The 115,343-nt window shown below is 44.6% G+C and carries 105 protein-coding genes, 2 tRNA genes, 1 pseudogene and 1 riboswitch (2 of these 109 only partly in view); of the genes and pseudogenes, 68 read left to right on the top strand and 40 right to left on the bottom strand.

What is annotated here, in order from left to right; translation table 11 throughout:
* Both ABUE30_RS00355 and ABUE30_RS00360 read left to right on the top strand, forming a co-directional pair.
* Window positions 1-317, top strand: the 3' portion of a protein-coding gene (locus ABUE30_RS00355) for a TetR/AcrR family transcriptional regulator (protein WP_408621651.1). It extends 295 nt beyond the left edge of the window; only the last 317 of its 612 coding nucleotides appear in the window; its start codon lies off the left edge, out of view; it ends in the stop codon at window positions 315-317.
* Between the two features lie 268 nt (window positions 318-585).
* Window positions 586-1,047, top strand: a complete 462-nt coding sequence (locus tag ABUE30_RS00360) for a GNAT family N-acetyltransferase (protein ID WP_408621652.1) — start codon at window positions 586-588, stop codon at window positions 1,045-1,047.
* Between the two features lie 289 nt (window positions 1,048-1,336).
* Here ABUE30_RS00360 and ABUE30_RS00365 read toward each other — a convergent pair whose 3' ends face one another.
* Window positions 1,337-2,212 carry a LysR family transcriptional regulator gene (locus ABUE30_RS00365; RefSeq protein WP_408621653.1) on the bottom strand — a complete coding sequence of 292 codons (876 nt, stop codon included), beginning with the start codon at window positions 2,210-2,212 and terminating at the stop codon, window positions 1,337-1,339.
* A 107-nt stretch (window positions 2,213-2,319) separates the two neighbouring features.
* On the opposite strand from ABUE30_RS00365, the gene ABUE30_RS00370 reads away from it, so the two are divergent.
* The 4 genes from ABUE30_RS00370 to ABUE30_RS00385 all read left to right on the top strand — a co-directional run bounded on the left by ABUE30_RS00370 (window position 2,320) and on the right by ABUE30_RS00385 (window position 8,080).
* Entirely contained in the window at window positions 2,320-3,690 is a 1,371-nt protein-coding gene (locus ABUE30_RS00370) for an NADH-quinone oxidoreductase subunit L (RefSeq protein ID WP_408621654.1), read from the top strand.
* Window positions 3,687-6,086, top strand: coding sequence for a putative inorganic carbon transporter subunit DabA (locus tag ABUE30_RS00375; RefSeq protein WP_408621655.1), 2,400 nt, complete (start codon window positions 3,687-3,689; stop codon window positions 6,084-6,086). The genes ABUE30_RS00370 and ABUE30_RS00375 overlap by 4 nt, the downstream gene beginning before the upstream one ends.
* 650 nt (window positions 6,087-6,736) lie before the next feature.
* A complete protein-coding gene (locus ABUE30_RS00380) occupies window positions 6,737-7,357 on the top strand; it encodes a MarC family protein (RefSeq protein WP_408621656.1) in 621 nt (206 codons plus the stop codon).
* A 102-nt stretch (window positions 7,358-7,459) separates the two neighbouring features.
* Window positions 7,460-8,080 carry a DUF4937 domain-containing protein gene (locus ABUE30_RS00385; RefSeq protein WP_408621657.1) on the top strand — a complete coding sequence of 207 codons (621 nt, stop codon included), beginning with the start codon at window positions 7,460-7,462 and terminating at the stop codon, window positions 8,078-8,080.
* Between the two features lie 619 nt (window positions 8,081-8,699).
* On the opposite strand, the gene ABUE30_RS00390 is transcribed toward ABUE30_RS00385, so the two are convergent.
* Window positions 8,700-10,319, bottom strand: a complete 1,620-nt coding sequence (locus ABUE30_RS00390) for an ABC transporter substrate-binding protein (RefSeq protein ID WP_408621658.1) — start codon at window positions 10,317-10,319, stop codon at window positions 8,700-8,702.
* Window positions 10,320-10,964: 645 nt separating this feature from the next.
* On the opposite strand from ABUE30_RS00390, the gene rbsD reads away from it, so the two are divergent.
* From rbsD to ABUE30_RS00420, 6 genes are all read left to right on the top strand, one after another.
* Entirely contained in the window at window positions 10,965-11,384 is a 420-nt protein-coding gene (gene rbsD / locus ABUE30_RS00395) for a D-ribose pyranase (protein ID WP_408621659.1), read from the top strand.
* Window positions 11,385-11,398: 14 nt separating this feature from the next.
* The gene (gene rbsA, locus ABUE30_RS00400) at window positions 11,399-12,910 is read left to right on the top strand and encodes a ribose ABC transporter ATP-binding protein RbsA (RefSeq protein ID WP_408621660.1); all 1,512 of its coding nucleotides are present in this window, start codon (window positions 11,399-11,401) and stop codon (window positions 12,908-12,910) included.
* Window positions 12,907-13,881 carry a ribose ABC transporter permease gene (rbsC, locus tag ABUE30_RS00405; protein ID WP_408621661.1) on the top strand — a complete coding sequence of 325 codons (975 nt, stop codon included), beginning with the start codon at window positions 12,907-12,909 and terminating at the stop codon, window positions 13,879-13,881. Before rbsA ends, rbsC begins: the two co-directional genes overlap by 4 nt.
* Before the next feature lie 110 nt (window positions 13,882-13,991).
* On the top strand, window positions 13,992-14,870 hold the full coding sequence (rbsB, locus tag ABUE30_RS00410) for a ribose ABC transporter substrate-binding protein RbsB (protein ID WP_408621662.1): 879 nt from the start codon (window positions 13,992-13,994) through the stop codon (window positions 14,868-14,870).
* Between the two features lie 77 nt (window positions 14,871-14,947).
* Entirely contained in the window at window positions 14,948-15,871 is a 924-nt protein-coding gene (rbsK, locus tag ABUE30_RS00415) for a ribokinase (protein WP_408621663.1), read from the top strand.
* 22 nt (window positions 15,872-15,893) lie between these two features.
* Window positions 15,894-16,919, top strand: coding sequence for a substrate-binding domain-containing protein (locus ABUE30_RS00420; RefSeq protein ID WP_408621664.1), 1,026 nt, complete (start codon window positions 15,894-15,896; stop codon window positions 16,917-16,919).
* A 60-nt stretch (window positions 16,920-16,979) separates the two neighbouring features.
* Here the strand turns inward: ABUE30_RS00420 and ABUE30_RS00425 are convergent, their stop codons facing one another.
* Entirely contained in the window at window positions 16,980-19,088 is a 2,109-nt protein-coding gene (locus ABUE30_RS00425) for a TonB-dependent receptor family protein (protein WP_408621665.1), read from the bottom strand.
* 580 nt (window positions 19,089-19,668) lie between these two features.
* On the opposite strand from ABUE30_RS00425, the gene map reads away from it, so the two are divergent.
* The gene (gene map / locus ABUE30_RS00430; RefSeq protein ID WP_408621666.1) at window positions 19,669-20,442 is read left to right on the top strand and encodes a type I methionyl aminopeptidase; all 774 of its coding nucleotides are present in this window, start codon (window positions 19,669-19,671) and stop codon (window positions 20,440-20,442) included.
* Window positions 20,443-20,451: 9 nt separating this feature from the next.
* On the opposite strand, the gene ABUE30_RS00435 is transcribed toward map, so the two are convergent.
* Window positions 20,452-20,715, bottom strand: coding sequence for a DUF1127 domain-containing protein (locus ABUE30_RS00435; protein WP_408621667.1), 264 nt, complete (start codon window positions 20,713-20,715; stop codon window positions 20,452-20,454).
* A gap of 157 nt (window positions 20,716-20,872) precedes the next feature.
* Here ABUE30_RS00435 and ABUE30_RS00440 point away from each other — a divergent pair, with 157 nt between their 5' ends.
* Complete coding sequence (locus ABUE30_RS00440; protein WP_408621668.1) at window positions 20,873-21,748, top strand: LysR family transcriptional regulator; 876 nt, start codon at window positions 20,873-20,875, stop codon at window positions 21,746-21,748.
* Between the two features lie 307 nt (window positions 21,749-22,055).
* Window positions 22,056-22,835, top strand: coding sequence for an acetoin reductase (locus ABUE30_RS00445; RefSeq protein WP_408621669.1), 780 nt, complete (start codon window positions 22,056-22,058; stop codon window positions 22,833-22,835).
* A gap of 60 nt (window positions 22,836-22,895) precedes the next feature.
* Here the strand turns inward: ABUE30_RS00445 and ABUE30_RS00450 are convergent, their stop codons facing one another.
* Together ABUE30_RS00450 and ABUE30_RS00455 are read right to left on the bottom strand one after the other, a co-directional pair.
* On the bottom strand, window positions 22,896-23,873 hold the full coding sequence (locus ABUE30_RS00450; RefSeq protein ID WP_408621670.1) for a LacI family DNA-binding transcriptional regulator: 978 nt from the start codon (window positions 23,871-23,873) through the stop codon (window positions 22,896-22,898).
* Window positions 23,866-24,609 (bottom strand): MBL fold metallo-hydrolase, encoded by a 744-nt coding sequence (locus ABUE30_RS00455; protein WP_408621671.1) that lies wholly within the window; start codon window positions 24,607-24,609, stop codon window positions 23,866-23,868. The genes ABUE30_RS00450 and ABUE30_RS00455 overlap by 8 nt, the downstream gene beginning before the upstream one ends.
* Before the next feature lie 190 nt (window positions 24,610-24,799).
* Here ABUE30_RS00455 and ABUE30_RS00460 point away from each other — a divergent pair, with 190 nt between their 5' ends.
* Genes ABUE30_RS00460 through ABUE30_RS00475 form a run of 4 tightly spaced genes read left to right on the top strand, consistent with a single transcriptional unit; the run spans window position 24,800 to window position 28,749 of the window.
* Window positions 24,800-25,846, top strand: coding sequence for an ABC transporter ATP-binding protein (locus tag ABUE30_RS00460; RefSeq protein ID WP_408621672.1), 1,047 nt, complete (start codon window positions 24,800-24,802; stop codon window positions 25,844-25,846).
* A gap of 19 nt (window positions 25,847-25,865) precedes the next feature.
* Complete coding sequence (locus ABUE30_RS00465) at window positions 25,866-27,011, top strand: ABC transporter substrate-binding protein (RefSeq protein WP_408621673.1); 1,146 nt, start codon at window positions 25,866-25,868, stop codon at window positions 27,009-27,011.
* A gap of 48 nt (window positions 27,012-27,059) precedes the next feature.
* Window positions 27,060-27,881, top strand: a complete 822-nt coding sequence (locus tag ABUE30_RS00470; RefSeq protein ID WP_408621674.1) for an ABC transporter permease — start codon at window positions 27,060-27,062, stop codon at window positions 27,879-27,881.
* Between the two features lie 7 nt (window positions 27,882-27,888).
* Window positions 27,889-28,749: an ABC transporter permease gene (locus ABUE30_RS00475; RefSeq protein ID WP_408621675.1), complete on the top strand. Its 861-nt coding sequence runs from the start codon at window positions 27,889-27,891 to the stop codon at window positions 28,747-28,749.
* A gap of 40 nt (window positions 28,750-28,789) precedes the next feature.
* Here the strand turns inward: ABUE30_RS00475 and ABUE30_RS00480 are convergent, their stop codons facing one another.
* The 3 genes from ABUE30_RS00480 to gapA form a co-directional block, all read right to left on the bottom strand.
* On the bottom strand, window positions 28,790-29,353 hold the full coding sequence (locus ABUE30_RS00480; RefSeq protein ID WP_408621676.1) for an LOG family protein: 564 nt from the start codon (window positions 29,351-29,353) through the stop codon (window positions 28,790-28,792).
* A 193-nt stretch (window positions 29,354-29,546) separates the two neighbouring features.
* A complete protein-coding gene (locus ABUE30_RS00485) occupies window positions 29,547-30,419 on the bottom strand; it encodes a D-hexose-6-phosphate mutarotase (RefSeq protein ID WP_408621677.1) in 873 nt (290 codons plus the stop codon).
* Window positions 30,420-30,619: 200 nt separating this feature from the next.
* A complete protein-coding gene (gene gapA, locus ABUE30_RS00490; RefSeq protein WP_408621678.1) occupies window positions 30,620-31,615 on the bottom strand; it encodes a glyceraldehyde-3-phosphate dehydrogenase in 996 nt (331 codons plus the stop codon).
* Window positions 31,616-31,948: 333 nt separating this feature from the next.
* On the opposite strand from gapA, the gene malQ reads away from it, so the two are divergent.
* The 4 genes from malQ to msrB all read left to right on the top strand — a co-directional run bounded on the left by malQ (window position 31,949) and on the right by msrB (window position 39,134).
* On the top strand, window positions 31,949-34,144 hold the full coding sequence (malQ, locus tag ABUE30_RS00495; protein WP_408621679.1) for a 4-alpha-glucanotransferase: 2,196 nt from the start codon (window positions 31,949-31,951) through the stop codon (window positions 34,142-34,144).
* 63 nt (window positions 34,145-34,207) lie between these two features.
* Entirely contained in the window at window positions 34,208-36,427 is a 2,220-nt protein-coding gene (gene glgB / locus ABUE30_RS00500; RefSeq protein WP_408621680.1) for a 1,4-alpha-glucan branching protein GlgB, read from the top strand.
* Window positions 36,428-36,430: 3 nt separating this feature from the next.
* Entirely contained in the window at window positions 36,431-38,539 is a 2,109-nt protein-coding gene (gene glgX, locus ABUE30_RS00505) for a glycogen debranching protein GlgX (RefSeq protein ID WP_408621681.1), read from the top strand.
* Window positions 38,540-38,729: 190 nt separating this feature from the next.
* Window positions 38,730-39,134 carry a peptide-methionine (R)-S-oxide reductase MsrB gene (msrB, locus tag ABUE30_RS00510; protein WP_408621682.1) on the top strand — a complete coding sequence of 135 codons (405 nt, stop codon included), beginning with the start codon at window positions 38,730-38,732 and terminating at the stop codon, window positions 39,132-39,134.
* Here the strand turns inward: msrB and ABUE30_RS00515 are convergent.
* A complete protein-coding gene (locus ABUE30_RS00515; protein WP_408621683.1) occupies window positions 39,131-39,943 on the bottom strand; it encodes a DUF2989 domain-containing protein in 813 nt (270 codons plus the stop codon). The genes msrB and ABUE30_RS00515 overlap by 4 nt on opposite strands.
* Before the next feature lie 340 nt (window positions 39,944-40,283).
* On the opposite strand from ABUE30_RS00515, the gene ABUE30_RS00520 reads away from it, so the two are divergent.
* A complete protein-coding gene (locus ABUE30_RS00520) occupies window positions 40,284-40,580 on the top strand; it encodes a YeaC family protein (protein ID WP_408621684.1) in 297 nt (98 codons plus the stop codon).
* 52 nt (window positions 40,581-40,632) lie between these two features.
* Complete coding sequence (locus ABUE30_RS00525; protein WP_408621685.1) at window positions 40,633-41,349, top strand: DUF3581 family protein; 717 nt, start codon at window positions 40,633-40,635, stop codon at window positions 41,347-41,349.
* Window positions 41,350-41,469: 120 nt separating this feature from the next.
* On the opposite strand, the gene ansA is transcribed toward ABUE30_RS00525, so the two are convergent.
* From ansA to yfcE, 3 genes are all read right to left on the bottom strand, one after another.
* Entirely contained in the window at window positions 41,470-42,483 is a 1,014-nt protein-coding gene (gene ansA, locus ABUE30_RS00530) for an asparaginase (RefSeq protein WP_408621686.1), read from the bottom strand.
* A 198-nt stretch (window positions 42,484-42,681) separates the two neighbouring features.
* On the bottom strand, window positions 42,682-44,532 hold the full coding sequence (gene sppA, locus ABUE30_RS00535) for a signal peptide peptidase SppA (protein WP_408621687.1): 1,851 nt from the start codon (window positions 44,530-44,532) through the stop codon (window positions 42,682-42,684).
* 134 nt (window positions 44,533-44,666) lie between these two features.
* Entirely contained in the window at window positions 44,667-45,221 is a 555-nt protein-coding gene (gene yfcE, locus ABUE30_RS00540; RefSeq protein WP_408621688.1) for a phosphodiesterase, read from the bottom strand.
* A 316-nt stretch (window positions 45,222-45,537) separates the two neighbouring features.
* Between yfcE and ABUE30_RS00545 the strand changes: the two genes are divergently transcribed.
* The 3 genes from ABUE30_RS00545 (at window position 45,538) to ABUE30_RS00555 (ending at window position 48,818) form a co-directional block, all read left to right on the top strand.
* Window positions 45,538-46,080 (top strand): NAD(P)H nitroreductase, encoded by a 543-nt coding sequence (locus ABUE30_RS00545; protein ID WP_408621689.1) that lies wholly within the window; start codon window positions 45,538-45,540, stop codon window positions 46,078-46,080.
* Window positions 46,081-46,143: 63 nt separating this feature from the next.
* The gene (locus ABUE30_RS00550; RefSeq protein WP_408621690.1) at window positions 46,144-48,015 is read left to right on the top strand and encodes an AsmA family protein; all 1,872 of its coding nucleotides are present in this window, start codon (window positions 46,144-46,146) and stop codon (window positions 48,013-48,015) included.
* A 317-nt stretch (window positions 48,016-48,332) separates the two neighbouring features.
* Window positions 48,333-48,818, top strand: a complete 486-nt coding sequence (locus tag ABUE30_RS00555) for a hypothetical protein (RefSeq protein WP_408621691.1) — start codon at window positions 48,333-48,335, stop codon at window positions 48,816-48,818.
* A gap of 42 nt (window positions 48,819-48,860) precedes the next feature.
* Here ABUE30_RS00555 and asnS read toward each other — a convergent pair whose 3' ends face one another.
* Entirely contained in the window at window positions 48,861-50,261 is a 1,401-nt protein-coding gene (gene asnS / locus ABUE30_RS00560; protein WP_408621692.1) for an asparagine--tRNA ligase, read from the bottom strand.
* Window positions 50,262-50,820: 559 nt separating this feature from the next.
* Between asnS and ABUE30_RS00565 the strand changes: the two genes are divergently transcribed.
* Window positions 50,821-51,186, top strand: coding sequence for a hypothetical protein (locus tag ABUE30_RS00565; protein WP_408621693.1), 366 nt, complete (start codon window positions 50,821-50,823; stop codon window positions 51,184-51,186).
* Here ABUE30_RS00565 and ABUE30_RS00570 read toward each other — a convergent pair whose 3' ends face one another.
* Window positions 51,187-51,606, bottom strand: coding sequence for a helix-turn-helix domain-containing protein (locus ABUE30_RS00570; protein ID WP_408621694.1), 420 nt, complete (start codon window positions 51,604-51,606; stop codon window positions 51,187-51,189).
* Window positions 51,607-52,038: 432 nt separating this feature from the next.
* On the opposite strand from ABUE30_RS00570, the gene ABUE30_RS00575 reads away from it, so the two are divergent.
* The 4 genes from ABUE30_RS00575 to ABUE30_RS00590 all read left to right on the top strand — a co-directional run bounded on the left by ABUE30_RS00575 (window position 52,039) and on the right by ABUE30_RS00590 (window position 57,312).
* Window positions 52,039-53,676, top strand: a complete 1,638-nt coding sequence (locus tag ABUE30_RS00575) for a BCCT family transporter (RefSeq protein ID WP_408622507.1) — start codon at window positions 52,039-52,041, stop codon at window positions 53,674-53,676.
* A 101-nt stretch (window positions 53,677-53,777) separates the two neighbouring features.
* The gene (locus tag ABUE30_RS00580) at window positions 53,778-55,679 is read left to right on the top strand and encodes a DUF294 nucleotidyltransferase-like domain-containing protein (RefSeq protein WP_408621695.1); all 1,902 of its coding nucleotides are present in this window, start codon (window positions 53,778-53,780) and stop codon (window positions 55,677-55,679) included.
* 51 nt (window positions 55,680-55,730) lie between these two features.
* Window positions 55,731-56,465, top strand: coding sequence for a 3'-5' exonuclease (locus ABUE30_RS00585; RefSeq protein ID WP_408621696.1), 735 nt, complete (start codon window positions 55,731-55,733; stop codon window positions 56,463-56,465).
* A gap of 103 nt (window positions 56,466-56,568) precedes the next feature.
* Window positions 56,569-57,312 (top strand): SDR family NAD(P)-dependent oxidoreductase, encoded by a 744-nt coding sequence (locus ABUE30_RS00590; RefSeq protein WP_408621697.1) that lies wholly within the window; start codon window positions 56,569-56,571, stop codon window positions 57,310-57,312.
* Between the two features lie 85 nt (window positions 57,313-57,397).
* Here ABUE30_RS00590 and ABUE30_RS00595 read toward each other — a convergent pair whose 3' ends face one another.
* Both ABUE30_RS00595 and ABUE30_RS00600 read right to left on the bottom strand, forming a co-directional pair.
* Window positions 57,398-57,736, bottom strand: a complete 339-nt coding sequence (locus ABUE30_RS00595) for a putative quinol monooxygenase (RefSeq protein WP_408621698.1) — start codon at window positions 57,734-57,736, stop codon at window positions 57,398-57,400.
* Window positions 57,737-57,770: 34 nt separating this feature from the next.
* A complete protein-coding gene (locus ABUE30_RS00600; protein ID WP_408621699.1) occupies window positions 57,771-58,763 on the bottom strand; it encodes an aldo/keto reductase in 993 nt (330 codons plus the stop codon).
* Window positions 58,764-58,882: 119 nt separating this feature from the next.
* On the opposite strand from ABUE30_RS00600, the gene ABUE30_RS00605 reads away from it, so the two are divergent.
* Entirely contained in the window at window positions 58,883-59,788 is a 906-nt protein-coding gene (locus ABUE30_RS00605) for a LysR family transcriptional regulator (protein ID WP_408621700.1), read from the top strand.
* Between the two features lie 125 nt (window positions 59,789-59,913).
* On the opposite strand, the pseudogene ABUE30_RS00610 reads toward ABUE30_RS00605, so the two are convergent.
* Window positions 59,914-60,564: pseudogene (locus tag ABUE30_RS00610) on the bottom strand (class I SAM-dependent methyltransferase); the annotation flags it as partial.
* 965 nt (window positions 60,565-61,529) lie between these two features.
* Between ABUE30_RS00610 and ABUE30_RS00615 the strand changes: the two are divergent.
* Entirely contained in the window at window positions 61,530-61,811 is a 282-nt protein-coding gene (locus tag ABUE30_RS00615) for a hypothetical protein (protein WP_408621701.1), read from the top strand.
* Window positions 61,812-61,921: 110 nt separating this feature from the next.
* Here the strand turns inward: ABUE30_RS00615 and ABUE30_RS00620 are convergent, their stop codons facing one another.
* Together ABUE30_RS00620 and ABUE30_RS00625 are read right to left on the bottom strand one after the other, a co-directional pair.
* Complete coding sequence (locus ABUE30_RS00620; RefSeq protein WP_408621702.1) at window positions 61,922-62,899, bottom strand: glutathione S-transferase family protein; 978 nt, start codon at window positions 62,897-62,899, stop codon at window positions 61,922-61,924.
* A gap of 59 nt (window positions 62,900-62,958) precedes the next feature.
* Window positions 62,959-63,798 (bottom strand): pirin family protein, encoded by an 840-nt coding sequence (locus ABUE30_RS00625; RefSeq protein WP_408621703.1) that lies wholly within the window; start codon window positions 63,796-63,798, stop codon window positions 62,959-62,961.
* A 122-nt stretch (window positions 63,799-63,920) separates the two neighbouring features.
* Here ABUE30_RS00625 and ABUE30_RS00630 point away from each other — a divergent pair, with 122 nt between their 5' ends.
* From ABUE30_RS00630 to ABUE30_RS00645, 4 genes are all read left to right on the top strand, one after another.
* Complete coding sequence (locus tag ABUE30_RS00630; RefSeq protein WP_408621704.1) at window positions 63,921-64,853, top strand: LysR family transcriptional regulator; 933 nt, start codon at window positions 63,921-63,923, stop codon at window positions 64,851-64,853.
* Window positions 64,854-64,979: 126 nt separating this feature from the next.
* A complete protein-coding gene (locus tag ABUE30_RS00635) occupies window positions 64,980-65,261 on the top strand; it encodes a DUF134 domain-containing protein (RefSeq protein ID WP_408621705.1) in 282 nt (93 codons plus the stop codon).
* A 204-nt stretch (window positions 65,262-65,465) separates the two neighbouring features.
* Window positions 65,466-66,077: a NifB/NifX family molybdenum-iron cluster-binding protein gene (locus ABUE30_RS00640; protein ID WP_408621707.1), complete on the top strand. Its 612-nt coding sequence runs from the start codon at window positions 65,466-65,468 to the stop codon at window positions 66,075-66,077.
* Entirely contained in the window at window positions 66,078-66,500 is a 423-nt protein-coding gene (locus ABUE30_RS00645) for a PaaI family thioesterase (RefSeq protein WP_408621708.1), read from the top strand.
* An 82-nt stretch (window positions 66,501-66,582) separates the two neighbouring features.
* Here ABUE30_RS00645 and ABUE30_RS00650 read toward each other — a convergent pair.
* A tRNA-Tyr gene (locus tag ABUE30_RS00650) sits at window positions 66,583-66,666 on the bottom strand.
* Between the two features lie 182 nt (window positions 66,667-66,848).
* Here ABUE30_RS00650 and ABUE30_RS00655 point away from each other — a divergent pair.
* Entirely contained in the window at window positions 66,849-67,382 is a 534-nt protein-coding gene (locus ABUE30_RS00655) for a VC2046/SO_2500 family protein (protein ID WP_408621710.1), read from the top strand.
* A gap of 28 nt (window positions 67,383-67,410) precedes the next feature.
* Here ABUE30_RS00655 and purU read toward each other — a convergent pair whose 3' ends face one another.
* A complete protein-coding gene (gene purU, locus ABUE30_RS00660) occupies window positions 67,411-68,247 on the bottom strand; it encodes a formyltetrahydrofolate deformylase (protein ID WP_408621712.1) in 837 nt (278 codons plus the stop codon).
* Window positions 68,248-68,254: 7 nt separating this feature from the next.
* Window positions 68,255-68,719, bottom strand: coding sequence for a YchJ family protein (locus ABUE30_RS00665; RefSeq protein ID WP_408621714.1), 465 nt, complete (start codon window positions 68,717-68,719; stop codon window positions 68,255-68,257).
* Window positions 68,720-68,951: 232 nt separating this feature from the next.
* Here ABUE30_RS00665 and ABUE30_RS00670 point away from each other — a divergent pair, with 232 nt between their 5' ends.
* The 3 genes from ABUE30_RS00670 to ABUE30_RS00680 all read left to right on the top strand — a co-directional run bounded on the left by ABUE30_RS00670 (window position 68,952) and on the right by ABUE30_RS00680 (window position 72,016).
* On the top strand, window positions 68,952-69,803 hold the full coding sequence (locus tag ABUE30_RS00670; protein ID WP_408622508.1) for an aldo/keto reductase: 852 nt from the start codon (window positions 68,952-68,954) through the stop codon (window positions 69,801-69,803).
* An 86-nt stretch (window positions 69,804-69,889) separates the two neighbouring features.
* Window positions 69,890-71,362 carry a cardiolipin synthase gene (gene cls, locus ABUE30_RS00675; protein ID WP_408621715.1) on the top strand — a complete coding sequence of 491 codons (1,473 nt, stop codon included), beginning with the start codon at window positions 69,890-69,892 and terminating at the stop codon, window positions 71,360-71,362.
* Between the two features lie 195 nt (window positions 71,363-71,557).
* Window positions 71,558-72,016: a lysozyme inhibitor LprI family protein gene (locus ABUE30_RS00680; protein ID WP_408621717.1), complete on the top strand. Its 459-nt coding sequence runs from the start codon at window positions 71,558-71,560 to the stop codon at window positions 72,014-72,016.
* A gap of 47 nt (window positions 72,017-72,063) precedes the next feature.
* Here ABUE30_RS00680 and ABUE30_RS00685 read toward each other — a convergent pair whose 3' ends face one another.
* The 4 genes from ABUE30_RS00685 to ABUE30_RS00700 form a co-directional block, all read right to left on the bottom strand.
* Complete coding sequence (locus tag ABUE30_RS00685) at window positions 72,064-73,566, bottom strand: carboxypeptidase M32 (protein WP_408621719.1); 1,503 nt, start codon at window positions 73,564-73,566, stop codon at window positions 72,064-72,066.
* A 35-nt stretch (window positions 73,567-73,601) separates the two neighbouring features.
* Window positions 73,602-74,180 carry a DNA endonuclease SmrA gene (gene smrA / locus ABUE30_RS00690; protein WP_408621721.1) on the bottom strand — a complete coding sequence of 193 codons (579 nt, stop codon included), beginning with the start codon at window positions 74,178-74,180 and terminating at the stop codon, window positions 73,602-73,604.
* Between the two features lie 108 nt (window positions 74,181-74,288).
* Window positions 74,289-75,176, bottom strand: coding sequence for a TraB/GumN family protein (locus tag ABUE30_RS00695; protein ID WP_408621723.1), 888 nt, complete (start codon window positions 75,174-75,176; stop codon window positions 74,289-74,291).
* Window positions 75,177-75,178: 2 nt separating this feature from the next.
* Window positions 75,179-76,021 (bottom strand): SDR family NAD(P)-dependent oxidoreductase, encoded by an 843-nt coding sequence (locus tag ABUE30_RS00700; RefSeq protein ID WP_408621725.1) that lies wholly within the window; start codon window positions 76,019-76,021, stop codon window positions 75,179-75,181.
* Between the two features lie 201 nt (window positions 76,022-76,222).
* Between ABUE30_RS00700 and ABUE30_RS00705 the strand changes: the two genes are divergently transcribed.
* Complete coding sequence (locus ABUE30_RS00705) at window positions 76,223-76,825, top strand: MarC family protein (RefSeq protein WP_408621727.1); 603 nt, start codon at window positions 76,223-76,225, stop codon at window positions 76,823-76,825.
* A gap of 47 nt (window positions 76,826-76,872) precedes the next feature.
* Here the strand turns inward: ABUE30_RS00705 and ABUE30_RS00710 are convergent, their stop codons facing one another.
* Both ABUE30_RS00710 and adhE read right to left on the bottom strand, forming a co-directional pair.
* Window positions 76,873-77,592 carry a DUF3108 domain-containing protein gene (locus tag ABUE30_RS00710; protein WP_408621728.1) on the bottom strand — a complete coding sequence of 240 codons (720 nt, stop codon included), beginning with the start codon at window positions 77,590-77,592 and terminating at the stop codon, window positions 76,873-76,875.
* A 105-nt stretch (window positions 77,593-77,697) separates the two neighbouring features.
* Entirely contained in the window at window positions 77,698-80,388 is a 2,691-nt protein-coding gene (gene adhE, locus ABUE30_RS00715) for a bifunctional acetaldehyde-CoA/alcohol dehydrogenase (RefSeq protein WP_408621730.1), read from the bottom strand.
* Between the two features lie 686 nt (window positions 80,389-81,074).
* Here adhE and ABUE30_RS00720 point away from each other — a divergent pair.
* The 7 genes from ABUE30_RS00720 (at window position 81,075) to ABUE30_RS00750 (ending at window position 88,034) form a co-directional block, all read left to right on the top strand.
* The gene (locus ABUE30_RS00720; RefSeq protein ID WP_408621731.1) at window positions 81,075-82,700 is read left to right on the top strand and encodes an ABC transporter substrate-binding protein; all 1,626 of its coding nucleotides are present in this window, start codon (window positions 81,075-81,077) and stop codon (window positions 82,698-82,700) included.
* A gap of 96 nt (window positions 82,701-82,796) precedes the next feature.
* A complete protein-coding gene (oppB, locus tag ABUE30_RS00725; RefSeq protein WP_408621733.1) occupies window positions 82,797-83,717 on the top strand; it encodes an oligopeptide ABC transporter permease OppB in 921 nt (306 codons plus the stop codon).
* A gap of 16 nt (window positions 83,718-83,733) precedes the next feature.
* Window positions 83,734-84,648, top strand: coding sequence for an oligopeptide ABC transporter permease OppC (oppC, locus tag ABUE30_RS00730; RefSeq protein ID WP_408621735.1), 915 nt, complete (start codon window positions 83,734-83,736; stop codon window positions 84,646-84,648).
* A gap of 29 nt (window positions 84,649-84,677) precedes the next feature.
* Entirely contained in the window at window positions 84,678-85,652 is a 975-nt protein-coding gene (oppD, locus tag ABUE30_RS00735) for an ABC transporter ATP-binding protein (RefSeq protein ID WP_408621736.1), read from the top strand.
* Window positions 85,649-86,635 carry a murein tripeptide/oligopeptide ABC transporter ATP binding protein OppF gene (gene oppF / locus ABUE30_RS00740; RefSeq protein WP_408621738.1) on the top strand — a complete coding sequence of 329 codons (987 nt, stop codon included), beginning with the start codon at window positions 85,649-85,651 and terminating at the stop codon, window positions 86,633-86,635. The genes oppD and oppF overlap by 4 nt, the downstream gene beginning before the upstream one ends.
* 117 nt (window positions 86,636-86,752) lie before the next feature.
* Complete coding sequence (locus tag ABUE30_RS00745) at window positions 86,753-87,352, top strand: SanA/YdcF family protein (RefSeq protein WP_408621740.1); 600 nt, start codon at window positions 86,753-86,755, stop codon at window positions 87,350-87,352.
* A 247-nt stretch (window positions 87,353-87,599) separates the two neighbouring features.
* The gene (locus ABUE30_RS00750) at window positions 87,600-88,034 is read left to right on the top strand and encodes a GAF domain-containing protein (RefSeq protein WP_408621742.1); all 435 of its coding nucleotides are present in this window, start codon (window positions 87,600-87,602) and stop codon (window positions 88,032-88,034) included.
* A gap of 87 nt (window positions 88,035-88,121) precedes the next feature.
* Here the strand turns inward: ABUE30_RS00750 and ABUE30_RS00755 are convergent, their stop codons facing one another.
* Window positions 88,122-89,429, bottom strand: coding sequence for an anti-phage deoxyguanosine triphosphatase (locus tag ABUE30_RS00755; protein WP_408621744.1), 1,308 nt, complete (start codon window positions 89,427-89,429; stop codon window positions 88,122-88,124).
* 144 nt (window positions 89,430-89,573) lie between these two features.
* Here ABUE30_RS00755 and cmk point away from each other — a divergent pair, with 144 nt between their 5' ends.
* The 6 genes from cmk (at window position 89,574) to pyrF (ending at window position 94,635) form a co-directional block, all read left to right on the top strand.
* Window positions 89,574-90,254 (top strand): (d)CMP kinase, encoded by a 681-nt coding sequence (gene cmk, locus ABUE30_RS00760; protein ID WP_408621745.1) that lies wholly within the window; start codon window positions 89,574-89,576, stop codon window positions 90,252-90,254.
* Window positions 90,255-90,359: 105 nt separating this feature from the next.
* A complete protein-coding gene (gene rpsA, locus ABUE30_RS00765; RefSeq protein WP_408621746.1) occupies window positions 90,360-92,030 on the top strand; it encodes a 30S ribosomal protein S1 in 1,671 nt (556 codons plus the stop codon).
* 87 nt (window positions 92,031-92,117) lie between these two features.
* Complete coding sequence (gene ihfB / locus ABUE30_RS00770; RefSeq protein WP_408621748.1) at window positions 92,118-92,408, top strand: integration host factor subunit beta; 291 nt, start codon at window positions 92,118-92,120, stop codon at window positions 92,406-92,408.
* Between the two features lie 60 nt (window positions 92,409-92,468).
* Window positions 92,469-92,756, top strand: coding sequence for a LapA family protein (locus ABUE30_RS00775; RefSeq protein ID WP_408621750.1), 288 nt, complete (start codon window positions 92,469-92,471; stop codon window positions 92,754-92,756).
* Window positions 92,757-92,762: 6 nt separating this feature from the next.
* Complete coding sequence (gene lapB / locus ABUE30_RS00780; RefSeq protein ID WP_408621751.1) at window positions 92,763-93,929, top strand: lipopolysaccharide assembly protein LapB; 1,167 nt, start codon at window positions 92,763-92,765, stop codon at window positions 93,927-93,929.
* 4 nt (window positions 93,930-93,933) lie between these two features.
* Window positions 93,934-94,635, top strand: a complete 702-nt coding sequence (gene pyrF, locus ABUE30_RS00785) for an orotidine-5'-phosphate decarboxylase (protein WP_408621753.1) — start codon at window positions 93,934-93,936, stop codon at window positions 94,633-94,635.
* 22 nt (window positions 94,636-94,657) lie between these two features.
* On the opposite strand, the gene rrtA is transcribed toward pyrF, so the two are convergent.
* Both rrtA and queC read right to left on the bottom strand, forming a co-directional pair.
* On the bottom strand, window positions 94,658-95,194 hold the full coding sequence (gene rrtA / locus ABUE30_RS00790; RefSeq protein ID WP_408621754.1) for a rhombosortase: 537 nt from the start codon (window positions 95,192-95,194) through the stop codon (window positions 94,658-94,660).
* Between the two features lie 26 nt (window positions 95,195-95,220).
* Complete coding sequence (queC, locus tag ABUE30_RS00795; protein WP_408621756.1) at window positions 95,221-95,880, bottom strand: 7-cyano-7-deazaguanine synthase QueC; 660 nt, start codon at window positions 95,878-95,880, stop codon at window positions 95,221-95,223.
* Window positions 95,881-95,948: 68 nt separating this feature from the next.
* Between queC and queE the strand changes: the two genes are divergently transcribed.
* Complete coding sequence (gene queE, locus ABUE30_RS00800; protein ID WP_408621758.1) at window positions 95,949-96,617, top strand: 7-carboxy-7-deazaguanine synthase QueE; 669 nt, start codon at window positions 95,949-95,951, stop codon at window positions 96,615-96,617.
* Window positions 96,618-96,878: 261 nt separating this feature from the next.
* Here the strand turns inward: queE and ABUE30_RS00805 are convergent, their stop codons facing one another.
* Entirely contained in the window at window positions 96,879-97,286 is a 408-nt protein-coding gene (locus ABUE30_RS00805) for an H-NS family histone-like protein (protein WP_408621759.1), read from the bottom strand.
* Between the two features lie 220 nt (window positions 97,287-97,506).
* Window positions 97,507-97,680, top strand: a riboswitch (Lysine riboswitch).
* A 66-nt stretch (window positions 97,681-97,746) separates the two neighbouring features.
* Between ABUE30_RS00805 and ABUE30_RS00810 the strand changes: the two genes are divergently transcribed.
* The 4 genes from ABUE30_RS00810 to ABUE30_RS00825 all read left to right on the top strand — a co-directional run bounded on the left by ABUE30_RS00810 (window position 97,747) and on the right by ABUE30_RS00825 (window position 101,559).
* On the top strand, window positions 97,747-99,327 hold the full coding sequence (locus ABUE30_RS00810; RefSeq protein ID WP_408621761.1) for a Na+/H+ antiporter NhaC family protein: 1,581 nt from the start codon (window positions 97,747-97,749) through the stop codon (window positions 99,325-99,327).
* A gap of 53 nt (window positions 99,328-99,380) precedes the next feature.
* Window positions 99,381-99,971, top strand: coding sequence for a thymidine kinase (locus tag ABUE30_RS00815; protein WP_408621763.1), 591 nt, complete (start codon window positions 99,381-99,383; stop codon window positions 99,969-99,971).
* 205 nt (window positions 99,972-100,176) lie between these two features.
* Window positions 100,177-101,133, top strand: a complete 957-nt coding sequence (rssA, locus tag ABUE30_RS00820) for a patatin-like phospholipase RssA (RefSeq protein ID WP_408621765.1) — start codon at window positions 100,177-100,179, stop codon at window positions 101,131-101,133.
* 144 nt (window positions 101,134-101,277) lie between these two features.
* Window positions 101,278-101,559 carry a YfcZ/YiiS family protein gene (locus tag ABUE30_RS00825; RefSeq protein WP_408621767.1) on the top strand — a complete coding sequence of 94 codons (282 nt, stop codon included), beginning with the start codon at window positions 101,278-101,280 and terminating at the stop codon, window positions 101,557-101,559.
* 78 nt (window positions 101,560-101,637) lie between these two features.
* Here the strand turns inward: ABUE30_RS00825 and ABUE30_RS00830 are convergent, their stop codons facing one another.
* The 6 genes from ABUE30_RS00830 to ABUE30_RS00855 are packed head-to-tail and all read right to left on the bottom strand — an operon-like array spanning window position 101,638 to window position 108,373.
* Window positions 101,638-103,245, bottom strand: a complete 1,608-nt coding sequence (locus ABUE30_RS00830) for a BatD family protein (RefSeq protein ID WP_408621768.1) — start codon at window positions 103,243-103,245, stop codon at window positions 101,638-101,640.
* Window positions 103,242-105,077 (bottom strand): VWA domain-containing protein, encoded by a 1,836-nt coding sequence (locus ABUE30_RS00835; protein WP_408621770.1) that lies wholly within the window; start codon window positions 105,075-105,077, stop codon window positions 103,242-103,244. The genes ABUE30_RS00830 and ABUE30_RS00835 overlap by 4 nt, the downstream gene beginning before the upstream one ends.
* Window positions 105,074-106,063, bottom strand: coding sequence for a VWA domain-containing protein (locus ABUE30_RS00840; RefSeq protein ID WP_408621772.1), 990 nt, complete (start codon window positions 106,061-106,063; stop codon window positions 105,074-105,076). Before ABUE30_RS00840 ends, ABUE30_RS00835 begins: the two co-directional genes overlap by 4 nt.
* Entirely contained in the window at window positions 106,060-106,530 is a 471-nt protein-coding gene (locus ABUE30_RS00845) for a DUF4381 domain-containing protein (RefSeq protein ID WP_408621774.1), read from the bottom strand. The genes ABUE30_RS00840 and ABUE30_RS00845 overlap by 4 nt, the downstream gene beginning before the upstream one ends.
* Window positions 106,517-107,416: a DUF58 domain-containing protein gene (locus ABUE30_RS00850; protein ID WP_408621775.1), complete on the bottom strand. Its 900-nt coding sequence runs from the start codon at window positions 107,414-107,416 to the stop codon at window positions 106,517-106,519. Before ABUE30_RS00850 ends, ABUE30_RS00845 begins: the two co-directional genes overlap by 14 nt.
* Complete coding sequence (locus ABUE30_RS00855; protein WP_408621777.1) at window positions 107,417-108,373, bottom strand: AAA family ATPase; 957 nt, start codon at window positions 108,371-108,373, stop codon at window positions 107,417-107,419.
* Between the two features lie 514 nt (window positions 108,374-108,887).
* Between ABUE30_RS00855 and ABUE30_RS00860 the strand changes: the two genes are divergently transcribed.
* On the top strand, window positions 108,888-109,451 hold the full coding sequence (locus ABUE30_RS00860) for a hypothetical protein (RefSeq protein ID WP_408621779.1): 564 nt from the start codon (window positions 108,888-108,890) through the stop codon (window positions 109,449-109,451).
* Window positions 109,452-109,587: 136 nt separating this feature from the next.
* On the opposite strand, the gene ABUE30_RS00865 is transcribed toward ABUE30_RS00860, so the two are convergent.
* Window positions 109,588-109,664, bottom strand: a tRNA-Pro gene (locus ABUE30_RS00865).
* Between the two features lie 316 nt (window positions 109,665-109,980).
* Between ABUE30_RS00865 and ABUE30_RS00870 the strand changes: the two genes are divergently transcribed.
* From ABUE30_RS00870 to cpaB, 5 genes are all read left to right on the top strand, one after another.
* A complete protein-coding gene (locus ABUE30_RS00870) occupies window positions 109,981-112,431 on the top strand; it encodes an EAL domain-containing protein (RefSeq protein WP_408621780.1) in 2,451 nt (816 codons plus the stop codon).
* A gap of 229 nt (window positions 112,432-112,660) precedes the next feature.
* Window positions 112,661-113,638 (top strand): RluA family pseudouridine synthase, encoded by a 978-nt coding sequence (locus ABUE30_RS00875; RefSeq protein WP_408621782.1) that lies wholly within the window; start codon window positions 112,661-112,663, stop codon window positions 113,636-113,638.
* 279 nt (window positions 113,639-113,917) lie between these two features.
* Complete coding sequence (locus tag ABUE30_RS00880) at window positions 113,918-114,130, top strand: Flp family type IVb pilin (protein ID WP_408622509.1); 213 nt, start codon at window positions 113,918-113,920, stop codon at window positions 114,128-114,130.
* Window positions 114,131-114,209: 79 nt separating this feature from the next.
* The gene (locus ABUE30_RS00885) at window positions 114,210-114,650 is read left to right on the top strand and encodes a prepilin peptidase (RefSeq protein WP_408621784.1); all 441 of its coding nucleotides are present in this window, start codon (window positions 114,210-114,212) and stop codon (window positions 114,648-114,650) included.
* Window positions 114,647-115,343 carry the 5' portion of a Flp pilus assembly protein CpaB gene (gene cpaB, locus ABUE30_RS00890; protein WP_408621786.1) on the top strand. Its footprint extends 104 nt past the window's final position, so the window shows 697 of its 801 coding nt (coding positions 1-697); it begins with the start codon at window positions 114,647-114,649; the stop codon falls past the right edge of the window. The genes ABUE30_RS00885 and cpaB overlap by 4 nt, the downstream gene beginning before the upstream one ends.

The raw sequence follows: 115,343 nt of genomic DNA on the forward strand, positions 1-115,343 counted from the left end.
AAATGCAGCCAGGGCTCGAAAGTGTCTTATTTAATGAACTGGGTAGCGATAACGATAAAATTAAGCAACTATTTCAACAGTCTTATGACAATGTGCGAATCATGCTGGAGAGGCGCATTGTTGCGCTCTGTCGAATCCGAAAAATTGGACTCACGAGTGAATATATAAGCGATCGGGCAAGAGTTATTATGGCCTCACTCGTTGGGGCGGTTACCATTGCTAAGATGATTTCCAACGAAGATGAACGACAAAAATTGTTAAAAACAGCTCAAGCACAGATTTTGTCTATGCTAGGCAATGGCAAAATTATTATTTAACTTTTCGGTGGTAACATTCACAATCCATTTATGATCGGTTGAAGTGTCATATCGTGCTGAGTTTAATTGAGTCATCCAATTTAATAAGTCAACAGAGTTATATGCAGCGTAATAGATATTATTTTAGATCAGCTAAAAAGTGTTATTAGCGAGGTTTATCTAAATACGCATGAGTTATACGTTATTTCCTATAAATTGGGTTCGTCAATAATATAATAAAAGTGATATAAATATCAATTGATTAATCGAGCTAGCTTTAGGGAACAATATGGCAATTCAACTATTACAAATTAGCAATGATGAATTTGAAGAAACTTTCGGCATATTCAAACAATATATGTACCCTATCATCGATGCTGCAATTGGCTGGGATGAGGTGTATCAATCTAACGGTTTTCGATCTCATTTGAAGCCCGAATGGTTTAGCTGGATTACCGTTAAGGGCCAACGAGTCGGTTTAGTCTGTCATCGTTTTCGAGAGGCCAGCTTACATATCCATCTCCTTATTATTTTTAGCCATGCACAGCGCAAAGGGCTTGCCTCTGAGGTATTGAATGCTCTTGAGGTTGAGGCGAGTAATTGTGATAAGTTAGTCACCTTAAGTTGCTTCAAGAATAATAATCAAGCATTTGAATTATATAATAAAAATGGATATGTCATTCACGCAGAAGATGAGATGTTTTATGATCTTATCAAGATGAATTCTTACCTAACAAACACGGCACAATGAACGTTGTGAGCGTGTGCTGCGTACTCGCTTTTACCGCCGATTGAAAAGACAGTCCCCCAATAGAACTGTTAACTGTTTACAATTTTGGCGCTTTTTTAACGCTAGAGACTATTGGTAGTTGTGTAAAAAGCGGAATAGCAACGAGGTATAGTGGTTTGGCCAAAAATCAAACATACCAATTGCAATGGATGGCGGAACTATCGCAAGCCGCAACTTTTAAAAAGTCATGAGCAGCCAAAAGCTAACCCACCTTATTTCAACCCATTCTTTTACGCTTTTTCATCCCGTCTCAATTCAGTGGTCGGATCAACATGCCAACCTTCGGGTGTACTACTCGGCGTTTCGTGGTGACGGCATAAAAGTTTTCATAAACATTGGGGAGTAGCATATAGTTTTTCAATTCACCTGAGTCGATTTCATCCTTGACGACCACCTCCGGCATGATGGCCAATGCCCCAATGTCTCGCGTGAGTAGGCGCAACATGGCCATATCATCTGATTCTGCAACGATTTCCGGTTCCAATTTATATTGTGCGGCAAAAGAGTTGAAGGCAGTGCGTAGCGGGTTTTCGCCATAGGGAACGATCCAGCGACGATGGCGATAGCTTTCGCCAAGTTCTGGTTTTAAATCCAGTCCGGGTGGGCCAATGATTGCAACGGGCTGGCGCGCTAGCACGCGGCTTTGCCAGTTGTTGATGTTAGAGCCATGTACCGTAATACTGGTCAGCGCCATATCCAGCTGCAACTCGTTCATGGCATTCAATAGGCCGGTCTGACTCATTGACTGCAATGAGAACCGGCAGTCATTTTGATCCAGCAACGGCTGCACAAATTGCTCAATGAAATTGCGTGAAATAGTAGACAGTATCCCAATGCGGATCGGGGTGCTAGGTAGCGCCGTGCCGCTGGTCAACAATTGTTCCAGTTCCTCACCATTTTTGAAGATCTCATTGGCGTAATTCAGCGCATGGTAACCGCTTTCGGTCAGCTGCAGTTTTCGGCCTTGCCGGGTAAACAGGCTGACATGGAGTGATTCCTCTAATTGTTTGATCTGTGAGGATAGGGCCGACTGCGAGATATGAAGGTTCTGCGCAGTTTTGGTCAAGTTGCCTTGACGGGCAACCTGCCAGAAGTAGTAAAGGTGATGATAATTGAGACGACTCATGAGACACCTTTGTTCTATAAAACAGAACGATTACTTAATTATTATATATTTTACTTAATAAATTGAGTGCTGCAAGATCCCTACACATAAAAAATGTGGGATGTATCATGTTTTCTCTATTTCTAGTGACACCGTTAAAGCTCATGTTGCTTGGTTTAATAGCCATTCTGGGGGTTGCTATTGTGCGTTATAGCTGGGTTGCTTTTTCTGGCGAGTTGGAACGAGGGCGATTCTTGCGTGCCTTGTTAATGACCATTTGCGCTGTGGTGTTGGTGATTATTAGTAATCATCTGCTTATTTTCTGGATGGCATGGATGGGGGTCAGCTTGAGTTTACATCGGTTGATTTTGTTCTATCCGCAGCGTCCTAGGGCCCACTTGGCGGCTCACAAGAAGTTTCTGCTGGCCCGTTTGAGCGAGCTTTTGCTGGCTGTGGCATTCATCATTCTTTACAACGAGTTCCATACCGCTAACATTCATATATTGGTGCAGCAGGCTGAGCAGACACGTGGTAATTGGAGTATGAGCACGGCAGCTGTGTTACTGGTGCTGGTGGCATTGATTAAATGTGCACAGCTACCTATGCATGGCTGGTTGATTCAGGTGGTTGAAGCCCCCACGCCGGTATCGGCGTTATTGCATGCCGGTATCGTTAATCTGGGTGGCATTTTGCTGCTGTTTTTTGCGCCGATTCTGGCATCAAGCAGTGCCGCTTGCTGGCTGCTAGTGGTATTAGCCGGAACCAGCGCTACCATTGCCGGGCTGATTACAACCACTCGCATGAGCATCAAGGTTAAACTGGCTTGGTCAACTAGCTCGCAGATGGGGCTCATGCTGGTCGAAATTGCCTTGGGCCTTTACGAAATGGCTTTACTTCACTTATTTGCTCACTCCTTCTACAAATCATATTCCTTTCTTAATAGTGGCAACACCGTCAATCATTATCTGGCAGAAAAACTGGCAGGTGAGGTTAAGTCGAAGCTTTCCCACTGGGTTATAGCGATGACGCTGTCGGCGTTGTTAATCGCTATAGCACAGTGGCAATTTGCGATGATGACCAGTATGGCAGCAACGGTATTAGTATGGTTTGCCTTTGCCGCCTTAATTGTGCCAAGTGTTACCCGCTGGGACCATGGCAGTCTGGCATGCGTGGCGATCACTTTAATGTTCGCAGCGGCGTTACTCACCTTGTATACCATCGCTAAGCATCATCTAGCAGTTTTGATGGGGCTTGATGCACCACTTAATCACTCTGCCGATGGTTTTGTCGCACTGTTGTTTTGTAGCCTGTTTGCACTGTCTCTGGCACTTCAATACTGGCCCCATGTGGGCTGGATAAAGCATCTATTCATCTGGCTTAATGCCGGTGCCTATCTTGATGAGTGGGCCACCCGGTTGACGTTGAAACTCTGGCCGAGTAAAAATTTATTGGCATTGCAACATACGCAATGGCATATCAACACTGAGGCCAAATCATGATTGAAGCACCGAGCGCGAACGATTATATGGCTATCGCTAAGCGGGTATCTGCCTCTGTAGCCCCGGTTTGGCCGCTGGATCAAACGGTCGCTGTGAATCCATGGTGGGCGCAGCGCCACGAAAACATTGTTCGAGTTTTTGCCGAGCAGGCGGTTATTACCGGTGAAACTGGGTTGATGGACAAACGTTATTATCGGGAACTCTGGGGCAAGCAAATCCAACCCAAGCATCTGCAACAGGCAATCACAGAACTGCATTCATCACTGACACAGACGCAACTAGAACGGGATATTTGGCACACTGATATCCCCGTGACCATGCGCTGGAAAACCTTGGCGATGCTGATGGATGAGATGATCCCCAGCCAGCAAGGGCACAGTTGGGAACAGGAAATTGTGCAGCAGGTCAGCCAATTTATTGCCTTGTATCACCAGTATCCGGAGCGCTTCGATGCCAACGGTAAAAATGGTGAACACCTCTATCAAAGCTGGCTAGAAGTGGTTGCACGCGACAAAGGTATTAAAACTTTGCTGGGTGTGGATCTGCTACCCGGTTTGCGGGCCTTGCCAGATGATATTCAGGGTCTTTTTGAGCAAGTCACTGACAACTGGCAGAGTACTTGGAAACACGAATCTGGCGCATCTGCATTTATGCGGGCATCTTTACATCAATTGTCCGGATGGGCTGGTTGGCAGTCTTGGTTAGACTGGCAGACGGGGCTAGCCAAACAACCAGTCGCTATACCGCAAGCGTTGGGGTTGATGGCCATCTTGCTCGCCTGGGACACCGTGTTGATGCAGTGGTTGGTGCAGCAACATGGCGAGGTTGCAGCCAAGATCAATCGGGTTATTCAGCAGCAAGTAGACAATATTGAGAGTTACTATTGGCATGCTGAACAACAGCTCGCACCAATGTGGCTATGGCAGCGCGCTTTAGAACTCAGTGTGCAGGCCCCGTGGATTGAGCAGGTAAAAACGGTGCAACCAGTCGCAGAGCCGACCAGAGCTGAACTGCAAGCTGTGTTCTGTATTGATGTTCGTTCCGAGCCGATGCGCCGTGCGTTGGAAGCACAAAGCTCGCAGCTTGAAACACTTGGCTTTGCTGGCTTTTTTGGGATTCCCATCGCTTATCAAAGCTATGATGGCAGTATCCTGCGGCCGCAGCTACCGGGGTTGCTAGCGCCTCAACTGGTTGCCAGACAAACCCAAAAACGGCCAGAACGTATCTTGCGGTTAACCAAATTGGGTTGGCAAAACAGCTTGAAAAAACCATCGTCAACGCTAGGGATGGTCGAGGCGGGCGGTTTACTTAAACTGATTAGTCTATTCAAACGGGTGATATTGCAGCATGGTAGCGATCATCCTGTTAACCGTGATATTCGCGGCAATCAATTATGGCGATTAGAGCGTAACCAACAAGAACTGGCGATCATCGATAAGGCAGAACTTGGGGCAGGTATCCTTAAGTCGATGGGCATTAGCAAACGCCTTGCCAAGGTGGTATTGCTGACCGGCCATGGAAGCCAGACCTGTAACAACCACACTTCATCCAGCCTTGATTGCGGAGCTTGTGGCGGACAGACGGGTGAAGTGAATGTCAAAGTACTGACCAGTCTGCTGAATGATCCCGCGGTCAGGGCGGCTATGCCCCAGTTTGATGTTCACGTGCCGGACGATACGCAGTTTTACGCTGCCCTGCACAACACGACAACGGACGAAATAAACCTATTCGATGCCCCGCAGGCGAAGTGGCGAGACTGGATTATTGTGGCGTGTCAGCAGGCTAGGAGTCAACGGGCCAGCCAGTTTGCCGAGTCAGCCAAAGCTCACGACCTGGGTCGCTTCTTTAAACGTCGTGCCACTAATTGGGCACAGATGCGTCCCGAATGGGGCCTGTGCAACAACGCGGGCGCGTTTATTGCCCCCCGCAGCCTCACGCGTAATCTTGACTTTGCCGGGCGGGTGTTTCTGCATGAGTACCATGCCGATCTGGACCCTGAGTTCACCCAACTCGAAAAGATCATGACCGCGCCCTTGCTGGTAATGAACTGGATCAACCTGCAGTACTATGCTTCTGTCACTGCACCAGAAAAATATGGCAGCGGCAATAAGTTACTGCACAATGTGGTGGGCGGACATATTGGTGTGTTTGAAGGGAACGGTGGCGATCTGCGCATTGGCCTGTCTAAACAGTCTGTCCATGATGGCAAACAATACCGCCATCAACCTATAAGACTCAGTGCCTTTATTCAAGCCCCGAAAGCTGCGTTGGAAACCATCATGACACGTCATCAGGATGTGGCCGCATTAGTCAATAATGGCTGGTTGTTTATGTATCAGTTAGACGAGCAACAGCACATATGGAAGTATCACCAGCGAGAGTGGGTGGCACAGTAAACATCCGCATATCCTCGCGTGCCAAAGGAGCGATTTAGTGCTCTCTTACGCAGATCCGATGTCACTGTCATCCGCAGTTATATGCCTATTTGGCGGCTCTGGTCTAAAGGGCACATTGATACAGATCCGTGCCAGCTATTTTCGATATAGCATAGAGTATGGATAAATGCTCATACATTCTTGCGGCACATGAATTAAAAATGGATGATTAATGCAAGGTCGCGTTTTGTTGGCGTAGAGCCAACCTAAGAAGATTCATCTGCCGAGTATTTTGAGAGACGGCAAAATTTACTTATTTGATATCGACGGTATATAGTGAGTTTTGAACCGCCGAAAGGGAAATCACTCGTGTAAGCTTGCGTAAATTATGATTCAGAGAGTGATTTTCGATGTTATGGGGAAAGTTGGTTTGTCGTGACTGCTTGCCTGGGCGAGTCGTTAACCTGTAATTAAACGCTCCCATAGAAAGCCTAGGCTGCTAAAGTTGGTGCTTCACTTTACCCTGATTCGTAAGCGATTAGCCATACAAGTTGCTGCATCCGGAGCTATTATCGTTAATACGGTGTGTGCTAAAAAGCGGCAAAACAGCACCAACTGACTTACCGGTCACATGGTTTTTTATTTTTTCTCAATTTTGGATAAAAAAGTAAATGATAGATTTTTTAGCTGTTTTTATAACCTTTTTTGCTGTGATAGATCCGATTGGAACTGTTCCAGTGTTTATAGCGGTAACAGCTAAATATGATCAAAAAACGAAGTCTCGTGTGGCATTGCTTGCCACCATTGTATCAGCGTGTGTTTTATTATTTTTTGTCGTCATTGGCGAGATCATATTAAAAGCACTATCTATTCCACTTTCTGCATTTCAAATATCGGGAGGAATTGTTTTGTTTCTATTTGCTTTAAATATGATATTTGGCGACAGTAAACCTGAAGAAGAAATAAAACTTTTAGAAAAATCGCATAAAGAAACAGCTATTTTCCCTCTGGCGGTTCCCTCAATAGCAAGTCCTGGCGCGATGTTGGCAGCCGTGCTATTAACAAAAAATGCAGTATTCGATATCTTTGAGCAAATTCAAACCGCATTGGTTATGTTATCTGTTTTAGTATTGGTCTATGTTTTAATGTTACTGTCTGGTTCGATTGCTCGACTTATTGGTAGTAGCGGGGCAAGTATTATAAGCCGAGTCATGGGATTAATTATTTCGTCAATTGCTATTACAAATATACTCACAGGTTTTAGTGAGTATTATAAACATATGCAACTTTGAAAACAGAGTCGATCAATCTTGTCGACTCGGCTAAGCTGTGATTTTTTCATAAAAACAAATGAATTTCAAAGAGAGCATTGGCAGCGGTAAAGGATCACTATTATGATAGTTAAGTTCATAGAATGTATACCTGTTCCTGGAAAAGAACGTGCATTCTCTCAAGCACAGAAAGCTTGGACATCCGTATCGCAATGTAATGGGTTTATTTCACAGTATGGTGGCTGGAATAATAAAAACTCTCATGCCGTTATTCTCTCCATCTGGGAGAATCAACGTCTTGTGAATGATTTTATGTTATCAATGCATGACAGTATTGTAGAAAGTACTGCCCAGATGCAGACGTATCAACAATGTTTTGTTCATTACCTCACGGTTGAGCATATGATATCCGCATCGCGATGTTTCAACCTAAGTGATATTGGTTTTATCCGTATCGCTGACTGTACACTTAAACCACATGGTAAGCCGCTATTCATCAACGATCAGCTAAGCATTTGGAATCCTACAATGGCTTCTTGTTCAGGGATGTTGGGTGGCTATGTCGCCAAGTTCAATGAAGAGCCTGACCGATATATGGTCGTCTCTTTATGGCAAGATCAACAAAGCCACCATCAATACGTTGCTCATCAATTTAAAATCGCAAGGCATCAAGTCAACGTTGAAGCCTATATTGAAAATTTAGTGGGCTATCAGATACCGACAATAAAGGGTTGGGGAGTTTAACTGAAATAGTGCTTTAAAAAACGAGCAAACAGATGATGACGACCCGGTTCCCAGCAATGAAAATGGTTAGATATCAAGGTATTTTCCCCTCGTTTTTTTTGAGCAGAAGATTACATTATCCCGCTTGCTATCCGTTCCTTGTCGAAATGTTGTGTTAAGTTCTGCCAGTTGTCATAGGCTAACTTTTCTTTGGCGCTATTATCTGGCTCACATGCCTGCAAAAATTGGCGTGCGTTATTTAGCAAATTTAACTTATCCTCAAACAGCAATAAGCCTAGCTGACGAGGTTAAATTCTTGATCCCATTAAATTAGATGAGAACGCCATTGGAACTGGCTAAAGCGGTCTGTGTATGGCTACGGATGAATTGACGTATCTGTTAGATGTGGCTCTATTCATTGATGGCGATGCTGGGCATTTATCATATTAAGGTCGGCGGCGGCGGACTATTCTTGCCTTTTAGGTCGTCTCTGAGTAGCCGTTATTTGAGCGCGTATTATTGGTGTGGTGTTTGTGATGATAAAGTTCGCCATCATCTAGGGCTTAAGCGCGCTCTTTCTTACTCTTTAAAGAATACGAGCCCGCTTAAATGGGCTCGTATTCTTAATTAACGCGCTGAGTTATTTCGCCTTCATATACATGTTTTTGACATAGTACTGATCCATGGCGTTATGCATGGGGTAGCCGCCGACTGTGGGTCGTACGAGCCGTGCATTGACAAACTGATAGATGGGGGCAATTGGCATATCTTTAGCCAATAGCAATTCTGCTTGTCGATAGTCTTCGGCACGTTTTTTAACGCTAGCGGTATGCATTGCTGTGTTAATCAAAGCGTCATACTTAGGGTTGGCATATTTCGGATTGTTTTGCACATTATTTGTAGTGAGCAGACTTAAGAACGTGGATGGCTCATTGTAATCGCCATACCAGTCTGTTCGCGCAACATCAAACTTCTGCTGTTGTAGTGTTTGTAGATAGCTCTTCCACTCTTGGTTCTCTAAATGGACATTCACACCTAGTTGTTTCCACATCTGGCCAATAGCCAGTGCCAACTTTTTATTGATATTGTTTGTGTTATAGAGAATGGTCACGTTTAAGTGCTTGCCTTGTTGCCCATAGCCTGCTTCTGACATTAATTGACGGGCGACTTTTAGCCGTTTTGCTTGGCTCCATGTCGCATAAGCGGGAGTGGGTGGTGTAAAGCCATCGACGCTAGCGGGAGTGAGGGTATAGGCGGGTAATTGCCCTTGAGCCAATATGTCTTTGGTGATGATATTGCGATCAATGGCATAAGACAGCGCTTTACGAACCCGAATATCGTTAAATGGCGCTTTTTTCATATTAAAGCTGTAGTAATAGCTGCCGAGTGCACCGGTAATGCGCAATTGGTTAGGATCGTCTTTTTTTAGGTGTTTATATTGTTCGACAGGAAACTTAGAAATGTCGATTTCACCTGCAAAATAGCGATTCATGGCGGCGACACTGTCGGCTATCGGCAACATCGTCACTTTACTAATGACCGTTTTGCTATTATTCCAGTAGTCAGGATCGCGTGTCATGACAATTTGGCTATTGACGACCCATTTGCTGAGTTTATAAGCGCCATTAGAAACCATGTGCTTAGGCTGAGTCCATTGGTCGCCCCATTTTTCCACGGCCGGGGGGTAAACTGGGAAGACTGCAGTGCAAGCCATCATTTTCACGAAATAGGGGACTTGTTTGGCGAGCGTAACTTTTAACGTATAGCGGTCGATAGCTTTGACACCTAAGGTATCAGGTGCCTTTTTGCCATTAACGATCGCATCAACATTATCAATACCAGTAAGCTGCAAATAGTAAGCATAAGGAGATGCAAGTTTTGGCGTTACCAAGCGACGCCAGGCATAGACAAAATCTTGTGCAGTCACTGACTTGCCGTTTGACCATTTCGCATCATGCCGAAGGTGGAAGATAAACTCTTTATTGCCTTTGTTTTCCCAGCTTGTTGCAACCCCAGGTGTAACCTTGCCGTTGGCATCTAAGTTGACTAATCCTTCAAATAGCTGGACGGCGATGTGCATCGCTGGCATGCCCTCAATCAGCTGCGGATCGAGCGTTTCAGGCTCAGCTTTGTTATCGATCACAATTGACTGATTTTTGGCCAGATGAACGCCTGTTGGAACATTGGCGGCATAGACACTGGGTACGCTCAATAGTGTGGAGAGTACTACAGCATTGAGCAGTGTTTTCTTAAACATCATTTTTTCTCCATGTTGTGTTTGTTTTGCATGCTACAGCTAAGGTCATGCGATAAAGCATCTATTAGTATTTATGAAAGGGATGAATATCGTCATGCAAATAACTCATTGGCTGTGAAGGGCAGAATCAGGTGAGTGATAAGTCATCGCAGTAATCTGAGAGTGACTGACTATTCATATCCAATGAATAGTCAGTTTACCCCTAAATCGTATAATAAGTTAAATATTAATAACTTATGCGTATCGCTTTATTAACTATTGCTTAACGGTGAATAGTTTAAGCAAAATTGCCAGCTGTAAAAATCGCCTTGGAAACGCAAAATGAACGGGCATCCTAGCCTAACAGACCATCATAGCGAATCAGATCGGCGGTGCGCTCTGACAAGTTGCCGAGCGTTCATCTGTGGGACACATTTTTGCACTAGAATCTGTGGGCTGGTCAACTTTGAGTCAAAAATCAACCGTAGATGGACACATAACTATAAAAATGTGATCAACTTATTAAAATTTTGTAACACATTTTGGCCTTGATCACAAATTTGTATGTTTTTTAATACATGCGCTGATTTTCTTCATAAAGTAACCATCGAAACGTTTGCGCAAACGTTTAACTCACTTTGTTGATGAGCTAATTGCTTGAGGAAAATTATGAAACGGTCACCTTTGTTACACAGTGAAATCTCGTATCTCATCGCCAAGTTAGGCCATACCCAAGAGGTGACAGTGGGCGATGCTGGGCTTCCAATTCCAACTGGCGTGCAACGAATTGATTTAGCGGTAACGCCTGGTTTGCCCGATTTTATTTCAACGTTAGAAGCGATTCTCAGTGAAATGGTAGTTGAGGGAATTTTTATCGCCGAACAAACACGTGACCAGAGCCCTGATTTTTATGCGCAATTACAAGGTGTTATCGGCCGTTATGAGCAAACTCATCGGTGCCATATTGATCAACAGTGGATCACTCACGAGGACCTAAAACAGCGCAGTCAATTAAGCCAAGCGGTGATTAGAACAGGTGAATGTACGCCTTTTGCCAATGTCATCTTACAAGCGGGTGTCGCGTTTTAAGCGAGGAGAGAGTGATGCGAGAGGCGATTTTAGAAATATCGGGTATTGATAAAGGATTCCCTGGTGTTCAGGCGCTTAGCCAAGCCGGGTTAAAGGTCTATCCGGGTCAGGTAATGGCGTTAATGGGAGAAAATGGCGCCGGCAAGTCAACACTGATGAAAGTACTGACTGGGATCTATCAACCAGACGCGGGTGAGATCCGTTATCAGGGCAACCCCGTTCAGTTTACTGGCCCAAGAGAATCGCAGTTAGCGGGGATCAGTATTATTCATCAAGAGTTGAATCTTATCGGTGAACTTACCATTGCCGAAAATATCTTTTTAGGTCGTGAGCCGACCAACTCGATGGGGAAAATTCAGTGGAGCGTGATGCGTGAGCAAGCTCAAAAGCTACTGGATCGGTTAAATATCAAAGCAAGTCCTAATACCCCCGTAGGTCGTTTAAGTTTGGGAACTCAGCAGATGGTTGAGATCGCTAAAGCGATTTCGTTCGAATCCAAAGTCATCATCATGGATGAGCCAACGGATGCACTCACTGATTCGGAAACCCAGTCACTTTTTAATGTGGTTCGCGAACTGCGTCAAAGTGGTTGTGGCATTGTGTATATATCCCATCGTTTAAAAGAAATTTTTACCATTTGTGATGATGTGACGGTTCTGCGTGATGGCCGTTTTATTAGTGAACAACCCGTTACCGACATCGACGAAGACCGTTTGATTGAAATGATGGTCGGTCGGCGCCTTGAAGAGCAGTATCCCCGTTTGTCTCTGCAATCAGGGGAGGTTTGTTTAGCCTTGGAAAATGTAAGTGGGCCTGGCGTTAAATCGGTGAGTCTATTTGTGCGAGAAGGTGAGATTTTAGGTGTTAGTGGGCTGATGGGGGCAGGGCGAACTGAATTGATGAAGCTCATTTATGGCGCTACACGCAAAACAGCCGGAATAATCACGCTTAATGGGCAACGTATTTCTCCTAAAACACCAGCCGATGGTCTCAAATATGGGATCGCCTATATCTCAGAGGATCGCAAAGGGGATGGGTTAGTGTTGGATCTCCCTGTGAAACAAAATATGTCACTGTGTGCATTAGCGGCGTTTAGCTACCCCGGTGGTCAGTTAAAACATAAGAGTGAACGTGAGCGTGTCGATAACTTTATTCGTCGGTTCAACATCAAAACACCTTCTCGGGATCAATTAGTTGGCTTTTTATCGGGTGGAAATCAGCAAAAAGTAGCGATTGCCAAAGGGCTGATGACGCGCCCCAAAGTGTTGATCCTTGATGAGCCTACGCGAGGCGTGGATGTTGGTGCCAAAAAAGAAATTTATCAATTGATTAATGAATTTAAACAGCAGGGGATGAGCATTATTTTGGTGTCCTCTGAAATGCCCGAGATCCTTGGCATGAGTGATCGCATTGTGGTGATGCATGAAGGGCATCTTTGTGGTGAATTTTTAGCCAATCAAGCCGATCAAGAAAAATTAATGGCATGTGCCGTCGGTAAAACCAGTGATGAGGTAGTTGTAGCATGAACGGTAATTCAACAGTAAAAACGTCCAATAGCCAAGGCCAGCTCAAACAGTGGCTGATCGATCAAAAGTCGTTAATCGCACTACTGCTGTTGATTGTCGTGGTTTCTTTTTTAAGTCCAAACTTCTTCACGCTGGATAACTTTTTCAACATATTACGACAGACCTCTGTCAACGCCATCATGGCCGTTGGGATGACCATGGTCATTTTAACCGCCGGGATCGATTTAAGTGTTGGCTCTGTGCTCGCTTTATGCGGCGCGTTTGCGGCTGCGATGATCAACGCGCATGTGCCTCTTGCATTAACCGTGATCGGAACTTTAGCCGCCGGTGCACTTTTGGGCACCCTAAGCGGGGTGATTATTGCTAAAGGCAAAGTACAGGCATTCATAGCAACGCTTGTGACAATGACACTACTGCGCGGGGTGACATTAGTCTTTACGGGGGGGCGGCCCATCTCTAATGGTTTTGATCCGCTTGCCAACGCTTTCTCATGGTTCGGTACGGGTTATTTGTTGGGTATCCCTATGCCGATTTGGTTAATGTTGGCTACCTTTGGCGCTGGTTGGTATGTGCTCAACCATACTCGCTTTGGTCGCTATATCTATGCGCTGGGCGGCAATGAAGCGGCCACACGATTGTCAGGTATCAATGTGGATCGGGTCAAAATTGGTGTGTATGCCATCAGCGGTATGCTAGCGGCGCTGGCCGGCATTATCGTTACATCGCGTCTGTCGTCGGCGCAGCCAACAGCCGGTACTGGCTATGAGCTTGATGCGATTGCGGCAGTGGTGCTGGGTGGCACTAGCTTAATGGGTGGTAAAGGACGGGTGATGGGAACATTGGTCGGAGCGTTGATTATCGGTTTTTTAAATAACGCGCTGAATCTGTTAGATGTCTCTTCTTACTTTCAGATGATCGCCAAAGCAGTCGTTATTTTGCTTGCAGTATTAGTCGATAACAAAAATAAATAACCTTAAAAATGAAATGCTTTCTCAGTTTTAAACGAAAAAACCAGATGTATATTGCTCTATACAGCAGCACTATACGCAATAGTGTAGAAACTCTACAAAAGGTAATGATGATGAAAAAGATAACAACCGTACTGTCAGCAGCTATTTTAGCTGCATCTTTTAGCACAGCTGCATCTGCCAAAGATACATTGGCGATGGTGGTGTCGACTTTAAATAACCCTTTCTTTGTGAGTATGAAAGCAGGGGCACAAAAAGAAGCTAAAAAATTAGGCTATAACCTGATTGTCCTTGACTCACAGAATGATCCGAGTAAAGAGCTCTCTAATGTTGAAGATTTGACGGTTCGTGGGGTCAAAGTGTTGTTAATCAACCCAACTGACTCAGATGCTGTGGGTAACTCCATTCGCTTAGCAAACAAAGCCCATATCCCAGTCATTACGTTGGATCGTGGAGCTAACCATGGTGAGGTAGTTAGTCATGTTGCTTCTAATAACGTTTTAGGTGGGCAGATGGCCGGCAACTTTATTGCTCATAAAGTTGGTCGAGGCGCTAAAGTCCTTGAATTACAGGGCATCCCAGGTACATCAGCCGCTCGCGAACGCGGTGAAGGATTTGCTCGTGCGGTGAAAGCTAATCAACTTGATGTGGTCGGGAGTCAACCTGCTGACTTTGATCGGACGAAAGGGCTCAATGTGATGGAGAATTTACTTGAAGCACATCCTAATGCCAAAGCCGTGTTTGCACAAAACGATGAAATGGCCTTGGGCGCGCTGCGCGCGGTACGTGCTGCAGGTAAAAAATTAGTGATCGTTGGGTTTGATGGCACAAAAGATGGTATTGCAGCTGTTAAAAGTGGCTTAATGGCAGCAACTGTCGCCCAGCAACCTGAGTTAATTGGTAAGATAGGCGTGGATGTGGCGAAGAAAATTTTGGACGGTCAATCTGTTCCTAAAGATATTCCTGTGCCATTAAAATTAATCACCAAGTAAGCTCTTTGGTCACTGGTGTATTTGCACCAGTGACTTATCTGATAGGCGTTGAGTAACAGAAATAAGGTAGATCAGTCATGAAACAGTTAGTTGTATTGGGGAGTGTGAATGCCGACCACGTATTGCATGTGGAGGATTTTCCCAAGCCAGGTGAAACTTGTCATGGGCATCACTACCAAATTGTCGCCGGTGGCAAAGGAGCGAATCAAGCCGTTGCAGCCGCGCGCTTAGGCGGCAAAGTTAGTTTTATCGCTTGTGTCGGTGATGATGCGATTGGTCAACAGATGGTGACTCAGTTTGTCCAAGATGGCATCGATACCTCGATGGTCATGATACAACCGAATCAGGCCACTGGCTTGGCGATGATCCAAGTGTCTAAATCAGGCGAGAATAGTATCTGTATCGCCGCTGAAGCCAATGCTCAGTTAACGGCTGAAAAAGTAACCCAATATTTACCTGCAATTGCCGATGCTGATGCACTATTAATGCAACTTGAAACGCCGTTAGATGGCATATTAAGCGCGGCCAAAGCAGCGCAAAAAGCGGGCACTCAAGTGATTTTAAACCCAGCACCAGCCCAACCTTTAAGCGATGAGTTACTTGCATTGGTGGATATGATCACGCCCAATGAGACGGAAGCGCTGCAATTAACGGGTGTCCATGTTGTGGATAAAGCGAGTGCTGAGCAAGCCGCGAGCATACTGCATGCTAAAGGTGTTCATACAGTGATTATTACCATGGGTCGTAAAGGGGCATGGGTGAGTGAGCAAGGGCAAGGCTACTTAAGCCAAGGGTTTGTGGTCAAAGCTGTCGACACGACAGCCGCAGGCGATACCTTTAACGGTGCATTGATTACCGAGTTGTTAAATGACCAAACGCTCGAACAAGCGCTGCGCTTTGCACATGGCGCTGCAGCTTTATCCGTCACTTGTTTTGGTGCACAAAGTTCTATACCGAGTCGCGCTCAGGTGAGCGAATTTTTAACTGAATCATCGTGTTAATCAGCCATGAGGAATTCGACTTATGGCAACCATGAAAGATGTGGCTCGCCGCGCTGGTGTGTCCACCTCAACGGTGAGTCATGTGCTAAATCAGACACGGTTTGTGAGTGATTCGATCGTCGAGCGAGTCAAAATTGCAACGCAAGAACTGCATTATTCACCATCAGCACTCGCGCGTAGCCTAAAAATAAATTCTACTCAAACGTTAGGGATGTTATTAACTACATCTTGCAATCCATTTTTTGCTGAAGTGCTTAAAGGGGTTGAAAGGCGCTGCTATGAGCGTGGTTATCACTTGATTTTGTGTAATACAGAAGGGGATTTGAAGCGCATGCAAGCGAACATTCAGATGTTGCTGCAACGACGCGTGGATGGTTTGTTATTGATGTGTGGCGAGTTGGATACCCCATCATTAGAACCCTTTAATGGTGGTCAATTAGCCGTCCCCTCAGTAGTGATGGATTGGGGACCTGAGGCTCAATATAGCGATAAAATTCGAGATAATTCACTTCAAGGCGGCTATCTAGCCACCCATCATCTGATTACCCAAGGATTTACCCAGATTGGCTGCTTAACGGGCCCTTTAAATCGACATACGGCTTCTCGGCGGTTGGCCGGATTTCATCAAGCGATGCAACATGCGCAGTTGCCCGTTAACTCGCAGTGGATCGCCAGTGGTTCATTTGATTGTAAAGGTGGGGAACAGGCCTTTATGACGCTGCATTCGCGAGGGATGCTCCCTGATGCGCTCTTTGTGTGTAATGATATGATGGCGATGGGGGTCTTGCATCGCTGCGCTGAGCTGGGTATTCGGGTGCCCGAGCAGTTATCGATTATCGGCTATGATGATATCGAATTAGCGCAATATTTAGTCCCTGCACTGACCACGATTCATCAACCCAAGTATCGTATGGGTCAGCAAGCTGTGGATCGTTTGATTGAACGAATTCAACATCCCGATATGCCCGCAACGATGATTGAACTGGAACCAACTTTGGTGCAACGAGACAGTATTAAACCTAAAGTGATGGCCTTTGATAAGACCTAACTTGAGTGAGGATAAGTTGTCCAACTGAGCCAGCATGGGCTGGCTCAGTTAAGTTGTATATTAGAATGTATAATTCAGATCGAACGTATAGGAGCGCCCTGGGGCAGGATAGCGCCCTACTGGGCTGGTATCGATGCCGCGGAAATAGTAGTCACGATCAAATAAATTGTTGACCGACACATTGAGCTTGAGCGCACTGGTTTTGTCGTGATAGAGCTCTTTGCCTATATTCAGATTCCATACGGTATAGCTAGGAACCCTGCCTTTTGATCCGGCTGCATCTTCTTGTTTGGTATTGGCATCATCGGAGTAGGCGTGGCTAAAGTAGTAGCCTGAGACGGTGGTATCGTAACCTACAATGTTGTAGCTTGCATCCCAAGAGAGCTGATGTCTGGAGCTATCCGCGAGTTGATGACCTTTGTTCACGCCTTCTCGTAATGTGGCATCCAGATAGTTATAACTTAGCCCTACGCTGAGTTTTTGTAGTCTTTCTGGCGAGTAACGGCCACTCATTTCAACGCCTTGGTGGCGAGTGCTGCCAATATTCTTAAAGGTTTGTGAGGCGCTTTCCCATTGCAGTTGATCTTTAAAGTTAATGCGATACAACGACACATTAAACGAGTTTCGCTCATGGGTATAACGCGTGCCAACTTCATAATTCCATGATAGCTCACCCCCTTTGTTACCTTTTCCTCGAATCGATGAAATTTGTGGTGCACGCAGTGATTTCTGTGCATCGGTATAAGTGACCCAATCATCGGTTAAGTTATAACTTACTGTTAATCCAGGCAGTAGCTCGTTGATAGTATTATTTTGAGATTGGCTTTTGCCAATGTCATCAAAGTGCATATGCACTGATTCAAAGCGTAGTCCGGGGGTGATTTTCAAGCGATCATTCATCAGGCCAATTTGATTGCTAAGATACGTTGCATAAGCACGTGTGCGCAGATGCCAATTACGCGGAATAGTTGTTTCCCCACCATTGAGTGGCGTTTGGGTGAGTTGATAGCCGATCTCTTCATGAACATAGCGGGTGCCAATGATCAACTTTTGTGAAACGGATTGTTTGCTTCCCATATGAATTGCGATCTTAGGTTCAACGCCATAGACGGTAAATTCGCGCGGTGAGGTGCGAATATCCGTTGCGGCAACTCGTGGATCTGACCAAAATTGACTGGTTTGGTTATATCCCCATTTAAAGTTACGATCAGAGCGATGTCCAAAGGTGAGTAGTTCAAATTTTGCCCCGTTAGCTAACTGTAAATCATGGGTATACTTGGCGTGCCAGCGGGTTGAGCGGCCGCGATAGTGATCATAAGGACGTTGTGATTGGTGACGGTCTTGCTGATAAGCACTCGGTGATAAAGCCCCTGGCATTTCAGTGTCGGCTCGATAATGTTGTAAGAATGTTTGTAGTTCTTGGGTATCGCTGATTAACCAATCTGTTTTGATTTGATAGTTGTTCACAGCGGTATCTGAGTGTTTACGGAAACTGTCGCCTTTGACAACATTGCCTTCAAGCTGAATACCGAAGGTGTCAGTCAGCCAGCCCCCCGTGCGAAGATAGATGTTTTTCAGCGGTGTGTCACCCCCTTTAAATACGGTCAATCGAGTGTTGATCTCGCTTTGCCAATCATTTGGAATCGGTTTGGTAATGAGGTTAATCACCCCGCCAACATTGTTCGGGCCATATTGCACTGCAGCGCCACCGCGAACGATATCAATGCGATCGATATTAGAAAGTGTTGCAGGAAAAACCGATTGCCCGGTATGACCATAAGGAGCGAGAGTCAACGGGACGCCGTCCATCAAAAATTGCGCGTAACCACTACGACTTGCTTTTAACCCGCGTACCGAAATATTGGGCAAAACGCCGGTACCCGTTTCGTCTTGAATTTTAATTCCGGGAACACTTTGTAGAGCGGTATCAATCGACTGCGACGCTGTGTCTTGAATTTGAGTGCGATTAAGCACCGTTCGACTGCCCGCATAATCTTTAACATCGCTCACCCTTGAGCGGTCAATCACACTAGCGGTTACGACGTATTTATCCAGTTTTTGCGGTGGCTTCGTTTGATTTTTAGCATGCGCCGATAAACTGAGTAGTAAGGCTGTAGTTAATGTTGAGTAACGCATCAGTCTCAAAGGCATGTCAGTCTGAGAAAGCATGAATGGTTTTCCTTGTTACGTGTCAAAAAAAGTGAATGAGTGAAACAAATAAATTGGCTTCGCTTAGTCTTGGGATTATTGAATGTCGTCCATGGTTAAAGACCGACCTTTTTATTTAATCGTGATGTTTGGACCAAAGGAGCCAACGATTTCTATATCTGTCTGTGCTTGGATGAGGCACATTGACTGCGCAATTGAGTGAATGACGACAGATTTAAACAGAAGTGTTAATGAAAACAAAAATGATTATCATTTGCAATTATTATTCGTTAAATGATAGCGTCAAAGACAAAGACTGTTGGCTATTTGACGGTCTCTGAAGGCGAGAATTGCTGTTTTAGATGGAGTTAATTTGATACATATTTTTTGCAAGTTGAACCGATTGAAAAGCAGTGGCAAGGATCATGGGGATGATTATAAATAATTTAAACCCTGTTAAATAAATGTATAATACATTCAATAAATGCAATTAATCCTTCTTTTAATTGTAAGAGTGACCGGCTGTGGATGCGTTCAGAACAATCGATACCCGATCATCGAATGATTGCGTCAGCGAGCAAATAAGGAATGAGAGAAATTTATGAAGCAACAAGTTGTGATAAAAACGGCAGAAGAGATTGAACGAATGCGCGAGTCGGGTCGCTTACTGGCGGGCGTATTTACGATGCTGGATGATTTTGTTAAGCCAGGTGTGACGACTATGGCGATCAATGATCGGGTGGAAGATTACATTGTTAATGAACTCAAATCTCGCCCGGCCAGCAAAGGACAGTATGACTATCCCTATGTACTGAATGCATCGGTCAATGAAGTGATCTGTCATGGTATGCCCAGTGAATATAGGCTCAAAGGGCGTGATATTGTGAACCTTGATATTACGCTTGAAAAAAATGGCTTAATTGCCGATTCCAGCAAGATGTATGTGATGCCGGATGCGTCGCCTATTGCGAAGCGGCTGACACAAAAAACGTACGAAGCATTATACAAAGGGATTGAGCAAGTTAAACCAGGTGCCACGTTAGGTGATATTGGTCATGCAATTCAATGGCATGCCGAAGCGGCTGGTTACAGCGTGGTGCGCGAATACTGTGGTCATGGCGTGGGTCGTGAAATGCATGAAGAACCCCAGATCCTGCATTATGGTAAACAGGGAACTGGGATAAAGCTGCAACCGGGGATGATTTTTACCATTGAACCGATGATCAACCAAGGTGGCCCAAAATTGAAAACCAAAAAAGATGGTTGGACGGTCGTGACGCGCGATAAAAAGTTTTCCGCGCAGTGGGAACATACTATTTTAGTGACCCAGAATGGGTATGAGATATTAACGCTGCGTCCAGATGAGCAGCGTTAACGAAAAATATCATTGTTTGCTTTGAGTACACCGCTGACTACTGTCAGCGGTTGTTTTAGGGGGCGCGTCAGCGTGATGAGCCTCTCGTTGCTGGGTGATTAAATTGGCTGGTGTTACCCCAATATCTTGACGTAATTGTGGTGATAACTTGGCCAGTTGCTGACATGTCCGTCGGCGCTGGCGGGCGATTTTGCGCTGTTCGCGCATGTGAATGAACAATTCATAAAGCTGCTTGATGGGATAGGCGTAGTTGAAATCTCGAATAATCGACATCATCTGGCTCCTGGGTGATGGCCCTTTCTTGCAAAGGCTGAAATATTAGCTCGTTGGTGTCGCGACAGGGATTAGATTAGCGAGGTTGACATGTTTAGAAAAACTAAAAATAATGAATCTATTCTTTAGTGTTTCTAAATAATGGTTGGTGATAATGATGGACGACTTCCCCTTGCTCGAACTGGATCTGCTGCGCTCGTTTGTCGCAATTACTCAAACCGGTAGTTTTTCTAAAGCCTCTGAGCAGGTATTTCGCTCGCCTGGCGCCATCAGCATGCAGATCAAACGCCTTGAACAGCTGCTCGATCAGCAACTGTTTGAGCGCTCATCGCGTCAGGTTCGATTAACTGAGGCCGGAGAGCGGCTATTACAATATGCTCAGCAGTTGTTACAGCTTAATCAGCAGGCGGTAAATGCCTTTAGAGAGCCAGTTGTCGAGCAGCAAATCAATCTTGGCATCAGCTCTTGTATTGATTCACAATATTTATCAAAGGTACTCAGTCAGTGTGCTGAAACACACCCACACTTGCAGATCCATGTGGTGGTCGCGACTAGTCAGGAGTTGATGCAGCGGTTAGAAGCAGGCACGCTCGATTTGGCCATGATTGTCTCTGGTAATATTGGCCTGGGTAGGCAAAGCGGGCGAGTTGTTTATAGCGAGTCGTTGGTGTGGGCGATGTGTAAAGAGGGACGAGCTTATCAAAAGACACCACTACCTTTGGCCTTAGATAGTCGTGGTTGTCTGTGGCGTGAGACGGCGCTGGCAGCACTTGATGAAACCTCATTCAATTACCGTGTGAGTTACAGTAGTGATCAGTCTGAAGGGGTTAAGGCGGCTGTCATGGCAGATCTAGCGATTGCGGCACTACCCAAAAGTATGCTGCGCGATGGTTTGGTTGAGGTTCCTGCAGTCGTTGGATTACCGCCGCTGGATCAATACCAAGTGATTTTGCAAACTCAACCACACATATCCTCAGCTGTCTGCATGCTTAAAGACTACATTCGCGAGATTTTTCAAAGTAATTGGGTTTAAGTTCACACTTGCCGATAGCATCACACTAATTTAAGCACATCTTCGACATTAGCCCTGTTTATTATTTGCTTATTCTGAAATACTGATTTGTCACTCAGTTCAGCGATTGAATCAGGATATTGGCGCAGATTTATCTCGAGCCTTTTGCGAAACAGCGCTAATTGCCATTCAAGTCCCTATTGATGGCTGACGCTTTGGTGTTAGCTTGACGAAATATCACTCAATTTGATTCATTAATAGAGCATTGAACGATATCCGTACCTTCGTTCTGAACAGAATCATCCATAAATCCATAGGAGAGATAGATATGGCTATTACAGGAAAAGTCGCATTAGTCACTGGGGCCGGTCAAGGAATTGGCCGCGGCATTGCACTGCGCTTAGCAAAAGATGGCGCTGACATTGCCTTGGTCGATCTCAATGAAGATAACCTTAAAAAAGTTGCTGAAGAGGTCAAAGAATTAGGTCGTAAAGTGACCACTTTTAAAGCTGACGTCAGTGATCGCGCGCAGATCTATGCAGCGGTTGAACACGCTGAAACAGAGCTCGGCGGCTTTGACATCATGGTTAATAATGCGGGTATCTGTCAAGTTAATCCGTTGGCTGAGGTGACGCCAGAAGAAGTTGACAAAATCTTCAAAATTAATGTGCAAGGCACCTTGTGGGGAATTCAGGCAGCGGCCGCAAAATTGATCAAGTTGGGTCACAAAGGCAAGATTATCAATGCATCATCGATTGCCGGCCATAATGGCTTTGCCATGTTGGGCGTTTATTCGGCAACTAAATTTGCCGTGCGCGGGTTAACTCAAGCGGCAGCCGCGGAATATGCCAGTCAAGGCATCACCGTGAATGCATATTGCCCTGGAGTAGTGGGTACCAGCATGTGGGAAGAGATCGATCAACGCTTTGCTGATCTCACTGGTGCAGCGAAAGGTGAAACATATGATAAATATGTGAATGGGATTGCCCTTGGGCGTGCTGAAACACCTGATGATGTTGCCGCTTTTGTTAGCTATCTTGCCGGGCCTGATTCGGACTATATGACCGGACAAGCACCATTAATAGATGGTGGTATGGTTTACCGTTAAGTTTAAGTATTTATTTTACGCTTAGGGCCCCCAAAGGGGCCTTTTTTAATCGGGGGTCATCTAAGTGGCGCGTTTGATGAGCTTCACGCTGACTTTATCGATGCGTTTGGGCAGTTGCATTTGCTGCGCACGTTCGCCGAGACGTTTTAGGGCTAATGCGGCAATTTGCTGGCTATCTTGTCGCAGTGTGGTGAGTTGATAGCTGGTAAAGCGAGTAACGGGAATATCATCAAAACCGACAAGGTGAAATGCTTTGGGTATGCTCAGATGGAACTCGTGGCGTGCACAGTCAAAAAATCCACAAGCGAGGAGGTCATTAGCACACCACAGACCATCAAATATTAATCCATCGCGCAAGGCGAGTCGCGCTGCCGCAACACCACCCTCATAACCGCTGGATGATGCCATGAGCGCTTGGCTAGGTTGTAACTGGTTCCAAGCACACAAGCGTACTTGCGCTGAATAAGTTCCGTGTTCAATGCCCAAAAACTGCGGATTCCGACAGCCTTGTCCTGCTAAGTATGATGCCGCTAACTGAGCGCCTTGCGCATTGTCGGAGGTAATTTCATCAACCTGGGGTAGGTCAGTCTGCCGATTAAGCACCACTACGGGAATGGCTAACTTGACACATTCACTGACCAGTTCGGCAGAAGGGTGACCGGATGTCACAATCACACCGGAGACGCGAAATTGGGTGAGCTTGGTGAGTGTACTGGCTAAGTCGTCGTCACTTAATACATCACATAACAGCGCTTGAAAATGCTGTGCCTGAATGGCGCGAACTAGATCTTCGAGCAACTGACTGCGGTAGGGGTCAGTTTGACCGGCGGTAATAACACCAATCAGTTGGCTACGCTGGCGATTGAGACTCTGAGCGAGCATATTCACTTGATAGCCCAGTTCTTTGGCTGCACTGAGCACTTTTTGGCGAGTCTTTTGTGCCACGCTGCCATTATTAGAAAACGTGCGCGAGACCACGGCTCTTGAAACGCCAGCGCGGTTGGCGACATCTTGAGCAGTTATGCTGCGTTTAGTCATTGATTTGCCCGTTTTCAACGAGAACGGCTTGCGCTGCAAGCGCCCAGTTTGAGCGTCCTTCTAGGGCCTTGTTAAGAGCCAATCGGCGCTCATCAGGGCAGTGATACAGTCGCCATGGTGTACTGGCTGTGGTTTTGGCAATGTCGCTTAGCAGCGCCAGATCGGCATGGCCGTTTGGTAAAGGCGTGGGGGCAAGCATCCCACACTCGTGGATGATGAGATCGCTTTGCTGCATCAGCGCAATGGTTGCTGCTGTGGGTCGCCCGTCGCCACTATAAAAAAGCTTAAAGCCATCGATTTCCAGCCATAGTGAACGGTTACTTATGCTGTGATCACTGAGTGCGCTGGCATAGACCAATTCCCCTTGTTGTCCTGACTCGGCAATATCCTGCCAGTGGATGACGAAGCCAAGTGATTCGCCAATATAGGCAATGGGTAACATTGCTTGCAGCAATTCCTGTTGAGTGGGTTGCGCCATAATCGTCAGTGGCTTGCGTCGGCCATGGCTGTTGAGATAGTTCAATAAAGCAGGCAGTCCCAAACAGTGATCAGCATGAATATGGGTGAAATAGATCACATCGAGTTGGTCGATCGTTAAGCCTTGGCGCCATAGCGCCTGAGGTACGGTCGGACCACAATCAATCAGCCAACTGCTCTGGCTTGTTCTAATCATCAATGCGGCATTGGTCCATTGGCAGCTATAAGCGCTACCAATACCAAGCATCTCTATTTTCATGATCTCTCCATTTTTCATTGTTTGGGCATTTTTAAATTAGCTAAGTTATTTGAATCTTTTATGAACACGTGTCCAAAACTATGCGGGTTTCATGAAGTTGTCAAAATTGGTCGAAATAATAACTACTCATAGCCGTGGATTGTCGCGCGATTGTACACGTGTCCAATCCTTTATCAGTTCAAGGTTTTCTATGTCTAGATCACTTCGCATTGAGCATTTAAGCGTCAGTTACGCTGAGAAACAGATTTTACAGGATCTATCGCTGAGTATTAGCCGTGGTGAAATGCTGGCATTGCTTGGTCCCTCAGGATGTGGCAAGAGCACCTTGCTCAACACCTTGTGTGGCTTTGTGGATGCCGACCAAGGGCGGATCTGGCTCGATGATGAAGATGTCACCGCAGCGGGTGCTCAGTATCGACAGATGGTGCAAGTGTTTCAAAGTTATGCGCTGTGGCCGCATCTGAATGTTTTTCAAAATATTGCTTATGGCTTAAAAGTACGTGGCTGGTCAAGCAATGCCATTCAAAAGCGCGTTAGTGAGATGCTCGCCTTGGTTAATTTAACACAAGATATGGCTAAAATGGCGGTGACATCGCTCTCCGGTGGCCAGCGCCAGCGTGTCGCTTTAGCTCGCGCACTAGCGGTTGAGCCCTCGGTGTTACTGCTTGATGAACCGCTGTCGAACTTAGATGCCAAAGTACGATTGAGTGTGCGTCACGAAATCAAGCAGTTACAGCGTCAACTGGGGTTTACCTCGGTGATCGTTACCCATGATCGAGAGGAAGCGCTTGTGATGGCTGATCGCATTGCGGTGATGAATCAAGGCAAAATTGAGCAAGTTTCCACCCCTGAACAGCTTTACCATCATCCCTGTAGTGCATTTGTTGCCGACTTTATGGGGGCGGACAATCATCTTGAACTCAATGCCGAGACTCTTATAAAGGTATTACAAGAGCACTCGGCGACGGTGTTGCCAAGTGGTCGTTATGCCGTTTATTTTCGCGCGGGGTCAGCACAATTACTAACTGTCAATCAAGTTCCCCCGAGTGTTGGAATGGTGCTGATCGGCGAGGTTAATCAGTGTGTGTTTCAAGGCGAAAGCTATCGGCATGGTATTTCGACCCAACAGGGTCATTGCTATGTCGACCATTCATTCGCACTGCCAGAGGGCCAGTGTGTTCAACTATTTGTTCCCTCTACGGCGTTGCATCTATTTGCATCGTCATCTGTTCATTGATCAAACAAGGAAGATAGCTATGCATGTGATTAAGATAAACGTCATTGCCGCCGCGCTTGTTCTGACAAGTTCAGCAAGTGTCAGTGCACAGACAACGCTGAATGTCGCCAGTGCCGGTAGCCAAAATATGGTGGATTACGTCAAAACTTATTTAGCCCCTAAATTTGAGGCTACCCATCCGGGCGTGAAAATTCATGTGATGGGAACGGGGCCCGGTGATGCAGGTTCACAAAAGATCTATGAAAAACTTGCCGCGCAGCAGCAAAGTGGCGTGGCTCACTGGGATATTGATGTCGCGGTGGTGCATCAAAAAATGGGCGGTGAGATGGTGGAAAAAGGGCTCTTGAGCCGTTATCGCAATGACATTCCTAATGGAAAATTGGTCTCAAATGAGAGTGCTAAAAATGCGCTTGGAGTCAATGTTGATGGATATGTAATGCCGATGTTTCAAAGTCAGACGGCTATCGCGTATAACGCTGATATCGTCAAGCATCCACCCCAAAGTTATGCTGAGTTAGTCAAGTGGGTGAAAGTGCATCCCAAAGCCTTTGGTTATAACGGCATTAAACAAGGTATGTCGGGCGTGAGTTTTGTCACGGGCTGGATCTATAATTACGGTTCAAGCGCGAAAAAACTTTCCACCAAACCCTACGATCCAAATCTTAAAAAAAGCTGGAAAGCAGCGTATGCCAAACTTAAAGCATTTAATCAGTATGTCACATTTACACCCGGTAATGCCGGTACGTTAGATATGCTCAATCGCGGTGAGATCTTTATGGGGCCGGTGTGGGTTGATATGTTTTATAGCTGGAAAGATGCCGGTAAGTTGCCCCCGTCGTTAAAACTCGATCTAATTGCCCCTGGGATGCCCGGTCAGCCGATGTACTATGTGGTACCAACTAAAGCGCGCCATAAAAAATTGGCCGAAGAATTTATCAATCTAGCCACCAGTCCGGAAGTTCAAGCCAATGGCATTGTGAAGCGCTTTAACTGGTATCCGGGCATCGATGCTAAATATGTCAAACCGCAGTTAGCTCCTGCGGTTTGGAATAAGTTATTTAAAGAGATCACTCCCAGTGAATTAGCTGCCAATGGCAAAAGTTTTCCACTGGGCGCCTATATGGATGATATCAAAGAAGGCTATGAGCGGCAGGTCAACAATTAAATTCGATGCAATCAGAGGATGGGAGCGTGAGTGCTCCCGCTATTTTCTATGAAGCAAAATCGTCTCTATAGCTTACTGATGGTTGCGCCAGCGAGCGCTATGGTTGGGGGATTTTTTCTCTACCCGCTACTCGTCTCACTCCAATCGGCGATCACCGATTCGACTGGGCAATGGTCATTGGTGCATATATATAACGCCTGGCAACTTTATGATCGGGATTTTGCCTATAGTTTAGTGGTTGTGGCTGTTTCAACCGTGTTGATTGCGCTGTTGACGCTCGCTATATCGGGGGTACTGACACTCTCACCGTTTCGGCGTTTAAATCAGGGCTTGGCTTTTTTATATCGCTGGCCGCTATTTATTCCATTTATCGTCGCCGCTCAAATGATGCGAACTTTTTTAGCCAAAAATGGCTTGATGAATAACACCTTGGTGTCACTGCATCTGTTAACGCCCTTTGAAACTGTCTCATTTTTGGACTGGCGCGGCATTATTGTCACTTTTGTTTGGAAACAGCTGGCATTTAGCACTTTGCTAGTAGCTGGAGCCATGGCGGCAGTTGATAGTCAACAGATCAAAGCGGCACAAAACTTAGCGGCCAGTCGCTGGCAGATTTTTTGGACGATCTTATTGCCCCAGGTGTTGCCAAACCTCGGCGTGGCGCTGGTTTTATGCTGTGTGACGATGATGTCGGTGCTCTCTGTGCCGCTGATGATTGGTACTGGAACCCCCAATATGTTAACCACAGATATGGCGTTTCGGATCAATTCTTATGGCGATTATGGCACCGCTAATGCGTTGGGAGTGTTGAGTTATTTAGTGACTGCAGCGGTGGCTTGGTTTTATCTTCACCATTCAATGAAACAATAGAGGACCTATGGCTGAAATCGTGATGAGGACTGCATCGCAAAAATCGATACAGCACACTGCCCAATGGTTACGAGCCAGTTGGTGGGGACAGGCATTATTTGTCGTCTTAATGGCGCTAGTGATGTTTGGACCTGTGACCAATTTGTTGATCTGGACGGTGACCGAACGGTGGTATTTTCCCCATGCATTGCCGGTCAGTTGGGGTTTTAAATATTGGCGCTACGTGTTTGATCCTGTCAATGGCGCGTTTGGCGCACTGTTTTCTAGCCTCATTGTGGCGTGTAGTGCGGTGTTGATGGCAACACTCGTTGCTATCCCCGTTGGTTATGCGTTGGCGCGGCGCAATCTGCCCGCACGGGCGGTAATTATGTTACTGTTTTTATTACCGCAGGCGTTTCCTGAACTTCCTATCTATATCAATATTGCGCGTATTTTTTATAGGCTCGGGCTGAATGGTACTTATCTGGGCGTGATTATTGTTCATGCTGTGCATGGCTTGGTTTTTTCGGTATGGATTATTGTGGCTGCCTTTAGCAACATTGATGCATTGCAAGAGCGCGCTGCATTGAATCTTGGCGCCTCGCCACTGAAAGCCTTTTTCACGGTGAGCTTACCGCAAGCGATGGGGGGGATTATCGCCAGTGCTATTTTTGTCTTTCTGGAGTCGTTGGATGAATTTACTGGGAGCTTTTTTGTAGGGGCACCTGATGTGACCACCTTACCGTTGTTGCTTTATAACGCTAGCATGGAGGGAAATTATCAAGTCGCTTCGATCAGTGCGTTGATCTTATTGATTCCATCAGTTGCGTTTATGCTAGTTGTTGAGCGTTTTATGAGACCTGAGATGGTCGCGAAAATAGGTCAATAAAAGATTGTGCTCCCTAACTGTTAAGCAGGGAGCAACTCACTTAATCCCACTTATCAGCTGGTGGCTGATAGTCACGCATTGCGTGGAGCAGTGGGTGAGGGGAATCCGCAACTTGCAACATATCGCGATAAGCTTGGCGTAAAAAACCTTGTTTGACCATGCGATCAACCATGAGCAGCAATGGGTCATAAAAACCGTTGATATTATAAAAACCACACGGCTTATGATGATAACCTAATTGAGCCCATGTCCACACTTCAGCAATCTCCTCTAACGTGCCTGAGCCGCCTGGCATAGCGATAAAACCATCGGCCAATTCGGCCATTTTGGCTTTTCGCTCATGCATATCAGCCACCACAGTTAGTTCGGTTAGGCCGGGATGGGCGAGTTCTTTGTCTTTGAGTTTTTCGGGGATCACACCATAGACTTCGCCGCCTTTGGCGAGCGCTGCGTCGGCTATAGTACCCATCAATCCGACATTTCCACCGCCATAAATGAGCCGAATGTGATGATTGGCAAAGTAATGGCCCAATTTGATGGCTGCTTCGTTAAATACTGGCGATGACCCTAAATTGGACCCACAAAATACAGCAACACTTTTCAATACTTACTCCTCGGTGATCGGCAATAGGCCCAAGTCATTATTATGCACAGGCATACGGCAAAGGGAAATGTTGTCTGGATCTAATTTAACAGCAGAGAGCACCTCATTGTCATTTTTTAATGAGACAGTCTCGGGCAAGTTCAACATCGCGGCGGCGTTAGTGGCTATATAAGGCAGCGATGTTGGGTGGGCGTTATGCTGTTGGCGTTAATTGCTGCATTAAAGTGAAACTTTGTGCTGGCATCAGCGTCACCGGTGTTTGGGTCCGCACTGCCTCTACACACAAGTACTCTTTGGCGCCATCTGGATGAATATCAGCAATAGTTGCTGCTTTTGTATCGCCTGGATTCCAAATCACGACAACGTCTTCACCCTGATGAGATAGTTTGAGTTTACGGCCGTCCCCATGGGTGAGTAACAGCGCATGTTCGGGATGGGTATAGAGACGGTCTGTTTCTTCATCAAGTGAAAATTTGGTTTGTGTTTGCTCGGCAAAGTTTTGGGTTTTATCAAGGAAGGTCTGGCCCATTCCTGATACTTGAACGCTGTCTCGGTCAGTTGCAAAGTAACTGTGTAGAGCGCCAGCAATCTCAATCGGATGGTTATCCCGATTGGTGGTTGTCAGCTTGATGCTCAACGTTTGACCGACAGTGAACTGGCATTCAAGCAAGAATTTAAACTCACTTGTCGCGATGTCCTGCTCAGTTAATTGCAAGGTGAGTACGCTATGTTGATCATTTGTCTCAATAGAGCCTAACTGCCAGATTTGAGTACGGGCATAACCGTGATTAGGTTGACGTGTATTGCCAAACCAAGGCCAGCAAATAGGGACACCACCACGAATTGGCGCACTGCCATCAAGTGCACTGGTTTGGCTAAGCCAGAGTTGTTCATCTTGGTTATACGGATGATAACTCACAATATGGGCGCCATAGGCGCTGATCAAAGCTTTGCCTTGTGGATGATCAATCCAATAAAACAACATGCCATCATCATTTGTTGCAGTAAATACGGCGTTATCGATCTGTTTTTGGATCGATAAACCTAAGTGTTCGAGTTGTTCCATTTATTTGGCTCCTGTGATAACTAAATTCATTGGCTCATTGGTGTTGTAGCCAGACAACCAGCACAGGGGATTCAATAACATCGTGTCACTGTACTTAGTGACAGTGAACCTGATATGGTCAACAACGCTGCAACTACAAATAACACGGATATAAAAAAGGGCAGCCGAAGGCTACCCTGTAATACTCTTGACAGTAGCGCTTATTTAGAGATATGAGCGATAAGGTCTAGAACTTTGTTTGAATAACCGATTTCGTTATCATACCAAGCGATAACTTTAACGAAAGTATCAGTTAATGCGAGACCTGCTTTGGCATCGAATACTGAAGTGCAAACTTCACCCAGGAAGTCAGTTGAAACAACTGCATCTTCAGTGTAACCCAGAACACCTTTGAGCTCGCCTTCAGAAGCGGCTTTCATTGCAGCACAGATTTTGTCATAGCTTGCTGGTTTTTCTAAGTTAACAGTTAAGTCAACAACTGAAACGTCTGGAGTTGGTACGCGCATAGACATACCTGTCAGTTTACCATTTAATTCAGGTAATACTTTACCAACAGCTTTTGCAGCACCAGTTGATGAAGGGATGATGTTTTGAGCCGCGCCGCGGCCACCACGCCAATCTTTATGTGAAGGGCCATCAACAGTTTTCTGCGTTGCAGTTGTTGCATGAACGGTAGTCATCAGACCATCTTTGATGCCGAAATTGTCGTTCAGAACTTTCGCAATAGGTGCCAAGCAGTTAGTTGTGCAAGATGCGTTAGAAACGATATCTTGGCCTGCATATTTTTCTTGGTTTACGCCCATAACGAACATTGGGGTAGCATCTTTAGATGGACCAGTCAGAACAACTTTTTTAGCGCCAGCTGTGATGTGTTTACGCGCAGTTTCGTCAGTCAGGAACAAACCTGTTGCTTCAGCAACAACATCAGTACCGATTTCGTCCCATTTCAGGTTCGCTGGATCACGCTCTGCTGTGACGCGAACAGTTTTACCGTTCACGATCAAGTTACCGCCTTCAACTTTCACGTCGCCTTTGAAACGGCCGTGAGTTGAATCGAATTTCAGCATGTAAGCCATGTATTCAACGTCTAACAAATCGTTAATACCTACGATTTCGATATCGTCACGTTCTTGAGCGGCACGGAATACGAAACGGCCGATACGGCCAAAGCCGTTAATACCTACTTTAATAGTCATAGTTTCTACCCAGTCTTTATCTCTAAAGTGTTAACCAAAAAATCTGTCTGTAAACTTACAACATTCATCTGTAAGGTCAAGGGCAGACTTTCATCTTTTTGCGCAAAATCAAACTGAATGATGAAAAAAAATTACATTTGATGGTCGAATAACCATTATTCATCCAGATTCACCTAATAATGTTACCACATTTTCAGAATTATCTGCAGGATCTATGTAATTGAGAGCAAATGCGTTGTTGTCTGATTTTTATTAAATTTTTGAGTAAAATCCAATCAAGTGTCTTAAACTAAATTTGTTATTTTGTTTTTTGACATGGTCAACAGTTGCGCTATGAGCAATCTCGATAAAGAAAAATTATTTGCGCTACACGGTATTACACAATATTTCATCGATGCTTGGGGACAACATGCCGATATCCGCGAGGAAAACCTATCTGCATTATTGGCCGCTATGGGATATGCCGTTGATGATGAAGCGCAGTTACACCAGCAAGTTGAGACGTTAATCGCAGCGCGCTGGAATAACATGTTAGAGCCAGTTTATTCGTCACGCGTCAGCGAACCGGTACATTTTTGCTTACGAATCGTCAAGAGCGACGCGCAGAACTGGCTTGATTGGCACATAGACACCGAGCAGGGTGGGCAACTGCACGGCGCTATTGATGTGAGTACATTTTCCTGTGAGCAGACAGAACGCATTGATGGTCAGTTAATGGGGGTCTATGCAATTACATTGCCTATTGAGCTACCCTGTGGTTATCACCAGTTGAGTATACAGGCTGTTGATCAAGAAGAAGTGCTTGCTCATTGTTGTTACATTGTTGCACCACTGCAGGCTTATAAGCCACCTAATATTGCCAATGGATTGCGGGTTTGGGGGGTGACTGTTCAATTATATGCATTGCGTAGTCAACGAAATTGGGGGGTGGGTGATTTTACTGATCTCGCTGAGTTGGTTCGCCAAATTGCCCACGGTGGGGGAGGTTTTGTTGGGCTGAATCCGCTGCATGCGCTTTATCCTGCTTGGCCTGAGCACGCAAGCCCCTACAGCCCGTCATCTAGGCGTTGGCTCAACATTATTTACATTGACGTTGAAGCGATTAACGAGTTTAAGCAAAGCCTTGCCGCCGAGCAAGTAGCCGACGATGCCTTTCAACAGCGACTTGATATGCTACGTCGCGATGATTGGGTTGATTATAGTGCTGTGATGGGTTTAAAGCTTTCAATGTTGCAATTGGTATTTCGCCAATTTAAGCAGTTGCCTTTGACTCATTCACGGTGCCAGCAGTTTTTAACCTTTACTCAGCAAGAAGGTGAGCTATTACACGCTCAAGCAACCTTTGACGCGTTGCAAATATCACTTAAACAAAGTCACGGGGTTGATCCACATTGGAATAGCTGGCCTATAGAACTACAAAGTTATCATAGTGAAGGAACACAGACCTGGGCGCGTCAGCATGATGATGAAGTCGAGTTCTTTGCGTGGTTGCAGTGGATAGCCGCAGAACAACTTGCTGAGGTTGGTCAACAAGCGTTGGCTGCCAAGATGGCTCTGGGATTGTATTGTGATGTGGCGGTTGGAGTCAGCTCTGGTTCACAAGAAGCATGGCGTAATCGACAAATTTATAATTTAAATAGCCATATTGGGGCTCCCCCCGATGTGCTTGGGCCATTAGGGCAAGATTGGGGACTACCACCGCCTGATCCGTTACAGCTGAAGATGCAATATTATCGTCCTCTGAAAGAGGTCTTCCAACGCAATATGGCATCATGCGGCGCATTGCGTATTGATCATGTGATGGGCTTATTGCGTCTTTGGTGGGTGCCCATCGGTCATAGTGCGCAAGATGGGGCGTATGTCCAATATCCGTTAGATGATCTATTGGCGGTGTTAGTGCTGGAGAGCCATCGGCAGCAGTGCTTGGTCGTTGGAGAGGATTTGGGCACGGTTCCTCTGCAGATATATGAACAATTACAGCGTAACGGGATCCACTCCTATCGAGTATTTTTCTTCTCGCAGGCGCCCGATGGCGGGTTTATCTCACCTCATCATTATCCTGAGCAAGCGATGGCCGCATTAACCACTCATGATATGGCGACACTCAAAGGCTTTTGGCATTGCGATGACTTGATATTAGGTGAACAGCTTGGCTTATATCCCGATGCGACTCGCTTACAGCAGTTATTTGATAACCGGCTGTTTTGTAAACAGCAAATTTTAAATAGTCTTCATGGCCATCATGCTATTCCTGACTGGATAGGTCATGATGCTGCGTGGGTGCCAATGGATAGAACCTTGAACTATGCGATGCAACTGCATATGGCGAATGGGTGCTCCGCTTTGCTGTCTTTGCAGCTTGAGGATTGGCTTGAGATGAGCCAGCCGGTTAATGTACCAGGAACCAGTGACGAGTATCCTAATTGGCGACGTAAGTTGAGTATGACTTTAGAAGATATGTTTGAGCAGCCTCATATTCAAGAATTAATGCGTCAATTGAGTGAAGCGCGTATAGGGGCAACGCCATAACCTTGTTGATCAACAGTCAGGTATTGGCATGGTGAACTCATTTTATAAAGGATTGAAAATTTGATGAAGACACAGCAGCTATTAACAACGCACCCTTTGGTGTCACAATTAGAAGAAGTGAATCTTTCCCATCCTTTTACCGAATTAGGATGGCTGACTGGCTGTGTTGGGCAAGAAGCCTTGATTCGAGCTTGGTATCCTAAAGCGAGTCAAATTACGGTGTGTTCAACTGATGGTGCGATAGAGCAGCAGATGACCTGTATTGATCATCGTGGTCTGTTTGAGCTGGGTAATGCCGATGTTTTCGCCGGCGCTTATCGGCTGCGAATTGATTCCCCTTATGCGCCGCAGGTTGAGTGCTGGGACCCGTACGCATTCAAACAATGTAGTTATCAAGGTTTGGAACAACTCGAGCAGTCTTTGCGCAGTTGGTATCGGGTATTGGGTGCACAACTGATGACAATGCCAGCCGGTAATCATACCGTTAATGGTGTTCGTTTTGTAGTGTATGCGCCTAATGCTAGCAGCGTTAGTGTGATCGGTGATTTTAACCATTGGGATGGCCGACGTCATCCAATGGAGCGCTGTTTAGATGGCCACTGGGTATTATTTATGCCTGAACTTAAAGCTGGGCAACGTTATAAATACGAATTGAAAGACAAACAAGGTGCCCAGCTTCCGCATAAAGCTGATCCGATAGGTTTTTATGCTGAACAGTATCCGTCATTGGCCTCGGTGATTTGGGATCATAGTGATTATGAGTGGACTGATCAGCGATGGCAAGAACGCGAGGTTGACCCACCGATTCATCAACCGATGAGTATCTATGAAGTGCATATTGGTTCGTGGAAGCGTAAGCACAATAGCTTTGGTTGGGCTTCACTGAGCTATCGAGAGCTGGCCACCGAGTTGGTTGAGTATGTCAAAGAGATGGGATACACCCATATTGAGTTGATGCCGATTAGTGAACACCCCTTTGATGGTTCTTGGGGATATCAGCCAGTTGGATTATTCTCACCTACAAGCCGTTATGGTAACCCAGATGACTTTAAATATTTCATAGATTGTTGTCACCAAGCTGGAATTGGAGTCATCATTGATTGGGTTCCTGCCCACTTTCCTGCGGATGCTCACGGATTAGCCCGTTTTGATGGGACCACACTATACGAATATTCTGATCCACGTCGAGGTTGGCATAAAGATTGGAACAGTTATATCTATGATTTTGGTCGTGACACGGTGCGTCGCTTCTTAATTGCCAGCGCACTGATTTGGTTTGATTACTACCATGTCGATGGGCTGCGTGTGGACGCCGTTGCTTCCATGCTCTATTGGGATTATTCGCGTGAAGAAGGGGAATGGATCCCTAATGTTGATGGTGGCAATCAAAACTATGAAGCAATTAGTTTGCTCAAATGGTTCAATGAAGAGGTTTATCGTGAGTTTCCTAGGGCGCTGACGGTCGCCGAAGAGTCTACCGCATTTTCTGGTGTATCACGGCCAACTTATCTAGGTGGATTGGGATTTGGCTTTAAGTGGAACATGGGGTGGATGCACGACTCATTGCAATATATGCAGCAAGATCCGTTGTTTCGTAAATATCATCATAATGAGATCACCTTTGCGATGGTCTATAACTACGACGAAAATTTTATTTTGCCGCTGTCTCATGATGAGGTGGTGCATGGTAAAGGGGCATTGTTAGGGAAGATGCCCGGTGACGAATGGCAGCAAGCAGCAAACTTGCGCGTTTATACAGCCTTCATGTTTGCTCATCCAGGGAAAAAACTGAGCTTTATGGGCAACGAAATAGCACAAGTCAGTGAATGGAACCATGATGGCAGTGTTGAATGGACAGTACTTGAGTATCCTCGACATTATGCCCAGCAAGCTCTGACCAAAGCGCTTAATCATGTTTACCGACAGCATCCAGCGCTCTATGAAGGGGATCATCAACATGAGGGGTTTAAGTGGATTGATTATAATGATTGGCAACGCAGTATTTTAGCGTTCGAGCGTCATGCCCTATCAAGTGATGATATGGTCATCGTTGTTTGTAATTTCACCCCAACTCCCGTCCAGTCGTATCGACTGGGGGTTCCTCAAGCTGGACATTACCAGGTTATTTTCAATAGCGATGATGAGAGTTATTGGGGAAGTGGTATGGTTGAAGTCGCTTGCATCATTGCACAACCTTTGCCTTGGCAAGGACGTGGCTATTCTATTGTCATACCACTCCCGCCGCTGGCGGCCATATACCTTGTAGCGACTAAGGATAGTTAAACTATGTGTAGTGCATTATCAAAATCGCCCCTTCAACAGTTAGGGCTATTTGCTCTTTACTATGGAAAACGATTTCCCATGGGAGCGAGTGTTGATGAGCACGGCTGTAATTTTGTTGTATTTGCAGGTTCTGCGCAAACGGTAGAATTATGTTTGTTTGACGATGAAGAACAAGAGATTGCTCGGTTTGTACTGCCAAGTAAGTATGGAGCCTTCCATTATGGTTATGTACAAGGCGTAAGTGCAGGGCAGTTCTACGGTTATCGCGCTAATGGTAAATTTCAGCCCCAATGGGGGCAAATTGTTATGCCAGATAAACTGCTGATTGATCCATACACAAAAGCTCTCAGCCGATTACAGCTGTGGAATGACCAGCTTTATGCCCAAGAGGATGGGACGATGATTGCCAAATCGGTTGTGATTGATGATGAGGCGTTTGACTGGCAACACGTCACCAAACCTGGTATCCCACAGGGGGAAACCATCATTTATGAGCTCCATGTAAAAGGATTTACCAAACTTCATCCAGAAGTGCCGGCGCCTTTTCGAGGCACTTATTTGGGGTTGGTTCAACCGCCTGTAATTGAATATCTCAAATCATTAGGTGTGACTAGTTTACAATTGATGCCTATTGCTGCGTTTATGAGTGAGTCACGTCTGAATGGCTTGGGGTTGACTAATTATTGGGGCTACAACCCCATTGCTTTTTTTGCACCAGAGCCACGTTATAGTGTGTCGGATGCGGTTAGCGAATTTAAGACGATGGTCCGCGAGCTACATCGACATGGCTTGGAGGTGATCCTTGATGTGGTGTTTAATCATACTGCTGAAGGGGGAAAAGGTGGCCCGGTCATCAGCTTAAGGGGACTGGCAAACTATTGTTACTACCTATTTGAGGCGAATGGCTTGCAGCCTGAGTTTGAGAACTATGCAAACTATAGTGGCTGTGGCAATACGGTAAATGTAGCTAACTCGTTGACGCTGAAAATGGTGACTGATTGCCTGCGTTATTGGGCGGTACAAATGCAAGTGGATGGTTTTCGATTTGATTTAGCGGTAACTGTGGGGCGAGAGGCGAATGGGTTTAATCAATTCAATGCGTTTTTTAAGGTGCTTCAGCAAGACCCGGTGTTAAGTCGAGTGAAGCTCATTGCTGAGCCATGGGACATTGGTCCCAATGGCTATCAAGTTGGGAGTTTTCCTTATGATTGGCATGAGTGCAATGATCACTTTCGCGATAATGTTAGGGGATTTTGGCGAGGTGATGATGGACAGCTTGGTGAATTTGCGACTCGGATGATGGGGTCACGGGACCTGTTCCCAGCTGATTTTCGCAGTATCCATACCAGCATTAATTTTATCTGTTATCACGATGGTTTTACCCTCCATGATTTAGTCAGCTACCAACAGCGACACAATGATGCAAATAAGGAAAACAATCGAGATGGCCATGGACATAACATATCGGCCAACTATGGTTGCGAAGGGTTAACTGATGACCCGGCTATTATTGCGTTGCGTAATCAGCAAAAACGTAATCTGATCGCGTCACTTTTTTTAGCCCAAGGTATCCCTCACTTTTTAGCTGGCGATGAATTTTCGCGTACCCAACAAGGTAATAATAATGCGTATTGTCAGGATAATGCGATCAGTTGGGTTGATTGGCAATTACGTGATACAGAGGCGGCACTGGTTCGGTTTACCCAATCGATTATTAGTTTACGGCAGCGTTTTGAGGTATTTAAACATTTGCGTCTAGGTGATGATAGCTTTCCTGGTGGTCGGCAGATCAATGCTCGTGAGCATCGTGTTCAGTGGTTGCGCCCTGATGGGCAAAGGATGCAACAATCTGAATGGGATAACATTTTATCCAAAGCGATCATGGTGGAATACGTTTGTACCTGTCATTGCAATGAACACCTTATCTTAGTGATTAATGCCGGCCCTAAACAGATACATTTTCACTTGCCAGAATTGGGCGCTTCTCAACATTGGTATCGGTGGATTGATACACAGTTTAACGAAGTCGCTGATGGCGAGAAGATGTTATCAGGTCGAAATACACTGCTTATCGCTCATTCATTACAGCTGTTCGAAGCCAGTTCATTATAATGATGTGATAAATTGTCTTGAAAATGTGCGGCGCGACTCATCACCGTCTAATAGTGGTTTACAAATAATTAACAATATTGCATCTTCGACTTAGAGTCGGCACAATGGTAGCTGATTAGATTTATTAAGCATTAGTCGATCACAATAATCCATGTGGCGCTTAGGTAAATTGAGGAGTGTGTAAGCGGTTATGAGTGACTCAAAAACTGACAAACAATGGCAAGCAGAACTGGACCCGCAAACCTATCGAGTGTGTCGCTTAGGCGAGACAGAAGCCCCTTTTAGTGGTGCATTATTACATAATCGTCAAAGTGGTTATTATCATTGCGCATGTTGTCAGAGTCCCCTGTTTTATTCTGATGCGAAATTTGATTCAGGGTGTGGGTGGCCAAGTTTTGATCGCCCCATCCATAAAGACGCTATTCGATATATTGACGATCACAGTCATGGAATGGAGCGAATTGAAGTGCGTTGTCAGCATTGTGATGCTCATCTTGGGCATGTATTTGATGACGGGCCTACTGACACCAGCACTCGTTATTGCGTTAATTCAGCAGCAATGTCTTTTCAGAATCAAGACAATAAAGAGCGTTAATCGAGCGGTGCAGGAGCGTGATAACGCCGCTCTTGGATGGCTTCACTAATCTGTTGAGCTTGGTCTTCGAACGCTTTAATCTCTGCCTTGTTGAAGCGGCGATAGCGTTTAATCTGTTCTAGATTGGCGTTTACCTTGTTGGTTTTTTCTAACACGAGTGACCAGATATAGGCTTTATCGTATTGATTGAGCCGCATATATTCAGTGGTGATCTCTTCGATAAGGTGCTCGGGGATCGGCCATTCTTTGGTATAACCGCTAAGCGCTTGGAGCATTAAATTTAGGCTTTTTTTCGGTTGGTTATGAGAATAAAGAGATGCCAGTGCCCATTTTAGAGTCGGATCTTGCATGTCGGGGTTATCTTCCCGATTTAAAAACATCTGTCTGGCTTGCCTGTCGCCTAACTGGCTCCAACGATAAAACAGAGAATAAAGATCATGGCGGGTTGTCATTTGTTGCTCGAGCGTTTTCAGTTGAGCTGTAATGATCAATAGGGTTTCAGTGCGTTTGGTTTTGCGCTCTTTATGCTTGAGCGGCTCAATTTGAGCGGCAACAGCGATACATTGTTGATAATGTTGCAGAGCGTCTAGTAACAAGTAGCGGTGTTTATCGCTGTGCTGATGCTTGTTATGCCAGCGTGCGCGAACCAATGTATTGCGAGTGTCCGTGCACCATCCCTCATCAGGGATATCTTGACAGATCGTAGAATCATCGCGGCATAATTGGCTTGCAGATTTGACAAACGAGCGATCACAGCCACTAGTGAGCGCAATAAGCGTAAAAACGATGACCCATTGAAACCTGAACACTGACCGTCCTTGTTTTATCGAAATTGATTGAAACGCTATCATAGTGCTTTTCAATTTTGAGCAAGCCTTGCTCTGGCTGGGCCCGATGACATAACGCTATGAATGTACAATTCTGTAGCGATAATTCACTGATATCTGAGTCAGCATAGTGTAAATATAGGTACGAGTATAATGAAATACAATGATAATGAGAAATAGGTGAGCTGGCATAGGGCAATATTTGCGAGGCAATGTTTAGACCCATTGCAGCCACACAGTGCTAATGGCATAATTTTTGAGCGTATTATTGAGTGAAATCAGGTATAGTGTCGCACTTTCATCTATAGGGGGAATGTGAATGATGGATCGGCCCATAGACGATATTGAACAGCTTTTGGCAATGATGACGCCAGAGCTTTATCAACGTTTAGCCACGGCGGTTGAAATAGGACGATGGCCTGATGGTCGCGTTGTCTCAACCGAGCAAAGACAGCACGCCCTGCAGATGACATTGATCTATCAATCTCGCCATAATGATGATGCGCAGCACATGAGCGTGAATCGAAGTGGCGAAATAGAGATCAAATCCAAGAACGACCTGAAAGCGCAATATCGTGATGATAGTGCGATGATTGCTCGTTTAAAACCAGAAGCATAATGTATTCACTCTTGCGAGTAATATGCATTTAATTATTAGTTTGTGAACCTTCATGTTTTTAGATCATTTTTATAAAAGTCAGCCAGATGGCGTGGTGATTACACCCGCTCAAGCGAGCCATTTTGCCAAGAGTATTTGTCGGGATTTTAATCCTATTCATGATCCTGATGCCAAACGTTTTTGTGTCCCTGGCGATCTGCTTTTTGCATTGGTTTTGCAGCATTATGGACTGAGCCAAACTATGCGATTTCGTTTTACAGGGATGGTCAATGAACAAACCCGGCTGCAATTTTCAAAGCCGAATGGTCACGAAATTAAAATTACTGATCAACAAGGGAAGAGTTTGCTTGAGGTCGATTTTGCTGGTGATAAAACGCATGACGAATCGGTTATTGAAGCGCTTATTCGTCATTATGGTGCTTTTTCAGGACAGAATTTCCCCTCGTTGTTGATGCCGTTGATGGCTGAGCATCAGGTCATGTTTAACCCAGCTCGACCTTTAGTGATGTACGATAGTATGAGTTTTGAACTGAATACACTGGCCCCTGAAGCACTTGGTATTGCACTGCGTGAAACCACTTTAGATGTGCAGGGAAAACGCGCTGATGAGAAGCTTTATTTTGATTTCATCGATGGGGATTGTGTCATTGGTCGAGGTATCAAAAAAGCCATTTTGGGTGGGTTAAAGCCATATGATACAAGCGCTATAGAAGCGTTTGCCCATGATTATGAGCTGCGCCGAGAAAACCAACAGATGCAGCTTGCATAAGCAGAATAGATTAACCTTCCTTTACCGTGGCTGGCAGTATCCAACCGATGTTAAAGGAAGTTTATTACTATAACCCTTCAAATAGCTAGCGAGCTCAAATTACACAAAATTTGCCGGTGTTTAATGAATTGTTAGCTCACCGCGTATATTCGCTTGCATTTTTTGCCGGATCACATCGACTGAAAGGTCTTGACTGAGTAAATAGTGTAGCTTGGTTAAAGCGGCCTCAGTTGTCATGTCTTTCCCGCCAATGACGCCCGCTCTGGCCAGCGCATTTCCAGTCGCATAACCGCCCATATTAACCGTGCCACTTAGGCACTGCGTCAGATTGACGACAATCACGCCGCGTAGGCAAGCCTGCTCGAGTAGTTTTAAAAATTGCGGGTTTTGTGGTGCGTTGCCGACCCCATAGCTTAAAATAATTAACGCTTTAACAGGTTGGCGTAGAATGTTGGCAATGACCTCAGTCGATAAACCCGGATAAATGGTGGCGACACCAACTGGTTGTGGGGTGATAGGACTAACCGTGAGCGAACGCTCGATAATTGGGGTTACTTCTCCACGGATCAGTTCAATCTGGATCCCCGCTTTAAGTAAGGGCTCGAAGTTAGGCGAGCTGAATGCCGCGAAACCATCGGCATGAACTTTGGTGGAACGGTTTCCTCTATAGAGCATATTATTAAAAAATAAGCAGACTTCGTGGATCGGGTAATTCGCCGCAATATAAAGCGAGTTAAGCAGATTGGTTTGTCCGTCAGATCGCAGTTCACAGAGAGGGATCTGTGAACCAGTAATAATGACCGGTTTGCTTAAATCCTCGAGCATAAACGACAGTGCTGAGGCGGTATACGCCATAGTATCGGTGCCGTGCAAAACGACAAAACCGTCATAGTTGTGGTAGTTGGCTTTGATATCATCCGCAATGGCTTGCCAATGCGCGGGGGTCATATCTGATGAATCAATGAGCGGTGTGTATTCATTGACGGTGAATCGGGGCATCTCTGCGCGGTGGAATTCAGGTGATTGTGCCAATAATTGACTCATAAACCCCGCGACCGGAATATATCCGTTGGGACCACGTTGCATGCCGATTGTGCCACCAGTGTAGGCGATATAAATGGATTTTTGTGTCATCGATGCGTGATCCAGTTATGAAATTAGGACGGCATTATAACCAATAACTATGCACTAGATAAAATAATTCGAGGTCTGTTTCTCAATTGGCGCAATACACGATGAGTCGAGCTGGCTAGGTCAAAAAGGAGAACATTGGATAGTGACTTGTCAGCAGATAGAATTGGACCCCCTACATAAGCAGGGGATCCAAGAAGACTAGTCGATAGCACGACATAGATTACAATACCCAAATAGATGTTGGGGATCTTCTCTAAGAAGTGCTAATGGAGCCTGTTGTTTCACGGAGATAAACTGACCCATCCATGGGAACTGTGAGGATAACCATTGGCCTATCTCTGAGTGAAGTAGTTGTCCTATCCAATGCTGTGAGTTTGAGTCTGGCACGATATTGACCAAACTATAGTGACTCAGCTTCACCGTTTTGGCTGCATAGGCAATGGCATCTTGTAGACCACCAAGTTGGTCAACTAAGCCATTTGCCTTGGCTTCGCGGCCAGTCCAAATACGTCCTTGAGCGAGTTGATCAACGGCTGCAAAGTTTGGATAGTGGCGGCCTTTTTGCACCAATGACACAAATTGGTGGTAGCCATTTTCAACATTAAGTTGCAATATTTTAGCCACATCATCAGGCAAGGGTGCCAATGGCGATATGGTTGCATAGTCAGTTGTGGCAACGCCATCACTATGAATACCCAGTTTACTTAAGCCCGCTTCTCCCGTTGCAAATATGCCAAAAATTCCAATGGAACCGGTGATAGTCGTTGGCATAGCAAAGATTCGATTGGCAGTTGATGAAATCCAATACCCCCCCGAGGCGGCTACCGAGCCCATAGAAACAATCACAGGTTTCCCTGCTTTTTGAATAGAGGCCAATTTTGAACGAATTAACTCGGCGGCAAAGGCGCTGCCTCCGGGGCTATCAACGCGCAGTACTAAGGCTTTGATATGGGGGTCATTTTGTACTTTGTTTAGTGCATTGAGCATATCATCGGAGGCAATCATGCTATTACTACCCGAGCCGTCGACAATCGCTCCTTCGGCGGTTAATACAGCAATTTGTGAACCGTTTTGTTTTAAGCTCTGATACAGAGGCGGTTGGATGGCTTGATAATCGGTTAAATCGATATGGTTGTAACTGTTATCCCCTTGTATACCAAACAGATGCACCAAATATTGATGTACTTGGCTACGGGTAAACAGGTGATCGACTAATTTATTTTTGAGCGCATATTGTGCGCCGTTGCCATCGACTTGTTTAAGCTTAGCTAATAATTCGCTACCTGATGGTGCGACATTACCTGCTGAAATATCCCGATTGTGGGCAACTTGCTGGGTGTAATCTTGCCACAATTGATTGATCCAGCGGGTTAAGTCAGCTCGCGCTGGTTGGGACATTCCGTTGCGCAAATAGGGCTCAACGAATGATTTGTATATACCAACCCGAAAGACATGCATCGTGACACCGAGTTTATCCAGCGCATCTTTATAAAAGAGTTGATTGGCGCTTAACCCTTTTATCATCACAGATCCTGCTGGATTTAAAATGATTTGATTGGCAAAGCTGGCTAAAAAGTATTGTCCTTGATCGTAATTGTCAGCAATGGCAATGACTGGTTTCCCCGATTTTTTAAAATTATTAATCGCTTTGCCCAGCATTTCCAGTTTGGTCAGCCCAGACGGTTGTAAATCGTTAAGATTTAAAACAAGGCCATTGATGCGAGTATCTGTTTTGGCTTGCTCAATGGTATGAATCAGTGGATGGATCGCAATTTCATCCGGCAAGTCTGTTCCAATGAATCGTTGGACAAACCGAGTTAAATCACCGGTTAAGCGGGTTTTTTCCACTAATTTGCCATCAAGGTTTAAAGTCAGCGCATTTCGCCCGCTTAGTACGGGGTGGTTGTCATTCGAGTGTTGGCTAAACCCGATAATTAGACCGATAATGAGCCCAAAAACCAGAATATTCATTATAAACTGGCGAATAAAGTTAATAACGAGCCAACAACCTCGTAAGATTCGACCAATGAGTTTGAATAAAAATTTCATGGAAATCTCTTTATAAAAGTTAAGTACTATAGACTAGCACAGCTTAATGTACTGTTAGCTATTGTGATTTAATCTGAGTTGGATAGAACATCCACCATTCGCTCTGTTTGCTCTTATCACTGAATTGCAGCATGTCAAAATGTGAGTGCACATTCTAATAACACCTGATGAGTGCAGAGATCGCAAATTTGCATGTGATCGTCATCGAGTAGGGCATAGCTAGCGGACCAATCACCGCGAGGGATGGCAACAGAACCTGGATTTAATCGATAGATCCCATCCTGTCCGTACTCAGCAATAGGCAAATGAGTATGGCCGCTGACAAATAGATCGCCAAGTGCTAAAGGCGGTAAGTTATCAGAGCGATAAAGATGCCCATGAGTAAAAAATATTCGACGACTATCGGTCAGCAGTTGTTGATAATCACTTAATATTGGGAATTGGCAAAGCATTTGATCGACTTCGCTGTCGCAATTTCCTCGCACTGCAAGGATCTTCAAACGATATTCATTCAATAGTTCAGCCACCGCTTGTGGATGATAGTGTTCTGGGATGGCATTTCGCGGGCCATGATACAACAGATCACCTAAACAGATTAGATAATGGGCTCGGCTTTGAATAAATGCGTCGATAAGCCGTTCGGCTGCTTGTCGATCGCCATGAATATCTGAGCCGATCAATAATTTCATGGTCTGAAATCTCCAATATAAGTAAATAGAGTGAGGACGTTCGGGGGTCGTTTATCCAATAGTGTATAGTAACAAGAGCGAGTAACTAGGAACTTGGCTGTCCGTTGAACTTTCAGTGGGTGAGTACGGCAATGGTGCACGCTGTATGGCAATAAGGAAGAATTCATCGGTAGTATCGCTCTACCTTTGGTGCAACGGGTATACACTTATAAACCAACTGCCGGTATGCGTATCAATTCGTATTAAAAGTGTGGTTTTTTTTGATTGCAGAGTCAAGCACAATAGAAGCTGGGTAACTTAATATCAGGATATTGTTATGGAAGCTATCGAATTACTACTTCATCGCCATTCATGTGCCAAACTGGCAGCTCCCGCACCAACGGGAGAGGCATTAGAGACGATCTATCATGCTGGATTAAAAACACCTGACCATGGTGGCCTAAAACCGTGGCGATTTATTGAAGTCAGCGGTGCGGGGATGGATCGTTTGGCGGATATTTTTGCGGCGGCGGCACAACATGCTCAAGGGGATGTGGATAAAGCCAAAGCAATGCCACAGCGAGCACCTCTTATTATTATTGTGATAGCATCATACGTCATTCATCCTAAGGTGCCTGAAATGGAGCAGCTATTATCGGCCGGTTGCGCGGTGCATGCGATGCAAATGGCGGCATTAGCGCAAGGGTTTAATGGTATTTGGCGAACTGGACCAATGAGCTATGATAATACAGTCAATGAGATGTTGGGATTAACTGACAGTGAGCAAATTGTTGGGTTTTTATATCTGGGCACGGCGCAAACGGGGGCTCCTCAGAAATCCCCCTATCAGATTGACCAATTTGTATCGAAGATAAACTAATAACACTAGAATAAAGCGTGATTGGGGCAAAACCCAACATGGCCAATGAGAGGTCAGTGATTCATGAAAAAGCTGTTAAAGTGGAGTGGGATCGTTATTGTTGGATTACTGGTTGTGATAGGCATTGCCCTTGCGATCATTAATCCCAATCAATTTAAGCCGCAAATTGAACAATATGTATTGCAAAAAACGGGTCGTGAATTGAATATTACTGGCGCGATTCATTGGCAATTGTATCCCAGCCTTGGGTTAGCTCTCAATCACGTGAATATCATGAATCCTAAAGGGTATCCACATATACCGACGGCTACATTAGGTCAGTTGGGCGTGTCGGTGCAATTACTTCCATTGCTTTATGGTGATGTCAAAATTGGGCAAATTAATCTGGATCAAGTCACCTTGCATATTATTCAGCGAGCGAAAGGTCAGAATAATTTAACTGATCTGTTGCATCCAGCGAAAAGTAATGGGGTGAAGAGCGTTAAACCGAGCACGAGTGACGATGCCAAACAAACCACATCAACACATTCAGCATTATCGATTCAAGGTGTGTTATTACGAAACCTTAAGGTGGTTGTCGACAATCAGGTGACCGGGCAACAACAAAAGGCAAGCTTAGACGAGTTATCACTGAGTCAGTTTTCTTTGGGGAAAAAGTCGCAGTTATCGGTCAAAGGGCAATTGGCATTGAACAATCTGGACGCGCAGCTAGACGGTCATGGGACACTTTGGGTTGCAACTGACTTCCACCAAATCAAACTCAGTGGATTGACGCTGAAAGTCTTGGCCAAAGGGGCATCGTTACCCAATGGCCAGATTACTGGCGCATTAACGACCGATCTCGATATTGACTTAAACCCTTTAGCAATCCAAGCCAATTCGTTGACCCTCGATCTGGATAAAATTCATGGCACTGGCGCGCTAAGTGCTAACTTAGCCCACAAACCGGATATTCATATCAAACTGGCCTTTGAGGAAGTTGATCTCAACCCTTATTTGGGCTCGGCAACGCCTGCGACGGTATCGGCTAAGTCAACGCATCAATCGCCTCAGTCTGCGTCAACTCAACTATCAGCTCAAGAACCTGATTTAGGCGCATTGCAATCGTTCAATGTGAAGCTGAATTTAGCAATAAAAAAACTTATTTATCAAAAAGCACAGTTAGGGCCTGTGGAGCTGGTGGCGAGTTTACAAAATGGTGTGGTACAAATTGATCCAGCTAGCGTGCAACTTTATGACGGCTCAGCGACGCTTAGTGCGCAACTCGATAGCCGATCAAAACCGGCGCGCTATTCTGGCCAGTTGCAGATAAGCAAGGTGTCGGCTCGCCCACTACTACGCGATTTTGTCAATTTTGATCGATTAGCTGGACAGATGAACGCCGCTGTTAAATTTTCCGGAAATGGGCTATCACCTTTGCGTCTGCAGCGCGATAGCCAAGCTACAGGTGATGCACACTTTTCAAATGGGTCTTATTATGGGGTAAATGTGGCGTTATTGTTGCGTAATGCGGTGAATCGTTTTAAAGGTAAGGCGCAAGAGTCAGATCAGCGCAAAACCGACTTTACTGCATTAGATATGACCTTCAGTAAAGCGAAATGGCAGTTGAATAATCAAAAACTTCATATGAGTTCACCTTTACTTCGTATCAATGGTCAAGGTCTCTATCAATTGGATAATCATCAGTTAAATTATGATTTGAATGTCAGTGTGGTTGGATCCCTTCGGGGGCAGGGCGGCGAGTCAATTAAAGAGCTTAAAGATGTAACGATACCACTGAAGGTTACTGGACGAGTGCCCGATGAACTACACTATAAAGTGCAATTGGATGATGTACTCAAAGCCAAAGTTAAAAGAGAATTGGATAAACAAAAATCCAAACTAAAAGATAAACTTCGTCAGGAGCTTCAAGACAAACTCAAATTGCATTGGTAAATCTGGATGCAGTGAGTCTACTGTTGGGCACTGGCTTTGAGCTGATTAAATAGCGTACTCAATCGGTCTGGTCGTGCCTTTTTAGCTTGTATATTGCCAGTTAGTTATAACGATTTATTATATTGTATTAATATTACTCAGTTGCACTAATGCGAAAGCTCTTCAATACTAGTTATCAGTCATGATGCGTTCCAACGAATTTTGCGAGTCATTTCGAAGGGCTAACTAAGATCTGCAATGTGACAGAGATATCTATTATGGCGGCGTATTAGTTATTGATTATAATTTAAGCATTGTCTGTTTTATGGTGTATTGATGTGTTAATTCATGAGCAATTACAATTTTGGGTGGATCAGCTACTAGCCACGAAATATCGAGCTAGCGCTCTTTCGTGTGAGTGTTTTTATCCTGCATTGAAAGGGTATTTTCCACGTGAATATCTGGCCCAATGCAGCTATATTGTTGTTGACGAATTACCTTCGCCCGAACATTTTTTCGCGAAGCATCAAATTGATATGCCTTCATTTGTCTTAAATTCCCCCCGACGTTCAGTCACCTACGGTAAGCAATACTTTATTCATAATGATTATGTTGAGGATGTTGCGGTGCACTTGCATGAACTGGTTCATACCTGTCAGTGGCATGTGTTGGGAAGTTGGTTTCTTGGCGAATTTATTCAGCAGATCCAAGAGTATAGTATTGATAATGCGCCTTTGGAGATTATGGCGTGTGAAGTCGAGCATCATTTTCGCCAACATGGCTCACCCATAGATGTTAAATCACTGGTGTATAGCCGTTTATAAAAAAACCACGCCGAAGGGAGTGGCTTTTTATAAAATCGAAGCTTAATAATCGGCTAAACGAGGTGCCCGTGGAAATGGGATCACGTCACGAATATTTTGCATACCGGTGACATAGGTAACGAGTCGATCAAAGCCTAGGCCAAAGCCTGAGTGAGGGACTGTCCCGTAACGGCGCAGATCGCGATACCAGCTGTAATCTTCAGGGTTGAGATTCATCTCGCTAAGACGCGCATCGAGTCTATCCAAGCGCTCTTCACGTTGACTTCCACCGATAATCTCGCCAATACCTGGGGCTAGAACGTCCATTGCCGCAACAGTTTTGCCATCATCATTCATTCGCATGTAAAATGCTTTGATATCTTTCGGATAGTTCTTCACAACCACTGGCGATTTAAAATGCTCTTCGGCCAGATAGCGTTCATGTTCAGATGACATGTCAATTCCCCATTCAACAGGGTATTCAAACTGACGACCAGATTGAATTAGAATATTAATCGCATCGGTGTAATCGACTTGCGCAAAATCTTTGTTAATGAAGTTTTCTAAGCGTGTAATGGCATCTTTTTGGATCCGCTGAGCAAAAAACTCCATGTCATCACGGCGTTCGCTGAGCACGGCATTGAAAACATACTTGAGCATTTTTTCTGCAAATGCAGCTGTTTCATCAAGGTCTGCGAATGCAATTTCGGGTTCGACCATCCAAAACTCAGCCAAATGACGACTGGTATTAGATTTTTCAGCACGGAAGGTTGGGCCAAAGGTGTAGACTTTACTCAATGCACAGGCGTAGGTTTCAACGTTGAGCTGACCGGAAACAGTTAAAAAGGCCTCTTTACCGAAAAAATCTTCACTGAAATCGACATCGCCTTGTTCAGTGCGAGGCAAGTTAGCTAAATCTAAGGTGCTCACCCGGAACATTTCCCCCGCACCTTCACAGTCATTGGCCGTAATAATAGGCGTGCTGATCCAGTAGTAACCTTGCTCATGGAAGAAACGATGCATGGCTTGCGATAAGCAGTTACGAATGCGTGTTACCGCGCCGATCACATTGGTACGAGCGCGTAGATGGGAGTACTCACGCAGATATTCAATGCTGTGACGCTTAGCTGCCATTGGATAGCTATCAGGGTTTTCCACCCAACCTAACACATCAACCTGCTCGGCTTGAATTTCAAACGCTTGGCCTTCGCCCAATGATTCGACTAAAGTGCCACTCACAGTCACGGAGCAACCTGTTGTCAGGCGGGTGACTTCATCTTGATAATTGTCTAGCGAATTAGGCACCACCGCTTGAATTGGATGAAAGCATGAGCCATCGTGAATAGCTAAAAATGAAATTCCCGCTTTGGAATCACGTCGCGTACGGATCCAACCTTTGACTGTTACCTGCTCACCGCTTTGGCGTTTGCCAGTGAGGAGGTCGGCCACTGAAGTGTGCGTCATAGCAGCAAAATACTCCGTTAGAAATGGTAAAATAATTCGAGCCTGTTATGTTACTCTTGACAAGGGAAGACTCAAGAAAAAAATGCCAGTTGCTGGACGACATGGTCGTTTATTGATGGATTAATGTGCAAGCTTGATTAAATATCGTGTCATTTTTGTTTATTAAAAGCTATTGCAACTTAATTGCCTGATCTATAGCGATATGAATAGAAATAAAATGTGTTGACGTTTTAGGCGTATTTTTACCGCAAGTTGGCTGGCTTTTATGCAAGTGGAGCCCGTGTTGTTATGGACATAGCCGATGATAATGGGTCAAAAAACCCAGCTAAATGTTGCCCGAAAGGGGCGTCAGACAAGCTTCTCTCTTTGTGACTGATTACTCATTTCGTGAGCAAGATCGGATGGGAGCGAACAATATCAAATATCGAAGATCAGCACGGGTAGAATTTTGACAAGTTTAGCAAGCGGATGACGCCTTGATTTGCACCCGATTGCATGCCTATAGTGTCGAAGCAAAGAACATTTTGAATCATGATGTTTTAACGGCTAAGGAATGGCAATGTCTCCATCACATAAAGAGCGTCGGCGTGGGCCTGACAAGTTACAGCGGTGGCTATCCTTACTGACGATCATCTGTTGGTTCATTTTTTTAGGGGCGCTGATTATCTTTCATTATGCTCGTCCGCAGATTGACTATGGTTATCTTGAATTCAAAGGGATTGATATTCGAGCGCATTGGGATGCAACGTACTTGCCTTGGTATTTACGCCTATTGTGGTTGTGTATTATTGTCACATTAGTAGATCTCCTCTTACGCTTGCCGCGCCATCGGCGCCGCAGTGACCATCATATCTATAATTTAATTGTGCTGTTGTTAATCAGTGCCGGCGCGCTGGGGAGTTACTATGTGGGGTTATTTGGTTAACTAGGTCGTTTCTTTTAAGACAAAGATCCGAATGGCTCGCCACAGCATTAAGGTCATGATAATGGCAGTGGCATAGCCTGCCCACCAATAGTGCGTTGTGCTGACAGCGTTGGTTAATGCATTGACTAAAAAGAGCAAAACAATCAACACACTCCGGTTGATGACTCGGCGCATGAATTCACTCGCTTGCGTGATTTTACGACGATCTTGCTCCGCGATATCGGGACTACGAAACGTTGGTGGTGCGATCTCAAATTCCTCGCGAGATAACTCAAACACCGCTAATAGAGCATTGATTGACTCTAAACTGGCCGATTGTCCTTGTTCTATTCGGGCGATGGTGCGGACACTCAAGCCTGACAGCTCAGCCAATTGCTGCTGAGTCCATCCTCGATAAAGTCGCCATTCTTTGACATACATAATTTTGCTCAATTGGTCGTTGGATCTGAAATTCAACCGATATTATCGATTAAGGTCAAGCCATATTATGAAATAGATGAAGCGCAATATGCAAAAGGTCTACTTGGTTCTTTAAATACAAAGTCATTCGTCCCATAAATGTAGTGAGTTGCCTATACTTGTTTTGGCAACTGTTTCGTCATTCATAGCCGCAATGGTTATTTAATGATTGAAGTGACCATTGCGGCGCCCAAGGGTTGAAATCCCAAATTAAATCCGTAGAATGCGCCCCCCTAATAATGAGCCATATGCACGTCAATACGACACGTTTGACTCGATGTAATATCGAGGCTTTGATACTCGGGATGAGTTGACAAAACTTGTTGCGAAACAAAACTTTCAATATGTAGGAGAAAGTGTGTGAGCAAAAATAAAGAAACAGAAACGGATGCTATGTCGCCAGATGGTGAAGTCAATCCCATCGATACTGATTATCAGATAGGCCAAGATAATGTTGCCCTACAAATCGGGCCATTTGGCTTTGATATCCATAACCGCGTGTTTATGATAGCAGGGCTGTCCATTGTTGCTTTTGTCGTTTTAACGCTAGCTTTTCAGAATCAAGTGGAACCATTATTTGGTGATCTCCGTAATTGGTTAACATCCCATCTGGATTGGTTCTTCTTATTATCTGGTAATATTTTTGTGGTGATTTGCTTGGCCATTGTGGTGTCGCCTTTGGGACGAGTGCGCCTTGGTGGAACAGAGGCCAAGCCAGATTTTAGTTATATGAGCTGGTTCTCAATGCTGTTCGCAGCTGGCATGGGGATTGGTTTAATGTTCTATGGCGTGTCAGAACCGCTGAGCCATTTTTCCAGTGCATTAGGCGGCGTCACGTGGCAAGGTGGAATCCGCACGGATTGGGCCCCGCTTGGTGGTGCAGTTGGCAACGCTGGCGCCGCTGAAAAGTTGGCCATGGCGGCGACTATTTTCCATTGGGCTTTACATCCGTGGGCCATTTACGCCGTACTGGCATTAGGGTTGGCATTATTTGCTTTCAACAAGGGGTTGCCCCTAACCATGCGTTCAATCTTTTACCCATTACTTGGCGAGCGCGTATGGGGATGGCCGGGCCATATCGTCGATATTTTAGCCATTGTGGCAACATTGTTTGGCTTGGCAACCTCGCTAGGTCTTGGGTCATCACAAGCGGCCGCAGGCTTGCACTTTTTGTTTGGTGTTCCACTGGGTGATACAACACAGGTTGTTTTAATTGTGGTTATTACGGCAATGGCGACCACCTCAGTCTTAGCCGGTCTTGATGCTGGGGTGCGTCGATTGTCTGAGATCAATATGATACTGGCACTATTATTATTGCTGTTTGTAATTATTGTCGGGCCAACATTGATGATTGTAACGGGCTTTTTCGACAACATAGCCAGCTATATTCAACATTTCCCTGCGCTGGCAAATCCATTTGGCCGTGAAGATACGAACTTTGAACAGGGTTGGACGGCATTTTATTGGGCATGGTGGATCTCTTGGTCGCCATTTGTGGGGATGTTTATTGCTCGGGTTTCACGTGGGCGTACGGTGCGAGAGTTTATCACCTGTGTGTTGTTGGTCCCGTCACTGGCTTGCGTGGCATGGATGACCGCCTTCGGTGATACGGCCATCCATCAATACGTTGTTGACGGTTACAAAGCAGTGACTCAAGCGGTATTACCGCTGAAATTATTTGTGATGTTAGGTTATATGCCATTGGATAAAATCACATCTTTTATTGGGATTATTCTAGTTATTGTGTTTTTTGTTACATCCTCAGATTCAGGATCGCTAGTCATTGATACCATCTCAGCGGGGGGTAAAGTGGAATCACCCAAACCGCAACGGGTTTTTTGGTGTGCATTTGAAGGGCTGGTCGCTATTTCGTTGGTTCTTGGCGGTGGCTTGGTGGCCCTGCAAGCCATGGCGGTTTCAACCGGCTTTCCGTTTACCATTGTGCTGTTGGTATCATGTATTGCCTTAGTGAAAGGACTGATGGATGAACCGCGACCTAAGAAAGTAAAGAAAGTAAAAGAGATCAGATAATCTAAGCCATTAACCGATGTAAAGCCGTGAACGCAGACTACTTCTGTTCACGGCCATTGGTTTTGTGGCGGAAACTCTGACCGTTAAGTTGGGGGAAAGTGGTGGAAGTAGAACAACTAGAAGTATTGGCTTTTATCCGTCAATTTGACCCTTTTGAGGCGCTTGATGAACCCCAGTTGGAGCAGATAGCATCGCAACTATCGATTAGCTATTACCGCGCTGATAGCGATATTCTCCAGTATGGCGATTCTATCCATGATTTATGTGTTGTACGCTCAGGCGCAGTCGAAATTTTTCGGCGCAATGGCGAACTCTACAACCGATTAGGGGCAGGCGAGCTTTTCGGGCAATTGGGGTTATTGATGCATAACAAGGTGCGCTTACCTGCGCGCGCTATTGAAGATAGCCTCATCTATTTTATCCCCGATCATCTTTTTTACGACCTTTGTGAACAATCTCAGCCATTTGCCGATTTCGTTGAACTTGAAGATCGACAACGACTACGTCAAGTCGTTTCACGTCAGCATGATAGTAACGATCTGATGAGTTCTCGGGTATCCGTATTGCTTAACCGATCTTTAGTCACCATTGATGTTCATGCCAGTATTCGCCAAGCCGCGCAGAAAATGAGCGAAGTAGGGTGCAGCTCGCTTCTGGTCGAGCACGCCGATGGCGGTGATACAATCTATGATTATCAACTCAGCACCGATCATCGTGTGGTTGGTATTGTGACTGATAGCGATCTGCGAAAGCGAGTTCTTGCGCAAGGGCGAGATCTGAATGACCCTATTGGTTCAGTGATGTCCCAAGAACTGGTGACAGTTGATGCACGCCAGTATGTTTTTGAAGCATTGATGGCGATGCTGCGAGATAACTTGCAACATTTGTTGGTGCTATCACAGCGAAAACCGATTGGGATCATCAACATGATGGATATTATCCGTTATGAGTCGCAAAACAGCTTATTTGTGGTTAACGCGGTGTTTTCCAAAGATAGCATCACGCAGCTAGCGGCATTGAAGCCGCAGGTTCAGGCGTGTTTTATTCGCATGATTAATGAGGATGCGAACTCGCAGATGGTCGGCAGTGCCATGGCGGTGATCGGGCGCAGCTTTAAGCAGCGGTTACTTGAGCTTGCTGAATCACAATTTGGCCCGCCGCCCATTCCGTACTGTTTTTTGGCACTTGGCTCTATGGCCCGGGACGAACAATTTATTGTGACCGACCAAGATAATGCACTTATCCTAGATAATCGTTATGATGCCGAAGTTCATGGCGATTACTTCAAAAAGCTGTCCGAGTTCGTCTGCAATGGACTTGATCAATGTGGCTATCCGTTATGCAAGGGCGGAATTATGGCAAGTAATCCGCAGTGGCGGATGACTTGGAATCAATGGCAACATTGCTTTAGCGAATGGATCGCTCATCCCAGTGCACGTTCACTGCTCGATTGTAATATCTTTTTTGATCTCGTTGGCGTGTGGGGTAAAACTGAGTGGGCTGATCAATTGCGCATGCAAATTCAGCGGCAAGCGAAAAACAGCCCCGGTTTTTTAGCCTGCATGGCACGTAATGCATTGAATCGAACCCCGCCGCTAGGGTTTTTCAAAGAGTTTGTGATGGAAAAAGATGGCCGTCATAACAACGTGATTAATCTCAAACGCCGCGGTGCGGCGCCCCTGGTCGATTTGATCCGAGTGCACGCATTGGCCTTAGGGGTGATGGAACAAAATTCCTTCAAGCGACTGAATGAAATTGATAGCGCCAATATATTGCCTAAAGGTCGCGCACTTGATTTGCGTGATGCACTGGAATTTATCGCCATGGTACGGATTCGTCATCAAGCTGATGATCTGTTGCAACAGCAAGAGCCTGATAACAGTATTGAACCTGAGCATTTGTCAGCGTTTGAACAACGTCATCTTAAAGATGCATTTCAGATCATCAGTTATGCTCAGAAGTATCTTAAATTCCGTTATCAAACCACTCGCATTATGCCGTAATGTTTGACCTTAATCGCATAGATGATGGGCAACAGCTCGTAAGGTATGACGATGTTTTATTTGCCTAAATCACAGTTGCAGCTGCCACCCAAACTTGTTGATTGGCCGCAATTTTATCGACAACAAGCGCGCAAAGCTCGTCATCCAGCTATTAAACAGTTCTATCAACAAGGAATTGTAGCCTCCGACACCCCGCTTGAGCAGGTGCCTTTTGCGGCATTAGATTTTGAAACAACCGGGTTAAATCCAGGGCGAGACTCCATTGTCAGTATTGGCGTGGTCCCTTTTACATTGCAACGAATTACGCTACCGGCGGCGCGACACTGGTTGGTTAATCCTCGACAGCGTATGCCAGAGGCAACCATTGTGGTTCACGGGATCACCGAGGCGAATGTGGCTAATCAACCAGATTTGCTCGGCATTTTGCCGATGTTATTGGAGCTTTTAGCTGGGCGCGTGGTGGTTGCTCATCATAGTACCATCGAACGGCTTTTTTTAAATCAGGCGGTGAAACGGCGAATGTATCACAGCTTAATGTTTCCGATGGTCGATACTATGGCGATTGAAAGTAATTTGTGTCGCCATGGTTGGAGAGATTTTTGGCTAAGGCTCACAGGACGACCAAGGGCTTCAATTCGATTGGCCGCGAGTCGTAGTCGCTATGGGTTACCGATGTATCGTCCTCACCATGCGCAAACAGATGCTTTAGCAACCGCTGAGCTGTTCCAAGCTCAGGTTCGTTATCATTTTGAGGCAGACGCGCCTATCGGTTCACTTTGGCAGTAAAACGGGTCCTGTCGCAAGTTGTCAGTGTTTGATGAACTGTGTAGTATCATTGTAAAATCAATAAATTATTAGTTTTACAATGATTGCAAACAGGAGCGCAAAGATGAATGTATTAGTGACAGGAGCTTCGTCAGGTTTTGGTAAAAGTATCTGTCAGATATTGGTCGAAAAAGGGCATAAAGTGGTCGGTTTTGCCCGTCGGCGCGACAAATTGGATGCATTAAAAGCTCAATTAGGCGACAATTTCATGCCGGTTGTGTGTGATGTATGCGATTTTGCCAGCATTGATACTGCCTTTTCTGCTTTAAAACTCGATAAAATTGATGTCTTAGTCAACAATGCCGGTCTTGCGCTCGGACTTGAACCGATGCAATCGTTAGCGGTGCAAGATTGGACGACAATGATCAACACCAACATCAATGGCTTGGTCTATTTCACCCAAAAAGTATTACCACAAATGGTTACCCAACAGAGTGGGTTGGTCATTAATATGGGCTCTATTGCTGGCAGTTACCCCTACCCAGGTGGGAATATTTATGGCGCAACTAAAGCATTTGTGAAGCAATTTAGTCTTAATTTACGCGCTGATCTGATTGGCACTGGTGTGCGGGTCACTAATATTGAACCTGGTTTATGTAGCGATACCGAATTTTCGAATATTCGCTTTAAAGGCGATGATGAGAAAGCAGCAAAGGTTTACGATAATGTTGAAGCGATTAAGCCTGATGATATTGCTAATACAGTGGCTTGGTTAGTCGAGCAGCCAGCGCATGTCAATTTTAACCGCATTGAGATGATGCCAGTCGCGCAGGCGAGCGGCCCATTAGCAGTGCATCGCGGCGAATAACTGTTTGGTTCAGATAGCGAGCTCCATACTGAGAATAGGGTATAGAACGCATTGCGTTCTATACCAAAATATTGATGAACTCGACTCACGCGTTGGCAAAGTGTGGCTGTCTTGGTGATTGAGCACTCTGTTCGAGCTTGTTCATCAGTGCAACTTCCGTGGGAGCTGCCAGCCAATGTTCAATCTTTTGTGCGACAGCTTTAGTCTGTTTTTCCTGATGGTGGTTATTAAGCGCAGCTTGATCTGTCCATTCCTCATAGAGATAGATAAATTGCCCGCACGGTGAGACATGAATTTCAAATTGAATGCAATCCACCTCATTGCGAGTTGCTCCCACAAGACTTAGCAACGCAATTTTAGCTGCTTCGAAAAACGCGGCTTTGGGCGTAATTTTTGCCATTACAAAAAGATGTTTGTTTAACATACTTAATCTCATTGTTTAGGGATGTTATCTAACCTTATGCTTTTGGCAGTAGCTGCATGACCTCTTTGCGATAGCGCTCTCCAGCAACTTGTTCAATTGGAAAAACCCGTTCAATTGTGGTTAAATCTTCAGCACTCAGTTGAATGTCAGCGGCCAATACGTTCTCGTTGAGATACTGACGTCGTTTAGTGCCAAATAGCGGCACGATATGCGGGTTTTTAGCCATGATCCACGCTAGTGCCAATTGCGATGGTGTGATGCCTTTGGCTTGGGCTATGTCTTTGACTGCTTCAACCAGTTGTAAATTACGAGTAAAGTTTTCACCTTGAAAGCGTGGATGGGTGCGGCGAAAGTCATCGTTATCAAAGTCGTCTGGGCTTTGAATGGTGCCACTTAAAAAGCCGCGGCCTAGTGGGCTATAGGCAACAAAGCCGATCCCTAGTTCTTGGCAAGTGGCAAATACTTGTGATTCCGCATCACGTGTCCATAGTGAGTATTCGCTTTGTACGGCACTGATCGGGTGCACCTGATGGGCTCGTTTAAGCCTTGTTGCATCGACTTCGCTTAATCCTAAATAGCGTACTTTACCTTGCTGGACCAGCTCAGCCATCGCGCCAACTGTCTCTTCGATCGGGACGTCTGGGTCCATGCGGTGTTGATAATAGAGATCAATATAATCGGTGCCGAGCCGCTTTAGGCTCGCTTCAACGCTAGTTTTAACATAATCAGGATGACCATTAACGCCGCGTTTAAGTGCATTGTGGCTATCGCGTACAATCCCAAATTTAGTCGCTAGAAAAATCTTTTCACGGCGACCTTTCAGTGCGTGAGCGAGAAGCTCTTCGTTAGTATATGGGCCGTACATATCAGCTGTATCCCAAAAGTTCACGCCCAACTCTAAAGCGCGATCTAAAGTCGCTAATGATTCGCGATCATCTCGCTGTCCATAAAATTCACTCATTCCCATACAGCCCAAGGCTAGTGCACTGACTGTGGGGCCGGCTTGGCCAAGTGTTCGTTGTCGCATGGTGTTATTCCTTATGGATTGCGTGCAATTGTTTTTTGTTCGTTCTAGTGTCTTTGTTTTCACATTAAGGATAAATTACGATATAACAGCTACAGTGTTTGAAAAAAGCGAACAATCAGATGGATCGATTACAACTGCTAGAAGTTTTTCAACGGGTCGCTGAGAGTCAAAGTTTTACTAAAGCGGCGGTTATTTTGGACTTACCGCGCTCAACGATTACCCAAGCGGTACAGCGCTTAGAACAACAACTCGGGGCCCAACTATTGGTACGGACCACCCGCCGAGTACAATTGACTGATGAGGGACAGACTATCTTAAAGCAATCTGCCCAGATGCTTCAGGATTGGGAAGAGTTTGCTCAGCAATTTAGTTTGAATAAACATCTTAGCGGTAGGTTACGCGTGAGTATGCCATCACGGTTTGCCCGTAAGGTGGTGATCCCCGCATTGGGGGAGTTTCAGCGCCGTTATCCTGCGATTGAGTTGGTCATCCATGTCGCCGATTATGCGGTAGATCTGGTGGCGGAAGGGATTGATTTGGCGATTTATGCCGGTGAATTGCCCGATAGTAACCTCATTGGTTATCAATTAGGACAGTTACCGATTAAAACGTTAGCGAGCCCTTACTATTTACAGCGTTTTGGTATTCCTCACCATCCTGAGCAGTTATCTTCTCACCAAATGGTAGGCTATGTATTGTCTGAATCAGAGCAAATTGAACCGCTGGAGTTTTATGTTGACGGTAAATATCAATATTACCGATTGGCACACCCAGTGACCACTAATGGTAGCGATGCTTATTTTCAGGCGGCTATTACTGGGTTAGGGTTGATTCAGTCCCCTACTTATGGGGTGCGTGAACAGCTAGACAGTGGTCAATTAGTGGAGGTTCTCGCCGATTATCCAGCTGCAGCGCTGCCTATCTCCCTGGTCTACCCTAAGAAGCGCTATTCATCGCGTCGATTGCAGGTGTTTATTGAGTATTTAAAGTTATTACTCAACCATTTTTCAAATGTATCAAGCTAGTCCCAAGTTTATTTTTCGATGCACAATCGTGAGCAATAGGTTGATATCGGCTCTTCTTTGGCATTTATCAGCAATTTGTCAGATTTTAAACCATCTATATCAGATAGATGGGGAGGGCGAGATTGGCGAGAATATAATAAAATATAACCTTTAAAAGGCTGTTCTAGATAGTCAGTATGAACGGGCTTAGTATGTGTGCCAACAAATCCATACTCGTTTAGTTTGGTACTTAGTTTGGCTTTGCGGCCTCGGCCAGGGTCGACGAGTATGACGTCACAGTGTTCATTGGTGTGGTGTTCAATAAAATGAGCTAACAGCTGTACATGCTCGTCTTCATATAATAGATCACTGCCAATGATCAGATCAAAACGGCCCAAATGACTATGGTCATCCGCCCAATCGGCTTGTTCAAAAGCAATCGCTACACCATCGTTCAAACGGGTATTTCTTTGCAGAAAATAGGCGACTTCTGGGTGATAGTCCGTGGCGGTGATGTCTGCATGGCGTTGGTTAAGTAACAGACTGGAAAGCGCCATGCCACAGCCGATTTCTAGAATGCGCTTACCCTGTGTTTGGTAATCCAACATATAGTTGGCAAGTACTAGGCTAGATGGCCAAACGACACCAAAAATTGGCCAAGAAGCCGAGGATATACCGAGTCTGTCGGCGATACCTTCTGGATCGCTAAATTGCTGTTTATCACGTAACGTACATAAATGGATGTCATTGTGGCCGACTTCAATGGTTTGGTAACGAAGGCGAACGGGCAGGGTCATTATTGGTCTCGATTGGCAAAGTGAGCTAGGCCAAATATTGAGGATACATAAGTGACGAAACGGAGATCTACTGAGATTAGAGTAATTCAACCAGAGTGCAAGGGTTATTGATTGAGATTGAGTCGTGATTGAAACTAGTCGATTGAATCTACTACTTGTTTTTTTCTTAATAGTGGAAATATGAAGATATTTCGGCTGGTGGGGACTTCTTTATAGTGGTGGGTTGCGCATATCACATTGAAATTATTACTTTTGGTATAGTAATTGGGATGATACAGGTAGCTCTCGTCCTCGTGTACCGAGCGCGGTTTTTAATCATGATGAACAGCTGATTATAGAATCGTTGATAGTTCAGCTATTTTTAGGCGCTCGCGACAGATCATTATTACTTGATCATCCGGATGATTTTACTGAGAAAATTATTTATCGAGATGGCTTTTCTCTATTTTGCTATTGTTTATTGGATTGACGCCGTGCGGTGCTTTTCAGCGTATATCTTGCGAATGTGCTAGCGCGCGCTCTCAACGATTAAAGAGGCATTCACATCAATACACTTGACTTGTTACTTGTGAAATATCAACACATCTTGGGATAAAATAACGAGAAGATCCTATTTTTGACAGTTACTATTTTTCTGGGGAATTAGCGATCAAGATGATTGAACGGTAATCAAGTGTATTTCATGCAATAATTCGTGGAAGTTAGGCCTATGTGGCAATTGATTGCGACAACAAGTGACATGTTTCATAGACTATATGGCACTGTTTTTTGAACTTGAGCATGGAGTTATGAACATGTCGCGCGATTAGGCGCCGCTAGTTAGTCTTTTGTCTCGATCTTATCGCTAGTTGAAGCGAATTTAACAGTACTGAATAGCCTGTTGAGGTAATATCGTGAAATTAGATTAAATGAGTGCCGTAATCTCCTCATTTTTCGCCTTAAATTTGTCATCAATAGGATGTTTTATGAACGTGGATAAAGCTAAAAAGCGAATTGCCAAGCAGGTTAAAAAAGGGTTTCGGGGCTACCCAGCCATTGAGTTGACCTATTTTGGACAAAACGCGGATTTGGCCACTGAGGTGGTTGTTGCATTGATAGCAGAAGAAGGCGCAGAGGTGCAAGCGCAGACGTTTTCAAGTGAGAAAGATGTGCGCGAAGATGAAGCGATCCAATCGGTACTGGTTAAAATTATTGAACGAGCCAATGTGAATAGTGTCACTCAAGTTGATGGTGTATCCATTCGCTAAGCTGCTATCGTATCGTTAGCATTTAGTGATGTAAAACACTTGGAAAAGATATGGCAACGGTTGGGACTCACAAGCCCGATAACAGGTTGCTACCGGCTTGTTGTTGTCTATCAGAGATGATCGCGCTGATGCGGCTCCCATAGATTTTGAACAGGGCCGACGGGCACAATCTGAGTGGGGTTAATCATATCGTGGCTTTGGTAGTAATGGCCTTTGATGTGGTCAAAGTGGATGGTTTGGGCAATGCCATCCATTTGGTAGAGCTCTCGCATGTAACCAGACAGATTGGGATAATCACGGATCGAGTGCAAGTTACATTTAAAGTGTCCAAAATAAACCGGATCAAAACGGATTAAGGTAGTGAACAATCGCCAGTCAGCTTCGGTAAGGTGATTACCGGTTAGGTAGCGATTGGTGCTCAAACACTGCTCAAGGCTATCGAGAGTGGCAAATAGGGGAAAAACCGCCTCTTCATAGGCCGACTGTGTTGTCGCAAAACCGGCTTTGTAAACGCCGTTGTTGACCGTGTGATAAATACGCTCATTAAGCGCGTCAATTTCACGGTGCAAATTTTGCGGGTAGTAGTCCCCAGAAGCTGCGCCGAGGTGATCAAAGGCGCTGTTAAACATACGAATAATATCAGCCGATTCATTTGAAACGATGGTCTGTTGCTCGCTGTCCCATAATACGGGTACGGTGACTCGTCCGCTGTAACTTGGATCGGCTTTAAGATATAACTGGTAGAGATAGTCTAAGCCATATAAATTGTCACCTGTTAGATCATCCTCGCTTTGCAATGACCAGCCGTTCTCGGCCATAAACCAATGAACAACTGATACATCAATGAATGATTCAAGTCCTTTTAATGCTCTAAAAATCATGGTGCGATTGGCCCATGGGCACGCGTGTGAAATATATAGATGATAGCGGCCCGATTGCGCTTTAAAGCCGCCAATGCCAGTTGAACCAGGCCGCCCGTCTGCAGTGACCCAGTTGCGAAATTGCGCTTCGCTTCGCTCAAAGCGACCTTTATTTTCTGCGGTGTTGTACCACTGATCGTGCCATTGACCTTCAATTAAACGTCCCATGGTCACTCCTGTTACTAAGATAAAAAGGGTGTTGCCTCATCGGCTGATCCAAACTATCGTTAAAAACGATTTGCGCGAAAATCATCAAATGCTTGCAATACTTCATCACGCGTATTCATGACAAACGGTCCGCCCCATGCGATGGGCTCTTTAATTGCTCTGCCCGTAACCAGTAAAATTCGAGCTGGTTGCTCACTGATTATTTCTATCGCGTCGCCATCGCTAAGCTCAGCCAACTGATAAGGTGCCGTGCTTTGGCCATTCTTAGACAGTTTTACCCGACCTTCGATGGTATAGATAAATCCTATTCGCTCAGAGGGCATGGGCATAATCAAATGTGCACCCGCCACTAAGCTAATATCAAAATATCCAGCTGCAGTGGCTTCTGTCTGAACCGGACCCACGGTTCCTTGAGCTGTTTTGCCTGCAATGACGCGAATAAGGTTGCCTTGTTCATCGATCTCGTGAGGGATCGTCTCTTTACTATGTTCTTGATAATGAGGCGGACACATTTTATCCTTGGCGGGCAAGTTGACCCACAACTGAAAGCCTTTGAGCAGGCCTTCTTTTTGTTCAGGCATTTCAGAATGAATGACCCCATGGCCTGCCGTCATCCACTGGATGCCGCCTTCCTCAATTACCCCTTCATGGCCATGGTTATCTTTGTGTCGCATGCGCCCATTCAAGATATAAGTCACGGTTTCAAAACCGCGATGGGGATGACTTGGAAAGCCGGCCAAATAGTCATCAGGTTGGTCCGATTCAAAACAATCTAGCATCAAAAACGGATCAAGATGGCTGAGCGTCTGGGTGCCAATCATTCGAGTAAGCTTTACGCCAGCGCCATCACTTGTTGGCATGCCGTCCACAAGCCGAGCAATATCACGAAATTGAGTCATGTTGCCTCCTAAGGCGAACTGCTATTGATGTCCGATAGCATAAATGGATTTATTTTTAGGATAAACTGGTAATTTTAGAAATAATTGTTGCTAAAATAGCAACAATGAAAATAGGAGGGGTTATGGGACAACTCGAGCAAATGCGCGTTTTTGTACGCATTGTCGAAGCAGGGTCGGTCAGCGCTGCAGCAGAGCAGTTAAACATGGCTAAATCAATGGTCAGTCGTCGCCTAACCGAGCTAGAAAAGCGTTTGGGTAATGTATTATTACAGCGCACCACCCGTCGTATTACTTTGACAGATATTGGCCAGCAGTATTACCAAAGTAGCCTTGGTATACTGGATGAAGTTGCACGCCTTGATCAGCATACTATCGATGTTAGCGCACAAGTGGCAGGACCATTACACGTCGCAGCACCTTTGAGTTTTGGCACGCTGCATTTAACCCCAGCCATTGATGCGTTTTTAAAGCGCTACCCGAATATTCAGTTGAAGCTAAGCTTATCTGATCATCAACATCATTTAGTCGCTCAAGGGATCGATTTAGCGCTGCGCATTGCTGATTTGCAAGATTCTAGTTTAAAGGCTCGACATTTAACTAAAATTCACTTCATGTTAGTGGCCTCACCGCAGTACTTGCGTCAAAGCCTAGCGATTCAACGACCCGAGCAATTGAGTCAGCACAAAATACTGCATTACAGTTATCAATCGCAGCAAACTTGGACTTTTGTTAAAGGCGAGCAGCGCGTTGCCATGCCCTATAAGGCGTATTTAAGTGCAGATAATGGGGAGATGTTAAGAGATTTAGCGATTGCCGGGCAGGGGATTACACTATTGCCGACATTTATCTGCTGGCAGGCGGTGTTAACGGGGCAGTTACAGCCGCTATTGACTGACTATCAGATGAGCCATCTAAATGCTTGGTTGGTATATCCCAATACGCGTTATCAATCTCGCCGCCTACGGGTTTTTATGGACTTTTTAAGCGAACGATTTGAAAAAAATCCGTACTGGGATCAATCTCTTAGTCGCTATACACTAGCTGCTAAGGATTAACAACGAATGCCTAGTGCATGTCATAAATACGTTGCTGTTGTGGTATGATGGCTCGTTAAATTCTCCATTGATAGGCTACTTAGGTCTATAATTTGCTCTATTGATAACCAAACGAATGAGGTATGAATGGGACGCGCTAAAATTCCCCGTACTATTTGTGGGCGTGCTGCCAATAGCTGTTTTAAACCCAATGGCGTACCTATGACGCAGTTGGTTGAGCAGCTTTTACATGCAGATGAATTTGAAGCGATGCGATTAGTGGATTGGCAAGGGCTACAGCAACAAGAGGCCGCGTTAAAAATGAATATATCACGGCAAACGCTAGCCAACTTAGTCAAGTCAGCGCGTTTTAAGGTGACTGATTGTCTGCTCAATGGCAAAGCGTTAGTTATCGCCCAAGAAATTTAATGGCTCATCATTTTATATTGCCTCTGCCGATTAGCTTTGTTGGCGCAGGGATCTTGATTTAACCAGCTGTTCCCTCCCTTATCCTTATTGATCTACAAGAAATGCTCAGTGATGTGGATGACGGATCGAGTGGTTTATTTTATTGGCATATGCTATATAAAAGGCTAGTATAATAGCATATGCTATATTTAATGGAGATCTACGATGAGAATTGCAATTCCAGTAAACCAAGATGTGGTGGCTGGGCATTTTAGTCAAGCGGAACACTTTGAATGTTGGGATAGCCTAAAAGGGCGCTTCGCATTATTTGATAACCCAGCGTTACAAGGTAATTGTGCGGGACATCGACAGATTGTTGAGCAGTGTGTGGCAATGGGGGTTGATGCAATCATTGTTCGAAACATCGGACAAAGAATGTTAGATCGATTGCTTAAACATTCATTGACAGTTTGGCAATTAAAACAACGTTGTCATCTTAGCGAACTGACATCGCAATTAGCGACGGTGGATGCCATTGCCGCCCAAATGACCGATGCCAGTCAAGGTCGAGAATCGAAACGCCAAGGACACGAAGAGCAAGGCCATCAATGTTGCCATAAAGACGGCCAACATAGTGAAGAGTGCCAGCATAACCACCAAGATGGCGAACATGGTGAAGGGTGCCATCACGGCCATCAAGATGGCGAACATGGTGAAGGGTGTCATCACGGCCATCAAGATGGCGAACATGGTGAAGGATGTCATCACAACCACGATACGACAGCTACTTCGTCAACAGCAAAAGGTCATCACCACTGCTGTCGACGGGGCCAATAATTGAGTTCTATTTCACAGCAAGAGGATACTCACTCACATTGTGTAGCCTGTGGACCGGTTCACTTGATCCCATCGTTAGGTCTTCGTTTTGAGTGGTTGGATCAGAATACTATTCATAGCCGCTTTTTTGTGGATAAAAGGTATCAAGGATACGACACTATCTTGCATGGCGGTGTGAGTAGCACGCTATTGGATGCGGCGATGACGCATCATCTAATCGATCGGCAAATTGAAGCGATGACGGCTGACTTGCAGGTTCGTTTTATGATCCCGGTGAAAGTGGGCCTAACGGTCAGCATCTATGCCATGCAGCAGCGCCAAAAGCACGGTGTGTATTGGATGAGTAGTCTATTATACAGCGAAGAACATGGTGTCCATGCACGTGCTAAAGCGCGTTTTATGTTAGCTCACGTTGCTAGTTAGTAGAGATTGATGAACAAAGAGACAAATGGATCTTGCTTGATATTGCATTGACCATGCAATATAGAAATACAGTTAAAAGAAATGGTGGAGGGGGACGGATTCGAACCATCGAAGCTTTCGCGGCAGATTTACAGTCTGCTCCCTTTGGCCGCTCGGGAACCCCTCCACAACTGTGATGCGCATACTACCTAGGCAGGTTAGTGTTGTAAACGGAAAAATAAAAAAATTATCAAATTATCGACTGTTTGAATAAATATTAATCGAAGCAGGCGATTTTGCTTCATAATAGTGAAGTTTTACGTCGCGTTGCCGTTAATACCGATATATGTAATCAATGGATGTGTCGGTATGCTGCCTGAACCTATTCGTCAATCGGTCTGTTGTGATGAGCTGCAACTTGGAGCACGTCTTAACCAATGTGTTGAAAGTGGTTATCAAGCGACTTTTTCACTGTGGCTGAGCCTGTTAAGTAATGATGTTTGCGATCAGCCTCAGTTCGATTTTAATGAGGCAGCCGCTCCAGCGCCGAGTATTGATTGGCGGAGCTATTTTCAACTCGAAGCAGAACAACATCACTATGCCACTCGCCAAGATGTTGCATCAATTGGACGCTGGAACATGCTTACCCAGCGCGGTGATTTACGTACGATTCAGTTAGAACAATCACTCAATCGGCCCGCATTGAGTTCGGCTCAGGTACTGATAGATGACGATGTATTAAATAACTTGTCGTTATTAGAGCGGCTTAAGTACGAGCAAAGATTAAACCCACAAAACTCGGCAGCTCCAGATCCCCAAGAAGCGCCGATAGAACCGACGCCCATGGTGAATGTATTGACCCAATTTGACTATACAAAACCACTGACGCTACAGACTCGTTAGCTATTGAACATCAGGTTGGTATTGCGCATTAGCGAAAGACGACAGTGCGATTACCAGTGACGAAGACGCGTTCTTGCAGAACGAAGCGCAACGCTTGGCTAAGTACATATTTCTCAACGTCACGACCAGCGCTCGCCATACGCTCTGCAGAGTAGTTGTGATCGGTGTGGATCACATCCTGCTCGATTATAGGGCCTTCATCTAAGTTATTGGTCACAAAGTGGGCTGTAGCGCCGATCATTTTTACCCCGCGGTCATAGGCCTGTTGATAGGGCCGTGCACCAATAAATGCGGGTAAAAATGAATGATGAATATTGATGATGCGATGTGGATGAGCCGCGACTAACTCTGGCGTTAAAATGCGCATATATTTTGCGAGAACCACATACTCGGGTTGATATTGGGCTATTTTCGCTTGAATTCGTTGCTCATGTTCACTGCGACTTAATCCATCGTGGCTGATGAAGTGAAATGGAATATCAAATTTTTCGGTTAGGTTTTGCAACGTGTCATAGTTGCCGATAACCGCTGCTATTTCGACATTGAGATCACCATATGCGGCTTTCATCAGTATGTCACCCAGGCAATGTGCTTCTTTAGTGACTAAAATAACAATCCGCTTACGGCCATTAGTGACTAAGCGGTAGTTCCCATCGACAGGAAGCTGTTCTTTGAGATCATGCTCAAAGTCATTTTCCTTGAACTCACCGGATAATTCAGTACGCATAAAAAAACGATTGTGGCTATTATCGACAAATTCATTATTTTTTATAATGTTCAAATTGTAATTAGAACATACACTGGTAATACGAGCGATTAAACCTTGTTCATCAGGACAATCGGTTAATAAAATTTTGTGTTGCATGGTGCTCTCATTTAGTTCGTGCCGAAAGGCAGCACTGTTTATATTTTTTTCCACTTTGACAAGGGCAAGGGGCATTACGCCCGATTGGCTTAGGAGATATGTCGCCATCGGTATAGACCCATCGGTCGTTCAATTTTACAAACCGAGAGCGTTCATGAAGACAACCTAAACCAGTCTCTTGGCGATACCAAGCTTTGAACTCAACCAAACCAAATGACATGTCCTGGGGATACGCGTGTAGTTCTATCTGCAGTTTGACCCACTGTGTATCTTGTTGATTGAGAATCTCTATGCTCAAACCTTTGCGATAATCGGGATGGTGGGTATGCCAAAGATAGTCACCTAGGCCTAACACAAAGGCACTGTAACGTGCTCGCATTAATGCAAGCGGGGTCAGCGCAGGTTGGCCTTGATGAAGTGGTTGACAACATTGCGAATAAGGTAAGCCGCTTTGGCAGTAGCAGTCTTGCATAATCTCCAGCGGATGAGTTTAAGGGGGGTCTAATTTAGCGTGTTGGGCGCTGAATTCAACCGAGATTATCCATAGGATTAGTTATTTTAATGAATTAATCCTTCATGGATTGAAACACCAGCTGTTCAAAAATTGTCAATTTAGTGACTGGGGTTTACCATGAAGAAGGTTCAACGTGTTTATTATGATGTTTTCGTGATGATAAACCCACACCAAGGAGGTTATTTTGTCTATATCGAGAATCATCCAGTTGCAAGATGGAACCGAACTGCCCGTTATTGGTCAAGGAACTTGGTGGGTTGGTGACAATCCAAATCAACGGACTCAAGAAATTGAAGCGCTGCGGCGGGGCATTGAGTTAGGTATGAAGGTTTTGGATACCGCTGAAATGTATGGCGATGGTCTGGCTGAAATGGTTGTTGGCGAGGCAATAGCTGATTGCCGTGAGTCTGTGTTTTTGGTGTCTAAAGTATTGCCTCATCACGCGGCTGGTCTTGAATTACAACAGAGCTTGGAACAATCGCTGGAGCGCTTGCAAACCGATTATCTTGATCTGTATTTATTGCATTGGCGCGGCAGTATTCCGTTGCAGCAAACGGTTGATGGTTTAGAGCAGTTACGCCAATCGGGAGTGATTCGACGTTGGGGAGTATCTAATATGGATACTTGTGACATGCAAGATCTCCTGCAATGCAAGGGGGGCGAGCATTGCCAAGTGAATCAAGTGCTCTATCATCTTGCCTCGCGCGGCGTGGAGTTTGACCTTAAACCTTGGTTGAATGAACAGCATATCCCGATGATGGCTTATTCACCGTTGGCGCAGGCAGGACGTTTACATGATGAACTTCTTGCCAGTGACATACTGAGAGGGATTGCCGATGAGCTTGATGCCGATCCATTTCAAGTCATGTTGGCTTGGAGTATTCGTGATGGGCATACGTTAGCGATCCCTAAATCATCCAATGTGTCTCATGTACAACGTAATATTCAAGCGGCTTCGCTGGCTCTGAGTGATACTCAGTTGCAGCAACTGGATCAGGTCTTTGTACCGCCTACTCATAAAATGCCCCTTGATATTATATAATCACAACTTAAATCAGGTTATGCTGATTATATAAAGAGGTGAGTCATTGCTAATGAGGAATTATAAGCTGAATCGTATTGGAACGTATGGGTGAGACTAGTTTGTGGATCCATTTCACCTTGGAGTCAACGATTTCACGATTGATTGCTATTTTTTATAGCATGTTGATTATCGCGGTTGTACTTCGAGTTGTTATGAGGCGCCGTGAAATCGGTTTTTCTCTGGCATGGTTGGCGCTAATTATGGGGATTCCGCTCGCGGGTGTCATCCTGTACGGATTATTTGGCGAACTGAAACTCGGCGCCCGTCGAGCTGAGCAAAGTCGGTTGATGTATCGACCCTATAAGTTATGGCTAAAAAGTAATACGCATCATCGTGATATTGAGGTTGCTAGCCTGGCGGCTCCAATTGCAAATTTAGTGCGATTTCGCACGGGTATGCCTTTTCAAAGCGGTAATCAGTTGCAACTAATTACTTCAACCCAGCGTATTATTTTTCAATTATTACAAGATATTCATGCCGCTAAGCGCGAATGTTTGTTGGAATTTTATATTTGGCATAACGGTGGGTTAGTTGAACAGGTGAATCAAGCTTTATTAGCCGCTTGTTCGCGCGGTGTTGATTGTCGCATTCTCCTTGATTCAGTCGGCAGCCGTGAATTTTTACGTAGTCCTTGGGCTGAAAATTTACGCCAAGCCGGTGTGCAAATTGTCGAGGTGCTGCCTGTTGGAACATTTCGTATGTTATTTCAGCGCCAAGATCTGCGAATGCATCGCAAGTTGGTGGTGATCGATCAACAAATTGGTTATACCGGGTCGATGAATATGGTTGATCCGCGTTATTTTAAACAAGATGCGGGAGTGGGACAGTGGGTTGATGTGATGACGCGCTTGCAAGGTCCTACGATTGATTCGATGTGGACAACGTTCATCTGGGATTGGGAGATGGAAACCGGAGAGCGATTATTGACAGCGGCCCCGCAGATGACCCTTCCCATTACTGCTTACAGTGACTGTCTAGTACAACTTATTCCATCAGGACCACGCTTTAGCGATGATATGATCCCACAAATATTGTTGCAGGCGATCTATAGTGCGCGACACTCTATCTGCTTGACTACGCCATATTTTGTGCCGGAAGAGAGCTTAGCGGCTGCGCTCAAATCAGTTTCGCAGCGCGGTGTCCAAGTGGATATTATTTTACCAGAGCAGAATGATTCTCGGATGGTTAAATATGCTAGCCGAGTCTTCATTGAGGAGTTAGTGAGCGCCGGTGTCGCTATTCATCAGTTCCAAGGTGGGCTATTACATACGAAGAGTGTATTGATTGATGAAAAAATGGTGTTGATTGGTACTGTGAACTTGGACAAGCGCAGCTTTTGGTTGAATTTTGAAGTCACATTATTGGTCGATGACCCTGTATTTGCAGTGCAGCTGGTTGCGCTACAAAAAAGTTATCGTGAACAGTCTATTGCTATCATTTTAAACCGTTGGCGTAAACGGCCTTTTAAAGAGCGAATTTTAGAGAACTTGTTTTATCTACTCAGTCCGTTATTGTAGTGCTTTATCGAGTAAGGTAAGTGATTGCTTCAGGACATATTTTATGATGAGTTCGTTACAGTGACTATTTAATTGCTTACTTGCTCGCATTGAACCAAGTTTTTACTTGCATTGGATATTCAACCGAACAGTCTGGCTCTGTATTAACTAGAGTCTAGGTTGTTTATTATCAGTTTATAATCAATAGGAATGTATATGAAACAGGGAGCAGAGCTCATTAGTATAGGATTATTGAGTGTCTGGTTACTCGCAGGTTGTAGCCAGCATCAGGCCCCGCCTGCTCATACTCAACAGCCAACTAATGATGATGCTATTAATAAATGTTGGCAACAGGTTGGGGCTCGTTCACAACTAGCTAGTTGTTTGCAGCAAGCGTTATCTCAGGCTGGTGCAAAAGCTGATCAAGCTGAAAAAGCGGCGACGGCTGATTCTCAACAACTTGATATGATGACAAGTGCGAATATTGATGCAAAACGCAATTTTAGTGCGGCAAAACGCAGTTTTCATCAATTTCGAGAACGGTTCTGCCGCTGGCAAGAATCGATGTCGGTGGGTGGTGGTAGTGGTGCCGGTGATACATATCGAGGCTGTTATGTCGAGACAACACGCTGGTGGACTCATTTGCTCAATCGTCAGCTAGATAAAGATCAATAAGTCACATATCAGTAGATTGGGTTGGTAAGACCAACCCAGTAGGTTAATCAATTATCGTTTAGATAGCGTTGGCGCAAATGTTGGTGGAAGTACTCAGGGTTGAGAATTTCCCCCGTTGCAGCGCTAACCAACTTGTCGGTGGTGTGTAAACACCCTTGTTGCCAGATGTGGGTGCGAAGCCACTCAGTGATAGGTTGAATGTTCCCTTGTTCAAGTTCAGCGGCTATGGTGGGAAATTGCTGTGTCATCGCCGCATAAAATTGTGCAGCATACATGGCACCGAGGGTATAGCTTGGAAAATAGCCAAAACTACCATCGGTCCAGTGAATATCTTGCATACACCCATCGCGATAATTGTCTTTGGTTGAAATATGTAGGTATTTTTTCATCAGTTCATCCCACAGCTCTGGAATGTCATCGACTTCAATTACTCCACTTATCAGGTCTCGTTCAATTTGATAGCGCAACATAATATGTGCTGGATAAGTGACCTCATCGGCATCAACACGGATATATCCAGGTTTCACCTGTAAGTAATGGCGATGAAATTGCGTGATATTGAGATCGCTTTCTAAATGCTGTTGAACCCAAGGCAGGATGGTTTGTAACACGGCTTGATGGCGACCTAACTGCATCTCAAAAAAGAGGCTCTGACTTTCATGGATCCCCATTGAGCGCGCTTCACCAACAGGAAGGCCTCGCCACTGCTGTGGCAGGTTTTGTTCATAGCGAGCATGTCCGGTTTCATGAATAATTCCCATTAAACTACGTGAAAAATCTTCAGATTCGTAACGTGTGGTAATGCGGACATCTTCAGGTACGCCCCCGCAAAATGGATGGGTACTGACATCAAGCCTACCGTGATTAAAATCAAAGCCGAAATAGTCCATTATTTTAAGACCAACCGCTTTTTGTGCATCATCGCCATAATGGCCATAATGGCCATTATGGCCATATGGGAGTATTTGCCAGTCTTGTTGCTTTGCTTGCACGGTTTGAATTAGTTCAGGTAGCCATTGCTGCATCGGACCAAACACTTGATCGAGACGTTGCTGGGTCATCTCTGGCTCATAAAAGTCAATCAACGTGTCATAAGGTAACATCCCGGTGATTGAGGAGCGAATTTTAGCTTCCTCACGAGAGAGCGTGACAACTTCTTTAAAATTTTTGGCAAATCCCGTCCAATCATTATGATGGCGTTGATCTCGCCATGCGTATTCACACTGGCTACCGGCTAAACTTTTGGCTTTAACCAATTCAGTGGGTAGCATGGTCGCAAGTTGCCAGCGGCGGCGCATCTCTCGTAGTGATTGATGTTCGCTCATATCAAGAGACTCGTCTTCAGCACGCTCAAACCACTCAGTTAAGCCGTTTTGGTTATAGGTTTGATGAATTGTGACTGCTAACTCGGAAAGTGCATTACTACGTGCTTGGTTTCCACCACTTGGCATCGTGGTTGCTTGGTCCCAGCTGACAATCGATTGAAGATGCTGGAGGTGATAAATCCTTTGAAATTGCTCAGTTAGTTTTTGATAAAAAGGCCCAGCCATGACATGTACTCCCTATGGATGTGGCAGATGAAGATTTAACCAAGACGACGTGCATGACGTTCTTGGTTATCTGTTTTTCGTTCAATACTTTTGCGTAGCAAGACATAGATAGCACCATATCCCCCATGCATTGGCAAGGCAGAATGAATAGCTAATACATCTTCTAGTTGTGGTAACCAATGACTGACATAGCTTTTCATCCGAGCTGGTGGGTTAGAACGGGCTCCTTTACCATGGATCACAATAATACAACGATAGCCCTTGCTTTGGCTTCGGTGAATAAAAGTCAGTAATTGATCGCGAGCTTGCTCTGTTCTGAGTTGATGTAAATCAATGCGATCCCCAATCGGATATTTACCCAAGCGAAGTTTTTTGAAGACTCCTTCTTGGATCCCATCTTTTTTATAACTAACGAGATCGTCAGGTTTAAGTCTTACCGGCTCAGTTAAGGATAATAATGCTTGATCGGTTGTTTGCTCGGCAATCGCTGCTGCTCGGCGAGCTAATTGCGCCTCGCTAGGTGGGCTAGCAGGATTAATGCTAATGTAGCGATCTTGATCGAGCGGTGCTACATCTTGCAGTTGTTGGCGAAATAACTCAAATTCATCGTTCATAGCAACCTCCTGCGACAGTGATGGTTTTGTCAGGTGTTATGACGCAACGTTACTCTATGGTAAACGCTGTTCACTGATTCACTCATCGTTTGTTATGTTGTTCGACCTCTAATGGATACGTTTAATGGTGTAGCCTGTTTGTTTGAGTAAGGCTAACACACCTTGCTTACCCGCTAAATGTAATGCACCTACCACGACAAACTGTGGTTGCTCACTTTTAATTTGAGTGAATTCTTTCAGCCAACGGCGATTGCGCTGCGTGAGCAGGTTTTTCTGAAAGTTAACTTGTTCCTGATGATGGATGCCTTTCTGATCCTGTTGTAATAGATCGATCAATCGCTCTTGATTGCCACTTCGCCATGCAGCTATGGTGTCATCAATCCCTGTTTTAATGGAATCATCGGTGGCTAGCGTTTGTTGTAATACATCGTTTTGGTCATCTTTTAAAGTCGCCAAGGCTTGGAATTGCTGAGTGACTGTTTCCAATGATGAGACGGGTTTATGAGTGTGAGTGGCTTTGTTTAAAAAAAACTGATCAATACCAAGTGCGCTGGTATAGCCTAATTTTTGATAAATGTGTTGGCTTATCAATATGCTGACATACCATGGATACAGATGCTGCAGTTGGGTCATCGATAACCCTAGCGATTGACTGCGTTGGCGCAGCTTATGTTGTAATGATGCGGGGAGTAGATCGGCTAATGTTTGGTCCTCTGGCAAGGTGACTGTCTTCCGAATCTGTTCCCGTACTTGATCGGATATATAACGCGTGTCTACTTCGACCCATAAGCGTGAGCTATTTGCAAATGCCTTCAAGGCCGCTTTAGGCAGTGGGTATAGTTTTTTGCTACCAATATGGATCGAGCCAAAAAAATACAGCGTTTGGTGACCTTTTTGAGCTTGCCAGAGTGCGGGATTTGCTTGGCTTGTTAGTGGCAAGAAAAGTACTAACAGCGTTAGCCAACGCGGATAACTAAAACGGAAAAACTTAAGCATAATCAAGCGCCTCCTTTTAATAGTAAGCGATCAAGGGCTTTGGTTGACAAAATGCGACGAGCTATAGCCACTAATTTGGTTGGGCGAGTGACATAATAGCGTGTTTTGGGGGTAGCACTGCGTAAGGCATCAAGCAGGCAATCTGCAATAGCGTCAGGTTCAAGGGTATGTCGACTGGGCGGTTGATCACTGCCAAGACGGGTTAAAGTGGCTTGGTAATTGTCTCGGTGGCGTGATGTTTGCCACGCGATGGTATTTAAAAATACCTGCTTAGCATTTGCTCGAAAACGGCTATTAATGGGCCCTGGTTCAATTAAGCATACTTTGATTGGGGTATCACTTAGCTCTAAGCGTAGGGTGTCGGTATAGCCTTCAAGCGCAAACTTGGATGCGCAGTAAGCTCCCCGATAGCGCAGGGCCGCCAGTCCTAACACCGAACTGTTTTGAATAATGCGCCCTCGTTGTTGGTTTAACATCAAAGGCAGCACTAACCGGATCAAGTGATGCCAACCAAAAAAGTTATTTTCAAATTGCGCTCGCAGCGCATTGGTGCTGAGATCTTCTAAAGCACCAGTTTGGCCATAAGCCCCGTTATTAAATAGTGCATCGATGCGTCCACCTAGCTGTTCCAGTGCTTGTGCATATCCTTGTTCTATCGAATCACTGCAGGCAAGATCGAGGGTAACCGCGTTAAGCCCTTGCTCGCGTAGACGTAAGGTATCTTCTTTGCGACGACAACTTGCTACGACACGATAATCGTGTTGATGGAGCGTCTTGGCGCAGTGATAACCAATTCCACTTGAGCAGCCAGTGATTAATATATGAGAAATTGTTGTCATAGACATAGATTACTACTTCATCATGCGTGTTCTAGTCACTATATCACCAGTCGCTTAGTCGCATCTATGCTGGTGAATGGACAACGGAAGAGAAGCGACTATGGTTAGATTATTTGAAGTAATCCATAGAGATTAGATTTTTCTGATTGGGGTGTGAGTAAAGCGCGCTTATAATGCCCGCCACTAACGCCCCTGGACTGAATGAAAATGCTGATTTACATCATCAATGTATGCGTAAAATTTTTCTTTATGTGTGCTCCTTTTTTTGTGTTGTCGACATATATTGCGATCACCCGCCGTTGGGAAGATAGCGTTCGGCGCACTTTGGCCATAAAGGTCATGGTGGCGAGTATATTGATGTGTGTCATTGTCTATATAGGCGGTGATTTTATATTTGCACTATTTGGTATTAATATTCATTCGTTTCGCATTGGGACGGGGGTGATTTTGCTGTTAACCGCCATTCAACTTTCATCTGGCGGTGATAGCAGCTCTAATGTTGGGCCGGATGTAACGCCCAGTGATGTGATGATTGTACCGTTGACGACACCTGTGGTTGTCGGACCCGCTATTTTGGGGTCTATTGTTGTGATGGCTGCTGAAGCACACACGATCACAACGCGAATTGCTGATTTGACTGGCATTACTCTGGCGATGTTGATGGTTGGATTTATCTTATATATGAGTTCGACCGTTGAACGCTTGGTGACTAAGCAAGGGATTTCGGTGATGACAAAAATTAGTGGTCTGATCCTCTCTGCTATTGCCGCGCAAATGATTATGACAGGTATTAAAGCGTTTATTCACTAGTCGGATAATGTTATGACAAGGCCGCGCTTAGCGGCCACTCTGCACTATCATTTTACTTGAATTTTTGTGAGTGCCATACTGGACCAATTTTTACCATGGCGTTTGACCTGCAATTTAATCAGTTGATAGTCAAGCTTTGGTGCTAGCCACATGTAGGTTTCTCGACTGCCTTGATTAATCCGTTTAAGACGAATCGTTTGATAGGTACCAGCAGGAACCGTAATGGTTTGACGGCCATCAATCTTAAATTGGTAGTCTTTGATTTCATCGCCATCAACATAATGATAACGGAAGGTTTCGCGGCCGTTTTTGACATCATTTTGGAACTGGATCTGAAAAGCGGATGCGTCAAGTGTATTGCCCCAATTTCCAGAGCGAATGTGTTGGCGTTTTGCATCACTTTTAACAAATAATCCACCACGGCCGTCAGGACGACCGACAATCTTAGAGCTTCCTAAAAACACGCGTTTTTCGCGGCTAAAGCCCTCGCTGATAATTCTATTTTTTTGGTAGCTAAATTGGCTGAGTTCATGATAGCTCACTCCAATACCACCTAACACCTTGGCATCACTAGTTGCTTGAAAGTGGCCATTACCTAATGCCTTGAGTGTGCGGCTACCATGTCCGACGGCGGTTCCTTTGAAATAAGCTTGATAATCTGCTTGAAACGGTTTGACAGGTTGCCAAGCGGTCGCCGCAATTGTCGAAGGAATGGTTAAGCCAAGGCTAAAACTAAACCCTATCCATAGTCGAGTTGTTTTATACATAACGCGCCTAATTGATGATGGGATGAGTTACTAGTATGCCAAACTCATGCTTGAAACGAAATAGCCCCGCGTGAGCGGGGCTAAGATGCAATGTGGTGCTGCTATTTATTTAGCTGCATCCACCGCTTTTTTTGAGCGACGAGCAGGTTTTTCTTCACTTTTTTCGTCTTCAGCTTTTTCAATGTCTTCGCGCTCATATTCTTCGACATAATAATTGCCGTAGAATGAGTCAATTAACACTTGTTTTAACTCACTAATGAGCGGGTAACGAGGGTTAGCACCGGTACATTGGTCATCAAATGCTTCAACGGCTAAATGATCAACTTTCGCCATAAAATCAGCTTCACTCACGCCAGCGGCTTGAATAGAGGTTGGAATATCAAGCTCAATTTTCAATGCTTCTAACCAATCGAGTAGGGCGTTGATTTTATCCTCTGTACGACCTTCTCGGAAACCGAGGTGTTCAGCAATTTCAGCATAACGCGCACGTGCTTTTGGCCGGTCGTATTGAGAGAACGCTGCTTGTTTAGTCGGTAAGTTTGTAGCGTTATAACGAATGACGTTCGTCAATAACAAGGCATTTGCTAAGCCATGAGCAAGGTGGAACTCAGCCCCCAATTTATGTGCCATTGAGTGACAAATTCCCAAGAATGCTTGCGCAAACGCGATACCAGCAATAGTTGCACCATTGTGCACTTTTTCACGAGCGACTGGATCTTTGGCACCATTTGCATAGGCACTTGGCAAGTATTGTTTGAGTAAGCTTAATGCTTGTAATGCTTGTCCATCAGAGTATTCGTTAGCAAGAATAGACACATAAGCTTCCATGGCATGTGTCACTGCGTCATAACCACCAAATGCAGTTAATGCTTTTGGCATATTCATGACCAAGTTGGCATCAATCACAGCCATGTTGGGAGTGAGCTGATAGTCGGCTAACGGATATTTTTTGCCTGTTGCGTCATCAGTTACAACCGCGAATGGTGTTACTTCAGAACCAGTTCCTGAGGTTGTGGTGATGGCTACCATCATCGCTTTTTCACCCATTTTAGGGAATTTATAGATCCGTTTGCGGATATCCATAAAGCGTAGCGCCAAATCTTCGAAATGAACTTCAGGATGTTCATACATGACCCACATAATTTTCGCCGCATCCATTGGCGAACCGCCACCTAAGGCTAAAATTACATCAGGTTTAAATTGGTTGAGCAGATCCGCCCCTTTACGGACAATACTAAGAGTTGGGTCCGCTTCGACTTCGTAAAAGACTTCGGTTTCCATGCCTTTATCTTTTAGGATCTCAATCAGTTCATCTACGTAACCATTGTTAAATAAGTAACGGTCGGTCACGATACATGCACGTTTTTTACCTTCCAGATCTTTCATCGCTTCTGGCAAGCAGCCGCGGCGGAAGTAGATAGATTGAGGGAGTTTATGCCATAACATGTTTTCAGCTCGCTTAGCCACTGTTTTTTTATTGATCAAGTGTTTAGGACCAACGTTCTCTGAGATTGAGTTACCACCCCAAGAACCACACCCGAGGGTTAGTGACGGTGCTAGTGCAAAGTTGTAAAGGTCACCAATCCCACCTTGTGAAGTTGGTGTGTTGATCAAAATACGAGCCGTTTTCATTTTGTCGCCAAAATAAGCGATACGTTCTTTATTTTGATCTTGGTCAGTATAAAGTGCTGAGGTATGCCCAATCCCGCCAAGGTTAACCATTTCGACGGCTTGATCAACGGCGTCATAGAAGTCTTTTGCTTTAAACATCCCTAATGTAGGTGACAATTTTTCATGTGCAAATTCGTCTGCAATAGTGACTCGTAGGCCTTCACCGATAAGTACTTTGGTCCATGCTGGAACCTTGATACCTGCCATCTCAGCAATTTTACTCGCTGGTTGACCAACGATTTTAGCGTTCAACGCACCATTAATCAGCAATATTTTACGGACTTTATCTGCTTCCTCTTTGGAAAGAATATAGCCGCCGTAATTAGAAAATCGCTCTTTAACCGCATCATAAACTTTATCGACAACAATAACAGCTTGCTCTGAGGCACACACGACACCATTGTCAAAGGTTTTAGACATTAATATAGAAGATACCGCACGCTTGATATCAGCCGTTTCATCAATAACGACAGGCGTATTACCCGCCCCTACACCGATGGCTGGTTTACCAGATGAGTAGGCTGCTTTCACCATGCCTGGACCACCCGTTGCAAGAATCAGATTGATGCTATCATGACGCATCAGAGCATTTGATAATTCAACAGAAGGCTCATCAATCCAACCAATAATATCTTTAGGGGCACCCGCTTCAATGGCTGCATCAAGTACTAATTTGGCCGCTGAATTAGTTGATTTTTTTGCACGAGGATGAGGGGAAAATATGATCCCATTACGTGTTTTTAAACTAATCAGAGCTTTAAAAATAGCGGTCGATGTTGGGTTGGTGGTTGGAACGATCCCACAGATAATACCGATAGGTTCGGCAATTGTGATGGTTCCCATTTCTTCATTTTCATCGAGAATGCCACAGGTCTTTTTGTCTTTGTATTTGTTGTAGATATATTCTGAGGCGAAGTGATTTTTAATTACTTTATCTTCAACAATACCCATGCCTGATTCTGCAGCAGCCATTTGCGCTAACGGAATACGGGCATCGGCTGCGGCAAGTGCTGCAGCACGGAAAATTTTATCAACTTGTTCTTGGCTATAGCTTGCATACGCTAGCTGGGCTGTTTTAACTCGCGCAACCAACGCGTCAAGTTCGGTGATATTACTAACAGTCATAGATTTCTCCTCAATTATAAAGCTGTTTAGCAAGTGGCGTGGCTTTATTCATACGTTCGAACCGATTAGGTGTGACGAAACCGCACTGACTAAGCAGCCTTCGGGTAACAGTATATGATAGTCAGCTTTGTAATAATTGACTTGGATCAGTTGTTGTTTAGTTACAAATGAAATTTAAAAATGAGATCAAAAACCTATATTTCATAGGGATATAGCGAATATGGGTATGATAATCCGTTTGATAAAGTTCTTTTTGTAGCAAAATTACAAAATATATGATCGAATTGTTGTGCCGTGTTATCAGTAGATGAGTAAAAAGAGTTTATCTTCTGATTTGTGTCAAAAATGAGATCTCAATGCTTCTTTACGCAGCTATTTAAACTGCAACAAGCAAACACACTCGATTTTAATGAGATTTGGGATGAATACTTATGAGTTTTTTTTTTCTAAATGGCACTTATTTTGATTTTTTATGCATAAATAATGCTTTCTAATTTATTTTTAGGTTTTGCTAAGAATAATAGTTTGTCGATGTAGAAATAGAAATGTACAATCTGTGGCTAATCATTATATAAGCAGAAGATTAGTCTGTTTTAATGATGATTCAGTTAAATACTCATAGGCGTTCATAAAGTGACTTATTGACGCTAGTCCGTTTGGGATTTCCTTTAAAAATGGAGATTTTAATGAATCTAAATAAAAAAATTCTTAGTACGCTGGTAGTTTCAGCGATGCTAAGCGCAAGCACAGTATACGCAGCTGATGTTCCAGCAGGAACTCAACTTGCAAAAAAACAAGACATTGTAATCAACAACGGTTCTGAGCCCGGTTCATTAGATCCGCAGCTTATTCAAGGTGTCCCTGGGTCGCATATTGCCATGCAGCAATTTGAGGGGTTGATTAATCAAGACGCTAATGGTGCAACAGTACCTGGCGTAGCCAAAAGCTGGGATAATAAAGACAACAAAGTCTTTACCTTCCATTTGCGTGATAATGCGAAGTGGTCAAACGGTAAACCCGTCACTGCGCAAGATTTCGTGTTTGCTTGGCGCCGATTGGTTGATCCTAAAACGGCTTCGCCTTACTCATACTATTTGCAGTTGACTGGCATGGAAAACGTTGATGCCATCATTGATGGTAAAATGGATCCAAGTAAACTGGGCGTAAAAGCGTTAGATGATCACACGTTGCAAGTGACATTGTCACATTCCGTGCCTTATTTTGTAAAAATGATGGCCAACTCATCTGTTTTCCCTGTTTATCCACCTGTCGTTGAAAAATGGGGCGATAAATGGACTCAGCCTCAGCATATCGTCTCAAACGGTGCCTATAAACTAAGTAAATGGGTGGTGAATAGCCGTATCGTGCTAGTGCGTAACCCTGATTATTGGAATAATAAGAAAACCGTCATCAATAAAGTGACCTTCTTACCAGTTTCTGATCAAGTCGCCGCGATGAATCGCTTTATGGCTGGTGAAATCGATATGACGTATGAAGTGCCAAATGAGCAGTTCAAGCACTTACAAAAAGATTATCCAAACGATCTAAAAGTAACTGGTTATTTGTGTAACTATTATTATGATTTCAATAATAAAAAACCACCATTTAACGATGTTCGTCTGCGTAAAGCCCTCTCTTATGCGATTAACCGTGATGTCATTACCAAATATGTGACTGGTAAAGGTGAACAACCGCTGTATGGCTTTACGCCTGCGGCAACCGATGGCTTTACCCCGCCTAATCTTGCTTATGCGCATATGACTCAAGCACAGCGTATGGCGAAAGCACGTGAGTGGATGAAAGAAGCAGGGTATGGCAAAGGCGGCAAACAGTTAGATATCTCTATTTTGTATAACACCAGTGGTAACCATAAAAAAATTGCATTAGCAGTTGCTCAGATGTGGAAATCGCTAGGCGTTAAAGTCACATTAGAAAACCAAGAATGGAAAACCTTCTTACAGACTCGTCAAAATCATCAATTTACCGTTGCACGTGATGCATGGTGTGGTGACTACAATGAAGCGTCTACATTCATGACTCTGATGATGACTGGCAATACTCAAAATAATGCTGACTATTCGGATAAAGCTTATGACGCGCTTATGAATAAAGCATTGAACACCGCAGATGATAAAGCTCGTAATGCCTTGTATACCAAAGCTGAAGATATTTTAGTGAACGATGCACCGATTGCGCCGATTTATTCATATGTGAATGCTCGCTTAGTGAAGCCAACCGTGGGCGGTTATCCAATGCATAACGCACTGGATTACTACTACGTGAAAAACTTCTATATGAAAGCGAAAAAGTGATTTAGCAGTTAAGTCTTACGGGCGCTGGTGGTCCCTTTCGGCCAGCGCCTTTCATACACCTAGATTGTGGTAACGAATCTCGAACGAGACTAGTTTATGTTAAAGTTTATTTTTAAGCGGATCCTAGAAGCGATTCCAACGATGTTGGTGCTCATTACAGTGTCATTTTTTATGATGCGTTTTGCGCCAGGGAATCCTTTTTCTAGTGAACGCGCACTACCACCTGCAGTAGAAGCAAACCTGAACGCCAAATATGGTTTAGATAAGCCGTTAGTTGTGCAATATTTTAACTATATGAAACACATGTTACATGGCGATTTAGGCCCTTCATTTAAGTACAAAGATAAGGATGTTACATCACTGATTGAGCAATCATTGCCAGTTTCTGCCAAGATCGGTTTTTATGCTTTTATTTTAGCCGTTGTGATGGGCGTTGCTGTAGGGACGATCTCTGCGCTTAAACAAAATACGTGGTTAGATTACACAACCATGTCCACCGCGATGGTTGGGGTGGTGATGCCCTCATTTGTGATTGCCCCAGTACTGATTTATATATTTGCATTGGGCTTTAGAATTCTACCCGCAGGTGGGTGGAATGGTGGTGATTTTCAGCACATGGTATTACCTGTTATCGGGATGGCGATGTTATATGTGGCAACTTTTGCCCGTATTACCCGTGGCAGTATGATTGAAACATTACACTCAAACTTTATTCGAACAGCGAAAGCGAAAGGACTCCCATACTGGCAAGTGGTGCTAAAGCATGCACTGCGTCCCGCGTTGTTACCCGTTGTTTCGTACATGGGGCCTGCATTCGTTGGGATTATTACCGGTTCGGTGGTAATTGAAACTATTTTTGGTCTTCCTGGTATCGGCCAGCTATTTATTAATGGTGCGTTAAACCGTGATTATTCACTGGTGTTAGGTGTCACCATTGTCATTGGCGCATTAACCATTTTCTTCAACGCGGTTGTCGACATCCTGTTAGCGATGGTTGATCCGAAGATCCGAATTTAGGGAGCCTTTGAAATTTATGTTGTTTTTTTCTAAAAAATCGAGTCAAGCGGTCACAGGAAACCTAGCAGAACAGCTAGAAGTGGAAGGGCGCAGCCTTTGGCAAGACGCCTTCCGTCGTTTTCGTCGAAACCATGCGGCTATGACCAGTTTAGCTATTTTGGTCTTTATTATCTTATTTGTGTTAATCGGGCCCTATTTTTCACAGTATCCGTTCGATGCAACTGACTGGGTCCACATGTCGTCACCGCCCTCATGGGCGACGGGCCATTACTTTGGTACAGACTCTTTAGGCCGTGACCTCTATGTCCGTTCACTGCTTGGTGGTCGAATTTCGCTGATGGTTGGGGTGCTTGGCGCTTTGGTCGCTGTGGTCATTGGTACGCTTTATGGGGCGACCTCTGGTTTTATCGGCGGTGGAGTTGACCGGATCATGATGCGTGTTTTGGAAATTTTATATTCCATTCCTTTTATGTTCTTAGTCATTTTATTAGTGACCTTTTTTGGTCGCGATATCATGCTGATTTTTGTCGCCATTGGTGCGGTCTCTTGGTTGGATATGGCGAGGGTTGTGCGTGGTCAGACACTGAGTTTACGCAATAAAGAGTTTATCGAAGCGGCTGAAGTGTGTGGCGTTTCAAGATGGAATATTATTACCAAACATATTATTCCGAATGTCTTAGGAATTGTTGCGGTTTACGCGACATTGTTGGTTCCAAATATGATTTTGCTTGAATCTTTCTTGAGTTTCTTAGGGCTAGGGGTTCAAGAGCCGATGACCAGTTGGGGCGCTTTACTGCAAGATGGTGCGCAGAATATGAATATCGCGATTTGGCAGCTTTTAGTCCCTTGTGCCTTTATGGTCATTACGCTGTTTTGTTTTAACTATATCGGTGATGGTCTGCGTGATGCGTTAGATCCAAAAGATCGATAATCTGACAGCTCGGTAACGAAGGAATAACCATGAGTTTATTAGAAGTAAGAGATCTGCGGGTCGAATTTACGACTCCTGATGGTGCCGTCACCGCAGTTAATGATCTTAATTTTAGCCTCGAAGCGGGCCAAACTTTAGGGATCGTCGGCGAGTCAGGTTCCGGTAAAAGCCAAACCGCCTTTGCGCTGATGGGGTTGTTGGCATCCAATGGGATCATTTCTGGTAGTGCGAAATTTGAAGGGCGTGAAATCCTCAATTTGCCAGAAAAGGCTCTCAATAAGATCCGTTCCGCCAAAATCGCGATGATCTTCCAAGACCCAATGACTAGCTTAAACCCTTACATGAAAGTTGGCCCTCAGCTGATTGAAGTGTTGCGTCTGCATAAGGGAATGAACGATAAAGAAGCCTATACAGCATCTGTGCAAATGCTTGATGCGGTCAAAATGCCAGAAGCTCGGAAACGGATGAACATGTACCCACATGAATTTTCCGGTGGGATGCGTCAACGAGTGATGATTGCGATGGCATTATTATGTCGTCCTCAGTTATTGATTGCTGATGAGCCAACGACGGCGCTAGATGTGACTGTCCAAGCGCAGATTATGCAACTTCTCAATGAGTTGAAAGATGATTTTAACACCGCCATTATCATGATTACTCATGATTTGGGCGTTGTTGCAGGGATCTGTGATAAAGTTTTGGTCATGTATGCAGGGCGTACTATGGAATATGGAACGGCTCATGATGTGTTCTATACCCCAACACATCCTTATTCACAAGGCCTGCTGAAAGCCATCCCACGCTTAGACACGGATGGTGATATATTACCAACGATTCCTGGAAATCCACCTAACTTGTTGAAGTTACCCAAAGGGTGTCCTTTCCAAGAACGTTGCGAAAAAGTGATGCCAAAATGTAGTGCGCAGTCTCCTGAGTTACTCGAGTTTGATGGTGCGCGTCAACGAGCTTGTTTTTGGGATTGGCGACAGGAGGCAAACAAATGAGTGAGAGAAAAGTTCTACTCGATGTCGAAGATCTAAAAGTATATTTCGATATTAAGAATAACCATAGCTGGCCATGGAGCAAACCTGTCACCTTGAAAGCGGTTGATGGTGTATCGGTACGCTTATACGAAGGAGAAACTCTGGGGGTCGTGGGTGAGTCCGGTTGTGGTAAGTCTACCTTTGCGCGAGCGATTATTGGACTGGTTGGTGCTCGCGCCGGCAAGGTGCTTTGGCTGGGCAATGATCTCACTAAAGCGAACTCAAAAGCTTTGCATGAAACGCGCAAAGACATTCAGATGATCTTCCAAGATCCATTGGCATCACTTAATCCGCGGATGACAATTGGTGAGATCATTGCTGAACCACTAAAAACCTTTCATCCAAATTTTTCCAAACAGGAAGTGAAAGATAAAGTGCGCTCGATGATGATGCGAGTCGGTTTGTTGCCTAATGTGATTAACCGTTATCCCCATGAATTCTCTGGTGGGCAATGTCAACGTATTGGCATTGCGCGTGCATTGATTCTTGAGCCGAAAATGGTGATCTGTGATGAGCCTGTTTCTGCTTTGGATGTGTCGATCCAAGCACAAGTTGTCAATTTGCTCAAAGAAGTGCAAAAAGAGATGGGGTTAAGCTTGATCTTCATCGCACATGATCTATCAGTTGTTAAGCATATCTCTGATCGCGTACTGGTCATGTATCTGGGCAACGCCATGGAAACAGGGACATCGGATGAGTTATTTAGCCATCCGACACATCCTTATACCAAGGCGCTGATGACGGCTGTGCCGATTCCGGATCCAGATCTAGAACGTGCTAAGAAGATTGATCTGTTAGAAGGCGAGTTACCATCACCGATTAATCCGCCTTCAGGGTGTGTGTTTAGAACGCGTTGCCCGATTGCGACAGAAGAGTGTGCTAAAACGAAACCACATTTGGAAGGCGATTCTCATCAAGTTGCGTGCACACGCATTAGTATCTAGTCGTTTTTCACGATAAAATCAAAAGCCTCAATTAACCTTGGGGCTTTTTTGTATCAAGCCAGCGGCAAGAGAGAGGGCAATTTGCAATTAAAGAAGTTTGTCTTATGGGTGTTAACCATGCTTGTTTTTATAGTCATAGGCGCTGTTGGTATTGATCAATATGTTCGCTGGAGTACCCATGATCTGGTATTTTCCAAGATTGCTAATATTCCCGCAAAACCAGTGGCTTTGGTGTTGGGGACGAGCAAGTACGTGGGTAAACGACTTAATCCTTTTTATATGAATCGAATGCTTCGTACCGTTGAACTGTATCGTGCGGGAAAAGTACAACGCATTTTGGTCAGTGGGGATCGCGCTTCACGCTATTATAATGAACCACGGACGATGCTTAATGATTTGGTTAAACGAGGTGTGCCACGGGATGTCATTGAAGTAGACAATGCTGGGTTTCGTACAATCGATTCGATTGAACATGCCAAACAGGTTTTTGGTCTGCATCATATGATTATTGTATCACAACGATTTCATTTGGCTCGAGCGTTGTTTATTGCACGCTATTTTGGTTTAGATTGTGTCGGATTGATTGCCCCAGATGCGCCATTTAGTTATTACTGGCGCACCCGATTGCGAGAAGTCGCGGCTCGGTTGTTTGCCATTTGGGAGTTATATGTATTAAAACCATTTGATACGCCGCAATCTCAGGTGCAAAACAAGTAGTGTTTTATACATCATTTTGTGATGAAAATGTATCTGCATATTGCAAAGTAGAACTGCAATTAGATTGCAGTTTGCAAAAATAAAAGAACCTGTCGAAGTGATCCAAACCAATAATATCCATCCTATATTTTATATTTTTGTTGATTAATCATGCTATTACTAATTTTTTAAAGAAATTTAGCTACAGTGGCACAAGCTTTGTAAGCTATTACATTAGTAATCAATAAGAAATATAAAGGTGACAATTATGGATTGGCAAAATTGGCTTAATGATGGGTGTGAAGCTCTGGGTATGGAAAATGGTGCAATCACAGTCTGTTGTGGGCGCCACTTAACGGTCATTCACCATGCTGAGGGCGGTAAACTAATAACCTCTGGTGATAGCTTTGATCGGCGTGGAACTTTTTGTGAACAGGTCATGAATCAGCGAGATCTTGTCACTTATAACGCACCCATAGATGAGTTATCAACTATTCAATTTGGTAATGTAGTCATTGCTACGTCTATTCAAGCTTATATTGGTTATCCGCTCATTGTTCGAGATATTGTGTTTGGCACATTGAACTTCAGCTCGGCTAAACGTAGAGCAGATGGCTTTAGCACTCATGATCTTTTTATCACCGAGATGATGGCTAATGATTATGTCCAATATAACTTAGCACCAAACCGAGCTAGAATGTAATTCACCGCATTATTGATTATGATTGTTACAACTGATTTGTCCCTAGTTTTCCCGGTCATAAGGCCGGGTTTTTTATAGAAAAACTGATTAGCCAAAAAGTCGCTGATTAAGGCGTAGCGCATATTCATCAGTCATACCCGCAATATAGTCAGCGATGATCCGGTAGGGGTTGTTGTCATTTTCATCTGCTTTTTGCCAACGTTCTTGGGTGTTTAAAGGTAATAGTCGCATCGGATCACTACTAAATGCTTCAAATAATTCCATGACAATTTGTTGTCCCCGATAGCGGACCTGCTCAATATCAGGTGTTTGAATCACATAATTTAACACAAATTGTTTAAGATAATTAAGGGCCATATGATAAGGCTCATCCATGCAAGCTTGATAAGCTATTAGTGGCTCACTAACTTCAGAATTATGTGAGACATGAATAGCCGTAATAAATGCGTTGACTAAAGCGCCGATAGCATTTTTTTGCGCATAGTGGTGTGGGCTAAACAGCTGTGATGTGGTTTCATCGATGTGTTCATTGAGCCAACACTTAGGTAATCGTTTAATCTTTTCTACAACCTGTTGTTGCCAAATATCACGTTGCAATAGCCCCATAACGATAGCATCTTCTAAATCATGTACGCCGTAGGCGATATCATCGGCTAATTCCATAATAGAGCAGTCCAGTGACTTATAACAACTCCGTTGATGCAGCGTTAAACCATCACCGGTTACGCTTTGAATATATTGGTGGTCATGCTCATTTAGTGGCGCTAGCATCCACGTATATAAACCCTGATCATCATCATAAATTCCCTTAGCTGGGAGCCAATCGGCGGCTTTCAACTGCCGGAAATTCGAGATGCTGGGGGGATTCTCTGTGCGCATGATGCGATTGATCAGCACCGGATATTTACTGACTCCTAATAATGTTCGGCGAGTTAGATTCATCCCATCAAATGGGGTATAGGGTTCAAGTTTAGTCAGAATACGAAATGTCTGCGCATTGCCTTCAAACCCTCCATGTTCACGCATCAGATAATTGAGGGCTACTTCGCCGCCGTGGCCAAAAGGTGGGTGACCTATATCATGGGCAAGGCAAAGCGCCTCGACTAACATTGGATCGGGTAGTGGGATGCTTGCCTGCACTGACCCTCGCAGTTGACTCACAATACCTGTCCCTATCTGTGCAACTTCAAGAGAATGGGTTAAACGAGTTCGGTAAAAATCATTATGACCAATCCCCAATACTTGCGTTTTACTTTGCAATCTGCGAAATGCAGCAGAGTGTACAATTCGTCCACGGTCCCGTTGCCAAGGGCTACGAGGATCGTGCTCTCGTTCTGGCAAATGTTGATTAGGACGAGCCTGCCAATTGGGTACTACAAAATGATCATTTCGCATGGCAATTATCATTATTGATTGAATTTATTCCAATTTAGGGGGGGGAGTAGTCATACGTCAAGATAAATCAATGGTTTTGGCAATGCGCTTTTGGCGTAGAATCCGTATAATACGTAAAATGTTGATATAATTGATGGAGGATTCATGGCTGAACTGACGCCGGTCATAACCGTAGATGGGCCAACGGGAGTGGGAAAAGGCACTCTGTGCTCAAAATTGGCAGCACATTTAGGTTTTCATCTACTTGATAGCGGTGCTATTTATCGAGTTCTTGCGTTAGCTGCCTTGCATCACAAAGTTGATCTCGCCAACGAAGAAGCACTCTATCCAATAGCCGCCCACCTCGATGTTCGTTTTGAACGGACAGATTCATTGGTCCGTGTTATCTTAGAGGGCGAAGATGTCTCCTCAGAACTGCGTTTAGAGAGTACGGGTGAGGCAGCCTCCCAAGTGGCCGCTTTTCCACGCGTTCGAGAAGCTTTATTACGGCGCCAACGTGCTTTTCGACAACCCCCTGGATTAGTCGCTGATGGACGAGATATGGGGACCGTGGTTTTCCCTGATGCTGCTGTTAAGCTATTTTTGGATGCTGGCGCACAGGTTCGTGCTAAACGCCGCTTCAAGCAGTTGCAAGGCAATGGTATTAATGTTAACTTTGATGGCCTTTTGAACGATATTAAGATAAGAGATGATCGTGATCGCAATCGTTCTATTGCACCGTTGGTGCCTGCAGATGATGCGCTAGTGATTGATTCTTCGAATCTTACTATCGATGAAGTCGTTAACAAAGCATTTGCTTATATCGACTTAAAACTAACCCGATAACTTTTCGGGAATGGATACTTACAATAAGGATGTTGTAAGTTATTTGAATAACCCCATTTAGCGGGATAGCTAAGTGGTCGTTTTTATATTATGTAAATTATAAACATGACTGAATCTTTTGCTCAACTCTTTGAAGAGTCTCTTCACGATCTGGAATTTCGTTCTGGTTCGATTGTTAAAGGTACTGTGGTTGCGATCCAGAATGGTATGGTTCTGGTTGATGCAGGCCTGAAATCCGAGTCTGCGATCCCTGCAGAGCAATTCAAAAACAGCGCCGGCGAACTGGAAGTAGAAGTTGGCCAGGAAGTCGATGTAGCTCTGGACGCAGTGGAAGATGGTTTCGGTGAGACAATCTTGTCTCGTGAGAAAGCTAAACGCCATGAAGCTTGGGTGCAGCTAGAAGCTGCCTACGAAGAACAAGCGACTGTAACTGGTGTTATCAATGGTAAAGTCAAAGGTGGCTTCACTGTTGAAGTAAATAATATTCGCGCATTCTTACCTGGTTCTTTAGTTGATGTTCGCCCAGTTCGCGATACCTCTCATCTGGAAGGTAGAGATCTCGAATTTAAAGTGATCAAGCTGGACCAAAAACGTAACAACGTTGTTGTATCTCGTCGTGCTGTTATCGAAAAAGAACACAGTGCAGAACGTGAGCAATTGCTTGAAAATCTGCAAGAAGGTCAAGAAGTTAAAGGTATCGTTAAGAACCTGACTGATTATGGTGCCTTTGTTGATTTAGGCGGCGTTGATGGCTTGTTACATATTACTGACATGGCTTGGAAACGTGTTAAACATCCAAGTGAAATTGTTAATGTTGGCGATGAAATCACTGTTAAAGTACTGAAATTTGATCGTGAACGCACACGTGTTTCTTTAGGTTTGAAACAATTGGGTGAAGATCCATGGGTTGCAATTGCAAGCCGTTACCCAGAAGGAACTCGCCTTGAAGGTCGCGTTACTAACCTGACTGATTATGGCTGTTTCGTTGAAATCGAAGATGGCGTTGAAGGGTTGGTTCACGTTTCTGAAATGGATTGGACAAACAAAAACATTCACCCATCTAAAGTGGTCAATGTTGGCGATGCTGTTGAAGTTATGGTTCTGGATATCGACGAAGAGCGTCGTCGTATTTCTCTGGGTCTTAAACAGTGTAAAGCGAATCCATGGGATCTGTTTGCTGAAAATCATGCTAAAGGTGATCGTGTTTCTGGTAAGATCAAATCAATCACTGACTTCGGGATCTTTATTGGTCTTGATGGCGGCATCGATGGTTTGGTTCACTTATCTGATATCAGCTGGAATGCAGCGGGTGAAGAAGCCGTTCGTGACTACAAAAAAGGTGACGAAATCGAAGCTGTTGTACTACAAGTTGATGCAGAACGTGAACGTATTAGCTTAGGTGTTAAACAGCTGGCTGCAGACCCATTCAACAATTATTTGGATAACCTGAAAAAAGGTGCGATTGTTGATGGTACAGTAACTGCTGTTGACGCTAAAGGCGCAACGATTGAGTTAGCTGATAGTGTTGAAGGTTACATTCGTGTAGCTGACCTTTCTCGTGAGCGTGTTGAAGATGCTTCAACTGAACTCTCTGTCGGTGATAGCGTGAATGCTAAGTTTGTTGGTGTTGACCGTAAGAACCGTACTATTAGTTTATCTATCCGTGCGAAAGATGAAGCTGATGAGAAAGAAGCGATGGCAAGCCTGAATGCGCAAGATGATACGCAGATTGGGAATGCAATGGCTGAAGCGTTTAAAGCCGCTAAAGGCGAATAATCGTTGAAAAATCAGGGGAGTGTTTTGCACCCCCTGATTTCTATTCTAAACTGAAAGTAGTCTTAAATTATCACTCTTGGGGTGTATATGACCAAATCTGATCTGATAGAACGGCTAGCCAGTAAATATATCCATCTTTCTGCAAGAGATATGGAGCTAGCAATTAAAGAGATTCTCGAACAGATGGCGAGTTCATTACAAGATGGTGATCGTATTGAAATTCGCGGTTTTGGTAGTTTCTCGTTACACTATCGTGCACCGCGAGTCGGTCGTAACCCTAAAACTGGTGAAAAAGTAGAGCTTATTGGTAAATATGTTCCACACTTTAAACCCGGTAAAGAGTTACGTGACCGTGTAAATACAGCACCACAGCGATAAGTTAACCGGTCTCACTCGCCGATATGAAAGTGAACCCGGTTTGATCTTGGGAGAGCATCATTGAAGGCTTTAGTTATTCTGGTTATTGTGATCGTTTTGTTTGTTTTAGCCCTTATTGTTGGTGCGCAAAATGATCAGGTTGTTTTGGCTCATTATTTAATTGGTCAAGTGCAACTTCGTTTATCGTGGTTAATGGCACTCATGTTTTTGTTTGGATTTATTGTAGCGTGCCTTGGTTTTGGTTTTTTCTATACTAAAACCCGCTTTCAAGTCGGGCAGTTACGTAGACAGTTGCGTAAACAACAACGCGAGTTATATAAATTTCAAAGCAAACCGAACGGAGACTGATACTCTGTGTTTGGATTGCTGTTTTTACTTCTGCCTGTTGCTGTTGCTTATGGTTGGTATATGGGCCAACGCAGTGTCAGACAACAGCGTAAGCGTAAATCCCATCAACTTTCTCGCCAATATGTCGCGGGTCTTAATCTGTTGTTATCTAATCAATCTGATAAGGCCGTTGATCTATTTATTGATATCCTGCAGGTCGATTCAGAAACGATTGAAACTCATTTAGCGCTAGGGAATCTTTTTCGTCAGCGAGGAGAGGTTGATCGTGCCATTCGAATTCACCAAAATCTAATTGCTCGTCCAAGCCTTGATGTAGAATTGCGTCAGCTGGCATTATTGCAGCTTTCTCGAGATTACCAAGTCGCTGGCTTATTTGATCGAGCAGAATCGATACTGATCGAATTAACTGATGAGCCAGAACACTCTGAAAGTGCCTTAAAAAGCTTGTTGTCATTATATCAACAAACGCGAGAATGGCATAAGGCGATTGATATTGCCGAGCGTATTTCTGTGCAATGGATTAGTGATATCCATGTTCAAATTGCCCAATTTTACTGTGAGCTGGCGGCGCAGCAAGAAACACTCGGTGAAGTCAAACATGTCAAAGGGTTGCTTCGTAAGGCACTTAATCATGATCGTAATTGTGTTCGTGCTCGCGTTTATTTAGCTCAATTATTGATAGAACAACAACGACATAAAGAAGCGGTTCGTTGGCTAGAGCCTTTGCCCGATATTGATGTGGATATGTTAAGTGATTATATTCAGCTGATTGAACAGGCTTATACTGGGAGTGATAACCCCCAAGGTTTGCTTGATTATTTAGACCGTTCTATTCGTCAAGGTGCTGGTGTTTCAGTCGCGCTGAAAATGGCTGAATTAATCGAAAAGGACCATTTAGCCAATGCACAGCGACTTATATTGGATGAGCTTAAACGTCGTCCGACCATGAAAGGCTTTCATAAGCTCATTGATTACCATGTTGAACAAGCAGAACCCGGTCAAGCGAAGCAAAGTTTACAAATACTACGAGATTTGGTTGCTCGTCAGATTATGGTGCGGCCACGGTATCGCTGTCACCAGTGTGGTTTTTCCAGCCATGCCATGTATTGGCATTGCCCCTCGTGTAAAAGTTGGGGCACAATCAAACCTATCCGCGGACTAGATGGAGAGTAATATAATGCAGGACCCTAAAGTAATTGTTGCTTTGGATTTTAATGAGCGAGCGCGCTGTTTAGCTCTGGTAGAGCAATTAACTCCAACGGCTTGTCGATTAAAGATTGGCAAGGAGATGTTTACTCGATTTGGGCCTGAGTTCGTTCGTGAATTGCAGTCACGTGGATTTGAAATTTTTCTGGATTTAAAATTTCATGATATCCCCAACACGGTTGCTAAGGCTGTGCAGGCAGCGGCCGATCTAGGCGTTTGGATGGTAAATGTGCACGCCAGTGGTGGACGACGGATGATGCAAGCGGCCAAAGATGCTCTGAGTGACTATCCTAATCCCCCCAAATTAATTGCAGTGACCGTATTAACGAGTATGCAACCTGATGAGTTGCAAGAGGTGGGTTATTCTACTGAGTTGGCTCAGCAGGTCGAACGGTTGGCTAAATTGACTGAGCAATGTGGGTTAGATGGTGTGGTTTGTTCTGCGCAGGAAGCCGCACAACTTCGTGAATACCTCCCTGAGAGCTTTTTATTAGTGACCCCTGGTATTCGCTTAAGTCATGCGCCTGAGGATGACCAACGTCGTATTATGACGCCAACAGATGCTTTGAAGGCTGGGTCGAGTTATCTTGTGGTGGGTCGTCCTATTACTCAAAGTGCTGAGCCATTAGTGGTACTTGAGTCGATTAATGCATCTCTAGCTAAAATGGCATAGGCGATAAAGTCTTTCTGTGGGATCAGCATTTGTTGCGATCCCACAATTTCTGTCCAAGATATAGACTGATTGCGATAATAGCAAAGGTGCGATGCACAGATGTTGCTACCGGCATATGAATGAAGTGTTGGTCGCCTAGTCCATTAGGATGAAAATACTCCAATATAAGCTTGCATGAAACGGCTATTAAAATAGCCCCAGATTCCCATTTTAAATCTCTAAATTGGCGCAGGGCACAAAATACAACTAGTCCATGTAGTACCCCTGACAATCCAACATAGTCATTGAGCGAACTGTCGAAAAGTAACACACTATTTGCTAAACCTATCAGTAAAATGATCAGCAGAAGCCATTCTGTGGCTGAGTAACGCTGCGCAAACAATATAGTAATCACAGTAAGAGCCGCCATATTCATCGTGTAATGCAATAGATCGGCATGAACGAGTACGCCGGTGAAAAGGCGCCACCATTGTCCCTGAATGATGAGGGCTCGGTTCCAACTGAGCTGATCCATCCAAGGCTGGCAAATGAGTGCAAGCACGGCAATTGCAACACTCACAGACCAGCTTGGGAGGCGGAAAAGCTTCAGCTTTCATACTCCAATGGATCGGTTTGATGATTTAGAGCAAAAGCTTCTAAACGTTCTTGGCAAGCACCACAACGCCCACAAGCCTTCTCACGTCCGTTATAACATGTCCATGTTTGACTGTAGTCTAAACCCATTGCCAAACCATCCTTGAGAATGTCGATTTTACTCAGATTTAGGTAGGGACTGATAATATCAACTGCGTCATAGTTAGCAATTTGACTCACGGCATTCATTTTGTCGACAAATTCAGGACGACAATCGGGATAGATTGCGTGATCGCCAGAATGAGCACCATAATAAACTTTACTCGCGCCAATTGAGACGGCGTAACCAATCGCAAGAGAGAGTAAAATCATATTTCTATTAGGCACAACAGTCGATTTCATGCTGTCTTCAGCATAATGTCCTTCGGGAATGTCCATATCTGAAGTCAGTGATGAGCCTTGCAGTAGCTGATTGATGGCTGTGATATCAATGACCTTATGGTCAATCCCGAGCTCGCGTGTAACTTTGCTCGCGACATCAATCTCTTTTTTATGCTTTTGGCCATAATTAAAAGTAAGTGCAAAGGGTTGATATCCTTCACGAATAGCTCGATTTAAGACGGTGTAGGAGTCCATGCCTCCTGAGTAGATAATAACAACTTTTTCTTTCATACGGGTTGCGCTTCTATTTTTTATTCTCTATAAACACAGATTTTCGCTCAAATAAGCTTAGGTGACAAATGTCGAATGTAATTTATCGTGTCAATGAAGTATTTGAAACAATCCAAGGCGAAGGAATTTATACCGGAGTGCCATCGGTATTTATTCGTTTACAAGGATGCGATGTAGGGTGCCCTTGGTGTGACACCAAGCATACTTGGGATGTCGAAAGTGGCGATGAATGTGCTTTAGATCAGGTGGATCAACCCAGCCATGATCAAAAACGCTGGGCGAGTGCAACCGCTGAACAATTAATACAATTGGTAATGCAATATCATGCCAAACATGTGGTCATCACTGGGGGGGAACCCTGTTGGTATGATTTAAATCCACTGACGAGACGATTGAGCGATCATGGATATCAATGTCAAGTCGAAACCAGTGGAACTTATCCGATTGCGATCGATCCGCGAGCTTGGGTGACGCTATCCCCCAAAATAGCAATGCGTGGTGGTCGTGAAGTCTTAACCAGTGCGATGTTTCGAGCGAATGAGGTGAAACATCCAGTGGGCCGACAAGCCGATATTGATGCGCTTGACGCATTGCTTGCTCGCTGCCCGAGTTCCGCTGCCATTGCACTACAACCGATTAGCCAACAGCCGAGAGCGACTCAATTATGTATTCAAACTTGTATTGAGCGTAACTGGCGACTGTCAGCTCAACTACATAAATATATTGGTGTTTTATAATGATGCTGCGCTACTGGGTGAAAAACTAAAGTAGCCTGATCGGGTTGATTGAAAAGTTTATTTAGGCTGTTTTGTTTCAGTTATGACCATTCTACTGGATATAATAGTTGCTATTTAGTCGCATTGGTTTTGCTGATTAGAAAAGGACAAAGAATAGATTTTATCTAATATATTCAATTTTGTGGAAATAGTTACAGTGATAATTACATTCTTAGCAATAAAAAACCGGCTATTTAGCCGGTTTTTTGACAAAGAGATAATCTAGATCAAGAAATCATCTTTTGTCTTGCCTTCATTATCAATCGCTTGTTGAATGGCAGCTGGTGTACGTCCTTGGCCTGTCCAAGTTTTTTCAACGCCGTTTTCGAAATAACGATATTTAGGCGGTAGCGGAGCACGTTTGCGACGGCCTTGTGTGACAGGTTTAGTTTCTAATACTTCCACTAATTCGGATGGGTCAATACCATCTTGTTCCATCAATTCTTTATAATGCTGAATTTTTTTCAGCTTCATTTCTTCTTGTTCGCGGCGCGTTTCTTCAAAATCACGGCGTTCCTGAACAATAGCGTCCAATTTGCTGAGAGTTTCTTCCATTTGCTCGAGAGAAAGTTCTTTGGTGGCAGCTTTTAAACTGCGCGCATTTAAAAATGTTTTAAGGAAATCACTCATGGTCGGTTCCCGCTGTTAGTTTAGTTACAAATGTATATTAATTATAAAATCCAAGTAATTTTTATTCAATATAAGATATTTGTCAAATTATCTTAGTATTTTGATCTAAAAAATATTAATTATATAAATTGGTAATTAGCTATAGTTTTCTTGCTCTAACGCTAGCAGAAATAAAATAACTTGAAATTTTTATCGCAAGGGGTAGGATGGCGGCCCAAATCTTATGCGTAGAGGCGCATTAACTATCAGTATGTTCTTTGAGGGTGATGCCTATGACAAGAGCAAAAAGGAGTTAATGCCGAAATTGAGTGAACGTTATCAATCGTCTCAATTGGTTGTGTGGCCGAAAGGTGCACGACTGTCATGGTGCAAACTATGGAGAACTACAGAGAAGATGCTTAACGATTATTTTCGTTTCTTTGTCATCTGTAGAACTTCTATAACAGATGATAGAGAAATCATGGATTTAACATCGTATTCCCATTCGGCTTATTCGCTTTTACCACCAGCTATCGCACTCGTTATGGCGATATTGACCCGGCGTGTTCTAATATCGTTAGCTTGCGGCATCGTAGTCGGGGCTGCCTTATTGAAACAATTTATGGTAGTTGGGGGCATTGAATATTTATTGGATCTTGCGAAACACCTAGTTTGCTCTGATGACAGCTGGAACAGCTGGAACATTAATATATTATTATTCCTATTATTACTCGGTTCCATGACCGGATTGATGCAAGTCAACGGTTCCACAGTTGCATTCGCTAATTGGGCACGCCAGCGGATCAATACGCATCGCGGAGCTTCATTATTGACAGCATTGCTTTGTTTTGTGGTTTTTATTGATGACTATTTTCATAGTTTAGCGGTCGGTAGCATCACCAGACCGGTGACTGATCATGCTAAAATATCACGAGCGAAGTTGGCTTATCTATTAGACTCCACTGCAGCGCCGATGTGTGTCATCATGCCAATTTCAAGCTGGGGAGCTTATATTATTGCGCTTATTGGCGGTATTTTAGCTGCACATGGGATGGCCGATATATCGCCATTGAATGCTTTTATTAACATTATTCCGTTAAATTTCTACGCCTTATTTGCATTAATCATGGCGTTTTCAGTCGCTTATTTTAATATAAATATAGCGGGAATGGCTAAACATGAACAGCAAGCGAGCCTCGGGCATTTATTTGATGAGCATAAAGGGATCCCAGCGGGGACATCGACAGGATTTAAAGCAACGGTTACCGGCACTCCTTGGGGGCTAATATTACCCTTGCTAATATTAGCACTAGCAACATTTTGTGCTTTTTTATTGACAGGATATCAGGCGTTACCCGACGGAACCTCGGTAACTATTTTTAGTTTATTAAAAAATACAGATGTTGCTTTTTCGTTAGTTATTGGCGGCTTTGCTGGGTTGATTGCATCAGTTATTTTTAGCTGCTCTTTAAAAGTGACGCTGGGGTGTTTAAGTTATACCATTCTACGTGGTGCTCAATCGATGCTCGGTGCAATATGGGTGTTACTGTTTGCTTGGTCTATTGCAACGGTGATTAGAGATATCCATACCGGCACGTATTTGGCTAGCCAAGTTAAAGCAATTGCTTTACCCCCGGCTTTGTTACCCATGATTCTATTTATAATTGCTGGCGTTATGGCGTTTGCAACAGGGACTAGTTGGGGAACGTTTGGGGTGATGTTGCCCATCGCAGGAGATATTGTCGCGACGAGTTATCCCGAAATGATGTATCCGGTGTTGGCGGCTGTTTTAGCCGGTTCAGTTTTCGGTGATCATTGTTCCCCTATTTCAGATACCACCATTTTGTCATCAACCGGGGCAGGTTGTCACCATATTGACCATGTTATGACGCAGCTTCCTTATGCATTATTGACTGCATTTATTAGTGCTATTGCATATTTGGTCATCGGTTACACAGGATCTTTGTGGATGGCGATTAGTGCCGGTTTAATCTTGTTATGTATTGGTTTGGTATGGTTTAATCAGCGGCCAAAAGTGAGTACGTTGGCCGCTTCTGCATGATTGGTTATAAGGGAGCAATGCTCCCTTTTATTAGAATAAAGAAAGGGGGTGACATGGCGTCATTACATTATAAATATGCAGCAATGAATTCTGGCAAATCAACACAGTTGATTCAGGCTCATTTTAACTATGTTGAACGGGGAATGACGCCATTGGCGATGATTCCGGCGATCGATGATAGGGCTGGTCAAGGCGTTATCTGCGCTCGAATTGGTTTAAGCTTAGATGCTTATGCATTTCAGGTGCAAGAGGATCTTTATCAATTAGTGGCAACTTGGCCTGATCCTGTTGATGTAGTTATTGTCGATGAAGCGCAGTTTTTGACTAAGGTGCAGGTTTATCAATTAGCCCATATTGTTGATCAATGCAAAATTCCAGTGATAGCCTACGGATTAAAAACAGACTTTAAATGTGAGTTATTTGAAGGTGCCTATCATCTACTCTGCTTAGCCGATAAGTTTGAAGAGCTCAAAACAGTTTGTTGGTGTGGAAATAAAGCGCATTTTAATGCTCGAGTTGACCAAGAAGGCGCAATTTTACGAGATGGCGAGCAAGTTGAAATTGGTGGGAATGAACGCTATATCGCGCTATGCCGTAAACATTTTCTACAAGGGATGGCATTTCCCCCTCGTCATCAACAATAATCAATGATCTTCGTTTCATCAGCCTTGCTGAAATCGTTTGTCTGTTATCTAGCGATCTCTTGTGATCATAAAATATGGTCTATAACGATGCCGACGACTGATCTCAAATAGGCCTTTAAAACGATATAAATAATCGAGACCAATTCTTTTTTGCAACGTATTTTCTGTTAAAGTTGTCATCAAGTTTGATTGGCATGAGTAGTCTATGTCTTGGCAATTATCGTCTTCTTCTCCCCGCCTTGGTGTTGCATTAGGTAGTGGTGCTGCCAAAGGGTGGTCTCACATTGGGGTGTTGTTAGAACTGAAAAAATTAGGGATAACACCACATTATGTTGCTGGCTGTTCCATCGGTGCCTATGTCGGCGCGGCTTATGCCAATGATCATCTAGAAGAGCTTGAGCAATGGGTGCGAACATTAACAAACTGGCAAGTGTTTAAATTGTTAGATTTGGGATTACGTCAAGGCGGATTACTTTCTGGTAAAAAAGTATTCTCAATGACAGAAGCATTGTTGGGGGCTAGACGTGTTGAAGCCTCTCGCATCCCTTTCGCCGCTGTTGCTACCGAGCTGTACACTGGGCGTGAAGTGTGGTTGAAACGGGGAAATATGCGCCGGGCAGTGCGAGCGTCCTGCGGTATGCCTGGCTTGTTTTCGCCCATCCGTTGGCATGGGCAGTGGCTTATCGATGGTGCCGTGTCTAATCCGGTTCCCGTTTCGCTTTGTCGTGCAATGGGGGCGAGTCACGTTATTGCTATTGATCTGCAAGCCAATCGATTCAATCACCATCGGGCAGTTTATCCGCCATTGCTACTTGAAGCGCAACGCATGCCCTCGGTGGATACTCGGGCTGACACAATGTTTTCTCGGATGATGGGGGTTGGTCAGGGTTATATTCAATCGGTGATAGGGCGATTAGGTAAACATAAGCGTCAGCAAGGGCCTATACAACCTAATATGATGGCTGTGATGTCAGGGGCGTTAGATATTCTTGAAGATAAGTTAAAACGTGCTCGCATGGCAGGTGATCCACCTGAAGTGATAATTACCCCACGTGTTGAAGATATTGGGCTGATGGAGTTTTTTCGCGCAGAAGAGGCCATCGAGGCCGGCCGACAAGCCGTTCGAGAACGCCGTGATCAATTAGAGTTTTTTCGTCGTTAGTGACGTATCGCAAATTGATCGCATAATGTTGTTATTGATTTAAGTCAATGTGAATTGAATTGGTCACTCGCTTCGCTAGCGTTACATCAACTAACAAGCGTATAGTGACTACAATAAAACTGGCTGATGAGTCAAGGAGTAAGTATGAAGTCTCAAGCTGAAGAGTGTTTAGCCTGTAGTTGTGTTGAGATCGGCAGTGTGATTGATGGGTCTGAGTGTTCGACACCGATTGATCAAACATTTGCTCAACGTGAACAAGCTCAGCAAGCGTTAGACGCTTTGAGTGCCAAAGTGCGTAAATCTGAAAATGAACCTGCACAGATTGATGTGAATATCGTCCCTCAAGGTGATGCATTCCAACTTGTTGGTGAGGTTGTATTTAGTTGCCAAGCTGAAAACTTGATCTTTCAAATGTCACTGCGTTAGTGACTGTTCGCTAGAGTCGTTGCTCGATGGTGTTCTAATTTACAAAAAGCCCTTTGGTTTAACCAAAGGGCTTTTTTATTAAGGATTCAATGGCTCGATAAAGTCACGTTTTGATGTGCTCGACTTAGCGCGACTTAGCGCGAGGGCGCGCGCCAAAAATGTCTGTCCATCCCATGGTTCCTCATCATTTTGTGGCTGCCAAGCTAACGCGGCCAACTCAGCTAATAAAGGTTTAAACCGCGCTTGCTGTTCACTCGATTGTTGTTGCAGATAGCGGCGTAAGTAATGTTCAGCTGGTTTAGGTTGATGAGCTTTGGCTGCATTGGCGAAGGCTTGCCAGTTATCACCTTGAGGCTGTGGTTGCAATGTGTCGACGTCTCGTTGTTCGCGGCGCTTCTCACGATATATCCATCCTTCACGTATGAACCAAAGCAGTAGAGTCATTCCCCATAATGTCGGCCAAACTATTGAACCTGAACCTTTAGTGTTCCCTGCGTCACTATTTGAACTCACGGTTGGATGATCATTTATTTGGCTATTTCCAGCTACCTGACTGCTGCTTTGAACGGTCAATGTGAGGGGGGTAATGGTACTGCGCTGCTGCTTGGCATCGTGAGTATCCCACCATGTTATGGTTTGACCTGGAATCACAACTTTTCCAGCCTGCGTTGGGATCAGGGCAATACTGTAGACGCGCTGCGCATAAATTTTCCCATCCTTAATAAACAGATGATCGCTGGGTTTTTCAGGATACACTCGGACATGCTTCGGATAGGTGAAATTGAGCTGAGGCAGCTGCGCCGTATTGGCCCCTTGAGCGGTGATGGTAATGGTTCGAGTGAGCGCTTGACCGCTTTGATAGGGACCATGTTCTGGAGAAATATCATCTTCAATGGTGAGCCGCTCAGCACTTAGCCAAGGCTGAGTAAATCCAGTAGGTTGGGGCTGAACCGTGATGTCAATCGCTTTGCCCTGTACGGCAACTGGCTGCTCACTTAAACCAAATGTCGGGTCAATGACCCCAGCATCACCCGTTAGACGAGGCCCGTGCACGGTTAAATGCCCTGCGTGTTGGGGGGTAATAAGCCAATGGCGGGTGAGGGTGCGATAACGGCGGCCATCAATGACTTCAACTTGTTGTTGATCCTGACCCACTTGACTAATTTTGGCGCCTTTGGCGGTTGGTGCATTGAAATCGGCGTTGCTTAAGCTGGTTGCAACCAGTATTTTGGCAGTGTAGAGCAGTGATTGATCAACCCAGGCGGATGAATGGTTGATCTGTGTTTCAATTTTAACTTGTTGCTGAACTGGGTTTTGTCCATGATAGGCAATGGCATGGATAGTGATCGGTTGAGTTGAGTTTCCAGCGATGCTAAATGCCGGAATTTGATAATCGCCGGGCTGTTGCACTAATAGTGTTGTAACCCACTGTGTTTGCCGCTTCGTTGTCCCATTGACATCGCTCATTTGACGACTTGTTGAGGTTTGTCCAACGACGAAATGCTGACGTAACAAACTGCTACTATCAAATTCAGAGGCTGAAATCGATGCATCAGCTGTCACCGTGAGTGTGAATGCTCGGCCAACATAGACCGGGTTTTGACTGACGGTTGCGATAACATGTGCAGTTGCAGCTTGCACGGCTGCGCTGACGAATAGGAGTGCGAAGAAAATAAAACGGATCACCAGTTTTCCTCCGATGACGAATGATGGTGCTGTTGTTGGTAGTCTAATTGCAACTGATTTTTCAATAACAAACTCGGGTCATTAGGAATTTGTTCCATCCAGTGTTGCAACTGTTTTTTATCGGCATAATTAGGAGCGCTTTTTTCTGTAGCCGCATTCTGTACAGCGGATGATTTTTGTTGAGCTAGACCTTGATCTTGCGATGCACTTGACGGTTTATTTGGGTGGCTTGAATCGTCATGGTTAGTATCGCGAGTGTTTGACATTGATTGTTCCGCCGCCTTATTAGGTTCTGTTGGTGTGCCAGAATGTCGTGCTGGCGAACTGTGATCTTTTGTTTCTTTAGAGGATGAATCCGTCTCAGAAGAGCGCTGTCCGGATGAGGACTTAGCTTGCGGATCCTTATTGGAACTTGAAGATTTTCCTTTATGAGGTTGCGGTGGTGTCTTTGATGATGATTGATCATTTTTTGATGATTGCTGTTTTTGTCGCTGCTTAAGTAGTGATTCGATTAACTGCTTGTTATGGACTGCATCACTTAGTTTTGCATCTTTAGCCAATGCCTTATTATAAGCGTGGATGGCATCTTGATATTTGCCAAGGTGTGCATAAGCATTGCCGCGGTTATACCAGCCTTGAGCACTGTCATCCTTTTCGAATAATTGTAATGCTTGTTGGTAGTCGCCTGTTTTATACCAAGCACTGGCTTGCCACTGCGGATCTTCAAATAACTTAGCCGCCTGTTGATAATGATGCTCGTGAAAGGCTTGATTAGCACTCTGAGATTGATTGAGCCACAAACTGGCCTGCGCCTTTGGTATAGTGCCCATCATTGCCACACATAACGCAAGTGTTAGCATAGGGAGTTGCCGGAATCGCCATAGCCATAACAGCAAGACAGGAAGAATAAGCCAATAGCCAGAATCAAGCCATTGACGCTGGCTGGAAAGAGCGTCGCGTCCATGGACTTGGTGATTTAAAGCTGATAGATGGGCCAGATTGCTGATATCACTATCAGAGGGTTGTACCCATTGACACAAACCATTCGTAGCTCGGCACAATGGTGCCACTGCATTAAGGTGTACGGATGCAATGACAATGTTACCGCGATTATCTTTTAGTAATTGACCGTTAGCTAACGGAATAGGGGCGCCACTTTGACTCCCCACCGCTAAAAATGAGAAACGATAGTGATATTTTTTCAATAATTCAGTAATTTTAGCTTGCTGATCAATCGGTGTACTATCACCGATCACCACAATATCACCATGTTGATAGCCGCTTTGCTCAAGCAACTTAATGGCCTGCGCCACCCCTGCGGCCAGATCAGAGCCTTGCTGAGGCATAATCGACGGCTTCAGATAGGGAACTAAATTAGCCACGGTTGCTTCATCGGTACTAATCGGACTGATCGTAAAACCACCGCCAGCAAATGCAACCAGACCCGTTTCACCTCCACGCCAACTTTTCAACAAGTCGAGCGCTTTATAACGAGCAATATGCAAGCGGTCTGGTTTGGCATCAGTAGCGCGCATGGACATTGACATATCCATGACTAAAACGCGCGCATTACCGCCTTGCATCGCTGTGATCTGTGCTTTCTTGATGCTGGGGCCTGCTAATGCGACGAGAGTTAAACTGAGGATGAGCGTCATTAACCAAGGCCAACCTTGCCTCACACCTGATGAGCCCAATACTAAATATTGGGTAATGGCATCAGGGAGCAAGGTATACCAACCTTGCTGGCGATGAGACCGCCATTGCCAGTACAACCAGATGCCGATGACAGGAAATAACCATAACCACTCAGGGCGGATAAAATGAATGTTCATGAGCGTCTCCAACTTAATGATAGGCGCGTAATCATAGGTGCAGCTAACATTAAAATAATGCTCAGCGCCAACGGCCATACATAGAGTTCATGCTTCGGTCGGTAGTACTGTTTTGGGCCTTTGATCGGTTCGAGCTGATCCAGTTGCTTATAGATAGATGCCATCTGTTTACTATTCGCCGCTCTAAAATATTCACCCCCCGTCATCTTTGCAATTTTTCTTAACAGGGTTTCATCAAGATCCTGGGATGGGTTGACGCGTTGTAAACCAAATATGGTGGGTTGTTCAAAACTTTTAGCACCGATACCGATGGTGTAAATGCGTACATGGTTTGCTTTTGCGACCTGTGCTGCGGCCATGGGTTGCACGACCCCAGCCGTATTTTGACCATCGGTGAGTAAAATAAGGACGCGCTGCTTAGCAGGTAAGCTCATCAACTCTTTCACACCTAAACCAATCGCTTCACCAATAGCGGTTTTATTACCCACTAATCCTTGCGTCATCTGTACGACATAATGATGGACGGTGGTGGTATCAAATGTGAGAGGTGCTTGCAGGTAGGCGTGATCGGCAAATAGAATGAGTCCGATCCGATCTCCACGACGATTTTCGACAAATTGTCCCAGTAGGTGGCGCAATGCAACTAATCGAGAAACGGGTTTAGATTTCCACTGCATGTCAGGGATCAGCATGCTGCCAGATAGATCGACGGCCACCATCATATTGCGTCCTTGACGAATGATGGGCGTTGTAGCTTGGTCTAACCATTGTGGCCGAGCTGCCGCGATTAAGAGTAATAACCACACTAGCCAAGCGAGCCATTTGATGCGAGGCCTTGCTGTAAGCGCTTGGTCTGATTCAACATAGGGTAAACTAGTGTTGATTAATGGCGCAATGGGGGATTCGGGGCGTTTGAAAAAACGCTGAATCAACCAAGGTAAGGGGACTAAACAAAGGAGCGGCCACCAAGCCAAGGTGAAATTCATATAAGTCTCCTTGGTGCTGGCAGGGCGCTACAAAACCATTGTCGAGTCGCTTTAATTTGTGCCATGGACGCCGGATACTCACTTTGATACAACGATGTGCTTAATTGGGTGGCGAGCTCAGAGCTAAAATAAACTGTTTGAGTCTGTCGATTTAAAAACTCAAACCATGCTTGCCCTGTTAATGCGGCGACTTGAGTTCGTGGATAAGCCTGTTGTGCCACCTGCTTGAGTAATTGATTGATTTGTTGGGCGCTGGCTTGTTGTAGCTCTAATGTTTTAAGCGCTTTGAGGGCTGCGCGGCGAACCACTCGGTGTTGCCAGTAGCGATAACTTAGGTAACTACATCCAAGTATGATCAATAGGCTAGCAAAGAATAGCAACCACCATCCCAGCGCAGGCCAACCACTTTCGACAGTTGTGGGGAGTATAATATCTTTGAGTCCTTGGAGTGGATCAGAAGTAGGCATGCCAATCCTCAGAGGTAGAGAGTTGATGTAACGGTAAAACGTATTGGGCTAATTGAGTCTGAAGCCGCTGTTGGCGAGCGAGTGCAGCGCTTTGATAGGCTTGTTTAAACCGTTTTGATTGAGGGCGCAACCAACTTTGGGTGGTGCCATGTGCTACAGATAATCGCCCATATGCCGCTTCAGGCAAAGAAAACTCCATAGGATCAGTGACTTGCCATAATGTGACGGAATGTCGCTGCGCGCAGTGACTTAAATGCGCCAGCTGCTTATCACTATAATGATAAAAGTCGCTGATTATGTGCAATGATGCCCCCGTGGGTAGGCGACGAGTCATCGCGTCTAGATGGTTTTGAGTGGATATTGATTGGGTTAAGTGGGTCAACTGTTGTTGATAACAGGTGCAAAGTTGTTGCAGTTGAGCCAGCCACCGAGACTGCTGCTGAGCTAAGGGTGTATAAATTGGATCATTCGTGAGTAATTGTAGGCCCGTGCGTTGGCGTTCACCAATGCTGTGCCAGCCAAGGATTGCGGCTAGTTCGCAGGCCATCATTGCTTTGATTTTATCTTGACTGCCAAAAAACATACTCACACTTAAGTCAATGGCCACAATCACTGGCCGATCCCGCTCTTCTCGGAATATTTTACTGTGAGTTTTCCCAGTACGAGCACTGACTCGCCAATCAATATGACGTATATCATCCCCTCGTTGATACTGACGGACTTGATCAAATTCCATCCCATGGCCGCGTTGCGGACTTAAAATTTGCCCTGCTTGGCGACTATGGCTGAGTTGCTTTGTCAGTCCCGGATGGTAGTGGATAAAACGACATTGCAACAGTTGCTCAAGTGACAACTCGATGGGAGATGCGCGATGAACAGCAAACATCTAAGCGACACTAACACATTGTATGAGACGATCGATCAGCATATCGCTGGTTTGCCCTTGGGCAGCTGCTTGGTAACTTAACAACACGCGATGACGGAGTACTGCGGGTGCAAGTTGTTGAATATCATCGGGCGTAACAAAGTCGCGATCGTCTAAAAATGCATATGCGCGGGCGCTGCGAGCCAGTGCAATGGTGGCGCGCGGACTGGCCCCAAATTCAATTAAAGGAGCAAGCTCGGGGTCATAGCGTTCGCTGTGGCGAGTGGCGACAATTAAATCGACAATATATTGTTTCAATGCGGGTGCAATATGAACGCTCATCACTGCATCACGCAGCTCAAATAATTGTGCTTGCGACAGCGGGGCTGGCCGATTGATATTATGGTGGCGCGCTTCGGCATCGGTAAGGTCAAGGATGGCTAATTCGTGTTCAGCTTCAGGATAATCCAGATTAATTTTAAATAGAAAGCGATCGAGTTGCGCTTCAGGAAGTGGGTACGTTCCCTCTTGTTCGAGGGGGTTTTGAGTGGCCATAACCATAAATAGTTCGGGTAGCTTATATGTTCGTCGACCAATCGTCACTTGTCCTTCTGCCATCGCTTCAAGTAGAGATGATTGAACTTTAGCCGGAGCTCGATTGATTTCATCGGCCAGTAACAAATTGTGGAAAATTGGACCGCGCTGAAACGCAAAATCAGCTGTCTGTGGACGGAAAATATCAGTCCCAGTTAAATCGGATGGTAGTAAATCAGGTGTGAATTGAACACGATGAAAATTTCCCTCAACAACTTGAGAGAGAGCCTTAACTGCTCGAGTTTTGGCTAAACCTGGTGGGCCTTCCACTAGAATATGCCCAGCACTTAAAAGCGCGATCAGCAATTGGTCAATAAATTGCGATTGACCAATGATTTGTTGATTTAAATATTGGCGTAATGGAGCTAATAATTGATGAGCCATTCGAACCTCATGCTCGCAGTCTTTAGATGAAGATAACTACTGACACTTTAAGATGCGTCAATATGTGCCTATGTTGATGCAATTTGTTGTCGTTCGTCAAGATGTTGATTCAACGTAAACCTATACTGAACAGATAAACTATACGGCTAAGCATCACGATGGTTGTTAAACCTATCAGACTTTTATCCAGACATCCAAATAGTATTAAAAATTCCAAGTATAGAGACGCTCTTTTATAGATACATGAGTCTTTTTTAATCGATCGTGACAATCTTGCCGTCCAGCGGCAATAGGTTGCCGTCTATCGCTCTGTTGATGAGAAGCACTTGGGTGTAAAGTCAGCGGCTGCGAGTGTTTAGCTACTTGGCCCGAAGGTTGCTTAACTGATGGAGTCAGTCGATTTTAGATGGCTGACAATAGGACGACTCGGCTGATGAATAAATTGAGTCAATAAAGACTAAAGTTTTAGATGAATTAGTCGATAGTCTGATAGACCCTGAATGGAGGATGGATAATGCCGATAGGAAGTATAACCGGAGCTCATCGAGGCATTCGACAGGATCAAATGGAACTGTCAAATCCTGATGCTAAAGCAAATGTTGCGTCATCGCCCAGTAAAACTGATGCGATGAGTGTTGCAGATGCTGGCGCAGATAAGCTTCGTCCAACTCGGTTATCCGGCAGAGGGGATGTGTCACCGTCAACTAAAGTGACATTATCTCATTCATCAGATCAAACTCAATCAAGTCAACCATTAACCTACCATAAAGTCTATCGTTCTCAGCCTGCTAATACCCCTGATCCAAATGTTGTGAAGTACGAACTGGTGGCGGGTAAAGCGGATGCGCCGAGTGCGAGCAAGGATGCATCATCGGAAAAGACCGCAAAGGCTGATCCGAAAACAGCTATTGATAAAAAAGCCAACAATAAAGGTGAGTCGGAAAAACTTAAGTCGCTTGCATCGGGCGCTTTAGGCTTAGATGCAAATGTCAAAGAGAAGAATTCTAACTTTTACCAAGCAGGTCAATTTATCAAAGCTGCGGCAACAGTAGGTGGTATTGTTGCTTTGTTTGTTTGATGAAAACTTATCCGGATGATATCTCTACGGGGGCTTTGCCCCCTTTTTTATACTATGCTATATCAGCTTGCTCACGTGTTTGGCGATGGGCATTTTCACCATGAATAAAAATCACAATATAAAAGGGAATATAAAATGGTCGGCGTGAGAGGATTTGAACCTCCGACCCCTTCGTCCCGAACGAAGTGCGCTACCAAACTGCGCTACACGCCGTAAGCAGGACACCATTGTGCGCCTATTTTTTATCAGTGCAAGAGGAAAACAGCTAACAATCATCTAGTTGGTTAAATTTTGATAAATATTTTGATGATTAATATTGAGTGATATGTACTGGGTATGCTGGAGTCGATATATTAATTAGAAATGTTGATTTTAATCGGTTGTATCAATAACAATGTTCTGAGTGAAAAGAATTGGTATAGACTAGTTATAAACGAAGCCATTGATCATCTGAAATAGGGTAGACGGTATTGGATTATTGGAGATAATTAGTTGCTATTTCAGTTGACAAAAGTGAAGGATCGCAAGTATGAGTGAAGATGGATTGCTCAGTCAATTTACCGGTTTTCCTCTGAAATGGAGCTGGGATGTGACCGCATCTGTGATGCGTTGTTCAGAGCAACTCCCTCTATTGTTGGGGTATCCCGAAGTGACCTCAATCACACTATCACAGTTAATTGCAAGTGCTGAGCTGAGCCAGCGTGAGATACTCAAAGAGTGCATTCGTGATGCCTATCAAGGACAGCACACTCGTGAAGTTCGGATTGTCGTTAACGGTTCGCAACGTTTTATTGCTCTATTGTGTATTTGGACTGATCCAGCATTACCCAAGCTCATTCAAGGCACGTTAGAATTTCTCATTGATGTTCCCTCGCAACAAGTTGAATTTGATCTCTTTTACCATTTATTTGTCCATGCCCATGTCGGAATGCTAGTACTCGATAACCAGCAGCGTATTTTGATGGCCAATCAAGAGTTTTGCCGAACCACGGGGTTTCAAGAAAATGAGCTATTAGGGGTGTCAGCTGAGTTATTTGGCGGGCATGATTCGGACCCCGCGCTCTATCAACGTATTTGGCAAACTGTTGCTAAAAAAGGATTCTGGATAGGTGAATTATTAGCCCGTGATAAGCAAGGGTATACGTTTGCTCATGAATTAACGTTGCAGCGGATTGTCGTCAACTCAGATAAACGGCAGTTTTTTGTGGCGATATCAAAACGTCTTGATATCTCGATGGCGCATCTGCTGGATGATGAAGGCCCTACATCCACGACAGTGCAGAATGAGTCGCTGTCGAAATTCCCCAATGCGAGCGAATTTAAGCAAGTCTTAGGGCAGCATTTTAATGAACTGCCCAGTGATCAAACGATAGTCGTATTTGTTTTTCAGCCTTATTTTTCAAAAAACATCAGTGTATCAATGAGTCATTGGCTTATTGGTAATCGACTTATAGAACTGCCCAACGAGATGACGCTAGGGGTTTTTACCCCGGAACTTTTTGCGGGATTTATCGTTGTTCCTCGAAATTTGGGCGTGATTCATCGACATCTTCAGACATTATTGGCGTTGGTTTGTAATGAAAGTCAGGAGAGTGGTGAAAGCGATGAAATCGGTGTTCATGTCAATATCGGTGTATCTATCTTAGGAACCGACGCTGTTTCTGTTTCGCAGCTGATAAGCCATGCCAGTCAAGCTTTGGTTGCGACGCGAGAACGTGACAAATCCATGATTATCTATTTTGATAATCGATTACAGAAAAAAATGGATCATAAACAAGTTCTTTCACGATTACTCGATAAGTCGATTAAGCAAAATACCATTAACGTATTCTATCAACCTATTGTGGATTTAAATACTTTAAAAATTGTTAAATTTGAGGCGCTTTTTCGAGTTAAATTAGACACAAAATTGCCGTATAACACGCAGGAATTGATTCAATTAGCCGAAGAAAATGGTTGGATTGACCGGATCGATATGGCTGTGACGCGTCGAGCGTTAATCGATTTAGCCGCACTACAAACATACTTTAAAAATCCAGCATTGCAGTTATCTGTGAATCGTTCAATGCATAATGATCGGCTGTCACATTGCTGCTTGGAGGATACGCTCAACATCATCATGGAGGCTCGTATTGATCCTTCGTTAGTGACCGTCGAGTTAACCGAGTCTTCCCTTTTGGCGGATATTGACCGACAAATGGTCTGGATTGACCGACTCAAAAAGCAGGGTATTGAAATTGCTATCGATGATTTTGGTACGGGTTACTCATCATTTTCGTACTTGCTGAATTTACCCATTAATATTATCAAGATTGACCGTAGTTTCGTAACCGAGCTAAAAATGGGTTCCAATGCTTATATGATGATTGAGATGGTGACATCACTGGTGCATCAGATGGGGGGGAAAGTCGTCGCAGAAGGCGTTGAAACGAGCGAAGTATTACATATGCTCTCTCAAGCCAAAGTGGATTATGCACAGGGGTATTTATTGAGTAAGCCGATGAGCCTCAAAGACATTGTTGCGGGCCAACTAGCCGCGAGCTTTCCTTCTTTGCAACGTGTATTAATTACCTCGAAAGTACAACATGTACGCGATGTCATGCAGCGAGAGTTTCTGAGAGTAGGCTTAGATCATAAGCTCTCGGTGGCGCGTGAGTTGATGCATAATCATCACGTTGTTTTTTTGGTTGTTATCGAAGAGGGAAAATGCTGTGGTATTTTACGTGAGGCAGATATTAACTTGGCGATAAGCCCTTATATCAATACTGATGGTGAACAACAACGTGATTTAAATACGTTGAATAAACGTGTTCATCAGCTCATGCAACGAGATGGTTTCGCGAGTGTTCATCAGGACTGTGAAATCACCTTTATTCAACGCTTGTTGCAAGACCCGAATAATCAGGTTGTGGTGGTGACAGGGGAACACGGTGGTTGTGTGGGTATTATCACGGCGGATGTGCTCTTACAGTATGTTTAAAAATAGTGCATAAAATATGCTATTTATTCTAAGTAGTCATGAATGACTATCTACATAGAGGCATGCAAAGAGCCTCGTTAGCAAAATGTTGTCTAATAAACTTAAAATTATGACCATAGTTGTGCCATAAAGGGCTTTATTTATCCCGTTTTAACAGACTCTAGAGGTCAATGTTAAAATTCCAAGACACCTCACGCATTGATATCTTGCCAGTTGAAAACACGTTATAATGAGCCAATATTTAGTGACTCGATTCTATGGTTTCTTCTTGGCTTCTTTTTCCCTTAAAATTCCCGCACGCTGGCATGGTTTGACGTTGTCATCCATTTTGCTGCAATGTCAACCACTAAGCCCCGCCGAATGTTGGCAGCAGCGCTTAGCAGACGGGATGGTGCAAGTCGATGGCGTATTATGTGACAGGGAGCAACGGCTCACTCAAGGTCAGCGTCTCACTTATTGGGTCAGCGATTATATAGAACCTAATGTTTCCAACGATTGGCAAATGCTATGGGAAAATGACGATTTTCTAGCTGTTGATAAACCAGCAGGATTACCAGTTAGTCGGACAACGCGTCACCCTACGCAACATTTGATAGGCTTGGTTCAGCAACACGGTTTTGTTGATGCGCATCTGATGCATCGTCTTGATGCTGAAACTGCGGGTGTCATCTTACTGGCTAAATCTAAATCAGTCGCGCAGCGCTGGCAGCCACGCTTGCCATCGCTCATGGTGGCAAAGCGCTATCATGCTATGGTTTGGGGCGAGCCTGATTGGGAGCATTTCCGTTTGGAATGCCAATTAAAAACGCGATCAGACAGTGTTATTCGTTGTCAGATGCATATTTGTAGGCCAGATGAAGTTGGCCAAAATTCGATCACTCGTTTTCAAGTGTTAGAGCGTTATGGCGATACTAGCTTGATTGCTTGTGATTTAGAAACAGGGCGAAAGCATCAAATACGGGCGCATTTGGCACACTTAGGATATCCGATTGTTGGTGATAAAATATACTCATCGAGCGGCAAATTTTACTTAAAGCGCTTATCTGATGATTTAACAGAGCTGGATGTCCAAATTCTTGGTGCAACGCACCATTTATTACATGCTTATCAATTAAGGTTAAAATTAGATCAACAACAAGATCCTATTACAATAACAAGTCAGTTATCTATTAACAAAGTTGTAAAAAAAAGGATTAGTACTAATTAGCTATTTATTTTAATACTTGAAGGTGGATAATAAAAAAGAATTAGTAAATGGAGTCATCCTTTCGTTGGTTTTTTGTGCTAAATCAAAAAATAAGGTTTACATGGATAGTTTGTAAGGCTAACTTTAGCCCTAAGAGTGATGGCGAATGTCTCACAATGGCGGTTGAGTTATAACCGTCTAAATGACGGAACCTATCTGGTTCAACATAGCTGTTATCCTACTCCCATTGGTGATGGATAACCTTTAATGATGGTAACGATTGAGGATAAAATGATGAATGTGATTACTTTAGGTTACGTAAAAACCAAAATAGCTTTGGAACATTTCGTAAAAGACAACCGTGGTGTAACTGCGATTGAATATGCAATTTTAGCGGTTGCCGTATCTGCTATCGTATTAGCCGTATTTGGTGGTTCGAATAGTCCACTAAAAGCCGCATTAAGTGGTGCCGTATCAACTGTTAGCGCCAATATTAATAGTGCTAATGGTTAGTTAATATTATATTAGTTAGTGAAGCACTTAAAAATCGTGGATTATATTGGTGGGATATTCCCGCCAATATTGTTAAATAATGACAAGTTTTTATTGTTTAGTCGTTGGTTTAATTTTTATTTCGTATTTAGATATTCGTTATCGACGCGTAAACAATAAATATTTGGCTGTAGTATTAATGTTTATTGGCCTAGTATTGTGGCGAGAGCAACATTTTCCATACAACGTTGCCATAATCGTTTGCGTGTTAGTTGTTGGCGTATTGCTTTCAAATCTGCGTATTTTAGGTGCAGCTGATAGCAAGTTGATAGCTATTCTGCTTTTAGCCATCCCGCCTAAACTAATTGTGCTATTAGTGTTTTTTACTGCAGTTGGAGTACTGATCAGTTGTATTGTTTTTTATGCCGCGGTTTGGTGTGATCGGGTGGAACGCGCCAAAGGTATTCCTTTGGTACCAGCTATTAGCGCAGCTGGCCTATTCTGTGTCTGGATATCATTAATTAATGGATTAGTGCTGTGAACTCTAAATTAATATTTGTCATTGCCTTTTTGGCTATATTTCTCGGATTAGCCGCCATGACGGGGGTGTTTTCACCTAAACCTGCGCCACCTCCGTCTGTTGTCAAAGCGCCAGTTGAAGTAAAAGTGAACTTTTGGATTGCTCGACGTGATCTGCTTAAAGGTCAACCTGTTACTCAAGCGGATTTAATCGAGAAGCGCTTACCTATCTCTCAAGCAAAAGCGTTTTCTGTTGAGCAAAACCAATCGGTCGAATTCGTGCCAGGGATGGTGGCTCGCTTTAGTATTCAAGCGAATCAGGCCGTTCGTGGGAGTGATTTTGCGACACCGAAAAGTCGTGATTATTTAACTCTGGTGACTCCACCTGATAAAATTGCTTACCCTGTTCCTATTTCTGCGAGCGATCTTGCCACGATGCGGATTAATGCGAGCGATTATGTCAATGTGATGCTGCTATCGTCTCCAGGCGGGGATGTTCACACCCAGCAAAGTAGCTTTAATAATATTGGTAATCTATCAGTTTCTTCTTTATTTAAGTCGGTTAAAGTTGTGTCCGTTGAACCCGCAAGTGGGGATTCAAAGCAAAGTCATGTGCTACTTGCTATGTCACAAGAGCAAATTGCTAAATTGATCATTGCCCAACGGATTGGGTTAATTTATATCTTCCGAGGGAGTATAGATACCGACCAACCTT

Origin of the sequence: Celerinatantimonas yamalensis (genome assembly GCF_046054155.1) — a bacterium.
Lineage (GTDB): Bacteria > Pseudomonadota > Gammaproteobacteria > Enterobacterales > Celerinatantimonadaceae > Celerinatantimonas > Celerinatantimonas yamalensis.

Excerpts from the sequence above, each read along its gene's own strand:
- msrB (WP_408621682.1), top strand. The coding sequence starts at position 38,730 with ATGAGTGACTCAAAAACTGACAAACAATGGCAAGCAGAACTGGACCCG.
- cmk (WP_408621745.1), top strand. The coding sequence starts at position 89,574 with ATGGCTGAACTGACGCCGGTCATAACCGTAGATGGGCCAACGGGAGTG.
- glgX (WP_408621681.1), top strand. The coding sequence starts at position 36,431 with ATGTGTAGTGCATTATCAAAATCGCCCCTTCAACAGTTAGGGCTATTT.
- ABUE30_RS00445 (WP_408621669.1), top strand. The coding sequence starts at position 22,056 with ATGGCTATTACAGGAAAAGTCGCATTAGTCACTGGGGCCGGTCAAGGA.
- rpsA (WP_408621746.1), top strand. The coding sequence starts at position 90,360 with ATGACTGAATCTTTTGCTCAACTCTTTGAAGAGTCTCTTCACGATCTG.
- ABUE30_RS00605 (WP_408621700.1), top strand. The coding sequence starts at position 58,883 with ATGGATCGATTACAACTGCTAGAAGTTTTTCAACGGGTCGCTGAGAGT.
- oppD (WP_408621736.1), top strand. The coding sequence starts at position 84,678 with ATGAGTTTATTAGAAGTAAGAGATCTGCGGGTCGAATTTACGACTCCT.
- ABUE30_RS00550 (WP_408621690.1), top strand. The coding sequence starts at position 46,144 with ATGAAAAAGCTGTTAAAGTGGAGTGGGATCGTTATTGTTGGATTACTG.
- ABUE30_RS00615 (WP_408621701.1), top strand. The coding sequence starts at position 61,530 with ATGAACGTGGATAAAGCTAAAAAGCGAATTGCCAAGCAGGTTAAAAAA.
- adhE (WP_408621730.1), bottom strand. The coding sequence starts at position 80,388 with ATGACTGTTAGTAATATCACCGAACTTGACGCGTTGGTTGCGCGAGTT.
- ABUE30_RS00565 (WP_408621693.1), top strand. The coding sequence starts at position 50,821 with ATGTCTCCATCACATAAAGAGCGTCGGCGTGGGCCTGACAAGTTACAG.
- queC (WP_408621756.1), bottom strand. The coding sequence starts at position 95,880 with ATGAAAGAAAAAGTTGTTATTATCTACTCAGGAGGCATGGACTCCTAC.
- ABUE30_RS00885 (WP_408621784.1), top strand. The coding sequence starts at position 114,210 with ATGACAAGTTTTTATTGTTTAGTCGTTGGTTTAATTTTTATTTCGTAT.
- ABUE30_RS00450 (WP_408621670.1), bottom strand. The coding sequence starts at position 23,873 with ATGACTAAACGCAGCATAACTGCTCAAGATGTCGCCAACCGCGCTGGC.
- ABUE30_RS00385 (WP_408621657.1), top strand. The coding sequence starts at position 7,460 with ATGATAGTTAAGTTCATAGAATGTATACCTGTTCCTGGAAAAGAACGT.
- ABUE30_RS00465 (WP_408621673.1), top strand. The coding sequence starts at position 25,866 with ATGCATGTGATTAAGATAAACGTCATTGCCGCCGCGCTTGTTCTGACA.
- ABUE30_RS00875 (WP_408621782.1), top strand. The coding sequence starts at position 112,661 with ATGAGCCAATATTTAGTGACTCGATTCTATGGTTTCTTCTTGGCTTCT.
- yfcE (WP_408621688.1), bottom strand. The coding sequence starts at position 45,221 with ATGAAATTATTGATCGGCTCAGATATTCATGGCGATCGACAAGCAGCC.
- ABUE30_RS00665 (WP_408621714.1), bottom strand. The coding sequence starts at position 68,719 with ATGCAAGACTGCTACTGCCAAAGCGGCTTACCTTATTCGCAATGTTGT.
- ihfB (WP_408621748.1), top strand. The coding sequence starts at position 92,118 with ATGACCAAATCTGATCTGATAGAACGGCTAGCCAGTAAATATATCCAT.
- ABUE30_RS00370 (WP_408621654.1), top strand. The coding sequence starts at position 2,320 with ATGTTTTCTCTATTTCTAGTGACACCGTTAAAGCTCATGTTGCTTGGT.
- rbsK (WP_408621663.1), top strand. The coding sequence starts at position 14,948 with ATGAAACAGTTAGTTGTATTGGGGAGTGTGAATGCCGACCACGTATTG.
- ABUE30_RS00860 (WP_408621779.1), top strand. The coding sequence starts at position 108,888 with ATGCCGATAGGAAGTATAACCGGAGCTCATCGAGGCATTCGACAGGAT.
- ABUE30_RS00440 (WP_408621668.1), top strand. The coding sequence starts at position 20,873 with ATGGACGACTTCCCCTTGCTCGAACTGGATCTGCTGCGCTCGTTTGTC.
- ABUE30_RS00425 (WP_408621665.1), bottom strand. The coding sequence starts at position 19,088 with ATGCTTTCTCAGACTGACATGCCTTTGAGACTGATGCGTTACTCAACA.
- rbsD (WP_408621659.1), top strand. The coding sequence starts at position 10,965 with ATGAAACGGTCACCTTTGTTACACAGTGAAATCTCGTATCTCATCGCC.
- ABUE30_RS00750 (WP_408621742.1), top strand. The coding sequence starts at position 87,600 with ATGGATTGGCAAAATTGGCTTAATGATGGGTGTGAAGCTCTGGGTATG.
- ABUE30_RS00755 (WP_408621744.1), bottom strand. The coding sequence starts at position 89,429 with ATGCGAAATGATCATTTTGTAGTACCCAATTGGCAGGCTCGTCCTAAT.
- ABUE30_RS00485 (WP_408621677.1), bottom strand. The coding sequence starts at position 30,419 with ATGGAACAACTCGAACACTTAGGTTTATCGATCCAAAAACAGATCGAT.
- ABUE30_RS00520 (WP_408621684.1), top strand. The coding sequence starts at position 40,284 with ATGGATCGGCCCATAGACGATATTGAACAGCTTTTGGCAATGATGACG.
- ABUE30_RS00815 (WP_408621763.1), top strand. The coding sequence starts at position 99,381 with ATGGCGTCATTACATTATAAATATGCAGCAATGAATTCTGGCAAATCA.
- cls (WP_408621715.1), top strand. The coding sequence starts at position 69,890 with ATGGGTGAGACTAGTTTGTGGATCCATTTCACCTTGGAGTCAACGATT.
- ABUE30_RS00685 (WP_408621719.1), bottom strand. The coding sequence starts at position 73,566 with ATGGCTGGGCCTTTTTATCAAAAACTAACTGAGCAATTTCAAAGGATT.
- ABUE30_RS00380 (WP_408621656.1), top strand. The coding sequence starts at position 6,737 with ATGATAGATTTTTTAGCTGTTTTTATAACCTTTTTTGCTGTGATAGAT.
- ABUE30_RS00635 (WP_408621705.1), top strand. The coding sequence starts at position 64,980 with ATGGGACGCGCTAAAATTCCCCGTACTATTTGTGGGCGTGCTGCCAAT.
- ABUE30_RS00475 (WP_408621675.1), top strand. The coding sequence starts at position 27,889 with ATGGCTGAAATCGTGATGAGGACTGCATCGCAAAAATCGATACAGCAC.
- ABUE30_RS00840 (WP_408621772.1), bottom strand. The coding sequence starts at position 106,063 with ATGAATTTCACCTTGGCTTGGTGGCCGCTCCTTTGTTTAGTCCCCTTA.
- ABUE30_RS00680 (WP_408621717.1), top strand. The coding sequence starts at position 71,558 with ATGAAACAGGGAGCAGAGCTCATTAGTATAGGATTATTGAGTGTCTGG.
- ABUE30_RS00585 (WP_408621696.1), top strand. The coding sequence starts at position 55,731 with ATGTTTTATTTGCCTAAATCACAGTTGCAGCTGCCACCCAAACTTGTT.
- rbsA (WP_408621660.1), top strand. The coding sequence starts at position 11,399 with ATGCGAGAGGCGATTTTAGAAATATCGGGTATTGATAAAGGATTCCCT.
- ABUE30_RS00435 (WP_408621667.1), bottom strand. The coding sequence starts at position 20,715 with ATGTCGATTATTCGAGATTTCAACTACGCCTATCCCATCAAGCAGCTT.
- oppB (WP_408621733.1), top strand. The coding sequence starts at position 82,797 with ATGTTAAAGTTTATTTTTAAGCGGATCCTAGAAGCGATTCCAACGATG.
- ABUE30_RS00640 (WP_408621707.1), top strand. The coding sequence starts at position 65,466 with ATGAGAATTGCAATTCCAGTAAACCAAGATGTGGTGGCTGGGCATTTT.
- queE (WP_408621758.1), top strand. The coding sequence starts at position 95,949 with ATGTCGAATGTAATTTATCGTGTCAATGAAGTATTTGAAACAATCCAA.
- ansA (WP_408621686.1), bottom strand. The coding sequence starts at position 42,483 with ATGACACAAAAATCCATTTATATCGCCTACACTGGTGGCACAATCGGC.
- ABUE30_RS00460 (WP_408621672.1), top strand. The coding sequence starts at position 24,800 with ATGTCTAGATCACTTCGCATTGAGCATTTAAGCGTCAGTTACGCTGAG.
- ABUE30_RS00420 (WP_408621664.1), top strand. The coding sequence starts at position 15,894 with ATGGCAACCATGAAAGATGTGGCTCGCCGCGCTGGTGTGTCCACCTCA.
- sppA (WP_408621687.1), bottom strand. The coding sequence starts at position 44,532 with ATGAAATTTTTATTCAAACTCATTGGTCGAATCTTACGAGGTTGTTGG.
- ABUE30_RS00545 (WP_408621689.1), top strand. The coding sequence starts at position 45,538 with ATGGAAGCTATCGAATTACTACTTCATCGCCATTCATGTGCCAAACTG.
- ABUE30_RS00570 (WP_408621694.1), bottom strand. The coding sequence starts at position 51,606 with ATGTATGTCAAAGAATGGCGACTTTATCGAGGATGGACTCAGCAGCAA.
- map (WP_408621666.1), top strand. The coding sequence starts at position 19,669 with ATGAAGCAACAAGTTGTGATAAAAACGGCAGAAGAGATTGAACGAATG.
- rbsB (WP_408621662.1), top strand. The coding sequence starts at position 13,992 with ATGAAAAAGATAACAACCGTACTGTCAGCAGCTATTTTAGCTGCATCT.
- ABUE30_RS00870 (WP_408621780.1), top strand. The coding sequence starts at position 109,981 with ATGAGTGAAGATGGATTGCTCAGTCAATTTACCGGTTTTCCTCTGAAA.
- smrA (WP_408621721.1), bottom strand. The coding sequence starts at position 74,180 with ATGAACGATGAATTTGAGTTATTTCGCCAACAACTGCAAGATGTAGCA.
- ABUE30_RS00655 (WP_408621710.1), top strand. The coding sequence starts at position 66,849 with ATGCTGCCTGAACCTATTCGTCAATCGGTCTGTTGTGATGAGCTGCAA.
- purU (WP_408621712.1), bottom strand. The coding sequence starts at position 68,247 with ATGCAACACAAAATTTTATTAACCGATTGTCCTGATGAACAAGGTTTA.
- ABUE30_RS00630 (WP_408621704.1), top strand. The coding sequence starts at position 63,921 with ATGGGACAACTCGAGCAAATGCGCGTTTTTGTACGCATTGTCGAAGCA.
- ABUE30_RS00845 (WP_408621774.1), bottom strand. The coding sequence starts at position 106,530 with ATGCCTACTTCTGATCCACTCCAAGGACTCAAAGATATTATACTCCCC.
- pyrF (WP_408621753.1), top strand. The coding sequence starts at position 93,934 with ATGCAGGACCCTAAAGTAATTGTTGCTTTGGATTTTAATGAGCGAGCG.
- ABUE30_RS00455 (WP_408621671.1), bottom strand. The coding sequence starts at position 24,609 with ATGAAAATAGAGATGCTTGGTATTGGTAGCGCTTATAGCTGCCAATGG.
- oppF (WP_408621738.1), top strand. The coding sequence starts at position 85,649 with ATGAGTGAGAGAAAAGTTCTACTCGATGTCGAAGATCTAAAAGTATAT.
- ABUE30_RS00720 (WP_408621731.1), top strand. The coding sequence starts at position 81,075 with ATGAATCTAAATAAAAAAATTCTTAGTACGCTGGTAGTTTCAGCGATG.
- ABUE30_RS00390 (WP_408621658.1), bottom strand. The coding sequence starts at position 10,319 with ATGATGTTTAAGAAAACACTGCTCAATGCTGTAGTACTCTCCACACTA.
- ABUE30_RS00365 (WP_408621653.1), bottom strand. The coding sequence starts at position 2,212 with ATGAGTCGTCTCAATTATCATCACCTTTACTACTTCTGGCAGGTTGCC.
- ABUE30_RS00470 (WP_408621674.1), top strand. The coding sequence starts at position 27,060 with ATGAAGCAAAATCGTCTCTATAGCTTACTGATGGTTGCGCCAGCGAGC.
- ABUE30_RS00745 (WP_408621740.1), top strand. The coding sequence starts at position 86,753 with ATGCTTGTTTTTATAGTCATAGGCGCTGTTGGTATTGATCAATATGTT.
- ABUE30_RS00855 (WP_408621777.1), bottom strand. The coding sequence starts at position 108,373 with ATGGCTCATCAATTATTAGCTCCATTACGCCAATATTTAAATCAACAA.
- ABUE30_RS00700 (WP_408621725.1), bottom strand. The coding sequence starts at position 76,021 with ATGTCTATGACAACAATTTCTCATATATTAATCACTGGCTGCTCAAGT.
- ABUE30_RS00695 (WP_408621723.1), bottom strand. The coding sequence starts at position 75,176 with ATGCTTAAGTTTTTCCGTTTTAGTTATCCGCGTTGGCTAACGCTGTTA.
- gapA (WP_408621678.1), bottom strand. The coding sequence starts at position 31,615 with ATGACTATTAAAGTAGGTATTAACGGCTTTGGCCGTATCGGCCGTTTC.
- ABUE30_RS00590 (WP_408621697.1), top strand. The coding sequence starts at position 56,569 with ATGAATGTATTAGTGACAGGAGCTTCGTCAGGTTTTGGTAAAAGTATC.
- ABUE30_RS00810 (WP_408621761.1), top strand. The coding sequence starts at position 97,747 with ATGGATTTAACATCGTATTCCCATTCGGCTTATTCGCTTTTACCACCA.
- rbsC (WP_408621661.1), top strand. The coding sequence starts at position 12,907 with ATGAACGGTAATTCAACAGTAAAAACGTCCAATAGCCAAGGCCAGCTC.
- ABUE30_RS00850 (WP_408621775.1), bottom strand. The coding sequence starts at position 107,416 with ATGTTTGCTGTTCATCGCGCATCTCCCATCGAGTTGTCACTTGAGCAA.
- ABUE30_RS00625 (WP_408621703.1), bottom strand. The coding sequence starts at position 63,798 with ATGACTCAATTTCGTGATATTGCTCGGCTTGTGGACGGCATGCCAACA.
- oppC (WP_408621735.1), top strand. The coding sequence starts at position 83,734 with ATGTTGTTTTTTTCTAAAAAATCGAGTCAAGCGGTCACAGGAAACCTA.
- ABUE30_RS00620 (WP_408621702.1), bottom strand. The coding sequence starts at position 62,899 with ATGGGACGTTTAATTGAAGGTCAATGGCACGATCAGTGGTACAACACC.
- ABUE30_RS00825 (WP_408621767.1), top strand. The coding sequence starts at position 101,278 with ATGAAGTCTCAAGCTGAAGAGTGTTTAGCCTGTAGTTGTGTTGAGATC.
- ABUE30_RS00525 (WP_408621685.1), top strand. The coding sequence starts at position 40,633 with ATGTTTTTAGATCATTTTTATAAAAGTCAGCCAGATGGCGTGGTGATT.
- rssA (WP_408621765.1), top strand. The coding sequence starts at position 100,177 with ATGTCTTGGCAATTATCGTCTTCTTCTCCCCGCCTTGGTGTTGCATTA.
- malQ (WP_408621679.1), top strand. The coding sequence starts at position 31,949 with ATGAGCAATCTCGATAAAGAAAAATTATTTGCGCTACACGGTATTACA.
- ABUE30_RS00805 (WP_408621759.1), bottom strand. The coding sequence starts at position 97,286 with ATGAGTGATTTCCTTAAAACATTTTTAAATGCGCGCAGTTTAAAAGCT.
- ABUE30_RS00600 (WP_408621699.1), bottom strand. The coding sequence starts at position 58,763 with ATGCGACAACGAACACTTGGCCAAGCCGGCCCCACAGTCAGTGCACTA.
- ABUE30_RS00835 (WP_408621770.1), bottom strand. The coding sequence starts at position 105,077 with ATGAACATTCATTTTATCCGCCCTGAGTGGTTATGGTTATTTCCTGTC.
- asnS (WP_408621692.1), bottom strand. The coding sequence starts at position 50,261 with ATGACGCACACTTCAGTGGCCGACCTCCTCACTGGCAAACGCCAAAGC.
- ABUE30_RS00360 (WP_408621652.1), top strand. The coding sequence starts at position 586 with ATGGCAATTCAACTATTACAAATTAGCAATGATGAATTTGAAGAAACT.
- ABUE30_RS00710 (WP_408621728.1), bottom strand. The coding sequence starts at position 77,592 with ATGTATAAAACAACTCGACTATGGATAGGGTTTAGTTTTAGCCTTGGC.
- ABUE30_RS00375 (WP_408621655.1), top strand. The coding sequence starts at position 3,687 with ATGATTGAAGCACCGAGCGCGAACGATTATATGGCTATCGCTAAGCGG.
- ABUE30_RS00705 (WP_408621727.1), top strand. The coding sequence starts at position 76,223 with ATGCTGATTTACATCATCAATGTATGCGTAAAATTTTTCTTTATGTGT.
- ABUE30_RS00575 (WP_408622507.1), top strand. The coding sequence starts at position 52,039 with ATGTCGCCAGATGGTGAAGTCAATCCCATCGATACTGATTATCAGATA.
- ABUE30_RS00595 (WP_408621698.1), bottom strand. The coding sequence starts at position 57,736 with ATGTTAAACAAACATCTTTTTGTAATGGCAAAAATTACGCCCAAAGCC.
- glgB (WP_408621680.1), top strand. The coding sequence starts at position 34,208 with ATGAAGACACAGCAGCTATTAACAACGCACCCTTTGGTGTCACAATTA.